General features: G+C 63.1%; 104 protein-coding genes and 1 pseudogene (1 of these 105 running past the window's edge). 66 read left to right on the forward strand and 39 right to left on the reverse strand.

The features are described from left to right. Positions 1 to 1707, reverse strand: a 1707-nt coding sequence (locus tag AB4Y44_RS12915; protein WP_368699769.1) for an adenylate/guanylate cyclase domain-containing protein, incomplete at its 3' end; no start/stop codon positions are given. A gap of 185 nt (positions 1708 to 1892) precedes the next feature. On the opposite strand from AB4Y44_RS12915, the gene AB4Y44_RS12920 reads away from it, so the two are divergent. Then, positions 1893 to 4121, forward strand: a complete 2229-nt coding sequence (locus AB4Y44_RS12920) for a SulP family inorganic anion transporter (protein ID WP_342918796.1) — start codon at positions 1893 to 1895, stop codon at positions 4119 to 4121. Positions 4122 to 4137: 16 nt separating this feature from the next. Here the strand turns inward: AB4Y44_RS12920 and AB4Y44_RS12925 are convergent, their stop codons facing one another. The 5 genes from AB4Y44_RS12925 to AB4Y44_RS12945 form a co-directional block, all read right to left on the reverse strand. Next, a complete protein-coding gene (locus AB4Y44_RS12925) occupies positions 4138 to 5499 on the reverse strand; it encodes an MFS transporter (RefSeq protein ID WP_342918797.1) in 1362 nt (453 codons plus the stop codon). A 242-nt stretch (positions 5500 to 5741) separates the two neighbouring features. Next, the gene (locus AB4Y44_RS12930; RefSeq protein ID WP_368699770.1) at positions 5742 to 7421 is read right to left on the reverse strand and encodes an AMP-binding protein; all 1680 of its coding nucleotides are present in this window, start codon (positions 7419 to 7421) and stop codon (positions 5742 to 5744) included. Positions 7422 to 7563: 142 nt separating this feature from the next. Then, positions 7564 to 8106, reverse strand: a complete 543-nt coding sequence (locus AB4Y44_RS12935; RefSeq protein WP_368699771.1) for a hypothetical protein — start codon at positions 8104 to 8106, stop codon at positions 7564 to 7566. 75 nt (positions 8107 to 8181) lie between these two features. Continuing rightward, complete coding sequence (locus tag AB4Y44_RS12940; RefSeq protein ID WP_342918870.1) at positions 8182 to 8322, reverse strand: hypothetical protein; 141 nt, start codon at positions 8320 to 8322, stop codon at positions 8182 to 8184. Further along, positions 8262 to 8717, reverse strand: a complete 456-nt coding sequence (locus AB4Y44_RS12945; RefSeq protein WP_342918800.1) for a LytTR family DNA-binding domain-containing protein — start codon at positions 8715 to 8717, stop codon at positions 8262 to 8264. The genes AB4Y44_RS12940 and AB4Y44_RS12945 overlap by 61 nt, the downstream gene beginning before the upstream one ends. A 14-nt stretch (positions 8718 to 8731) precedes the next feature. On the opposite strand from AB4Y44_RS12945, the gene AB4Y44_RS12950 reads away from it, so the two are divergent. After that, complete coding sequence (locus AB4Y44_RS12950) at positions 8732 to 8866, forward strand: hypothetical protein (RefSeq protein WP_368699772.1); 135 nt, start codon at positions 8732 to 8734, stop codon at positions 8864 to 8866. A gap of 68 nt (positions 8867 to 8934) precedes the next feature. Then, positions 8935 to 9942 carry an alpha/beta fold hydrolase gene (locus AB4Y44_RS12955; RefSeq protein WP_368699773.1) on the forward strand — a complete coding sequence of 336 codons (1008 nt, stop codon included), beginning with the start codon at positions 8935 to 8937 and terminating at the stop codon, positions 9940 to 9942. Between the two features lie 48 nt (positions 9943 to 9990). On the opposite strand, the gene AB4Y44_RS12960 is transcribed toward AB4Y44_RS12955, so the two are convergent. Then, positions 9991 to 10179, reverse strand: coding sequence for a hypothetical protein (locus AB4Y44_RS12960; protein WP_110386691.1), 189 nt, complete (start codon positions 10177 to 10179; stop codon positions 9991 to 9993). A gap of 249 nt (positions 10180 to 10428) precedes the next feature. On the opposite strand from AB4Y44_RS12960, the gene AB4Y44_RS12965 reads away from it, so the two are divergent. Both AB4Y44_RS12965 and AB4Y44_RS12970 read left to right on the forward strand, forming a co-directional pair. Continuing rightward, positions 10429 to 10728 (forward strand): hypothetical protein, encoded by a 300-nt coding sequence (locus AB4Y44_RS12965; RefSeq protein WP_342918803.1) that lies wholly within the window; start codon positions 10429 to 10431, stop codon positions 10726 to 10728. A gap of 202 nt (positions 10729 to 10930) precedes the next feature. Next, positions 10931 to 11560, forward strand: a complete 630-nt coding sequence (locus AB4Y44_RS12970; RefSeq protein WP_342918804.1) for a glycine zipper 2TM domain-containing protein — start codon at positions 10931 to 10933, stop codon at positions 11558 to 11560. Positions 11561 to 11671: 111 nt separating this feature from the next. Here AB4Y44_RS12970 and AB4Y44_RS12975 read toward each other — a convergent pair whose 3' ends face one another. Continuing rightward, positions 11672 to 12604, reverse strand: a complete 933-nt coding sequence (locus tag AB4Y44_RS12975) for a hypothetical protein (protein WP_368699774.1) — start codon at positions 12602 to 12604, stop codon at positions 11672 to 11674. A gap of 160 nt (positions 12605 to 12764) precedes the next feature. On the opposite strand from AB4Y44_RS12975, the gene AB4Y44_RS12980 reads away from it, so the two are divergent. The 4 genes from AB4Y44_RS12980 (at position 12765) to yfcF (ending at position 15385) form a co-directional block, all read left to right on the forward strand. After that, on the forward strand, positions 12765 to 13670 hold the full coding sequence (locus tag AB4Y44_RS12980; protein ID WP_368699866.1) for a S1C family serine protease: 906 nt from the start codon (positions 12765 to 12767) through the stop codon (positions 13668 to 13670). 42 nt (positions 13671 to 13712) lie between these two features. Further along, positions 13713 to 14357, forward strand: coding sequence for a LuxR C-terminal-related transcriptional regulator (locus tag AB4Y44_RS12985; RefSeq protein ID WP_368699867.1), 645 nt, complete (start codon positions 13713 to 13715; stop codon positions 14355 to 14357). A gap of 75 nt (positions 14358 to 14432) precedes the next feature. Then, complete coding sequence (locus tag AB4Y44_RS12990) at positions 14433 to 14660, forward strand: hypothetical protein (RefSeq protein WP_342918807.1); 228 nt, start codon at positions 14433 to 14435, stop codon at positions 14658 to 14660. 92 nt (positions 14661 to 14752) lie between these two features. Then, on the forward strand, positions 14753 to 15385 hold the full coding sequence (yfcF, locus tag AB4Y44_RS12995) for a glutathione transferase (protein WP_342918808.1): 633 nt from the start codon (positions 14753 to 14755) through the stop codon (positions 15383 to 15385). 56 nt (positions 15386 to 15441) lie between these two features. On the opposite strand, the gene AB4Y44_RS13000 is transcribed toward yfcF, so the two are convergent. Next, entirely contained in the window at positions 15442 to 16368 is a 927-nt protein-coding gene (locus AB4Y44_RS13000; RefSeq protein ID WP_368699775.1) for a glutaminase, read from the reverse strand. A 107-nt stretch (positions 16369 to 16475) separates the two neighbouring features. Next, positions 16476 to 18044, reverse strand: a complete 1569-nt coding sequence (locus AB4Y44_RS13005; RefSeq protein ID WP_368699776.1) for a DHA2 family efflux MFS transporter permease subunit — start codon at positions 18042 to 18044, stop codon at positions 16476 to 16478. Positions 18045 to 18318: 274 nt separating this feature from the next. Here AB4Y44_RS13005 and AB4Y44_RS13010 point away from each other — a divergent pair, with 274 nt between their 5' ends. The 3 genes from AB4Y44_RS13010 (at position 18319) to AB4Y44_RS13020 (ending at position 21406) form a co-directional block, all read left to right on the forward strand. Further along, the gene (locus AB4Y44_RS13010; protein ID WP_342918811.1) at positions 18319 to 18969 is read left to right on the forward strand and encodes a dienelactone hydrolase family protein; all 651 of its coding nucleotides are present in this window, start codon (positions 18319 to 18321) and stop codon (positions 18967 to 18969) included. Between the two features lie 358 nt (positions 18970 to 19327). Then, positions 19328 to 20383 carry a rod shape-determining protein gene (locus AB4Y44_RS13015; RefSeq protein WP_342918812.1) on the forward strand — a complete coding sequence of 352 codons (1056 nt, stop codon included), beginning with the start codon at positions 19328 to 19330 and terminating at the stop codon, positions 20381 to 20383. Positions 20384 to 20620: 237 nt separating this feature from the next. Then, positions 20621 to 21406: an alpha/beta hydrolase gene (locus AB4Y44_RS13020; RefSeq protein ID WP_342918872.1), complete on the forward strand. Its 786-nt coding sequence runs from the start codon at positions 20621 to 20623 to the stop codon at positions 21404 to 21406. A 99-nt stretch (positions 21407 to 21505) separates the two neighbouring features. Here AB4Y44_RS13020 and AB4Y44_RS13025 read toward each other — a convergent pair whose 3' ends face one another. After that, positions 21506 to 21907 carry a hypothetical protein gene (locus tag AB4Y44_RS13025; protein ID WP_342918813.1) on the reverse strand — a complete coding sequence of 134 codons (402 nt, stop codon included), beginning with the start codon at positions 21905 to 21907 and terminating at the stop codon, positions 21506 to 21508. Between the two features lie 373 nt (positions 21908 to 22280). On the opposite strand from AB4Y44_RS13025, the gene gltA reads away from it, so the two are divergent. Both gltA and AB4Y44_RS13035 read left to right on the forward strand, forming a co-directional pair. After that, positions 22281 to 23582, forward strand: coding sequence for a citrate synthase (gltA, locus tag AB4Y44_RS13030; RefSeq protein WP_342918814.1), 1302 nt, complete (start codon positions 22281 to 22283; stop codon positions 23580 to 23582). A gap of 248 nt (positions 23583 to 23830) precedes the next feature. Beyond that, complete coding sequence (locus tag AB4Y44_RS13035; RefSeq protein ID WP_342918815.1) at positions 23831 to 26110, forward strand: amylo-alpha-1,6-glucosidase; 2280 nt, start codon at positions 23831 to 23833, stop codon at positions 26108 to 26110. A 45-nt stretch (positions 26111 to 26155) separates the two neighbouring features. On the opposite strand, the gene AB4Y44_RS13040 is transcribed toward AB4Y44_RS13035, so the two are convergent. From AB4Y44_RS13040 to AB4Y44_RS13055, 4 genes are all read right to left on the reverse strand, one after another. Next, positions 26156 to 27235, reverse strand: coding sequence for an asparaginase (locus AB4Y44_RS13040; RefSeq protein WP_368699777.1), 1080 nt, complete (start codon positions 27233 to 27235; stop codon positions 26156 to 26158). A gap of 73 nt (positions 27236 to 27308) precedes the next feature. Next, positions 27309 to 28217, reverse strand: coding sequence for a bifunctional Delta(1)-pyrroline-2-carboxylate/Delta(1)-piperideine-2-carboxylate reductase (lhpI, locus tag AB4Y44_RS13045; RefSeq protein ID WP_368699778.1), 909 nt, complete (start codon positions 28215 to 28217; stop codon positions 27309 to 27311). A 61-nt stretch (positions 28218 to 28278) separates the two neighbouring features. Next, positions 28279 to 29520 carry an NAD(P)/FAD-dependent oxidoreductase gene (locus AB4Y44_RS13050; RefSeq protein ID WP_368699779.1) on the reverse strand — a complete coding sequence of 414 codons (1242 nt, stop codon included), beginning with the start codon at positions 29518 to 29520 and terminating at the stop codon, positions 28279 to 28281. 102 nt (positions 29521 to 29622) lie between these two features. Beyond that, positions 29623 to 30534, reverse strand: a complete 912-nt coding sequence (locus AB4Y44_RS13055; protein WP_368699780.1) for a LysR family transcriptional regulator — start codon at positions 30532 to 30534, stop codon at positions 29623 to 29625. A gap of 155 nt (positions 30535 to 30689) precedes the next feature. Between AB4Y44_RS13055 and AB4Y44_RS13060 the strand changes: the two genes are divergently transcribed. Next, on the forward strand, positions 30690 to 31715 hold the full coding sequence (locus tag AB4Y44_RS13060; protein ID WP_342918820.1) for a DUF1338 domain-containing protein: 1026 nt from the start codon (positions 30690 to 30692) through the stop codon (positions 31713 to 31715). 10 nt (positions 31716 to 31725) lie between these two features. Here AB4Y44_RS13060 and AB4Y44_RS13065 read toward each other — a convergent pair whose 3' ends face one another. Continuing rightward, positions 31726 to 32349, reverse strand: coding sequence for an XRE family transcriptional regulator (locus AB4Y44_RS13065; protein WP_324157219.1), 624 nt, complete (start codon positions 32347 to 32349; stop codon positions 31726 to 31728). Between the two features lie 503 nt (positions 32350 to 32852). Between AB4Y44_RS13065 and AB4Y44_RS13070 the strand changes: the two genes are divergently transcribed. From AB4Y44_RS13070 to AB4Y44_RS13095, 6 genes are all read left to right on the forward strand, one after another. Next, positions 32853 to 34004 (forward strand): branched-chain amino acid ABC transporter substrate-binding protein, encoded by a 1152-nt coding sequence (locus tag AB4Y44_RS13070; protein ID WP_342918821.1) that lies wholly within the window; start codon positions 32853 to 32855, stop codon positions 34002 to 34004. 250 nt (positions 34005 to 34254) lie between these two features. Continuing rightward, positions 34255 to 35754, forward strand: a complete 1500-nt coding sequence (locus AB4Y44_RS13075; RefSeq protein WP_342918822.1) for an aldehyde dehydrogenase family protein — start codon at positions 34255 to 34257, stop codon at positions 35752 to 35754. Between the two features lie 116 nt (positions 35755 to 35870). Continuing rightward, positions 35871 to 37043 (forward strand): NAD(P)/FAD-dependent oxidoreductase, encoded by a 1173-nt coding sequence (locus tag AB4Y44_RS13080; protein ID WP_368699781.1) that lies wholly within the window; start codon positions 35871 to 35873, stop codon positions 37041 to 37043. Between the two features lie 186 nt (positions 37044 to 37229). Further along, on the forward strand, positions 37230 to 38450 hold the full coding sequence (locus AB4Y44_RS13085) for a PLP-dependent aminotransferase family protein (RefSeq protein WP_368699868.1): 1221 nt from the start codon (positions 37230 to 37232) through the stop codon (positions 38448 to 38450). A gap of 279 nt (positions 38451 to 38729) precedes the next feature. Then, a complete protein-coding gene (locus AB4Y44_RS13090; RefSeq protein WP_342918825.1) occupies positions 38730 to 39455 on the forward strand; it encodes a haloacid dehalogenase type II in 726 nt (241 codons plus the stop codon). 10 nt (positions 39456 to 39465) lie between these two features. Then, positions 39466 to 40104: an NUDIX hydrolase gene (locus AB4Y44_RS13095; RefSeq protein WP_368699782.1), complete on the forward strand. Its 639-nt coding sequence runs from the start codon at positions 39466 to 39468 to the stop codon at positions 40102 to 40104. 40 nt (positions 40105 to 40144) lie between these two features. Here the strand turns inward: AB4Y44_RS13095 and AB4Y44_RS13100 are convergent, their stop codons facing one another. From AB4Y44_RS13100 to AB4Y44_RS13120, 5 genes are all read right to left on the reverse strand, one after another. Further along, positions 40145 to 40543, reverse strand: a complete 399-nt coding sequence (locus tag AB4Y44_RS13100; protein WP_342918827.1) for an H-NS family nucleoid-associated regulatory protein — start codon at positions 40541 to 40543, stop codon at positions 40145 to 40147. A 71-nt stretch (positions 40544 to 40614) separates the two neighbouring features. Beyond that, the gene (locus AB4Y44_RS13105) at positions 40615 to 40842 is read right to left on the reverse strand and encodes a hypothetical protein (protein ID WP_342918874.1); all 228 of its coding nucleotides are present in this window, start codon (positions 40840 to 40842) and stop codon (positions 40615 to 40617) included. 62 nt (positions 40843 to 40904) lie between these two features. Further along, a complete protein-coding gene (locus tag AB4Y44_RS13110) occupies positions 40905 to 41210 on the reverse strand; it encodes a hypothetical protein (protein ID WP_342918828.1) in 306 nt (101 codons plus the stop codon). Positions 41211 to 41403: 193 nt separating this feature from the next. Further along, on the reverse strand, positions 41404 to 42411 hold the full coding sequence (lhpH, locus tag AB4Y44_RS13115) for a trans-3-hydroxy-L-proline dehydratase (RefSeq protein WP_368699783.1): 1008 nt from the start codon (positions 42409 to 42411) through the stop codon (positions 41404 to 41406). A 20-nt stretch (positions 42412 to 42431) separates the two neighbouring features. After that, a complete protein-coding gene (locus AB4Y44_RS13120) occupies positions 42432 to 43553 on the reverse strand; it encodes a branched-chain amino acid ABC transporter substrate-binding protein (protein ID WP_342918830.1) in 1122 nt (373 codons plus the stop codon). Positions 43554 to 43886: 333 nt separating this feature from the next. Here AB4Y44_RS13120 and AB4Y44_RS13125 point away from each other — a divergent pair, with 333 nt between their 5' ends. After that, on the forward strand, positions 43887 to 44630 hold the full coding sequence (locus AB4Y44_RS13125) for a GntR family transcriptional regulator (RefSeq protein WP_342918831.1): 744 nt from the start codon (positions 43887 to 43889) through the stop codon (positions 44628 to 44630). Positions 44631 to 44751: 121 nt separating this feature from the next. Continuing rightward, the gene (locus tag AB4Y44_RS13130; protein ID WP_368699784.1) at positions 44752 to 46527 is read left to right on the forward strand and encodes a phospholipase D-like domain-containing protein; all 1776 of its coding nucleotides are present in this window, start codon (positions 44752 to 44754) and stop codon (positions 46525 to 46527) included. Positions 46528 to 46581: 54 nt separating this feature from the next. Here AB4Y44_RS13130 and dinB read toward each other — a convergent pair whose 3' ends face one another. Beyond that, complete coding sequence (gene dinB, locus AB4Y44_RS13135) at positions 46582 to 47727, reverse strand: DNA polymerase IV (protein ID WP_368699869.1); 1146 nt, start codon at positions 47725 to 47727, stop codon at positions 46582 to 46584. A gap of 599 nt (positions 47728 to 48326) precedes the next feature. Here dinB and AB4Y44_RS13140 point away from each other — a divergent pair. Continuing rightward, positions 48327 to 49103, forward strand: a complete 777-nt coding sequence (locus tag AB4Y44_RS13140) for an enoyl-CoA hydratase-related protein (protein WP_368699785.1) — start codon at positions 48327 to 48329, stop codon at positions 49101 to 49103. Between the two features lie 31 nt (positions 49104 to 49134). On the opposite strand, the gene AB4Y44_RS13145 is transcribed toward AB4Y44_RS13140, so the two are convergent. Continuing rightward, a complete protein-coding gene (locus tag AB4Y44_RS13145; protein ID WP_368699786.1) occupies positions 49135 to 49569 on the reverse strand; it encodes a MarR family winged helix-turn-helix transcriptional regulator in 435 nt (144 codons plus the stop codon). 99 nt (positions 49570 to 49668) lie between these two features. Then, the gene (locus AB4Y44_RS13150; protein ID WP_368699787.1) at positions 49669 to 50265 is read right to left on the reverse strand and encodes a DJ-1/PfpI family protein; all 597 of its coding nucleotides are present in this window, start codon (positions 50263 to 50265) and stop codon (positions 49669 to 49671) included. Positions 50266 to 50452: 187 nt separating this feature from the next. On the opposite strand from AB4Y44_RS13150, the pseudogene AB4Y44_RS13155 reads away from it, so the two are divergent. After that, a pseudogene (locus AB4Y44_RS13155) lies at positions 50453 to 50891 on the forward strand (aminotransferase class I/II-fold pyridoxal phosphate-dependent enzyme); the annotation flags it as partial. Between the two features lie 298 nt (positions 50892 to 51189). Further along, positions 51190 to 52377, forward strand: a complete 1188-nt coding sequence (locus AB4Y44_RS13160; RefSeq protein ID WP_342918837.1) for a TIGR03118 family protein — start codon at positions 51190 to 51192, stop codon at positions 52375 to 52377. Positions 52378 to 52719: 342 nt separating this feature from the next. Here AB4Y44_RS13160 and AB4Y44_RS13165 read toward each other — a convergent pair whose 3' ends face one another. Then, positions 52720 to 53904, reverse strand: a complete 1185-nt coding sequence (locus tag AB4Y44_RS13165; protein ID WP_368699788.1) for a porin — start codon at positions 53902 to 53904, stop codon at positions 52720 to 52722. A gap of 390 nt (positions 53905 to 54294) precedes the next feature. Beyond that, entirely contained in the window at positions 54295 to 55110 is an 816-nt protein-coding gene (locus AB4Y44_RS13170; RefSeq protein WP_368699789.1) for a hypothetical protein, read from the reverse strand. A 665-nt stretch (positions 55111 to 55775) separates the two neighbouring features. Here AB4Y44_RS13170 and AB4Y44_RS13175 point away from each other — a divergent pair. Together AB4Y44_RS13175 and AB4Y44_RS13180 are read left to right on the forward strand one after the other, a co-directional pair. After that, positions 55776 to 56951: a porin gene (locus AB4Y44_RS13175; RefSeq protein ID WP_342918840.1), complete on the forward strand. Its 1176-nt coding sequence runs from the start codon at positions 55776 to 55778 to the stop codon at positions 56949 to 56951. Between the two features lie 390 nt (positions 56952 to 57341). After that, positions 57342 to 57866: a DsbA family protein gene (locus tag AB4Y44_RS13180; RefSeq protein ID WP_368699790.1), complete on the forward strand. Its 525-nt coding sequence runs from the start codon at positions 57342 to 57344 to the stop codon at positions 57864 to 57866. A 35-nt stretch (positions 57867 to 57901) separates the two neighbouring features. Here the strand turns inward: AB4Y44_RS13180 and AB4Y44_RS13185 are convergent, their stop codons facing one another. Beyond that, positions 57902 to 60514 (reverse strand): MMPL family transporter, encoded by a 2613-nt coding sequence (locus AB4Y44_RS13185; RefSeq protein ID WP_368699791.1) that lies wholly within the window; start codon positions 60512 to 60514, stop codon positions 57902 to 57904. Between the two features lie 203 nt (positions 60515 to 60717). Between AB4Y44_RS13185 and AB4Y44_RS13190 the strand changes: the two genes are divergently transcribed. Together AB4Y44_RS13190 and AB4Y44_RS13195 are read left to right on the forward strand one after the other, a co-directional pair. Continuing rightward, a complete protein-coding gene (locus AB4Y44_RS13190) occupies positions 60718 to 61143 on the forward strand; it encodes an OsmC family protein (RefSeq protein WP_368699792.1) in 426 nt (141 codons plus the stop codon). A gap of 78 nt (positions 61144 to 61221) precedes the next feature. After that, a complete protein-coding gene (locus tag AB4Y44_RS13195) occupies positions 61222 to 61635 on the forward strand; it encodes a GFA family protein (protein WP_368699793.1) in 414 nt (137 codons plus the stop codon). 16 nt (positions 61636 to 61651) lie between these two features. Here the strand turns inward: AB4Y44_RS13195 and AB4Y44_RS13200 are convergent, their stop codons facing one another. After that, complete coding sequence (locus tag AB4Y44_RS13200; protein ID WP_368699794.1) at positions 61652 to 64687, reverse strand: winged helix-turn-helix domain-containing protein; 3036 nt, start codon at positions 64685 to 64687, stop codon at positions 61652 to 61654. 167 nt (positions 64688 to 64854) lie between these two features. On the opposite strand from AB4Y44_RS13200, the gene AB4Y44_RS13205 reads away from it, so the two are divergent. The 8 genes from AB4Y44_RS13205 to AB4Y44_RS13240 are packed head-to-tail and all read left to right on the forward strand — an operon-like array spanning position 64855 to position 71382. After that, positions 64855 to 65889 (forward strand): type 1 glutamine amidotransferase domain-containing protein, encoded by a 1035-nt coding sequence (locus tag AB4Y44_RS13205; RefSeq protein ID WP_368699795.1) that lies wholly within the window; start codon positions 64855 to 64857, stop codon positions 65887 to 65889. Further along, entirely contained in the window at positions 65886 to 66326 is a 441-nt protein-coding gene (locus tag AB4Y44_RS13210; protein ID WP_368699796.1) for an ester cyclase, read from the forward strand. The genes AB4Y44_RS13205 and AB4Y44_RS13210 overlap by 4 nt, the downstream gene beginning before the upstream one ends. A 37-nt stretch (positions 66327 to 66363) precedes the next feature. Further along, a complete protein-coding gene (locus tag AB4Y44_RS13215; protein ID WP_368699797.1) occupies positions 66364 to 66846 on the forward strand; it encodes a nuclear transport factor 2 family protein in 483 nt (160 codons plus the stop codon). A 45-nt stretch (positions 66847 to 66891) separates the two neighbouring features. Continuing rightward, positions 66892 to 68397: a toluene monooxygenase gene (locus tag AB4Y44_RS13220; protein ID WP_368699798.1), complete on the forward strand. Its 1506-nt coding sequence runs from the start codon at positions 66892 to 66894 to the stop codon at positions 68395 to 68397. 1 nt (position 68398) lies between these two features. Then, positions 68399 to 68689, forward strand: coding sequence for a toluene-4-monooxygenase system B family protein (locus tag AB4Y44_RS13225; protein ID WP_368699799.1), 291 nt, complete (start codon positions 68399 to 68401; stop codon positions 68687 to 68689). Positions 68690 to 68701: 12 nt separating this feature from the next. Continuing rightward, complete coding sequence (locus tag AB4Y44_RS13230; protein WP_368699800.1) at positions 68702 to 68989, forward strand: MmoB/DmpM family protein; 288 nt, start codon at positions 68702 to 68704, stop codon at positions 68987 to 68989. Between the two features lie 45 nt (positions 68990 to 69034). Continuing rightward, positions 69035 to 71059, forward strand: a complete 2025-nt coding sequence (locus AB4Y44_RS13235) for an AraC family transcriptional regulator N-terminal domain-containing protein (RefSeq protein WP_368699801.1) — start codon at positions 69035 to 69037, stop codon at positions 71057 to 71059. Beyond that, positions 71059 to 71382 carry a Rieske (2Fe-2S) protein gene (locus AB4Y44_RS13240; protein WP_368699802.1) on the forward strand — a complete coding sequence of 108 codons (324 nt, stop codon included), beginning with the start codon at positions 71059 to 71061 and terminating at the stop codon, positions 71380 to 71382. Before AB4Y44_RS13235 ends, AB4Y44_RS13240 begins: the two co-directional genes overlap by 1 nt. A 10-nt stretch (positions 71383 to 71392) precedes the next feature. Here the strand turns inward: AB4Y44_RS13240 and AB4Y44_RS13245 are convergent, their stop codons facing one another. Beyond that, entirely contained in the window at positions 71393 to 71695 is a 303-nt protein-coding gene (locus tag AB4Y44_RS13245; RefSeq protein ID WP_368699803.1) for a hypothetical protein, read from the reverse strand. Here AB4Y44_RS13245 and AB4Y44_RS13250 point away from each other — a divergent pair. Both AB4Y44_RS13250 and AB4Y44_RS13255 read left to right on the forward strand, forming a co-directional pair. Further along, positions 71694 to 73241 carry a winged helix-turn-helix domain-containing protein gene (locus AB4Y44_RS13250; RefSeq protein ID WP_368699804.1) on the forward strand — a complete coding sequence of 516 codons (1548 nt, stop codon included), beginning with the start codon at positions 71694 to 71696 and terminating at the stop codon, positions 73239 to 73241. The genes AB4Y44_RS13245 and AB4Y44_RS13250 overlap by 2 nt on opposite strands. Then, on the forward strand, positions 73238 to 73531 hold the full coding sequence (locus AB4Y44_RS13255; protein ID WP_368699805.1) for a hypothetical protein: 294 nt from the start codon (positions 73238 to 73240) through the stop codon (positions 73529 to 73531). Before AB4Y44_RS13250 ends, AB4Y44_RS13255 begins: the two co-directional genes overlap by 4 nt. A 10-nt stretch (positions 73532 to 73541) precedes the next feature. Here AB4Y44_RS13255 and AB4Y44_RS13260 read toward each other — a convergent pair whose 3' ends face one another. Further along, on the reverse strand, positions 73542 to 73733 hold the full coding sequence (locus AB4Y44_RS13260; RefSeq protein WP_368699806.1) for a hypothetical protein: 192 nt from the start codon (positions 73731 to 73733) through the stop codon (positions 73542 to 73544). 212 nt (positions 73734 to 73945) lie between these two features. On the opposite strand from AB4Y44_RS13260, the gene AB4Y44_RS13265 reads away from it, so the two are divergent. Then, on the forward strand, positions 73946 to 74740 hold the full coding sequence (locus AB4Y44_RS13265; protein ID WP_368699807.1) for an SDR family NAD(P)-dependent oxidoreductase: 795 nt from the start codon (positions 73946 to 73948) through the stop codon (positions 74738 to 74740). Between the two features lie 27 nt (positions 74741 to 74767). Here AB4Y44_RS13265 and AB4Y44_RS13270 read toward each other — a convergent pair whose 3' ends face one another. Continuing rightward, the gene (locus AB4Y44_RS13270) at positions 74768 to 75241 is read right to left on the reverse strand and encodes a hypothetical protein (protein ID WP_368699808.1); all 474 of its coding nucleotides are present in this window, start codon (positions 75239 to 75241) and stop codon (positions 74768 to 74770) included. A gap of 261 nt (positions 75242 to 75502) precedes the next feature. Here AB4Y44_RS13270 and AB4Y44_RS13275 point away from each other — a divergent pair, with 261 nt between their 5' ends. After that, positions 75503 to 76723, forward strand: a complete 1221-nt coding sequence (locus AB4Y44_RS13275; protein WP_368699809.1) for an MFS transporter — start codon at positions 75503 to 75505, stop codon at positions 76721 to 76723. 30 nt (positions 76724 to 76753) lie between these two features. On the opposite strand, the gene AB4Y44_RS13280 is transcribed toward AB4Y44_RS13275, so the two are convergent. Further along, a complete protein-coding gene (locus AB4Y44_RS13280) occupies positions 76754 to 77143 on the reverse strand; it encodes a response regulator transcription factor (RefSeq protein WP_368699810.1) in 390 nt (129 codons plus the stop codon). A 244-nt stretch (positions 77144 to 77387) separates the two neighbouring features. Here AB4Y44_RS13280 and AB4Y44_RS13285 point away from each other — a divergent pair, with 244 nt between their 5' ends. The 4 genes from AB4Y44_RS13285 to AB4Y44_RS13300 all read left to right on the forward strand — a co-directional run bounded on the left by AB4Y44_RS13285 (position 77388) and on the right by AB4Y44_RS13300 (position 80492). Further along, on the forward strand, positions 77388 to 78068 hold the full coding sequence (locus tag AB4Y44_RS13285) for a response regulator transcription factor (protein ID WP_368699870.1): 681 nt from the start codon (positions 77388 to 77390) through the stop codon (positions 78066 to 78068). Positions 78069 to 78210: 142 nt separating this feature from the next. Continuing rightward, complete coding sequence (locus AB4Y44_RS13290; protein ID WP_368699811.1) at positions 78211 to 79227, forward strand: aldo/keto reductase; 1017 nt, start codon at positions 78211 to 78213, stop codon at positions 79225 to 79227. A gap of 9 nt (positions 79228 to 79236) precedes the next feature. Next, on the forward strand, positions 79237 to 79656 hold the full coding sequence (locus tag AB4Y44_RS13295; RefSeq protein ID WP_368699812.1) for an SRPBCC family protein: 420 nt from the start codon (positions 79237 to 79239) through the stop codon (positions 79654 to 79656). A 155-nt stretch (positions 79657 to 79811) separates the two neighbouring features. Beyond that, entirely contained in the window at positions 79812 to 80492 is a 681-nt protein-coding gene (locus AB4Y44_RS13300) for a response regulator transcription factor (protein WP_368699813.1), read from the forward strand. A gap of 51 nt (positions 80493 to 80543) precedes the next feature. Here AB4Y44_RS13300 and AB4Y44_RS13305 read toward each other — a convergent pair whose 3' ends face one another. Next, positions 80544 to 80894 carry a BON domain-containing protein gene (locus tag AB4Y44_RS13305; protein WP_368699814.1) on the reverse strand — a complete coding sequence of 117 codons (351 nt, stop codon included), beginning with the start codon at positions 80892 to 80894 and terminating at the stop codon, positions 80544 to 80546. Between the two features lie 337 nt (positions 80895 to 81231). On the opposite strand from AB4Y44_RS13305, the gene AB4Y44_RS13310 reads away from it, so the two are divergent. Together AB4Y44_RS13310 and AB4Y44_RS13315 are read left to right on the forward strand one after the other, a co-directional pair. Further along, positions 81232 to 82014 (forward strand): enoyl-CoA hydratase/isomerase family protein, encoded by a 783-nt coding sequence (locus tag AB4Y44_RS13310; RefSeq protein ID WP_368699815.1) that lies wholly within the window; start codon positions 81232 to 81234, stop codon positions 82012 to 82014. 44 nt (positions 82015 to 82058) lie between these two features. Then, positions 82059 to 82358 (forward strand): putative quinol monooxygenase, encoded by a 300-nt coding sequence (locus AB4Y44_RS13315; protein ID WP_368699816.1) that lies wholly within the window; start codon positions 82059 to 82061, stop codon positions 82356 to 82358. A 15-nt stretch (positions 82359 to 82373) separates the two neighbouring features. Here AB4Y44_RS13315 and AB4Y44_RS13320 read toward each other — a convergent pair whose 3' ends face one another. After that, entirely contained in the window at positions 82374 to 83480 is a 1107-nt protein-coding gene (locus AB4Y44_RS13320; RefSeq protein ID WP_368699817.1) for an NADH:flavin oxidoreductase/NADH oxidase, read from the reverse strand. 553 nt (positions 83481 to 84033) lie between these two features. On the opposite strand from AB4Y44_RS13320, the gene AB4Y44_RS13325 reads away from it, so the two are divergent. The 5 genes from AB4Y44_RS13325 to AB4Y44_RS13345 all read left to right on the forward strand — a co-directional run bounded on the left by AB4Y44_RS13325 (position 84034) and on the right by AB4Y44_RS13345 (position 91650). Continuing rightward, on the forward strand, positions 84034 to 84939 hold the full coding sequence (locus AB4Y44_RS13325; protein WP_368699818.1) for a LysR family transcriptional regulator: 906 nt from the start codon (positions 84034 to 84036) through the stop codon (positions 84937 to 84939). Between the two features lie 14 nt (positions 84940 to 84953). Next, complete coding sequence (locus AB4Y44_RS13330) at positions 84954 to 86414, forward strand: mechanosensitive ion channel domain-containing protein (protein ID WP_368699819.1); 1461 nt, start codon at positions 84954 to 84956, stop codon at positions 86412 to 86414. A 135-nt stretch (positions 86415 to 86549) separates the two neighbouring features. Further along, positions 86550 to 86969 carry a heme-binding protein gene (locus AB4Y44_RS13335; RefSeq protein WP_368687054.1) on the forward strand — a complete coding sequence of 140 codons (420 nt, stop codon included), beginning with the start codon at positions 86550 to 86552 and terminating at the stop codon, positions 86967 to 86969. Between the two features lie 25 nt (positions 86970 to 86994). Then, positions 86995 to 88716: an FAD-dependent oxidoreductase gene (locus AB4Y44_RS13340; protein ID WP_368699820.1), complete on the forward strand. Its 1722-nt coding sequence runs from the start codon at positions 86995 to 86997 to the stop codon at positions 88714 to 88716. Between the two features lie 48 nt (positions 88717 to 88764). Then, positions 88765 to 91650: a winged helix-turn-helix domain-containing protein gene (locus tag AB4Y44_RS13345; RefSeq protein ID WP_368699821.1), complete on the forward strand. Its 2886-nt coding sequence runs from the start codon at positions 88765 to 88767 to the stop codon at positions 91648 to 91650. A 34-nt stretch (positions 91651 to 91684) separates the two neighbouring features. Here AB4Y44_RS13345 and AB4Y44_RS13350 read toward each other — a convergent pair whose 3' ends face one another. Further along, a complete protein-coding gene (locus AB4Y44_RS13350) occupies positions 91685 to 92617 on the reverse strand; it encodes a helix-turn-helix domain-containing protein (protein WP_368699822.1) in 933 nt (310 codons plus the stop codon). A gap of 238 nt (positions 92618 to 92855) precedes the next feature. On the opposite strand from AB4Y44_RS13350, the gene fdnG reads away from it, so the two are divergent. From fdnG to AB4Y44_RS13365, 3 genes are read left to right on the forward strand one after another with little or no spacing between them, the layout of a single operon-like run. Further along, positions 92856 to 95924, forward strand: coding sequence for a formate dehydrogenase-N subunit alpha (gene fdnG / locus AB4Y44_RS13355; protein ID WP_368699823.1), 3069 nt, complete (start codon positions 92856 to 92858; stop codon positions 95922 to 95924). A 9-nt stretch (positions 95925 to 95933) separates the two neighbouring features. Continuing rightward, positions 95934 to 96857, forward strand: coding sequence for a formate dehydrogenase subunit beta (gene fdxH, locus AB4Y44_RS13360; RefSeq protein ID WP_368699824.1), 924 nt, complete (start codon positions 95934 to 95936; stop codon positions 96855 to 96857). Then, positions 96844 to 97494, forward strand: a complete 651-nt coding sequence (locus tag AB4Y44_RS13365) for a formate dehydrogenase subunit gamma (RefSeq protein ID WP_368699825.1) — start codon at positions 96844 to 96846, stop codon at positions 97492 to 97494. The genes fdxH and AB4Y44_RS13365 overlap by 14 nt, the downstream gene beginning before the upstream one ends. An 18-nt stretch (positions 97495 to 97512) precedes the next feature. On the opposite strand, the gene AB4Y44_RS13370 is transcribed toward AB4Y44_RS13365, so the two are convergent. The 4 genes from AB4Y44_RS13370 to AB4Y44_RS13385 form a co-directional block, all read right to left on the reverse strand. Next, positions 97513 to 97653 carry a hypothetical protein gene (locus AB4Y44_RS13370; protein ID WP_368699826.1) on the reverse strand — a complete coding sequence of 47 codons (141 nt, stop codon included), beginning with the start codon at positions 97651 to 97653 and terminating at the stop codon, positions 97513 to 97515. Positions 97654 to 97667: 14 nt separating this feature from the next. Next, a complete protein-coding gene (cydB, locus tag AB4Y44_RS13375) occupies positions 97668 to 98666 on the reverse strand; it encodes a cytochrome d ubiquinol oxidase subunit II (RefSeq protein ID WP_368699827.1) in 999 nt (332 codons plus the stop codon). Between the two features lie 41 nt (positions 98667 to 98707). Further along, on the reverse strand, positions 98708 to 100102 hold the full coding sequence (locus AB4Y44_RS13380) for a cytochrome ubiquinol oxidase subunit I (protein WP_368699828.1): 1395 nt from the start codon (positions 100100 to 100102) through the stop codon (positions 98708 to 98710). 216 nt (positions 100103 to 100318) lie between these two features. Then, positions 100319 to 100612, reverse strand: a complete 294-nt coding sequence (locus AB4Y44_RS13385; protein WP_368699871.1) for a response regulator transcription factor — start codon at positions 100610 to 100612, stop codon at positions 100319 to 100321. Positions 100613 to 101106: 494 nt separating this feature from the next. On the opposite strand from AB4Y44_RS13385, the gene AB4Y44_RS13390 reads away from it, so the two are divergent. The 10 genes from AB4Y44_RS13390 to AB4Y44_RS13435 all read left to right on the forward strand — a co-directional run. After that, on the forward strand, positions 101107 to 101556 hold the full coding sequence (locus AB4Y44_RS13390) for a DUF3331 domain-containing protein (protein WP_368699829.1): 450 nt from the start codon (positions 101107 to 101109) through the stop codon (positions 101554 to 101556). Positions 101557 to 101787: 231 nt separating this feature from the next. Further along, positions 101788 to 103944, forward strand: a complete 2157-nt coding sequence (locus tag AB4Y44_RS13395; RefSeq protein ID WP_368699830.1) for an FUSC family protein — start codon at positions 101788 to 101790, stop codon at positions 103942 to 103944. After that, positions 103941 to 105443 (forward strand): efflux transporter outer membrane subunit, encoded by a 1503-nt coding sequence (locus AB4Y44_RS13400; protein ID WP_368699831.1) that lies wholly within the window; start codon positions 103941 to 103943, stop codon positions 105441 to 105443. Before AB4Y44_RS13395 ends, AB4Y44_RS13400 begins: the two co-directional genes overlap by 4 nt. Then, entirely contained in the window at positions 105427 to 105630 is a 204-nt protein-coding gene (locus AB4Y44_RS13405; RefSeq protein WP_368699832.1) for a DUF1656 domain-containing protein, read from the forward strand. The genes AB4Y44_RS13400 and AB4Y44_RS13405 overlap by 17 nt, the downstream gene beginning before the upstream one ends. Positions 105631 to 105672: 42 nt before the next feature. After that, positions 105673 to 106635, forward strand: a complete 963-nt coding sequence (locus AB4Y44_RS13410; RefSeq protein WP_368699833.1) for a biotin/lipoyl-binding protein — start codon at positions 105673 to 105675, stop codon at positions 106633 to 106635. Between the two features lie 128 nt (positions 106636 to 106763). Then, entirely contained in the window at positions 106764 to 108197 is a 1434-nt protein-coding gene (locus tag AB4Y44_RS13415; RefSeq protein WP_368699834.1) for an aldehyde dehydrogenase family protein, read from the forward strand. Positions 108198 to 108242: 45 nt separating this feature from the next. After that, entirely contained in the window at positions 108243 to 108698 is a 456-nt protein-coding gene (locus tag AB4Y44_RS13420) for a (2Fe-2S)-binding protein (RefSeq protein WP_368699835.1), read from the forward strand. 1 nt (position 108699) lies between these two features. Continuing rightward, the gene (locus tag AB4Y44_RS13425) at positions 108700 to 110937 is read left to right on the forward strand and encodes a molybdopterin cofactor-binding domain-containing protein (protein ID WP_368699836.1); all 2238 of its coding nucleotides are present in this window, start codon (positions 108700 to 108702) and stop codon (positions 110935 to 110937) included. A gap of 73 nt (positions 110938 to 111010) precedes the next feature. Next, positions 111011 to 112243, forward strand: coding sequence for a cytochrome c (locus tag AB4Y44_RS13430; RefSeq protein ID WP_368699872.1), 1233 nt, complete (start codon positions 111011 to 111013; stop codon positions 112241 to 112243). 348 nt (positions 112244 to 112591) lie between these two features. Beyond that, positions 112592 to 114170: the beginning of an AAA family ATPase gene (locus AB4Y44_RS13435; protein WP_368699837.1), read on the forward strand. It continues 3959 nt past the right edge of the window; only the first 1579 of its 5538 coding nucleotides appear in the window; its start codon is at positions 112592 to 112594; its stop codon lies off the right edge, out of view.

Here is a 114170-nt window from a genome sequence, read left to right on the forward strand (position 1 = left end):
CGCCAGGCGGTCGTGCGGCGCGAGCCGGTCCATCCGCGCGAGCACGAGGCTGCGGATCGAGCCGGGCACGGCGTTGCCGCTGCCTTCCTCGGCGTTGCGCAAGAGCTGCTCGAGGAAAAGCGGGTTGCCGCCCGCGCGCTCGATGCAGGCGAGCGCGACCCGCTGCGTCGCGTCGATGAAGTTGCCTGCGAGGCTCAATGCTTCGTCCTGGCGCAAGGGCCCGAGGTCGATCGTCGCGAACGGGATGTCGCGGCAGCGCGCGCGCCACGCCGCATCGATCGGGTCGCCTTCCACGCGCGAGGTCGTCACGAGCAGGCCCGGGCCGTTCGCGATGCCCGAGGCGAAGGCCGAGAGATAGTCGAGCACTTCCGGCTCGGCCCAATGCAGGTCTTCGACGACGATCAGCGTGGCGGCCCGCCTGCAGGCGTCGCCGGTCAGTCGCGCGGCGAGCGCCTGCTTGCCGCGCTTGCGCGCGCCGTGGTCCATGGCATCGTAGACGGTTCGCCATTCGTCCGCGAGCGGCAGGTCGAGGAGGTCGTGGAGGAACGCGTGCTGCCCGGCCTCGAGGCTGCCTTCAGCGGCGAACCGCGCGGCGGCGGCGCGCCGCGCGTCGCTCGATGCGCCGGCCGGCAGACCGAGCAGGCTGCCGACGATCGTGTGCACGGGATCCTGCCCCTTGCCGACGCCGAAATCGAGCACGAGGCCCCGGTGGATCTCGAAGCCCTGCGACTGCGCATAGCGGCGCATCTCGTCGACGAGACGCGTCTTGCCGATGCCCGCCTCGCCGCGCACATGGACGATATGGCCGGCCCGCCTCGCGACGCACGCGCGGACGATGCCGTGAAACTGCCCGAGCTCGGCCTCGCGTCCGACGAAAAGGCTCTGACCCGTCTTCGCCGATTCGCTGGCCGGGTCGCTCGAAATCGCGCGCAGCCGCCACGCGCGCACCGGCGTGTCGATGCCCTTGAAGTGCTGCTCGCCGAGCGCGTCGCAGACAGCGGCGTCGCCGAGCGCGCGTGCCACGTCATCGGAGAGCCAGGTCTCGCCGGCCGCCGCCGCGACCTGCAGCCGCGCGGCCAGGTTCACCGGACTGCCGGTCACGGTGTAGTCGCGCGCGTCGACGCAGCCGAGCGCGCCGGCGACGACCTCGCCGCTCGCGATGCCGATATGGGCCTGCAGTGTGCGCGCCGCCTGCGCGCTCAGTTGCATCAGCGCCTCGTGGATCTCGAGCGCCGCGCGCGCTGCGCGCAGCGTGTCCGTTTCGTGCGCGCGCGGCGCGCCGAACAGCGCCATCACCGCGTCGCCGATATGCCTGTCAGTCGTGCCGCCCCAGGCGAGCACGATGCCGTCGACGAGCGCCGTGAAGCGACCGATCAGCGCGCGCAGTTCCTCCGGATCGAGCGTACGTGAAAGCGCGGTGAAGCCGCAGAGATCGGCAAACAGGACGGTAACCTGCCGGCGTTCGTCCGTGGGGATCTCCAGCGCGTAAGGTGCGACCGGCGCTTGCGCCACAGGTGGAGCCGCGGCTGGCGGATTCGGCGCGGCGGCAGCGAGGATGCGTTTGCGGTGGCCGAGCGACTGCACCCCGAGTTCCCGCAGATCCGCGTCGGTCAACTGCGCGAGCAGCGAGAGATCGATATCGTTCGCCGCGAACGCCTGCGCGTACTGCTCGAGTCCCAGGGCGCGCAGCCATTGCTCAATATCCATGTTCGCCGCCTGGATGCGATGCCGGTTGCCTGATGCGAACCGCTCCGAGCCCGTCGGGATCGTGCCGGTGAATTACCAGTGTAGGCGCGCGCCACGGGCCGCGTACGGCGTTTGACAGGCTTTCCGGCGCGGACGGATACTGGATCGCTCCCCATCGCGCCTCGCGCATTCCACCGGGAATTCACGTGAAGCCGGGCAAGACCGTTACCGTCGCCGACGTCCCGCCGCGCTCGCGCGTCGCGGCGCTGCCCGGCGATCTGGCGGCCGGCGCGGTATCGGCGCTCGTCATGCTGTGCTACGCGATGAGCCTCGGCACGATGATCTTCAGCGCCGATCTCGCCCGCTACGCCATGCTCGGCGTGCCCACCGCGCTCGTCAGCTGTGTCGTCACGGCGCTCGTGATCGCCTTGACGAGTTCGATGCGCCTGAACATAGGCGGCCCCGACAGCAACGCGGCCGCGTTTCTCGCGGGCGTCGCGGCAGGCGTCGCGAGCAGCGTGCGCGCGGACGGCGGTTCCCCGCAAACGCTGCTGCTCACCGTGCTGATCGCCATCGCGCTTTGCTCGCTCGTGACCGGCGTCGTGCTCTACGCGATCGGTTCCTCGAAGCGCAGCCGCTCGCTGCAGTTCCTGCCTTATCCGGTCCTCGGCGGTTTTCTCGCCGGCACGGGCTATCTGCTCCTCGCCGGCGCGTTTCGCGTCATGACGGGCGAGCCGCTGCAATGGCACACGCTCGCGGTGTTGACGCAGCTTCACTGGCTCGCATGGCTGCCCGCGCTCGTCGTCGGCGTGCTGGCCACGGTCCTGATGCGCAGCTGGAAGCACGTTGCCGCGCTGCCGCTCACGCTGGCGTTCGGCATCGTGCTTTTCTACGTACTGCTGCGCGCCGCGGGCCTGTCGATCGATGAAGCGCGCGCCATGGGGCTGCTGCTGCCGCGCGCGGCGCTGCGGCTCACCGGGTTACCCGAGCTGCACCTGCGCGCGCAGCTCGGGCAGGGCGGCATCGACTGGACGGCGATCGCCGCGCACCTTCCGGAGAGCCTCGTGGTCACCTCGGTGTCGGCCGTCACGATCCTGATGAATTCGACGGCGATCGGCGCGGCGACGGGCGAGGAAGTCGATCTCAATCGCGAGATGCGCGCCGCGGGCCTTGCCAATCTCGCGAGCGGGCTGTTGGGCGGCATGGTCGGTTATCAGTCGTTCAACCGCTCGATGCTCAACGCGCGCGTCGGCGCGACGAGCCGGATGGCGGGCGTGTTCGCCTCGCTCGCGTGCCTCGTGGTGCTGGCGGCGTCGCCCGGTTTCGTCGCGCTCTTTCCCGTGCCGGTGCTCGTCGGCCTTCAGCTTTTCATGGGGCTGCGCCTCATCGTGCAGTGGGTGGTCGGCGCGTGGGCGAAGCTCGCCTGGTACGAGTATCTGCTCGTGCCCGTGATTCTCGGCACGATCGCGGCCTGGGGCGTGCTCATCGGCGTGGGCGTGGGCGTGATTGCTGCATGCGTGATGTTCACGCTGGTCTACGGCCGCGTGAGCTGCATCCGCATGGCGTTCGACCTGCGCACCCGCACCTCGAACGTCGAGCGCAACATCGAGGAGACCGAAGCGTTGCGCGGGCTCGGCGCCCAGGTGTGCGGCATGTGCCTGCAAGGGTTTCTCTTTTTCGGCACGGCCAATTCGATCCTCCAGCGCATCCGCGAGCGCCTCGCCGCGCGCGATCCGATGCGGGTTCGATTCGTCGTACTTGATTTCGCGTCGACCCAGGGGATCGACGCGTCGGTATCGATCAGCTTCGTCAAGCTGCGGCAGCTCTGCGCGGCGACGGACGCGGACCTGATCCTGACCGCGCTGCCGCCGCGCTCGCGCGATCTGCTGACAAGAACCGGCACGCTCAATTTGCGGATTCGCGAATTCGACACGCTCGATGCGGGCCTGGAGTGGGTCGAAGACCAACTGCTCGCGTCGAGCGCGCTCGCGCCGAAGCCCGGTGACGACCTTCACGCGCTGCTCGCGCCGCATTTCACGGCCAGTGCGATGAAAACGCTCTCAACGCGACTCGAAGTGCAGGATCTGCAGGCGGGCCAGGCGCTGTTTCATCGTGGGGACCCGGGCGACGCGTTGTACCTCATCGAGCGGGGGCGGCTCGCCGTTTCGCTGCCGCTCGGCAACGGGCGGTCGGTGCGGGTGCGCGCCTGCCTGCCGGGCACGGTCATCGGCGAGATGGCCGTGTACACGCAGCAGCCGCGGAGCGCGGACGTGTTCGCCGAGGCGCCGACGCGGGTGCGCAGGCTGTCGCTGGCGGCGCTCGTTGCGCTCGAGCAGGACGACCCCGCGGCCGCCCAGCAGTTTCATCGCTTTCTGGTGAAGGTCATTGCGTCGCGCCTCGCCCTTGCCACGGAGGCCCTGCGCGCGGCCTACTGAGCGAAGGGGGCTCGCGTCAGACTGAATTGTGCGGTGCGTCTTGCAGACCTCGCGCCGCAACGCGTTCCGTCACACCTTCATGCGGATGATCGTCGAGCGAAATCCGCGACGTTTCGGGCAAGGACATCCCGCCAACGAGGGCCAGCAGCGAGACCGCGATCAGGTAGTAAGCGGGGGAGATGCTGTTGCCCGTCGACTCGATCAGCCAGGTGGCGACGAGCGGCGCCGTGCCGCCAAAGATCGTATAGGCCAGGTTGTAGGTGATCGCCGAAGCCGTATAGCGCGTGCGGGTCGGAAAGATTTCGGAGAGCAGTGCCGCCGTGACCACACCCGACAAGACCGCGCCGAGCGCAAGCATGCATGCGCCGGCGATCGCGGAACGAAAATCCCCCGAGCCTCCCAGCGCGAAAGCAGGGTAGACCGCGGCGATCAGGATGGCGCATGCCGTGAAGACGGTTTTGCGTCTTCCCACTGCGTCCGAGTAGAGCCCGGCAAGCGGGCAGATGGCCGCGGCGAATACCAGCGCGATGACCGTCACCAGTAACGCACTGGCCCGGCTCAGATGGCCGACGACCTGCAGATAGGTCGCAAAGTAGGTCGTGAAGGTATAGAAGGAGAGCGCAGTCACGGACACGAAGGCACCCAGGCGTACGATCGCGCCTGCCTGGGTCCTGAGCGTTTCGCGCAGCGGGGCATGAGCGAGGTCGTGATCGTGCTCGACTGCAACAAACGATGGCGTTTCGCCAAGGCGCGTGCGCAGATACAGTCCGACCAGACCGATAGGCGCCGCGGCGATGAACGGGATTCTCCAGCCCCAATTGCTCATCGCCTCGGGCGACAGCATGGCGTCCAGTCCGGAGGCCACCACGGCGGCGCTCGCGAACGACAGGAACGTGGAGACCGGCAGAAAGCTGCCGTAGCGCGCGCGCTGGTGCTTCGGCGCATGTTCCATCAGATACGCGCAGGCGCCGGCGTACTCGCCGCCGGCGGAAAAACCCTGCACGCAGCGCACGATCGCGAGCAGCAAGGGAGCGAGCATGCCGACCGATGCGTAGGTCGGCAGGAAGCCGATGACCGTTGTGGCACCTGCCATGATCAAGATGGTCAGGGCGAGCGTTTTCTTGCGGCCCACCCGGTCTCCCACCACGCCGAAGAAGACGCCGCCGAGCGGCCTGAATGCAAAGGCGACAGCGAACACCGCGAAGGTCTTCATCAACGCGATCGCCGGGTCGCCATTCGGAAAGAACTGGCGAGTCAGCAGCGTTGCCAGAAATCCGTAAACGGCAAAGTCGAACCATTCGACGAAATTGCCGACCGCAGCGGCAACGATCACCTTGCGAAGCGTCTTGGGGTCCACTTTGGGCTGATACGCTTTCATTATCTGGCCGTCCCTTGTGCGTTGAATAGGGCGTGCGTATCACCCTGAATGGCGCAGCCATTCGAGGCGAGCGGTTTAACGCTGAAATCGCACGGTAAGGATTCGCACAGTTAATGCGACCAGAAATGTCGCTCCTAGAACGAAGCCGACATGGTGACGCGCTGGAAGCGACATCGGACTGGTGCTGTCGCAGGGGGGCAAGACAACGTCGTTTTTCGAATGGTTTTCCGGCGCCGGAAAAATCAGATCTGATTTACCAGCCGGTCTCGCAATTGCCGCCGCAGCACTTTGCCAACCGGTGTTTTCGGCAGATCGTTCACGAAGACCACCTGCCTCGGCACCTTGTAGGCGGTGAGGCACGTGCGCGCGAATTCGATCACGTCCGACTCGGTCAGCCCCGGTTCCTTTTTCACCACGAAGGCGACCGGCGTTTCGCCAGACTGTGAATCGGCCACGCCGACGACCGCGACCTCCAGAATGCCGGGATGCCGGAAGAGCACGCCCTCGACCTCGTTTGGATAGACGTTGAAACCGGAGACCAGAATCATGTCCCGCTTGCGGTCGACAATTTTGATGACACCGCGCTCGTCCATGATCCCGATATCGCCGGTCGCGAAGAATCCATCGGTGCCGATCGCATGCGCCGTTTCCTCGGGCCGGTTGAAGTAGCCTTGCATGACGACGGGCCCCGCAACGAAGATTTCGCCCGGCATGCCGGCGCGCACGGCCGCGCCGTTTTCGTCGCGGATTTCAATGCGCATGGAAGGCAGCGGCACGCCGATCGTGCCTTCGAAGGCAGTCTGCGTGACGGGATTGGCCGTCACCGCGCCGGCGGCTTCCGAAAGCCCGTAGGCTTCCACCACCGGGGTGCCGGTGAGTTTCTGCCAGCGTTCCGCAACGGCCGGCTGGGTCGCGGTACCGCCTCCGAAGGTGCTGCGCAGCCCGGAGAAGTCGAGCGCGCCAAAGGCCTCGTTGTTCATCAGCGCGGTAAACAGCGTGTTGAGGCCGCCAAAGACGGTTGGCCGGTGCGTGGCGAAGTCCTTCACGAGGGAGGGAATATCGCGCGGGTTCATCACCAGAACGCAGCGGGTGCCCAGATGAAACGCGACGAGGCACTGGCACACCAGGGCAGCCACGTGGTACAGGGGCAGCGCGACGAGCGTGATCTCGCCGCTCGTCCGGAACACGGGCTTGACCCACGCGGCGAATATCAGCACGTCCGCGACGACGTTGCCATGGGTCAACACGGCCCCTTTGGGGTCGCCGGTCGTGCCGCCGGTGTATTGCAAAAATGCCCTTGTCTCGCGGTTCAGCGCGGTCCTCGTGAAGTCCGCCGCCGGGCGCGCGGTCATGGCGGTCCGGAAGGCGATCGCACCGGCAATCGTCCAGTCCGGGACGAGCTTTTTCTTCTTTCGTACGACGTAGTCGACAAGGATGGATTTCGGGAAGCTTTGCATCTCCGCCACGCGCGCGACGATCACGTGCTCGACGGCGACTTGGGCGAGTGCCCGCTCGAGGGTGGCGGCGGAGACCTCCATCACCACGATCGCCCGCGCACCGGAATCCTTGATCAGATTCGCCAGTTCCGGCGCGGTGTAGAGCGGGTTGACGTTGACCACGGTGAGCCCGGCCCGCAGCGCGGCAAACATCGCGATGGGCTGTTGCAGGGAGTTCGGCAACATCAGCGCGATGCGCTCGCCGGGTTTCAGCTGCAGGTCTTTCTGGAAATAGGCGGCGAGGCGCGCCGAGTACTCGTCCAGCTCGCGATAGCTGAGATTCACGCCGAACTGATGAAAGGCGATCCGGTCGCCGAAGCGCGCGACGGCCTGTTCCAGCAGGGCGGCCATCGAGGGGTAGTCGTCGAGGGCGACGTCCGCCGCAACGCCAGCGGGATATTGCGAAAGCCAGGGCAAGTTTGACATTTCGTCCTCCGCGGGGCGACTGCTTCGGCGTTCGCTGCTTCTAATTTTGGACTCCTAGCGTATTCTCGGTGCGGCTTCCCAAGTGTGCTGTAGCGCACGTACGCGCGCGATCGGATGCGCATTCCTGCACGGCGGGATATGGCTATTCGACGGGAGCCGGCTGAACGTTGATTTCCAGAGGTTCGCCAGGCATTTGCGACGCGGGCGCGGCGTCTTCTTCCGGCGTCGGCTGGGCGGTTTGAACGGCGGGCGGCGGGACGCCGTTGCCCACAACGGGCGCCTCGGAAACGGGCACAGGCGCTCTGGGCTGCGCGCTATGGGCGGCGGTCATGCCCGTGCCGACGTTCGAGCCCGTGCTGTTCGCGCTTTTGAGGAGACCGTGCGAGTCGAACAGAAACACGGCCGCCGACGAGTGTGTGTCGGAGCCGGCGACCAGCGAACCGATGAACGGGATATAGCTTTCCGGGTGCGGACGCGACGTCACGTAGGTGTAGACGAGCAGCGTCGAGCCGTCGTCCAGCGCGGTCTCGACCGACGCCGGGCCGAGCGCGACGATCACGTCCTGCAGCGTCGTGACGCCGTGCCTGAAGTTTGCCATCTGTTCGGGCCTGACTTCGACGCCGGCCGTCACGCAGCCGGCGAGTAGTGCGCCGCACAGCAGCCCAGTGACCACTTCGCGCTTCATGTCGCCTCGCCCCCTGACAGGAATTCTAGGACGAAGGAGACTGGCCGGCTGAAATAAAGCGACCGGCGCCCGGCTTCAGACCACGCCGAGCCACTCTTTCAGTTGTGCGGCGCGTGAGCGGCTCACCGGCACGACGCTGCGCTCGCCGTCATCCATCACGAGGTTGACGCTGTCGTCGGCTTTGACGAGTTCGGCCGCGTACGGCAGGTTGACGATGTGGCCGCGATGCACGCGCAGAAACGTATTGCTGTCGAGGCGCAGTTCGAGGTCGCGAGCGGCAGGTTGGAGAGGTAGCGGTCGTCCTTCGTGACGATCGTCGTGTAGTGGCCGTCGCCCTGAGAGCGCACGACGTCCTTCAGGTCGATCAGGATCACGCGGTTCTTTGCCGGGTGCAGCTGCACGACGTCGATGGCGAACAGCTTGTCCTGGGCCACGCCGAGCGACTGCTCGCCCGCCGGTCCGTGAATCTGCAGCGCGACATCGTTGAACGCGCTGACGCGCCCCTGCGCGTCGAGCCACACCACGCCGGGATTGAACTGCTCGAGGCGGTGCTGAAAGGTCTCGGCGCGACGCGCGTCGGTGGTCGGCATGGCGTGTTCGAACGGTTTCATCCAGGGTTCTCGTCGTGCTCGCGGCGGGCCTGTCCGCGCGCATGGAGGGGCGTCACAAGCTGTTGCTGCCGGTGGGCGACGAGCCTGCCGTGCGGCACGCGTCGATCCTTGATATCCTGGCTCGCGGACAAAACGACCGATGTGGTTGAAGCATTGCGGCGCTGCATTCACAATGAGCGCCGGGCGCTTTCCCATCGCGTGAGACGAGGTCGACTCCATGATGAACGGGCTGCAAGAGAAGTTCGCGTACGTCAACGGCATCCGCATGCACTACGTCGAAAAAGGCACGGGCCCGCTCGTGCTGCTCTGCCACGGCTGGCCGGAGTCCTGGTACGTGTGGCGCTGGCAGATCGACGCACTGGCGGCCGCGGGCTATCGCGCCGTTGCGCCGGACCAGCGCGGATACGGGCTCACCGACGCCCCGGAAGCCATCGAGGCTTACGATATTCTGAGCCTGGTCGGCGACCTGGTCGGCCTCGTCAAGGCGCTCGGCGAAGAGCGGGCGATCCTGATCGGGCATGACTGGGGGGCCGCCGTCGCCGCTTACGCTGCGCTGTTGCGCCCCGACCTGTTTCCCGTTCTCGGCCTGCTGAGCGTGCCTTACATGCCTCGACGTCCGGTGCGCCCATCGGTGCGCCTTGCGCAGATCACGCAGGAGTGTCACTTCTATCAGGACTATTTTCAGTTGCCGGGACGCGTCGAGCGTGAACTGGAAGACGATGTCCGCCGTTCGATGCTTGGCATTCTCTACACGGCGTCGGGGGACCCGGTGGTGAAAGGGCAGCCGGCCAATTTCGCGATCTTTCCCAAATCGACTCGATTCGTGGACAACCTCACGATACCCGACGAGCTTCCGCCGTGGTTGACCGAAACGGATCTGCAATATTTCGTCGCTCAGTTCGAGCGGAGCGGGTTTCGCGGGCCCATCAACTGGTATCGGAATATCGACCGGAACTGGGCGCTGACCGGCTTCCTCGACGGCGCGCGGATCATGCAGCCGACGCTCTTTCTCGCGGGAGAGCTGGATGGCGTCGTGAAGATGGCCGCGAAGGATTACGACGCGCTCGAGAGCAACGTGCCCAACCTCTGGAGGAAGCATCTGATTGCGAAGGCGGGTCACTGGGTGCAGCAAGAGCGTCCGGACGAGGTGAACGCGTTCATCCTGAACTTCCTCGCCGGATCGGTTCACGCGCTGGCCGGCGGCGCAGCCGAAAGCCAGCCGTAAGCGCCGGCTGGCAAGTTCCGGTAAGGCGAGGCGGAACAGCCTTGCGCGTCAGTGTGTGGCAACGCTGACGGCGACGATTTCGTATCCGGGGTCGGCGTGCACGGACGCCGCCTTTTCGGCTTCCTCGTAAGAGACGAAGGACTTGGCTCCGCCAATCTCCGGCGCCATGCCGATATCGCCGTCCTCTGCGCAGCAGAGGTACTGCTCGCCAGTCTTCACCACGTAGACAGTCGTCATGATTCCCTCCATGGTTCGCGGGGGAACTTCCAGTCTAGCAGGTCGAAACCGTGCCCGAAGCCGGGTCGATTGCCTTTACGCTATCGGCTGGAACCTTCGATTCTATTCGCTTCACGACGGACGGCAACCCTTCCGTTGTTTCGATCCCAACACCGGTCTTCGTCTCCGGCAGATTTGTTCCGGATGTGCAACGATAGGCGTGCAACTCGCAGCTGTCTGACGAGCTGGACAATCCAACGGGGAGGGTAGATGAGAGAGAACGCCGAGACGCTATTCGTCGCTTCCGAAGACATTGCAACCGCGTTGAACCTGCTGGAGAGCATCGAGGTCGAGGTCGGTTTCGACAGCGACGATCCGGAGAGTATCGAGCAGGCGATTCTCGCCGTCGAGGAGGCGATCGATACTCGCCTGAAGGGCCATCGCGGCGATGCACGGGTCGAATCAGCGATCCTTCGCGTCAAGTTCGACTTCCGCTGCGCGATCATCGAACAGGCCGCGTCCGAAGATGCCGATGCCGACACCATCGGCAGCGTCCAAACCCTGCATTGAACTTTCGGGGAATCCGGCGCCTGCCTGATTCCAACGGATGAATGGCGCCGCGCTCGGCGCGCCGCCATTCATCCGGCAACGCACTTTACATGTTGTTACCCTCGCGCAGCGCACGTCCGGGCGGGCTTTGCTTATACTGCCGCGCAATCGCCATTCCTCCTCATGCTTGTCGTGCCCGCAGCGGCGGCAACGCGAACCCACCGTGACGTTCATGCTCTCTACCAGGTCCGCCCTCACCGCCGCGCTTGTCGCTGCAGCCAGTCTTTCGTTGTCCGCATGCGTTGCCCCGGGCTACTCGCCGTACGGCGCGCAGCAAGGCTACCAGGGCCAATATGCAGCACCGGCGGCGTCTGCCTACGGCCAGCCCGCTTACGCACAACCGGGCACCGTGCAGCAGCCCGCCTACGCGCCGCCGCCCGCGCCGCAACAGCCCTATGACACGCAAGGCAACGGTCAGTACGGTGCGCAGTACAACCCGCAATACGGCAACCAATATGGCGCGCAGTACGGCACGATCTCGAGCATCCGGCCGTTGAGCAACGCCACCGGTGCTTCGGGCATCGCCGGAACCGTGGTCGGCGCGCTGGTTGGCGGCGTGCTCGGCAATCAGGTCGGCGGCGGCCACGGCCGCGACGCCGCGACCGTCATCGGCGCGCTCGGCGGAGCCTATGCCGGCAACCAGATCGGCCAGCAGATGGGCCAGCCCGCAGGATTCCGGATCGACGTGCAGCTGAGCGACGGCTCTACGCGCGCGTTCAACGTGCCGACGCCCGGCGATCTGCGCCCGGGCGACCGCGTGCAGGTCAACGGCAGCCAGCTGGCGCGCTACTGATATCGTCGGCTGTCGGTGGCGCTGCCTTGCACATGTGTCACTGGGCCCTTGATGCGGTTTGCCAGTCGATCGGACAGGTGACGCCCGCGCGCTGCGCGGGCTATACGCGCACTACTGCGCGATCTGCTGACGCTGATATTCGTTGTGCTTCATTTCCATGTAGTCGGCGCGGCTGACCTCGTGCAGTTGCCGCGGATACTGCTCGGTGGCGTCGAACCACTCGGCGAGGCGTTTGTCGAGGCGGGCGGCGGGCGGGCTGGAAAGCGCATCGAGATACGCTTCGATGGCAAGGTAGTAGCGCATGGTGTTGCGTTCGACCAGACCGCGCACGCCGCCGATGTATCGCGTCTCGTTCGTCGACGGATCGCGGGTCGTGGAAAAGCCGACTTTATCGCTGCCTATCGTCGCCAGATAGGCTTTCATGGCAAGCCGTCCCGCCGTGCCGTAACCGTAGGCGTAAGTCAGATGAATAAAGGTGCGATCGTCACCCACGGGGATGGCCTCCAGAACGATCCGGTAGTCTTTCGTGCTCAGCGGGCCGGTGGCGGCGGTAAGCTCCACGCGAAAATAATCAGGGCTACTCACGGCCTGCTGCCAGGCGAATTGCACGCGGTAGGATGAGGACAGCGTTTCCTCGGTCTTCTTGCCGATATTCACGGCGAGCATCGTGCCGTTCGCGCTGGTCGAGGCATGGCAGTACTTGATGTTCAAGTGCAGGATCAGCACGTCGCACCAGTTCGCAGGCCCTTGAGTCGGGTGGTTGAGCGTGTCGTTGACCGTCGCGAAAGGGAAGTTGACCACGCCGTAAATATCGCCTTTGAGTGCCGATGGCGACTCCTGCGATTCGAGGTACAGCGGGCGCTGAAACTGGTTTTGGGCGAGTTGCTGCGTGAGACTCTGGTACTTTTCGCGCAGGCTCGTCGCCCTGGGGTCCGCTTGCGCGAATGCGCCCTGGCCCAGCAAACAGAGCGCCGCGGTCATCACGGCCATCCACCACCGGCGCGAGCACCGGAGGCCTGATGTGAATTGGGCAAGCGTACTCATGGCCTTCCTCCCGTGTTGACTCCGTGCACTGCATCGATTCGACTACCCATTTGGGTGGTGTGCGCCGCCTGTTCTTCTGTCATTGTGAACCCACGAATGATGAACCCACATTGGCGGGAGACTTGAAATGGAAACGACATCCTCGAGCGCAAATCCTTTAATGGTTTTCTCGGACGGTCTGGCCGACATTGTCGCGCGAGTCGGGCAGAGCGTCGTGGCAGTTCACGGCCGGCATCGCATGCCGTCGAGTGGGGTAATCTGGCGCCGTGGCGTCGTCGTGACGGCTGCCCACACGATCCGGCGCGAGGAGGGGATCAAGATCACCCTGACCGACGGTCGTACGGTCGCCGCGGTCCTCGCAGGCCTCGATCCGGGCACCGACCTCGCCGTGCTGAAGCTGGACGGCGTGGACCTCGACCCAGTCGAGTCCGGCGATGCGGGCTCACTGAAGCCGGGTCATCTGGCGCTCGCGGTCGCGCGCACCGACGAACCCGGCGTCAGCGCTGATTTTGGCGTGATCGGCGGCACGGGCGGTGCCTGGCGCACGTGGCGAGGCGGCCAGCTCGACGCGTTCGTGCGGCTCGACGGCGGTCTGCGCCCGGGATTCTCGGGCGCGGCGCTCGCCGACATGCGCGGCCAGGTCGTGGGCATTTGCACGTCGGGGCTGATGCGCGGCGCCGGCATGGTGATTCCCGCGACGACGGTGGAGCGTGTCGCCGACGAGCTGCTGGCCAAGGGGCGCGTCGCGCGCGGCTATCTTGGCGTCGGCACGCAGCAGGTCAGCCTGCCGAACGCATGGCTGGACAAAATGAACCTGTCGTTCAATAGCGGATTGCTGATCAGTTCGCTTGCGCCGGGCGGTCCCGCGGAACAGGCCGGTGTGCTCATCGGCGATGTGCTGATCGAACTGGCCGGCCAACCTTGCCGCGACATGGGCGACCTGCACGCCGCGCTGGGTTCGACGGGCATCGGGCAGCCGTTGCCCGTCACGGTGATCCGGGGCGGCGAGCGCCACGCGTGCACGGTCACCGTGGGCGAACGGCCCCAACGACACGCATGCAGGTGAAGTCCGGGACACGGCGATATGGCGGATGGAACGATGGAAGACATGGGGCCGGTGCGCGTCGCGGTCATTGCGGCGTCATCGCAGCTGCGCGCGAGCCTGCAGACGATCGTCGAGTCGGACCCGGCACTCGCCTTCCTCGGTAGCGCCGCCGACGCCGAAACGCTCGCCGCTTACCTCGCCGGTTCGGTGCCGGATGTCGTCGTGGCCGACATCGAGCCGGAGGCGAGCGACGCGCTCAAGACGCTGTTCGACCCAGGCCACGCGCCAGCGGCGCTGGTCCTGTTGCTCGACGACCCGGATAGCGACGCGTTCCTCGACGAACTGCCCGCCTATGCGACGGCGATCCTGTCGCGCGACGTGACGCCCGCCGAAATCGTCGCGGCCATCGAAGCCGTTGCCGCCGGCCTGTGCGTGCTGTCGCCCGATATCCTCGCAAGGCTGCTGGCAGGACGAAAACCGTTGCGCCAGCCGGCATCCGGCGGACCGTTCGAAGCCTTGTCGCTACGGGAGATCGAAGTGCTGGCGATGCTCGCCGACGGACTCGGCAACAAGGAGATCGCCCGGCAACTCGACATCTCGGACAACACGGTGAAATCCCACCTCTCGTCCATCTTCGGCAAACTCGGCGCGACCAATCGCACCGAAGCGGTGATGCTCGGCATGCGGCACGGATACATCATGGTGTAATCGAGCAGTTCGTCATCGAGCGAAGTCGACGAACTGAATGCGCTCATCGCGTCGCTTCAGGCGCAGCTCGCGCAGGTGTCGTCGCAGACCTCCAGCGCCGCGGCGCAAGGCTCGAACTCGGGCGAGATCAGCCAGATCAAGGCGCAGATCCAGAATGCGCAGAGCGCGTTGAGTTCGGCGTCGCCATCGGATACGAGCCAGGTCAGCCAGATCGCGTCGCAACTGGCGAGCGTGCAGACTTCGCTGGCGCAGCTGATGGTCGCGAGCGGCAAGACCACGGGGCTGGTCTCGGCGACGGCTTGAGCGGGGCAGGCCGATTCGATCGGCCTGTCGATGATCGAGCGCAACGGCGGCTGGGCTTGCTACTATCGTCGGCGCCAATAACGGAGCCGACTGTGACCCACCCAACTCTCCACCTCTACGCCGACGCCCAGTACGCCAGTCCCTACGCGATGTCCGTCTTCGTCGCGCTGCACGAGAAGGCGCTCGCGTTCGAGCTTTCGACCGTCGATCTCGGCAAGAGCGAAAACCAGCAGCCGGAATTCGCGGCGATCTCGCTCACGCGGCGCGTGCCGACCCTGATCCACGACGGCTTCGCGCTCTCGGAGTCCTCGGCGATCACGGAGTATCTGGACGAAACCTTCCCCGGCGTGGCGCTGTATCCGGCGGATCGCCAGCAGCGCGCCCACGCGCGCCAGGTGCAGGCGTGGCTGCGCAGCGATCTCATGCCGATCCGCCAGGAGCGCTCGACCGAGGTCGTGTTTTATGGCCCGACCACCGCGCCACTTTCCAGCGCGGCGCAACTCGCGGCGGAAAAGCTCTTTGCGATGGCCGAGGCGCTGCTCGCGCAAGGCGAAAGGCATCTTTTCGGCGAGTGGTCCATCGCCGACGTGGACCTGGCGCTGATGCTGAACCGTCTGGTGCTGAACGGCGATCCGGTGCCGCATCGGCTGGCGCAGTACGCCCTGGCTCAGTGGCAGAGGCCTTCGGTGCAGCGCTGGCTCACGCTCGAGCGGCCGCCGCTCTGAGGCTGCGTCGTCGCGCAGGGCGTGCGGATGCTGACCGGATGGCGTTCACCCAAGCCTCAGAAAATCGAGCGCCCGGTGCGCGTCGTTAGCCACTCCAGCGCCAGCGAGCCCACCAGCGAATTCCCCGTGGCGTCGAGGCCCGGCGACCACACGCACACCGCGAACTCGCCCGGCAGCACCGCGATGATCCCGCCGCCCACACCGCTCTTCGCGGGCAAGCCGACGCGGTACACGAAATCGCCGGCCGCGTCGTAGGTGCCGCAGGTCAGCATCAGCGCGGAAAGGCGCTTGGCCGAACTCGCGTCGAGCACGGGTTCGCCGCTCGCGGGCGAGACGCCGCCGTTGGCCAGAAAGAGTGCTGCGCGCGCCAGTTCCACGCAGCTCATCGAGATCGCGCACTGGCGGCAATATGCGTCGATCACGGTATCGGCGGGCATCTCCAGGTTGCCGAAGCTCGCGATGAAATGCGCCATCGCGCGATTGCGCTCGGCGTGCGCGAGTTCCGACTGCGCGACGCGCAGGTCGTAGCCGATGCTGGGCTCGCCCGCAAGCCGCCGCATGAAATCGACGAGCGCGGTTTCCGCCTGCACGAAGCGGCGGCACAGCACGTCGGTCACGACCAGCGCGCCCGCGTTGATGAACGGGTTGCGCGGCTTGCCCGCCTCGAATTCGAGCTGCACGAGCGAATTGAATGCCGTGCCCGACGGCTCGCGGCCCACGCGTTGCCAGAGCGCGTCGCCGAGCAGCTGGAACGCGAGCGTGCAGGCGAACAGCTTCGAAATGCTCTGGATGGAAAAGCGCACGTCGGCGTCGCCGGTGCGGTACACCTGGCCGTCCACCGTGACGATGGCCATGCCGAAGTGATCGGCGCGCACCGTGGCGAGTTCGGGAATGTAGTCGGCCACGCGGCCCGTGCCGATATACGGCTGCAGGTCGCGATGGATGGCGTCGAGGATGGGCGTGTAGTCGAACGTGTGATTCATGGGCGGAGCGGGGAAATCGCGGCGGAGCGCCCGCCGCGGTCCCGCGATTGTAGCGGCTCGCGCTTACCGCCACGGCTTCATTGGGCGCCGCGACTCGACCTCGCGCGTCAATGCGCTCCCGCCGCGCCGCCGCCGCCGCCCTTCGTCGACTTCGTGATCCAGATGAGCGGAATGATCACGAGAAAGATGATCGCCGAGATATAGAAAATGTCGTTCAGGCCCATCATGGCGGCCTGCGTGGTGAGCTGGAAGTCGAACAGCGCGCGTGCGGAGGGCTCGCTCATATTCAGCACCTTCTGGGTCTGGTCCATCGCCTGCACGAAAGTCGGGTTGTTGACCGAGGCTTGTTCCGTGAGTCGCGCGTGATGCAGGATCGTGCGGTTGTTCCAGGCGTTGGTCGCGATCGAGGTGCCCACTGCGCCGCAGAACACGCGCACGAAGTTCGAGAGGCCAGCCGCCGCCGGCACGCGGCTCGGGGGCTGCCCCGCGAGAATGATCGCCGTGAGCGGCACGAAGAAGAGCGCCATGGGGATGCCTTGCAGCAGCGTGGGCAGCACGAGATGGAAGGTGTCGATTTCGATCACGTACTGCGAACGCATGTAGAACACCCCCGCGAACATCACGAACGCGATCGTCGCGATGATGCGCGCGTCGGAGCGCGGCAACAGGCGCCCCACGACCGGAGACAGGATCACCGCGAACACGCCGAGCGGCGCGGTCACGAGGCCTGCGTCCACGGAGCGATAATTGAGGTACTCCTGCATCCATTGCGGCAGCAGCACCAGATTGCCGAAGAACACCGCGTACGCTACTGAAATCGCAATCGTGCCGCCGAGGAAGTTACGTTGTCCGAACAAACGCAAATCGACGATCGGGTGCTCCTCGGTCAGCTCCCACACGAGGAAAAACGCAAAACTGATGAGCGCGAGGATGCCGAGCGTCACGATCACCGGCGAATTGAACCAGTCGAGGTCCTTGCCCTTGTCGAGCATGATCTGCAGCGAAGCAACCCAGGTGATGAGCAGACCGAGGCCCACGACGTCGATAGGCGGCTTGCGCGTGGGTGACTCGCGGTTGCGATAGATCGTCCACGTGACGAAGCCCGCGAAGAGGCCCACCGGAATGTTGATGTAAAAGATCCACGACCAGTTGTAGCTATCGGTGATCCAGCCGCCGAGCGCCGGTCCCGCGATCGGGCCGACGGTCGTGGTCATCGCCCAGAAGGCGAGCGCGGTGGACGATTTGTCTTTCGGCCAGGATCCGAGCAGCACGGCCTGGGAAAGCGGAATGAGCGGGCCGGCCACGGCGCCTTGCAGCACGCGCGCGACGAGCAGGAACGGCAGGGTCGGCGCGATGCCGCACAGCCACGACGCCAGCACGAACGAGAGGATCGAGGTGACGAACAGGCGCACCTGGCCGAAACGCTGCGTGAGCCAGCCGGTCAGCGGAATGGACACGGCGTTGGCCGCCGCGAACACGGTGATGACCCATGTGCCTTCGTCGACGGAAACGCCCATGTCGCCGGAGATGGTCGGAATGGCGACGTTGGCGATCGACGTGTCGAGCACGTTCATGAAGGTCGCGAGCGAGACCGCGATAGTGCCGAGGACCAGGCTGCCTCCCTGGAGCGGCGGCGGTGGCGCGGGCGGCGCCGATGATGCGGCGGGCTGATTCAAGCGTGTTCTCCGCGGATCCGGTTTGCGGCACAGGATACCTGTAATCGCCTTTCGTCATCGCCGGCCGCGGAGCATCCCCATGCGGTGCAGGGTCATGGGGCTTGCGAATGGCTTTCGCGCGCGATCGGGCTGCTGTTGCGGCTTTATGTAATGCCGGGAAATGGAGTCTTTCGCACACGCGCGGCGTGGCGAGCGTATCCTTGCGCCTGCCGCGCCGCGCAAAAAGCGTGCGCTGGACACACAATACGATCGTCAGTACAGGGGAGGTCCGACCATGAGCTGGGAAGCATTCGAAGGGGGCTGGCGTCTGGCGCCGGCCGATGGCGCCGCGCACGCGCTCGTCGTGCTGCTGCACGGGGTAGGCAGCAACGCACAGGACCTCACGCCGCTCGCCGACGTGTGGCGCGACGCGCTGCCGGGCGTCGCGTTCTCGTCGCTCGATGGCAGCGAGCCGTTCGACGGCGGCTTCGGCGGACGCCAGTGGTTCAGCCTGCGCGACATCAGCGAGACCAATCGCGAGGCGCGCGTCGTTGCCGCCTCGCAGGTGTTCGAGCGGCGGCTCGCCGCCGAACTCGCCCATTGGGGGCTCGGTCACGACGCGCTCGCGCTGGTGGGCTTCTCGCAAGGCTCGATCATGTCGCTGTACCACGTGGCCACACAGCCGGCGGGCGCGGCGGCCGTGGTCGCGTATGCGGGCCGGCTCGTTACGCCCGTGGTCGCGAAAAGCCGCACGGTGCTCACGCTCGTGCACGGCGAGGACGACGAAGTGATTCCGGCGAGCGAACTGGAGCGCGCCGCCGCCGCGTTCAGCGACGCGGGCTTCGCGGTCACCGCTTTCGCGCTGCCGGGCGTCGGCCACACGATCACGCCGCAGGGCGTCATGCTTGGGCGCGACGCCCTGGTGCGCGCGCTCGCGCGCGGCTAATCGGGTCCGATCCGATTGCTGGCGGGGACGAGGTCGGTCCCCGTTAATCAGCGTGAATCGGCCGCGATCCGGGCCATCAGCGAGCTAAATCGGTACAAATTGGCAGTCGCATAAGCCCGCAGTGTCGTATTTCGGCCATATTTTCCGGATAGGCTATGCAGTTGTTTTTCGACCGGCTAAAGTTCGCGCCGGTCGCGGCCGTTATTACGGGGAGTCGCCGCGACCCTGTGGGCCGCGTAGGCCCGTTCCGCCCGGCGCGCGGCTGGTTCGCGCTGCCTGGACGAGGCCGCCATCGGGAATGCCATCCGGCGGCGCGTCGTCTGCCGGGTCGCCAAAAAGAACCGAACTTCAGACCAATATGGCCCGAGCCAAGCCGCATTCCATTTTTTCCAAAAGGCTGTTCCGCCAGGACGTGGCGCTCGATCTCGGTACGGCCAACACGCTCATCTACACCGCCGACAAGGGCATCGTGCTGAACCAGCCCTCCGTGGTCTGCTTCGAGCGGCGCGCGGGCGCGAACGAGACGACGGTGGCCGCCGTGGGTCGCGAGGCGAAGGATCTGCTCGGCCGCGCGCCGGCCAATATGGAGACGGTGCGGCCGCTTTCGCATGGCGTGATCGCCAATTTTTCCGCTGCCGAACACATGATGCGCCGCTTCGTGGCGATGGCGCAGCCGCGCCGTCTGCTCGGCCGCCGTGCGGCATTCACGGTGTGCGTGCCGGCGGGCGCGACGCGCGTCGAGCGCCGCGCGATTCGCGAGGCGGCCTTCGCGGCGGGCGCGGCAAGCGTGAACCTGATTGGCGAATCGCTGGCTTCGGCGCTCGGTGCGGGTCTGCCGGTGCACGCGGCGACGGGCTCGATGGTCGTGGACATCGGTGGCGGCACGACCGAAGTGGGCATCGTTGCGCTGGGCGGCGTGGCGTGCAGCGGCTCGGTGCGCGTGGGCGGCGACCAGTTCGACCGCGCCATCGTCGATCATGTGCGCACGCTCTACGGCGTCGTGCTCGGCGACCAGACCGCCGAACACGTGAAAAAGACGATTGGCTGCGCGCTCTACGGCGAACCCATCGAACGCATCCGCGCGACCGGGCGCAGCATGGAAGACGGTCTGCCGCGCACGGTCGAGATCACGAGCCACGACGTGGTGGACGCGCTGGCCGCGCCGTTGCGCGTCGTGATCAACGCGGTGCGGCAGGTGCTCGAGACGGCGCCCGCCGAACTCGTCACCGATATCGCCGATAGCGGCATCGTGCTCACGGGCGGCGGCTCGCTGCTCGGCAGGCTCGACCAGTGCCTCGCCGCCGAACTTGGCGTGACCGTGCGGGTGGCCGACGAGCCGCTCACCTGCGCGGTGCGCGGCGCGGGCGCGGCGGCCTCGCTCATGAGCGAGCACGCTTTCGAAATGGTCGAATAACGGCGCAAGCCGGGGCACGCGGCAACGCCGCTTCGCCAGGGCGCCTGCGTGCCAGGTGTTCGCGCCGCGGGCGTGGGACAATACGCCACTTTGCCGGCGTGCGCCGCGATGGACCGCCCGTAGGCCGCGTCGTCCGTTCAATGTGCCGCTGTCCTGTTGTCTCCACATCGTCCAGCCGTGAATCCAGCCGCTTTTCCGGCCCCCGGTACGTTCATCGAACTGCCCGGCGGCCTGCCCATGCCCTATGTCGAACGGGGCGAGGGCGAACTCCTTCTCTTCGTGCACGGCTCGCTTTGCGATTACCGCTACTGGCAGCCGCAACTGGCCGGCCTCGCGCAGCAATATCGCTGTGTGTCGGTGAGTCTCACGCACTACTGGCCCGCCGCGGACGCTGCGCGCGGCCTGCCATTCAGCTGGCGACAACATGCGGATGAACTCGCGGCGTTCATCGAAGCCCTCGGCGCCGGCCCGGCGCACGTGATCGGGCATTCGCGCGGCGGCCTCGTGTCATTCCAGTTCGCGCGGCGCCATCCGCAGCACGTGCGCACGCTCACGCTCGCCGATCCGGGCGGGCCGGTCCAGCAGCCGGGCCAGACGCTCGCCACACTCCCCGAGAACGTCAATGCGCTGCGCGCCCGCGCCGTGGCGCTGATCGAGTCGGGCCAGGTGGACGCGGGGCTGGAGTTGTTCGTCGATTCGGTGAGCCGGCCCGGCTTCTGGGCGAAGAGCACGCATGGGTTTCGCCGCATGGCTACCGACAACGCACACACGCTCGGGCCGCAGTTTCAGGACCCGCTGCCTGCGTACACGCGCGAGCAGGCCGCCGAGGTGCAATGCCCCGTGCTGCTGATCGACGGCGAGCTGAGTCCGGAAGTGTTTCACCGGGCCGTGGCCGCGCTCGACGCATGGCTGCCCGATGCGCGCCGCGCGAGTGTGGCGGGCGCATCGCATGGGATGAATCTGGCGCGGCCCGCGGCGTTCAACGAAATGATCGATCGCTTCGTGAGCGGCCACGGGCGCTGAAGCACCCGAATGCAAGAAGGGCGGTCGTGCGAGGGAACTGAACTCGCGGCCGCCCTTTTTAGTTGCTGCGAGAAATATCGCAGTCCGAACGACGCTCGCTTAGTTGCGGCCGTGCGCGTGGGCGTCGAGCTTGTGCTCGGCAGCCTCGCCGACGAGGCCCGCGTAGTAGAGGTGTACGCCGATCGCGAGCGAATCGTTGCGGATTTCGTGGAAGGCCTTCCATGCCTTCACCGGATCCTTGAACACGAGATAGTGCGCTTCCTGCGAAACGAGGCGGGCGACCTGGTGCAGGCCGTGGCCGTTGAGCGCGTCCACGAGGTGATCGAGGCTGCGGTGCGTGCGCGCGTCGGTGCGCGGATACAGCATGTGCAGCACGGCCACGCGTTCGCTGGCGAGCGCAGCGGACAGTGCGACCACGATGTCCTGGTGATTGAGTGCCGTGACAACGGCGCCCTCTGCTTGTTCGTCTTCTGCGAACAGGGTGTCGACCGAGATGTTCATCTGTTGCTTCCTTACGTTTTGCTTTAAGCGCGTGTGGCGGTGAAAAAAGCCCGCTACTGGAATCGGGCTGGATTACGAAATGCAAGTAATGGAAAACCCTTGCATGTCAAGCAGTATGGCAGAGGTCAGGTGTCGCATGCTGCATTGCAAGAGCAAAATATTGTTGCAGGAATCGACGTTAAGGAAGCCGCAAGCTTGGCAGTGTTGCGAGCTTGAAGAGGGATTGTTGCTGGCTGCGCTATCAATCGATGCTGCACCGCGCCGTAGAATGCGGCAAGCGGTCGCAGCGATGCCGGCGTTTCCGGGGGCTGCGTCCTGATGCGCGAGGTTTTGCGCGAAGTATTGCGATGTAGCAGCAATTCAAGGACACGAAATGATCGATTCGAAGACACACGCCACGCTCACGATCCCCGGCCACGCTGAAGGCGTGCAGTTGCCGGTCTACAAGGGCACCCAGGGCCCGGATGTGATCGACATCCGCAAGCTGTACGGCCAGACCGGCATGTTCACGTATGACCCGGGCTTCATGTCCACGGCGGCGTGCAACTCGGCGATCACCTATATCGACGGCGACAAGGGCGAGCTGCTCTATCGCGGTTACCCGATCGACAACCTCGCGCAAAACGCCGACTTCCTCGAAAGCTGCTACCTCCTGCTCAAGGGCGAACTGCCCACGCAGCAGCAGAAGGACGAATTCGTGGCGTCGGTGAAGAACCACACGATGGTTCACGAGCAGATGCACTTCTTTTTCCGGGGGTTCCGCCGTGACGCACATCCGATGGCGATTCTGGTGGCGGCGGTCGGCGCGCTGTCCGCGTTCTATCACGACTCGCTCGACATCAACAACGAGAAGCATCGCGAGGTGTCGGCGATCCGCATGATCGCGAAGCTGCCGACGCTCGTCGCCATGGCGTACAAGTATTCGATCGGCCAGCCGTTCGTGTATCCGCAGAACGACCTCTCGTACAGCGCGAACTTCATGCGCATGATGTTCTCCGCGCCGAGCGAGGAGTACAAGGTCAACGACGTGCTCGTGCGCGCGCTCGACCGCATTCTGATCCTGCATGCCGACCACGAGCAGAACGCCTCGACATCTACCGTGCGTCTGGCCGGTTCGTCGGGCGCGAACCCGTTCGCGTGTATCGCGGCCGGTATCGCCTGTCTGTGGGGCCCGGCGCACGGCGGTGCGAACGAAGCCGCGCTGAACATGCTCGAAGAAATCGGCTCGGTCGATAACATCCCGAAGTTCATCGAACAGGTAAAGGACAAGAATTCGGGCGTGAAGCTGATGGGCTTCGGCCACCGCGTGTACAAGAACTACGACCCGCGTGCGAAGCTCATGCGCGAAACGTGCTACGAAGTGCTCAACGAACTGGGCCTGCACGACGATCCGCTCTTCAAGCTCGCCATGCAGCTCGAAAAGATCGCGCTGGAAGACGAATACTTCGTGTCGCGCAAGCTGTATCCGAACGTCGACTTCTACTCGGGTATCGTGCAGCGCGCGCTGGGCATCCCGACCTCGATGTTCACCTGCATCTTCGCGATGGCGCGCACGGTGGGCTGGATCGCGCAGTGGAACGAGATGATCGCCGACCCCGAGCAGAAGATCGGCCGTCCGCGCCAGCTCTTCATCGGCGAAACGCCGCGCGTCGCGAAGCCGATTTCACAACGCTGATCCTCAACGCGCGCGCCGCTTCTGGCGCGCAAGCATTGCCTCCTCGGGCGCCCGCACGTTACGTCGTGCCGGCGCCCGCAATTTTTTCCGCGCACGATCCTTGCTCGCGCCGGGATGTGCCACCGATTTCGCGCGTCACCTCGCATATTCTTCGCGCATTCGCCGCCAACGCGTGCGCCGAAGCCACTACAATCGATCGCAAGCGAACCGTACCGTAACCCTTTGCATGGGACCCAGGAGGCACGCAAATGCAGGATCCTGAAACACTCGGTGGCGTCACGCGCTCAAGCGGCGTGGATCATCCCGACCAGGACACGCGAGAAACCGACAGCGCGTTCATCGCGCCCGAAACCCCCGAGGTCGCAAGCGCCGACCAGCATGTGCTGAAGTCGGGCGGCACCTTCATCGTCAACGATCCGCTCGGCGACATCACCGGCATCGACGACGGCCTGTTCGTCAACGACACGCGCGTGCTCTCGTCGCTGCGTCTCACGTTCGGCGGGCGCGTGCCCTCGCTGCTCTCGGGCAGCGTGAGCAGCGACAACGCCGTGTTCACGGCCCACCTGACCAATCGTCCGCTGCCGCCGCTCGGCGGCACGACCACGCCCGAGGGCGTGATTCACGTGCAGCGCGAGCGCGTGCTCTCCGGCACGATGATGACCGAGGCCATCGAACTCACGAACTACGGCACCGAAGACGCCGTGGTGCCGCTTTCGATCTCGTTCGCGAGCGACTTCCGCGACATGTTCGAGGTGCGCGGCCTGAAGCGCGAAAAACGCGGCACGCTCATGCCGCCGCGTGTGGAAGACGGCGAAGTCCGGCTCGAGTACATCGGCCTCGACAAGGTGGCGCGGCGCGTGCGTATCGAGTTCTCGCCCACGCCGAACAAACTCCTCGCCGATCGCGCCGACTTCACGGTCGATCTGCCCGCGCAGGCCTGCGTCTCGGTCTATCTCACGGTGGCGATCGAAGTCGAGGCCATGCCCGGCGCCGCGCCCGGCACGCAGAGCGCGGGCATCTTCCAGCCGCCCCATTGCCTCGCGGACTCGCAGGAGCAGCGCGTGGGCCGCGCCGCCCAGCGCGCCGCGCTGGTCGACTCGCATATCGTGATGCGCGAACGCCGCCGCGCGGCGGCGCACTTGCGTTCGAGCAATCCGCTCTTCAATGCGTGGATCAACCGCTCGATCGCCGACCTCGGTCTCTTGACGACCGACCTGCCGACCGGCCCGTATCCGTATGCGGGCATTCCGTGGTTTTCCACGCCGTTCGGCCGCGACGCGGTCATCACCTCGCTGCAGACGTTGTGGCTCACGCCCGCGCTCGCGCGCGGCGTGCTGCGTTTTCTCGCGGAACATCAGGCACGCGAGAATTCGGCGTTCCGCGACGCGGCTGTCGGCAAGATCATGCACGAAATGCGCAAGAGCGAGATGGCCGCCACGGGCGAAGTGCCGTTCGCGCTCTACTACGGCGGGGTGGACACCACGCCGCTGTTCGTCGTGCTGGCGGGCGCTTATGTCGAACGCACGGGCGACGTCTCGCTGATCGACGAACTGTGGCCGGCGCTGGAGCGCGCGGCGGCCTGGGTCGCAGGTGTATGCGACCGCAACAAACTCGGTCTGCTCGACTACCGGCGCGAATCGGAAGGCGGGCTCGCGAACCAGGGCTGGAAAGACAGCCACGACTCCGTCTTCCATGCGGACGGTCGTTTCCCCGATGGACCGATCGCGCTCGTCGAAGTGCAGGCGTACGCGAGCGCGGCGTTCGAGACGATGTCGCGTTTCGCCACGCATCGCGGCCAGGTCGAAGACGCGGCGCGCTACGCCGCGCGCGCCGCCAAAATCCGCCGTTGCGTGGAAGAGAAGTTCTGGATGCCGGAGTCGGAGTTCTACGGCATCGCGCTCGATGGCCACGGCGATCTGTGCCGCGTGCTCGCCTCGAACGCGGGACACCTGCTCGCTTTCGGGCTGCCCGAGGAGGCGCGCGGCCGCGCCGTGGCGGAAGTGCTCGAATCGGCGCTGTTTCACACGGGCTGGGGCGTGCGTACGCTCGCGGCGGGCCAGGCGCGTTTCAACCCCATGGCCTACCACAACGGCTCGGTCTGGCCGCACGACAACGCGCTGTGCGCACGCGGTCTCGCGCGCTATGGCCGCAAGGCGGCAGCGGTGCGCCTCCTGCAGGCGCTGTTCGAGGCCGCGGTGACGTTCGACATGCGTTTGCCCGAACTGTTCTGCGGGTTCCCGCGCCGGCGCGGCGAGCCGCCCACGGCGTATCCGGTGGCCTGCCTGCCGCAAGCCTGGGCTGCGGGTTCGCCGTTCATGATGCTCGAAGCGTGTCTTGGCGTGACGATCGACGCGGCGCGCAACGAGGTGCGGGTCGAGCAGCCCATGCTGCCCGAAGGCATCGACTGGCTCGAAGTGGGCGATCTGCGCGTGGGCAAGCATACCGTGACGCTCATGTTCCGCCGTGTGGACGGCAAGGTCGTGGCATCGGCCGATCGCAGCGACGTGAAGGTCGTGGCGTTGCTGTGAATCTGGGCGCGGGCTTGTAAAGCCCGCGCGCCTATTTTGCGCTGATTACGAAGCGGCGCGCTGCAGCGTGAACTGCGGCGCGACGTAACCCGTCTCGACGCCCATCGTGTTGACGATGCGCGGGGCGTCGAATTTCGTTAGTTGTGCCAGCTGTTCCGGCGTGCCGATGCCCAGTTGCCTGAGCACTTCCACAACGGTGGCATGGAGCACGGTCAGATCGCCGTCCTCGATCTTTACCGCGATACCCAATGCCGGGCCGCCCGTGTGCGGCGCGGTCGCCGCGCCAGCGCGCACGCCAATCGCATAGCTGCCCGCCGCGCCCAGCTTGCCGACGAGCGCGCCTTCGAACGCGCGCATGAGCGCCGTGCAGAAGCGGCCTTCGCCCGCCACGAGTTCCGGATACGACGTCATCGCGCGATAGATGTGTGCGAGCGCCTGCGAGCGCGCGTCGGTCGCGGCAGAGCCCGCTGAGCCCGCGCGGTCCTGCGCATCGGCGAGCTTCACGAACAGGCGCGCGAGCCGGTCGAGCGGGAAGGCCGGCGTGGGCAGATTGCAGCCGTCGATGCCCCACTCGACGCCCATCTCGGGAAGATCGCAAACCTCGGCCACGACCCGCTTCACATGTTGCTGCAAGGGGTGCGAAGGCAGATGGTAATCGGCCAGCGCCGCGCCGATCGCGCGCGCTCCCGCAAGCATGCCCGCGTGCTTGCCCGAGCAGTTGCTGCACACCGCGCCCGGCGTGAAGTCGCGCTTGATCCACGCCTTGTAGACGGCGTCGGAGATCGGCACATGGCCGCCGCAGCGCAGGTCCGATTCCGCCGCGGACACCTTCGCGAGCATCGCGCGCGTCCGCTCGATATGGCGGTCCTCGCTGCTATGCGAGGCGCACATGAGCGCGAGATCGGCGTCGTCGAAGTGGAAGCGTTCGAGCGCGCCGGTTTCGGCCACGGCGAGCGCCTGCGCGGGCTTGGCCGCCGAGCGCACGAGCGTCATGCGATGCGGGTCGCCGAACGCGTGGAGCAGGCGGCCCTGGGCGTCGACCACGGCAATGTGGGCGATATGCGTGGTTTCGATGACACCGCCGCGCAGGACTTTCACGGCGGATTGGGGGGCGCTCGTCGTCATGGTGCGTCTGCCTTGGTTCCCGAATGGGACCGCGCTGCGCGGTCGATGCGCGATTCTAATCCGCGCGTGCGGGTCAGCGCATTTGCCGGGCTATGCGGCACGCGGCGAGATCCCACGCGCCGCTGCCAACCGTCTTCAGCAGCAGAGGGCTGCCGTCATGTGCCGCGCCGTTTGCCACAGCGGAGCCGATCGTGCGCACGGTCGCCCAGTCGACGCCGGCCTGCAGCAGGTCGCCGGCTTCTTCGCGCGCGGCGGCGAGATCGTCGACGAACACGCGGCTCGCACGCACCGTGTCCTGGGCGATTTCGGCCGCGTCCGGCGTAAAGGCGCCCACGCCGATCACGAGCCGGTCCTGGCGCGCCGCCTCGTCGTACACGGGCGTCTTGCTCGTCGTCGCGGCGATGACCACGTCGACTGCTTGCGGGACTCCGCTATGCGCGGGCGTCACGTCCACGCCGGACTGCGCAAAGTGGGCGCGGAATGCCGCTTCGGATGCTTCGGTCCGGCCTTTCACGTAGAGCGTCGCCGCCGGATAAAGCTGGCCGATCGCCTCGGCATGAAAACGCGCCTGTTGTCCGGTGCCGATGACCAGAAACGCGCGTGGCGCGCCGCGGTGAAAGAGGCGCACGCCCAGCATGGAGAGCGCAGCGGTGCGCCGGCCGGTCACGGTCGGACCGTCGAGGATGAACTCCGGCCGCCCCGTCGCGCCATTGCACACCGTCACCGCACCGAAGATGGTCGGCATGCCGAGCGCCGCGTTGGCCGGGCACACGCTCACGAGCTTGTGGATGGCGATGTCGTCGGCGCTGGCGGGCATCGAGAGCATGACGCCGTTGCCCTTGAGCGGCACGCCCGTGCGCACGGGCGCGTGAATGCGGCCCGCGTCGTGGTCCTGCGCGGCCGTGGCGAGGGCGTCGACCAGCACGCCGAAGTCGAGCAGGCGCGCGGTGGCGGTTGCGTCGTAAATCGCGATGGGCTCCATCGAATCTTCTCTCCTGATGAATGATGCGTAGGTGTGGCGGCGTGCGTTCCGGCCGCCGGCCTCAAAAACGGTCGATGCGAAACGGCGCGAGATCGACGGCGGGCGTCTCGCGCGCCATCAATTGTGCGACGAGTTCGCCGCTGAGCGGCCCGAGCGTGAGGCCCAGATGCTGATGGCCGGTCGCGACGAACACGTTCCGCGCGCCGCGCATTTCGCCGATCATCGGCAGATAGTCGGGCAGCGTGGGACGCTCGCCGTGCCAGCGGCTCGCAACCTGCGCCGCGTGCGCGCCGGGAAAGAGCGTCTGGAACTGCGTGGCGAGCAGATCGGCGCGGCGCCAGTCGGGTGCGCCGCGCGCGCCTAGCTCGACGGTGCCGGCGAGCCGGATGCCTTGCGCCATCGGGTTACAGGTGAAGCCGCGCTCGACGAAGCTCACGGGCACGCGCAGCGTGTCCTGCGAGGGCGCGTCGAGCTGGACGTGATAGCCACGCTCGTTGGTCAGCGGAATCCTCGCGCCGAGTTGCTGCGCGAGCTCGGCGCTGCGCGAACCGGCCGCGATCAGCACCTTGCCGGCCGGGTGCGTCGCGCCATTCAGCGTGACGCCGATACGGCCGTCGGGCAGGGCGCGCAAGGCATCGACGGCCGCGCTCGTGAATTTCGCGCCCGCTGCGAGCGCGGCCCCGAAAATGCGCTCGACGACCTGCTGCGGATGCGTAACCGAAGCCATGCCGGGAAAGTAGCGCGCATGGCTGATATGCGGCGTGAGCGACGGCAGATAGTCGCGCCGCACCTGCCCGGCCGTGAGATTTTCGTAGCGCACGCCGTGCCGGTCGAGCAGATCGAGTTGCGCGCGTTCCGTTGCGTGCGCAACGGGTTTTTCGAACACGTAGAGCGAGCCGATGTCGCGAAAGAGCTCGGCAGCGATGTGTTGATCGAGCAGGCGACGCCAGGCCTGCGCCGCGCCGGTCACGAGACTGGCGAGCGCGCGCGTATTGCGCCGGAAGCGCGAGCGCTGCGCCTGCGCGGCGAACTCCAGCACCCACGGCGCCATGCGCGGCAGGCTGCGCTTGTGCAGGCGCAGCGGGCTGTCGCGGCGCAGCAGCATGCGGGGCAGGCCGGCCATCGTCTCGGGGCTCGCGAGTGGCGCGACATGATCGACCGCGATCAGGCCTGCGTTGCCGAACGAGCAGCCCGAACCGGGCGGGGCGCTGTCGACGATATGCACGCGCATGCCGCGCTGCGCCAGGTTGAGCGCGGCGCTGGCCCCGATGATGCCCGCACCGATGACGACGACGTCTTCCATGTCAGTCTCGCGACGAAGAAGTGATTTCGTCCGATGCTAACCCAACTATTTCGTATAGGAAACTTTTTTCTGATCGTGTATCTCGCGTGTTCGACCTGCCGATCAGCCTTGCGCTTGTGAGGCGTTGTAGGCGCTCGCCTGCTCGAGCAGCCATGCGCGGAACATCTCCAGTGGCTTGCCGTGGCTGAGTTCGGTGGGATAGACGAAGTAGTAGCCGCCATCGGCAATCGCCGGGGCTTCGAACGGCATGACGACGCCGAACCGCTCGAGCTGGCCTTCGACGAAGAACTTCGGCACGAGCGCCACGCCGAGGCCGGCGGCGGCCGCGGCGATCAGCATGGTGTGCAGTTCGTAGCGCACGCCGTGCATGGTGGCGTTGTCTTCCACGCCGAGGTCGGAGAACCAGCGCGTCCAGGCGTCGGGGCGCGTGGTGGAGTGCAGCAGCGGGTAGGCGAGCAGTTCATGCGCCTTCTTGACGGGGCGCGCGAGCAGCGACGGCGAACAGACGGGCACCACTTCCTCGCCGAACAGAAAGTCGGACGACGTGCCGGGCCAGGTCGGCTTGCCGTAGTGAATCGCGGCTTCGAAATGCGATTCCTCGAACGAAAACGTCTCGGTGCGCACGCCCATGTTCACGCGCACGTCGGGCGTGCGGTCGTAGAAGTCCTTGAGGCGCGGAATCAGCCACTCGGAGGCGAAGGTCGGCAGCACGGCGAGTTCCAGATAACCGCCGCCGCTGCCGTGCGCAATGATGGAGAGCGTGTCGCGATCGAGGTTTTCGAGCGCACGGCGCACCTGGGTGCTATAGAGCCGGCCCGCGCGCGTGAGCACGACCCGCTGCTTGGCGCGCACGAAGAGGCGCACGCCGAGATTCGATTCCAGCGTGGCGATCTGGCGCGAGACCGCGCTTTCGGTGAGGAACAGCTCCTTGGCGGCGTGGGTGAAGCTCTCGTGCCGCGCCGCGGCTTCGAAGGCCGTCAGCGCGCCGATGTTCGGGATCTTGAACTTGCGCATGTTGATTCGATAAACTCATCAAGTGACAATTTAATCTCGCTTTACGCAGCGCGCAACCATTTGAATAATGCGTTTTACGTATAGTTGGCCGAAGCCAATGGCCGGAGGCCCGTTTGATGGCCGCTGCGAGGCGGCCGTTTCCTGTGAGATTGGTGATGCGCAATTCGAACGTAGAACGCTTGTTGTCCGCACTGCTGGGCCGCGAGAAAACCGAAACCCTCTTTGCAACGCTGAACTTTCCGTCGACGCTCGCCGACTGGGAAAGCGGCACCGTCACGCGCGCCGAACTCGCCCAGGCGATGAACATGGCGCTGTTCGAAGACCTGCTCGAGCGCTCGCCCAACGGCCGCACGTACACGAACGACACGGTGGCGCAGGGCGGCGCGGTGTACTTCGACCATGGCGCGCTGCGCACGGTGCGCTGGGCGCAGAGCGGCGCGCTGCCGCCCGGCGAAGCGGCGTTCACGCGTATCTTGCGTCCGCTCGGCTTTCGCCTGAATGGCCGCTATCCGCTGGACAAGCTCGGCATGACGGGACGCGCCTACGCCCACGAAGACGCGCCCGACGAGATCGCGCAGTTCTTCGTGAGCGAGCTGCACCCCGAGCGCTTTTCGGCGGCGTTCCAGCAAGCCGTGACGAACGTGGTGGGCGCGTCGAAAGATCCGCTCACGCCGCTGGCCATGGCGCAGCTCTCCGAACTCGAACGCGACGGCTCGCTGCCGCTCGACGCGGCGCTGCAGCTGCTGCCCGTGATCGTCGGGGCGTTCGCGCGACAGCACGAGGTGCCGTCTGTTTCGGACTACGAGACATTGCTGCAGGAATCCGCGGAAATGGCGTGGATCGCAACGGAAGGCAATGCCTTCAATCACGCGACCGACCGCGTGGAAGACGTATTCAAGCTTTCGGACGACGAGAAGGCCAAGGGGCGCCCGATGAAACCCAGCGTCGAGACCTCGCGCTCGGGCCGCGTGTTCCAGACGGCGTATCGCGCCGACACCGTGACGCGCGAGTTCCGCGCGGCGGACGGGCAGCGCGTGACGCGCGAGGTGCCGGGCTCGTTCTACGAGTTCATCACGCGCAAGCGCGCGTTCGATCAGGCCACGCGGCGCTGGCAGACCGATTTGCGCTTTGATGCGGGCAACGCCACGGGCATCTTCAAGATGACCGCGAACGCCGCGTAAGCTTGAGGGATCACACGCCCGGCGCGCCGTCCTGCGTGTCCGGGTGTGGTTCGTTGATGAGCCAGAGGACTTCCGCGTCCTCTTCGCTCGTGGAGACGGCCGCATGCCCCGTGCGGCTGTCGAAATAGAGGCTGTCGCCGGCTTCGAGATGCGTCGGCGCGTAAAGCTCGGAGTAGAGGCACACCGAGCCGCTCAACACGAAGAGAAATTCTTCGCCTTCATGCCGGCCCCATTCCGTGAACTCGTCGAGCGAGTGCGCCGTCACGCGAATGCGAAACGGGTGCATCGCCTTGTGGGCGAGTTCCGTGGCCAGCAACTCCATCTGATAGCAGCCTGCCGAATGCTGCTGCCCGCCGCCCTTGCGGGTGAGTGCGCGGCGTCCGCTCGCGCGCGGCCTGGGCGCCGAGCCGAACAGTTCGCCGAGGTCGATCTTCAGGCCGTGCACGATCTTCTGCAGCACGTCGAACGTCGGCGACATGACGCCGTTTTCCACCTTCGAGAGTGTCGAGCGCGACACGCCGCACACGCGGCTGGCGGCCTCGAGCGTGTAATCGTGCTTCAGCCGGGCCGCCTTGACGCGCTTGCCCAACTCCGCCGAAGCGTTCTCGGCGGGCTTGAGGGACGGGGTTTCCATTCGGGAACTCGGGGTGCTCGCTGATGGTTCGCGGGTGTTCGCTAATGGTTCGTATCGTACTCTATGTTTCCGATCATAACATTTGCGTCTCGCGCGACGTGTGCCGCGCCGTGCCGTGGTTAACAAGCATGGCTAAGTAAATTGCCCGCCCGGAAGTTGATGATTTCTGACGCAAACCCAGACGGCGCAAGGCACGGCGCGCGCACAAGCCACGCTCGCATGACATCCACGCACAAGCGGGCATATCGGCGCTATCGGGTATGTCCCAATGCCTGCGGGGGCCGCGTCACGCGTTGCCGTATTCCCCGCGTGGGCGGGCTTGATGAGAAAAGCGCATTACGTGGTGATTAGATTTCGTTTGATGCCGGCGGAACCGCTGCCGACAATCCGTTCACGTCCCCGCCGTTGTGCATCGACAGCGCAAGACGAATCCTGTGCGCCGAAGGTCCGCGCGACCATTCGGACGCGTCACGTGCCGGCTCCAGATCCCGAAGGAATATCGCATGTCTCCTCGTTTCCTCGCTTCTCGTCGTGGCTGCGCGATCGCAGCGTCGTTGATGTTGGTTGCCGGCGCGGTGAGCGCGCAGGAAATGGTCGTGAAGATCGGCGTGGCCAGCCCGCTCACGGGCGGCGGCGCGGCGTATGGCAAGGACATCGAGAACGGCGTGCGTCTGGCCGTGGACGAAGCCAACGCCGCGCATCCCACCATCGGCGGCAAGCCGGTCAAGTTCGTGATCGACTCGCAGGATGACCAGAGCGATCCGCGCATTGGCGTGCAGGTCGCGCAGCAACTCGTGGACGATAACGTGGCCGTGGTGATCGGCCACTTCAATTCGGGCACCACGCTGCCGGCCTCGAAGATCTACGCGAAGGCGGGCATTCCGATGATCACGCCGGCCGCCACCAATCCGGCCATCACGCAAAGCGGCGCACCGACCATCTACCGCGTGATCGCCACCGACTCGCAAAACGCCGGCAACGCGGGCAACTATGCGGCGACGGTGACGAAGGCGAAGCGCATTGCCATCATCGACGACCGCACGGCCTTCGGCCAGGGCGAGGCCGACGAGTTCGAGAAGGCCGTGAAGGCGAGCGGCGGCACGATCGTCGCGCGCGAGTTCACGAACGACAAGGCGGTCGATTTCAGCGCCCAGCTCACGAGCATCAAGCGCACGAATCCGGATCTCGTGTTCTTCGGCGGCCTCGACGCGCAGGCCGCCATGATCGTCAAGCGCATGCGCCAGCTTGGCCTGAAGGCGCAATTCCTCGCGGGCGGCGGCGTCATGGACGCGAACTTCATCAAGCTCGCCGGCGATTCCGCCGATGGTGCCTCGGTGTGGGAATACGGTCAGCCGCTCGGCACGCTGCCCAAGGGCAAAGGCTTCGAGACGAAGTTCAAGCAGAAGTACGGCATCGACATGCTCGCTTATGCGCCATTCGCCTATGACGCGGCGTGGGTCGCGATTACGGCGATGGAGAAGGCCGGCTCGGCGAATCCGGCGCAGTTCAACACTGCACTTAAGGCCACGAACTACGACGGCATTACGGGCAAGATCGCCTTCAATGCCCAGGGCGACCTGAAGAGCCCGAGTTCGACGCTGTATCAGGTCAAGAACGTGGCGTGGGTGCCTGTCACGACGCGCACCGCAGACTGAGATCACTCGCCTCTGCTAGCTTGATGGGCGCCGGCACCGCCGGCGCCCAATCCATTGTTTCCAACAGGAAATCGAGGGTCCGCCCGCAAGGCGGCCTCATGCCATTTTCATGGCGAAAAGCCGGGCGGAAGCGATACACGCGGCATGGCGAAATTCCCGAGGATTTTCGTGTTGTCGCCGCAAAATTGCGCGTGTATAGTTTCCTAAAGTAGCAATGTTTCGTATCGGAAATTTTTAAGGGATTCTACCTATGAAAGCCTCCTCCATCCTCTCGGATCTCGGCATTTCCCAGCTCGCGGAAGCGGGCGACATCGCTGTGCATTCGCCGATCAACGGCGAACTGATCGGCCGCGTCGCAAGCCAGTCGGCGGCCGACGTCGACGCCGCGCTCGCGAAGGCGCAGGAGGCGTTCAAGAGCTGGCGCAACGTGCCCGCGCCGCGTCGCGGCGAACTCGTGCGCCTGCTCGGCAACAAGCTGCGCGAACAGAAGCGCGCGCTCGGCAGCCTCGTCTCGCTGGAAACCGGCAAGATCTTCCAGGAAGGCCTGGGCGAAGTGCAGGAAATGATCGACATCTGCGACTTCGCGGTCGGCCTCTCGCGTCAGCTTTACGGTCTGACCATTGCATCGGAGCGTCCTGGCCACCGCATGGCCGAATCGTGGCACCCGATGGGCGTGTGTACCGTCATTTCCGCGTTCAATTTCCCGGTCGCCGTGTGGTCGTGGAACGCCGCGCTCGCGCTCGTGTGCGGCAACGCCGTGGTCTGGAAGCCTTCGGAGAAAACGCCGCTCACCGCGGTTGCCGTCAACAAGATCATGCAGGATGTATTGAAGGAATTCGGAGATGCACCCGAAGGCCTCACGAGCCTCGTGGTCGGCGGCCGTGAAGTGGGCGCGAAGCTCGTGGCGGATCCGCGCTCGAACATCGTCAGCGCAACGGGCAGCACCGAAATGGGCCGCACCGTCGGCGTCGAGGTCGCGCGCCGCTTCGGCCGCTCGCTGCTCGAACTGGGCGGCAACAACGCGGGCATCGTCTCCGCGACGGCCGATCTCGAACTCGCGCTGCGCGGCATCCTGTTCTCGGCGGTCGGCACGGCGGGCCAGCGCTGCACGTCGCTGCGCCGCCTGTTCGTGCACGAGAGCGTGTACGACAAGGCAGTCGAGCGCCTGAAGACGCTCTACGGCAAGGTGGTGATCGGCAATCCGCTGGAGCAGGGCACGCTGATGGGGCCGCTGATCGACGAGCAGTCGTTCGCGCGCATGCAGTCGGCGCTCGAGCAGGCGAAGCGCGAGGGAGGCAAGGTGTTCGGCGGCGAGCGCCACACGGTGGCGGGCAACGAGAAGGGCTTCTACGTGCGCCCGGCGATCGTCGAGATGCCGTCGCAAACCGAAGTTGTCCTGAAGGAAACCTTCGCGCCGATCCTTTACGTCCTCAAGTACAGCGACTTCGGCGACGCCATCGACGCCAACAACGCCGCCCACCATGGCCTGTCGTCGTGCGTATTCACGACGGACCTGCGCGAGAGCGAGCGCTTCACGTCGGCCGCGGGCAGCGATTGCGGCATTGCGAACGTGAACATCGGGCCGAGCGGCGCGGAGATCGGCGGCGCGTTCGGCGGCGAGAAGGAAACGGGCGGCGGCCGCGAGTCGGGTTCCGACGCGTGGAAGGCGTACATGCGCCGCGCGACCAACACGGTCAACTATTCGTCGGCGCTGCCGCTCGCACAGGGCATCGACTTCAACGTCGAATAAGCGCGTCTGGCGTAGTTGAGCAGACACGACCGGGGGCATCGTGCACCCGGTCGATGGTTCGATTCGCGCGAACCCCATCCATGCGCGCCGCAGTTATCCGCAATCTGGAGCAAGTCGTGAGTTCTCAAGTCGTTATCGTTGGCGGCGGGGTAATCGGTAGTTCTATTGCTTACTTTCTGCGCGCAGCCGACCCAACGGTTTCCGTGACCGTGTTCGAGCGCGACCCGAGCTATGCGCGCTCGTCGTCGGCGCTTTCTGCCGCGTCGATCCGGCAGCAGTTTTCCACGCCGTTGTCGATTCAGATGTCGCTGTTCGGCATCGATTTTCTGCGCGACATTGGCGAGCGGCTCGAAGTGAACGGTAGCCGTCCGTCGATCGATCTGCACGAGGGCGGTTATCTTTTCCTCGCCACGGAAGCGGGCGATGCGACGCTGCGCGAGAATCACGCGCTGCAGACGCGTCTTGGCGCGGACATCGAACTCATGTCGCGCGACGCATTGCACGCGAAGTTTCCGTGGCTCAACGTCGAGGATCTCGCGAGCGGTGCGTATGGCCGCAGCGGCGAAGGCTGGTTCGACGGCTACGGCCTCGTGCAGGCGCTGCGCAAGAAGGCGCAGTCGCTCGGCGCGCGCTACGTGCCGGCTGCTGTGACCGGCGTCGTGCGCAGTGGCCGCAAGGTCACGCACGTGATCGCGAGCGACGGCGAACGCCATGCGTGCGACACGCTCGTGAACGCAGCCGGCGCGTGGGCGCGCAAGCTCGCGGAAATGATGGACATCGACATTCCGGTATATGCGCGCCGCCGCAGCATTTTCAACGTGTCGTCGCCGGCGCGGCTCGCCGCGTGCCCGTTGCTGATCGATCCGTCCGGCGTGTATTTCCGCCCCGAGGGCAAGACGTATATCACCGGAACGTCGCCGAGCGCGGAGAACGACCCGAACGATCTGCCGCTCGACGAAGTCGATCACGCCATCTTCGACGACGTGATCTGGCCCACGCTCGCGCACCGCGTGCCGGGCTTCGAGGCGCTGCGCGTGGAGAACTGCTGGTCCGGCTATTACGAGTACAACGTGCTCGACCAGAACGCCATCATCGGTTATCACCCGGCCATCGACAATTGCGTGTTCGCCAATGGTTTCAGCGGGCACGGTCTGCAGCAGGGGCCGGCAACCGGGCGGGGCGTGAGCGAGCTGATCCTCAACGGCCGCTACACGACGCTCGATCTGTCTTCGCTCGACTGGTCGCGCGTACTGGAAAACCGGCCGATCGTCGAAAAGAACGTCGTGTGACGACGGGGCAGCTAGCCCGCACAAAAAAAGAGCCCGTGATTTCACGGGCTTTTTTCATTGCGCGACGGCTTGATGAGCAAACCGCATGACGTGGTGAATAGATTTCGTTTGATACGCCCGTGAGGCCTGACCACAATCGAAGCTTGTCCGTTGCCGCGCCTAACCGCCATCGACTCCATGTCCGCCATGTACGATTTCACCGCGCCCTTTCAGCGTCCCGCCGGTTCGCCCATTCGCGAGCTGTTCAAGTACCTGGGAGAGCCAGGCATGATTTCCTTCGCTGGCGGCTATCCGGCCAGCGACCTGTTCGATGCCGATGGACTGCAGGCGGCAGCGGCCGAGGCCTGGCAGGCTTCCACGCGCTGCCTGCAATATGGCCCGACCGACGGGTTGCCCGAACTGAAGACGCAGCTGCTCGCGCTGATGGCGCGCCGCGGTGCGACCTGCGCGCCCGAGGAGATGGTCGTCACCACGGGGTCGCAGCAAGGACTCGATCTCTTGTTGCGCGTGCTGCTCAATGCGGGCGACACGGCCTTGACCGAGCAGCCCGCCTATCCGGCCACGCTGCAGGCGCTCAGGCTCCAGCAGGCGCACGTCGTGACGATACCGGTAGACGGCGACGGTCTCGACGTGAACGAACTCGCCGCGCGGCTCGCTGCGGGTGCGATCGTCCGGCCAAAGCTGCTGTACACGGTGCCGACCTTCGCGAATCCCACCGGGGCCACGCTCACACGCGAGCGGCGCCTTGCGCTCCTGCGTCTCGCCGTTCAGTACCGCTTCGTGATCGTCGAGGACGATCCGTACGGCGATCTGCGTTTCGCGGGCAATGCGGTGCCGTCGATGCTGGCGCTGGCGAGCGAGGTGCCGCGCGCGCGCGATTGGGTCGTGCACTTCTCGAGTCTTTCGAAAGTCGTCGCGCCTGGCTTGCGCGTGGGCTGGACCGTCGCGCCCGCTGAAATCGCGCGGCGCTGCGTGATCGCCAAGCAGACCGTCGACCTGTGCAGTACGCCGTGGACCCAGGCCATCGCCGCGCACTATCTGGCGGCGGGCGCGCTCGAACGGCATCTTCCGCACATCACGCAGGCGTATCAGCGCAAATGCGAGGCGCTTTGCGATGGCTTGCGCGCGCAATTCGGCGACGAGATCGCGTTTCATCAGCCCGAAGGCGGCATGTTCGTGTGGGCGCGCATTCCGGGTGTGGCGATCGATGCGCTCCTGCCCAATGCGATTGCGAACAAGGTGATTTTTGTTCCGGGCAAGGCGTTTTTCGCTGACGCGCCGGACCCCGCGTCGCTGCGCCTTTCGTTCGCCGCACCGAACGTGGACGAGATTCGCGAAGGCGTGGCGCGTTTGAAGCAGGCCACGCATGCCACGCGCACCGCAGACGTCACGTCGGCACCTGTTTGAATTTCGCTCGGTTACAAAGCCGCGCGTTTCCCGTTGCGCAACGGTCTGCGCAAGCTCGATGAAGCGCTTCACGTAAGGGCAACCGCCTGGTTGACAGCTCAAAGGAAGCAGCCGACAGTGAGGTGCCGAGTTATTGACCAGCGGAACAAGGGAGATCATCGTCGCGATTGCGCGTAAGGACACCGATCTGGCCGAGAAGCTTACGCGCGAACAGTCGATGCTTTCCAGAAACGCTTCCTCGACTGCGATCGCCGCCATGCACTTCCAAAAGGAGTATCCGTGGAATTGACCGACTTCGACACACTGACTTTTGACTGCTACGGCACGTTGATCGACTGGGAAAGCGGCATCTTCGCCGGCCTCGAGTCCCTGATCGAACGGGCCAGGACGCCGCTGTCGAGAGATCAGGTTCTGGAGGCCCATGCGCGCCACGAGTCGTCGCAGCAGAAATACACGCCGGCGAAGCGATACCAGGAACTGCTACCCATCGTCTACAAGCGACTGGCCGAGGAATGGGGACTGTCGTTCACGCACGAGGAGTGCATGGCGTACGGGCGGTCGGTGCGGAACTGGCCGGCATTCGAGGACACCGTTACCGCGCTTCAGTACCTGAAAAAGCACTACAAGCTGGTGATACTCTCCAACGTCGACAACGAGACCTTCAGCTACAGCAACGCAAGGTTGCAGGTCGCGTTCGACGCGATTTTCACGGCGGAAGATATTGGCTCGTACAAGCCATCGCCGCGAAACTTCGAATACATGCTCGAGAAGCTGGGCGAGCGTGGCATCAAGAAGGAAAACATCCTTCACACTGCCGAAAGTCTTTTCCACGACCACAAGCCTGCCAGTGAGTTCGGTCTGGCTTCGTGCTGGATCTACCGCCGTCATTCGCAGCCGGGCTTTGGCGCGACCATGAATCCCGGCTGGCAGCCGAACGTCGCCTTCCGCTTCAACAGCATGGCGGACTTTGCGAAGGCGCATCAGGATGCCGTGGCGAAGAAGTAAGGCGGTATAGATGCCCACGCCCGCCGAACAGGAATCGCTGAGAACCCGTCTTGCGCAGGCGCGCCGGCTACTGGCGCTTGCGCAATCGGGTTTGCACTACGCGACGAGCCCGTTCGACACGGAACGGTATACGGAAATCGCCAGCATCGCGCATCATCAACTCGCGGAAATGGCGTCGATGCAAACCGGCGATGTCGCCGCGCTCTTTGCTTTCGAAACGGGATACGCGAATCCTAAACTCGATGTCCGATGCGCCGTCTTCAATCCGTCCGGTCAGATCCTTCTCGTGCGAGAGGCCGTGGATGGTTTGTGGTCCCTGCCCGGCGGCTGGGCCGACGTAGGCGTTTCCCCCGCTGAGAACGCGGCAAAGGAGGCGCGTGAAGAAAGCGGCTACACCGTCAATATCGTTCGACTATTGGCCGTGTGGGACATGCTCAAGCACGGACATCCGCCTTCCGTGTTTCACATCTGGAAGCTGGTTTTCCTTGGGGAAATCGTGCGCGCAGGGGAAATAGCCGGCGCCGAAACCGACGCCGTTCAATTCTTCGATATCGATGACCTTCCAGCCTTGTCGCAAGGCCGGATTCTGCCGGAACAAATTCGACGACTGGATGTGCTGCGCAATAACAGTGGCGTCGAATTCGACTGAAGTTTCTCTTTGACGCCGGGGGGCAGCTAACGGTGATGCTTCAGGCGGCGCCGGAGTGTTCCGCTCTGACGGTTGCCAGGCGGCTGCCGGCAAAGGGGTCCTTGCGCCAATCTACGCTTGGGGTTTTCACTGACTGCTGTTCAGGTTCAGCCGCCTCGCCGACGGCAAAATGCTCGAGCGACTGCCCCGCGCTCGTCGCCTGCACTACCCACCGCGGGGCGTCGCCCTTGCCGTCCCACGTGTGGCCAGCCGCATCCCGGTAACGTGCGGCGCGCATTTGCGCGGCGTCTGCCGCAATTGATGCGGCGATATCTTCGGGTTCAATACCAAATTCGGCCATCCGACGCCGCAGATAGGCCACGATGCTTTCGCGTTTTCGTTCGTCCATTTCTAGTTGTGCTTCGCTCTGAATGCAACTCTTGAGCAGAATATAGCGCAAGTCGCGTGCCGCCAGGATATCACAGGTCGAATAGGCGTCCCTGGCGGCGGTAGCGAAAGGTCCAGCGGGAATCAGGTGCTTAGCTTCCGGGAGCGTTCGGCTTCATGTTCCGCGGCCCGATCCTCCGCATGTTTTTTCGCAACGTGATGTCCCACGATGCAGCCGCCAACGGCTCCGGCAACGGCGTGGTGGCCCGCATAATGTCCGGCTACGCCACCCACGACAGCGCCTTTGAGGCAGCCGGCGGCATGTGCGCTTCCTGCGGCCGCCAGTCCCAAAGTGGCTGCCGCGGCAAGCATTCTAATTCGATTATTGACGTTCATGATAAACACTTGTGTGAGATTTGAGTTCTGGAACCGGCTCAATTGCCCCAGCGGCCGTTGTCGTGCCACTCGCGCTCACGCCATTGGTGTTCGCGACGCTCGTGTTCGCGCCATTCGTGCTCCCGCCACTGACGCGCGCGCCAGTCATCGTCGCCGCGCCAGGCCACCGCGACCGGAGGAGGCGCATAGGCTGCGGGCGGCGGAGCAACGTACACCGGTTCGGGCGGGGCGTAGGCGGCGCCAGGCAGGTTGACCCCCACGGCCAGATCGACATGCGCAAACGCTGCGCTCGAAGCAGCCAGTGCGGCCGCGCCCAGTACCACGCCGAGAATCGTCCTTTTCATTTCGCTACTCCTCCGCACGTGTCGTGCGTTTCTGGTCAGCACGGTTCGGAGTGTAGGCGGCGAGCCCGGACACAGGTGCAACGGCGGTGCGAGTTTCGTAACGGCGCGTTATTTCGATTGTTGCGATACGTAAAAAAGCGCGGACGCTGATTCACAGCGTTCCGCGCCAACGGGTACCACGAGGAGGAAGGGGCTAGCGGACCAGGAACCCGTAAGTCAGCGGGTCGCGTTCGTCGACAATCCAGGTCGCGAAGCCGCACACGAACGCGTTGCCTTCGACTTCCGGGATCACTGCCTGGAAGTCGCCGACGGTCGTTTCGCTGAGCACGCGTCCTTTGAAGACCGTGCCGATAATGGACTCGTTCACGAGGGTCTCGTCTTTGCCGAGTTCGCCACGCAGATACAACTGGGCGACGCGTCCACCCGTGCCGGAGCCGGTCGGCGAGCGGTCCACTTCGCGGTCCGCGAATACGCAGCAGTTGGCTTGCGTCGAGCCTTCGTGGCGCGGTGCGTTGGCGATGATGGTGCCGTAAATGTGGTTGATTTCGGGGATCTCGGGATGCTCGACAGGATAGGCCTGGTTCGCGGCAGCCTTCACCTCAGCGCCGAAGCGGATGAGTTCCTCGACCGACGACTCGCGCACGGCGAGGCCGTGCGGCTGACCGTCGGTATAGAAGTAAAACGCACCGCCGAAAGCGATGTCGCCCTTCACCGTGCCGAAGGACGGCGTCTCGACAGTCACATCGCGCTTCCAGATGAACGATGGGACGTTCACGAATCGCACGTTGCCGGCGTGTTCGCCATCCCACTGAACGAACGCTTCGATAAAGCCACAGGGAGCGTCGATGCCGACACGCGTTTCCGGAACACTGCGCTGCACCCAGCCCAGCTCGACCGCTGCGGTGGACAGCGCAATCACGCCGTGTCCGCAGTGGTCGCTGTAGCCCTCGTTGTGCAGGAAGATGATGCCGAAGTCGGCGCTCGGGCTGACCGGTTCGGTCAGATAGCCGCCGTACATGTCGGCGTGACCGCGCGGCTCGAACATCAACGCGGTGCGGATTTCGTCGGCGTTTTCCTTGAGCCACGCACGACGCTTCACGATCGTGTCGCCGGGCAGGCGTGGCAATCCGCTGGTGACGATACGGAACGCTTCGCCGCCGGTATGAACTTCGACGGTCGTTATGGTACGAGTAGTCTTCATGATGTTTTTACGTTGTTGGCTCACTGACCGTACGGAACCGGCAGGCCGTCCTTGATGATGTAGACGGTCGTCGGCGCGCCCACGAGGTCGCCGTTTGCATCGAACGAGTAAGTGCCTGCAACGCCCTTGTAGTCGGTCTTCGCCAGCTGGGCGACGAGCTTCGCCTTGTCGGTGGTGGTGCCGGCCTTGACCATCGCGTCGGCGAGCAGCTTCACGCCGTCGTAGTAGTTGACGGCATAAACCTGCGTGTCGGTGTGGTAGGTGTCCTTGTACTTCTTCAGGAAGTCACGGCCCGCCGCAGTCTTGTCGAGCGCGACGCCACCCTGCGCGCAATACACGATCGATGCGGCCTCTCCCGCCACCTTGCCCATGTCGGCCGAGCAGATGCCATCGCCGCCCAGCAACTTCGCGCGCAGTCCGCGCGCGCGCATCTGCTTGGCCATCGGGGCCCCCTGAGCCGCGTATCCGCCGAAGAAGATGACGTCGGGGTTCTTCGCCTTGATGGTGGTAAGGATGCCCAGGAAGTCGGTCGCCGACGAGTTGGTGAACTCCCGGTCGACGATCTGGATGCCGTTCGCTTTCGCCTCCTTGATGAACTGCTCCGCCACGCCTTGCCCATATGCCGTGCGGTCGTCGATCACCGCCGCGGTTTTCGCCTTCAACGTCTTCGCGGCGAACTGGCCCATCGTGCCGCCCAACTGCTCGTCGCTTGCGCCGATACGGAAGATGTTCTTGAAGCCTTGTTTCGTCAGCGCCGGATTCGAAGCGACGGGGAGAATCGGAATGCCGGCGGTGTTATAGACACGCGATGCCGGAATCGCCACGCCGGAGTTGTATGGGCCCATGACGGCAACCACGCCGCTGTCGACGAGCTTTTGCGCGACCTGGACGCCGACCTTCGGGTCCGCCTGATCGTCTTCCGAATCCAGTTTGAAGGTCACCTTCTTGCCGTCGACCGTCACGCCGCTCTTGTTCAGTTCGTCGATGGCGAGGCGAGCGCCATTTTCGTTGTCCTTGCCGTTCGGCGCCTGCGGGCCCGTTAGCGGCGCCGAGTGACCGATGGTGACGACAGTTTGAGCTTGTGTGGTGAGGGCGAAGCCGGCGGCCGTGACGACGGCGAGGGTGGTGGCGAAGTGGCGCATGATGTCTCCAGATTATTGGACTGCCAGGCGAAGCCTTGGGTTCTGGGTGTCGAAAAGCGGATGCATGCGGCCGGGGGGGCTGGCTTCAGTCCGGCCAATTTCTCGGGGAGCGGTGTGGAACGAATCTATACCACTAGTGGGTGAATGGCAAGCCAATTTATGCCGATCCGGCGTCGTTGTGGGCGCTTTTCCGACCAAAAAGTCGCAAATGGGGGCGGGAAATTGGTTCGGAGCTTCCTGGGTTTTAGCGTGGACGTGCCGTAATGGGCATCAGGAAGGGGTTGCGAAAGTGGTATATTTGAGAACCACCTCACGCCCCACCGGGAACACACGATGGCATCCGCTCGCTTCGAACTTGAAGGCAACTTTCGGCCCCTGCAGATTTACGAGCAGGTTTCGGAAAAGATCCGCGCCGAGATCCGCAGCGGCCGATTCCTGCCCGATGCCCGGCTACCGTCGGAGCGCGAACTGGCCACGCTCTTTGGCGTTGGGCGGCCTGCCGTGCGCGAAGCCATCGGACAATTGCAAAACGAGGGCCTGGTTGTGACGAAGCGCAACTCGGGCACTTACGTGGCATCCACGGCCGACCAGATTCTCGCCGCAGCGCCGAGCGTGGAAACGCAGCCCGGGGAATCCACATCGGACTTCAGCCCGTCGGCGACGCTCGACGTGCGCCTGATCCTCGAGCCCGCCATTGCAAGGCGAGCGGCGGCACGCAAACAGCGAGACCGGCTGGCCGAGCACTATCTGGACCAGATGGAGACGTTGACGGACGTGGCGACGCCCGAAGAGCGGGCGCTGTGGAACAACAGCGACAGGCTCTTTCATCGTCAACTGGCGGTGATGACGGGGGATGCGTTGCTGGCGAAGCTCGCGGAAGAAATCGCATCGACCATGGACCAGTCGCTGTGGAAGCGGCTCAAGGACGACGGGATTTACGACCCGGCTCGCATTCGACTGTACGTTGCCGAGCATCGGCTGATTTACGAAGCCATTGTCTGCGGAGATGCCGATGCGGCGGCGTTCTATGTCGAGCAGCATATTCATCGCGTGCAAAGAGATATCACCCCGCAGTAGTGACTTTGTCGCGGCTCTGGGCGGCGTCATCGAAACGACATCCAGGCAACATACTTCGTTCACCGTTTCAACAAACTGATGGTTGAAACTGGGCCTTTGGCTAACACAGCAGAGGTCAACGATGTCGACGAAGGTCCGCAGCTATCTCTCCCCGACGCTGGTTTTACTCGCGCTCGACTGGCCAGACGGTGCGACACGTGCCGACTTCCTCGGTTTCGCCATTGAGCGGGCTCCGGGTTTCACGAGCCCGGACGGAAAAACCCATGAGGCGAGCAGCTGGCTCCCCAATAGAATCACCTTCAACGGGCCGGTGCCGGATGGGAAGCCCGATGCGCCTTCGAACATCGCGCCGATTCAAAAATTCATGTGGTGGGACGCGCGTATCGAAGAGGCCGACAGAGGCAGGCAGTTCAAGTACACGGTCTATCCGGTGGTCGGTACGCCGGACAATGTGAATCTGCTGACCGCGGAGGCGAGTTCGGTTGACGTCACGCTTCCGGCGCATATCGAAGACGGCGTGGGTACCTGGTTCAACCGTGCGGTGGTGAGCTCACAGGCTTTCGCACGACAGGTGAAGGCCATGGGAATCGACCCGCATACCGCGCCGCCGGCCGCACAGGCGCTTGAACTTCGAACATGGCTCGCCAACGACATGCAGCTCGTGTTCAAGGAAATATTCCTGGACGCGTCGCGCGCGGCGGCTGCCGTCTATCACCTGACCGACCCGCTTTGGGCGATACCGGCGTTCAAGGAGTTTGGGAGTGCTCACGGTAAAGCGAATGTCGCCGTCGTCTACGACTCGCACCTGGTTCGCGAAAAGGGTAAAGCGCCCGCACCATCACCGAATCAAACCGCGGTCGATGAACTAGGCAGCGTCGTGACGTTCTGCCCGCGCGACAAGACGCATATCATGCACGACAAGCTCATCGTGACGGATCGGGGCGATCGGCAAGGCAACCCGGCATTCGTCGTGGCAGGCTCTGCGAATTTCACGACGGAAGGCATTACGGAACAGGCCAACGTGCTTCATCTGTTCGATTCGGCCGACCTCGCGAAACTGTACGACGACAGAACAAAAGCCATCGCCAGCAATCCGCCGATCAACCAGACCGCGGAACTCACGAATGGCTGGTCCGATTCCGTGACGGTGGGAAGCGCAGCGGTGCGTGTTTGCTTCTCTCCGGAAACGAAAACCCGACGTACCCAGATCGATACTATCGTCGAAGCGATCGGAAAGGCGCAGCACTCCGTCCTGTTCTGCCTCTTCATGCCGACCGACGAACCGCTTCGCGACGCCTGCTTTACCGCCGGCGACAAGGGGCTGATGATGTTCGGCCTCGTCAACAACATTAGCGAAAAGTCCGCTGAGAATGCGCAAGAGGCGCAAAAAGCGGGAGAAGCCGTGAGCACGACTGCGCTGGCAAACCTCGCGCTCTATCATCGAAGCAGGGAAAACCGAGACGTCATCGACGCATCGTACTTTTCCCCGGCAACCGTGCCCGAAGGATTCGAACCCGAGCTGCGGCTCTTTCCTGGCGAGGTCGCGCCCAGTTACGCTCCGGTCATCATCCACCACAAGTTCATTGTGATCGACGCCGAAGGAGACAATCCGATTGTCTACACGGGCTCGGCCAACATGAGCAACAACTCCGAGCATTTCAACGACGAGAATCTGCTCGAAATAAAAGACACGCGCATTGCCGGCATTTACCTCGCTGAATTCATGCGGCTATACGAGCACTATCGTGCCCGCGCCGTTGGCATCGAGGAGCAGCAGCATAGAACCGTGCAGCGGCTGTTGCTGCAGCCTGACCGTAAATGGGCCGACAAGTATTACAAGGCAAATAGTCCCGAAGAGAAGGCACGGATTGCATTGGCTTCGGACCCGGCCAGCTGATCTTTCGGGGACGCGCCTGGCGTCCAGGCGCTGCGACAAGGAACTGCTTACGTACTAAAAATCTAGCGTGAATTGAGGCGACTCGTTACCGGAAGCCTCTCCGGCGTGCTGGAGGTTGCCGGCCTTGACGCCCAGCAGCCTGATGGATTTAACGAGTTCGACTCTTTTCAGGCACTCGGTCGCCGCGCGCCGCAACGCTTTCGCGTCATCAATAGGTTCAGGAAGCGTGACATCACGCGTGACTGTCTTGAAGTCATTGAAGCGCAGCTTGATGCCGATCTTCCTCGCCAGATAGCCCTTGCGCTGGAGGTCGAGCGCCACCTGTTCGCATAGGCGGGTAAAAGCGGCGCCCAGTTCCTGTCTGTGCCGTACCGCGTGTAGATCGCGCTCGAATGTGGTCTCGCGACTCATCGAGACGGGCTCGCTATACGTCACCACCGGCCTGTCATCCAGTCCATGTGAGACTCTGCGCAGCCACGCCCCGTAGCTTCTTCCAAAGTGCTCGACGAGCCAGTGCTCGTCGCGCGCAGCGATCTCACCGATGGTCGTGATGCCAAAAGACGCAAGCCTGGCGGCCGCCTTGGGGCCGACGCCGTTGATCTTGTTTGCGGCCATTGGCCAAATCCTGGATTGCAGGTCCTCCAGCGTCAGGATGGTGATGCCGTCCGGCTTTTGCATATCGGAGCACAGCTTGGCAAGCAGCTTGTTCGGCGCGATGCCGACGGAGCAGGTGAGATTGGTGGCTTCGAAGACCGCGGACTTGAGCTTGCGCGCGATTGCCTCTGAATCGCCATTCGTGAGTGAAACATCTGCGTAGACCTCGTCGATTCCAACGTCTTCAATGCTCGAACTGATTGATCGAACGGCATCCTTGAACAGTCGCGAGTAGGTTCGGTAGAGGTCGAAGTTCACTGGAAGGAGAATCGCATCCGGCGCTAACCGGGCGGCCTTCATGGCGGGCATGCCGGAATGAACGCCGAGTGCGCGAGCCTCATAGGTCGCGGTCGTCAGGACCCCTCTGCCCACATAATCGCGTAGCCGCGAGAACTCGCGTGTGCCGTCCGGCTTCGTTCGGGGCGCGTCCGAGCGACGACCGGCGACCACCATGGCTTTGCCTCGTAGTTCGGGATACTGCGAAAGTTCACACGACGCAAAGAATGCGTCCATGTCGATGTGGGCTATGCGCCGATCATCTGGCATGCCTTGGTACTCAAAAATAGCTCTCAATGGCTCCGCGCGGCCGACACGCTACGTTGCGTTTTGCGGATATTTATGGAACTGTACATTTATACAGTAACTTTGTCAGATGCTGAATCTGATTCGGAGATATTTTTTCGAGTGCGGAAGGGTTCGCAAACGTCTTGTTATGCCACCTCCCGACGTACCTGAGCGCGGAAACAAAAAAGCCCGCCGGCGTGGCGGGCTGCTGCGACGAGGCCGGTGAAACAGCCTCTCATGGTGTCAGTCCTGGCGCGGATGCAAACGCCGGTAGACGCTCCAGATCGCCACGCCGGCGATCACGATAACGGCGGTGAGAATAAGCATGTTCAGTCCTCCGGTTGCTTGTCTGTTTCGTAATGCCTCAATGCTACGGAGCCTGCGTGCGCGCGAGGAGTGGCGCGACGTCGCGAATGGAGTACCTGGTCGAATTCCGGTCCGCTACGAGATTCAGCGTTCACACCTCATCAGGAGCGGGGGTTCGCGAGCCGGCCCCAAATTGTATGGCATCGACTCTCCGGTTTACTTTGCATGCGAACTACCTATATACTTCGCATGCAAAGTAAATTTCAGGAGAGCACATGAGCGAGGAAATTCACGTCGATCAAGCCGACGGCATTCTGACGATTACGCTTGCCCGACCGGACAAGAAGAATGCATTGACGAATGAGATGTATGGCACGCTGGCCGACATCATCGAGAACGCGGAGCACGACAGCCGTGTGCGCGTATTGCTGGTGCAAGGGGACGGAGACATGTTCACCGCGGGCAACGATGTGGGCGAGTTCGCAGCCATTGCATCGGGTAAGGGGCCCAGTGAGCGACACGTGCATCGCTTTTTGCATGCCCTGGCGAAATCGAGCGTGCCTATCATCGCGGCGGTCCAGGGCAAGGCGGTCGGTATCGGCACGACGCTTCTACTGCATTGCGACTACGTTCTGCTCGCGCCAGACGCGGAACTGATCACCCCGTTCGTCAATCTCGCGCTTGTCCCCGAGGCGGCGTCCAGCTACCTGCTTCCACTGCGCGTGGGCCATGTGCGGGCCTTCGAGATGTTTGCGCTGGGCGAGCCGCTCGACGCGCAAACCGCTGTCGCGTGGGGCCTTGCCAACAAGGTCTGCGCAAAGGATCCACTACGCGACGATGCACGCAGGATGGCCGAGAGAATCGCCGCCAAGCCGGCCGGTTCATTGAGCGCCATGAAGAAGCTGATGCGCGAAGCCGAAACGCTGGTTGCGCAGATGGACAGCGAGAGCGCGAAGTTTCAGGAGCGGCTGACGAGCGCCGAGGCAAGGGAGGCATTCGCAGCTTTTGCCGAGAAACGCAAGCCGGACTTCGCGAGGGTTGCCCAGCACTAGCCGTTGCCTTGCTGACCGGCCACGGTCGAGGTTACGCGTCGCCGTCTTCGGCGAGCGGAAACTTCGTCTGCAGGCTGGTCAGCCACCGCGCCACGACGTCGATCTCCGCTTCCGTAAAGCCTTCGGTCAATCTGGCGTTCAAGTCTTTCATGCGAAGCTTCGATTTTTGGCGCGCGTTACGTCCTGCCTCCGTCAACCACAGGCGCGACGCCCGGCCATCAGTCTCGTCGGCCCGACGTTCGATCAACCCTGCCTTTTCTGTCCGCTCAGCGAGACCGCTCATGCCAGGTGCGCCCAGATCCAGCGCGGCTGCCGCTTCGCTCATGAGTGCGCCGTTGCGATCACCCAGGAAAAACAGCAGCCCCGCCTGGGCTGCTGTGACGCCGCCGCCGGCCGCACGTGTTTGCGACCACCGTTGCAGCCGGCGCTGTCCCACATTCAATAGATAGACGAGGCGATGTTTCATTTCCGCGCAGATAGAATTGTGCGATTTAGTTCGCGTGCGAATTATATCATGCGGTGATCGGCCCTTCGAAACGGCGCGCAGACGTTCTGCGGCTTCCGGTTATAGGAATGGCGAAATGTTTTCGATCGCGCGCGTCACGTAGGTTTCCTTCTCTCCCACTGGCGCCACGTAGTGAATCACGCTGCGCGCAGCTTCGACGCCGGCGAGGCGCGCGATCACCCAGGCCGCGAGGTAGTGCGATGCGAGACACCCGCCCGCCGTCGCGACATTCCCACTGGCCACGAACGGCTGATTGAGCACGACTACACCCGCCTCTTCGACCCACGGCGTGGTGGTCAGGTCCGTGCATGCGGGAACGCCCTGCAGCAGGCCCAGCTTCGCGAGTATCAGCGTGCCGGAGCACTGCGCGCCAAGCAGTTGGCGCGTTGGGTCGAGCCTGAGTTGCGACATCAGCGCGGAATCGGCGGCGACGTCGCGCGTCCGTACGCCACTGCCGATCAACACCGCGTCGGCTTCGCATGCTTCGTTCAGCGAAACTTGCGCCTCCAGCACGAGTCCATTCATTGAACGCACACTGGACGCCGGGCTCGCAATCGAAACCCGCCAGTCGGGTTTCCGGATCCGGCTGAGGAGGTTGAATGCGATCAGCGAGTCGAGTTCGTTGAAGCCGTCGAAAGTCAGAATGGCGATGTGCATGGCGCCCTCATGCGGTGGAAGAGGTTGTGTCGAGCCATGGTAGGGCCGACAATCAATACGATCAAATTATTGTCATGGATACATTGGGCCATGCCGGAACCCCGCTACAAATCCGCTGGTCGATCGGCTCGCCGCCGAAATCCGTGCGGGCCGTCTGCGTCCCGGCACGCGTCTGCCCACGCACCGCGAGCTGGCTGCCGAGGCGAGCCGGCTGGAACTCGCACCGATCGCGGCCGCCGGACGCGGCCCGGATCTGGACGCATTGGCGGCCTTGTGCAAGCGGCGCAAGGTGCGCGCCGTCTACACGATGCCGACCCTCCACAATCCGCTCGGCTGGGTGATGAGCGCGACGCGGCGCCGAGCCTATCGGCATCGCACGACGACACGGGCTGATCCTGATCGAGGACGCCGCCTATGCGTTCCTGGCAGACGATGCACCGCCGCCGCTGGCATCGCTCGCGCAGGAGACAACGGTCTATGTGTCGAGCCTGTCGAAGACTGTTGCGACAGGTCTGCGCATCGGTTTCATCCACGCACCGCACGAATGGGTGCCGAGGCTCGAACGGGCGATCCGGGCGACGACGTGGAACACGCCGGCGACCATGACGGCCATCGCGTGCGGCTGGACACACATCTGTCCCATTCAACCGCATTAAATCTGGACTTTGGATGAGTCATCAACGACGACGAATTGTGAATAGCGTCGCCGCGAACCTGCAAACAGGGTGAAAACCGTCATGGGCACGCCCCCACTCGCTCGTCTCTCGCTCGCGCAACCATGAATCGAGGCAAAAGGCCGAAGTCGCCCCAAGTGCGTCACGCGACCGGGCTGGCGGAAATTTTTTGCGTCGAGCGGGAATATTTGAAGTGCAGCGGTCGTTTAGCCTGCGGCGATATCTCGCCAGTCAGACGAGGAGGGAAGTTATGTCTCAGATCTCGTGGGGTCTCAAAGCGGTGGCCGTGATTGTCTTCGCCGCCGGTTTCACCATCGGACATGCTGCTGCCGATGAGGCTTACGTCGTCACACCGCTTGTATCCAACCTGGCAGGCTCTGCCCCGAAGGTCGACGGGGTACTGCAGAACGCCTGGGGTATCGCTTTTAGTCCCGCAGGAAGTCCATTCTGGATCAACGACAATGCGACAGGCTGCTCCACGCTCTATGACGGCCAGGGGGCAAAGGTGGCGCTGCAGGTCTCCATCCCGCTGCCAGGCAACGTCATACCGGCCGGCGCCTGTCATCCCGTCTTTGCCAACAATCCACCGAAGCCCACGCCTGCAGCGCCGACCGGGATAGTTTGGAATCCTTCGTCATCTTTTCTCGTCCCAGGTACCAACATCCCGGCCGTATTCATCTTCGCGACCGAAGACGGCACGATTTCCGCTTGGGCCGGTGGGTTGAATCCGGCGAACAATGCTGTGATCGCGGTCGATAATTCGTCCAATCCCTCTGCCGCCAGCGGGGCCGTCTACAAGGGGCTCGTCTTCGGAGTGAACGCGCGAGGCGCATTCCTGTTTGCGACGAACTTCCGTGCGGGCCGGATCGATGTATTCGGACCGAACGGTTCGAACGGCTTGTTCGCGCCCGCGACGACAGGCGGTGGCTTCGCCGACCCGAACATCCCGGCCGGCTACGCCCCGTTCGGTATCGCGAACATTGACGGGGATCTTTTCGTCACCTATGCGCAGCAAGACGGCCCGAAGCATGACGACGTTGCAGGCCGCGGTCATGGATTCGTCGATGTATTCGATACTGACGGCCACCTGCTGCGCCGCTTTGCGAGCCAGGGGCCGCTCGACTCACCCTGGGGCGTAACGCGAGCGTCGTTTGCGTTTGGGCGCTTCAGTGGCAAGATCCTCGTTGGCAACTTCGGCAACGGCCGAATCAATGTCTTCGACAATGACGGCACGTTCGTCGATCAACTGGAGAATGAGTTCGGCAATCCACTGGCTATCGACGGCCTGTGGACGCTAACACTCGGAGGAGGGCGCAATTCAAGCCCGGACACGCTGTACTTTTCGGCAGGTCCTAACAAGGAGTCGAATGGACTCTTCGGTATCATCGCGCCAGTAAGTGGCTCCAAAGGACGAACGTCCGCTCAGAACGGGCAATGAACCGCAGCGTGGTTCCCCGGTGATGCCCATTCGAATTGAGCCGAAGGACCCCACCTCGGCCGGTCGCGGAACTCGCTAGACGCGGCCGGCTCTTCCCGGTTAGACGGGGATCTGCCTGCCTGTTCTCTGCCGATCGCCCAGCGCCGCGATGCGAATGGCCGGAACGCAATGCCCGGCCGTAGCTTGTGCAAACGTACGTGCGCAGTGGCAGCTGATGAAGAAATTGCCCACCAACGCGGCGGGCAATTTTCTACGCCAATGCCGAATGCGATATTCCTCGTCTCGCAGTCGTTATACAACGATCCACCTCGATGACCGCGGGATGAAGGTTCTGACGGCCGCTTAGAAGCGGGTCAGCATGCCGATCGCAGCCATCACCTGATTGCTCGTCGCCGAGAAACCGCCGGCGTTGTACATCACGGCGACGTTGTTGTGACCGATCGCGCGCTGGTACATCGCTTCTCCATACACTTCCGTGCGCTTCGACAGCGAGTAGCGCGCAATCGCGTTGACCTGATTCCACTTCGGATCGGAGCCGATGTTCGACTTGCTCACACCGTTCAGATGACCGTCCGTGAAAGTATCCATGAGGCCGAGATTCAGCGCCGGCGTGAGGGCGTACTTGACGTTCAGTTCATAGTTGTCGAAGTGAGTCGAACCGCTCACCGGGTTCAGGCCGAATGCGGACGTGTTCTGGTACTGGCTGTGCGTGTAGACGAAGTTGACCGCCGCCGGGCCGAACGTATAGCCGATGCCCGCACCGACCGTGCGCTGCACATCCGCCGTCAGGTTGCCGCCGCCCGCGGTCGCCTTGAACTCGCTGGGGTCGGCCGCAACGTTCTGGTTCGCTGTTCCGGCAGGGGTGCTCGCCGCTGCCGAACCGTTGATCTGGAGGTAGGCCGCGGCCAGTCGCAGCGGGCCGTTGTTGTAGCTCGCGCCAGCACTGTACGCACGATCGACGGCGAAGCTGGTGCTGTTGCTGAATGCGTACATGCCGCCAAACTTGAAGCCGGCGTAGTCGATACTCGCGAATTTCACCGAGTTGCTGAAGCGGACCGTATGTTGCAGGTTGTCGTTGTCGTACACGTGCGCGAAGCCTGAGTCGCCGAACGTGCCGGCCGTGCCGGACAGCGGCGAGACGTAATCGACCATCGAGTCATACTGGCGGCCCATCGTCAAGGTGCCGTATTGATCGCCGCTCACGCCGACAAACGCTTGACGGCCGAACATGCGACCACCCTGGCCGAGCGTGCCGTTGTTGACGTTGAAGCCGTTTTCGAGCACGAAGATCGCATGCAGACCGCCGCCGAGATCCTCGCTGCCGCGCAGACCGAAGCGGCTGCCGCTGATATTGCCGCTTGCGAGTGCGACGCGCGAGCTACCGTGGCTGGGCGCGCCGTTCTGAACGTTGTTCGTATAGGAGATGCCTGCGTCGATCAGGCCGTACAGGGTGACCGAGCTCTGAGCACTGGCCGCCGACGCTGCAGATGCTGCGCAAACGGCGACGGCAATGGAAATCTTCTTCATGAAATGACACCCGATGGCGTGAGAGGAAACAATCGCGCCAGTCTATAGCCGCGTCCGGAGCAGAAGCCGAATCGCCCTTGAAAATAAATACTGCAAGCGAATTGACTCATTCATAAAATTGCAGCAATTGAGCCGCGATTTGACTTTGCGACCTGTGGCGAGACGAGTCGCAAACATATTCGTTTCCATAGCGAGTTGTGCCACCGCAACAGCGTTGGGTTAAGTAGGCGTTTCCTGCGTGGACGCGATTGAGTTTTGCTCGCGGTCGATCATTCGTTAAAGCGCTGTCGAAACTGCGCGCATTTTGTTGCTTTAGGGGTCAGTCAGGACGAGACCTGTTTACGCATCTGGCGGCAGACGGCGCAGCGCTCGGTGCGCCGGTCACCAACGCTAGCTGGACGAAGCCGCGCGCGACGTCGACCATGTTAGTGTGAATCGGACGCTGCCGCGCGTGGGAATATAGAGCACGCGAGTACGCTCCACGCCGTCGAATGTGGCCACGACGCGATAGTGGCCAGGGGGCAACCGTGCGAACAGGTAGGGGCCCGCCGATGTGCCAGCGAAGACGACCTTCCCGTTGGACCCGAATATCTGCACGGCGACACCCGACAGATACTCGCCTGATGCGGCGGTGAATGTTGCCCGCATGCTATAGCCGGGCGCGAGCCTGCGAAGTGCAGTGGCTTCATCCTCGCCCACGCCGCCCGTGACATAGGCGATACCGCGGTCGTGTCCGACCGGTATGTCGCTGGCTGGCATCTCCTGAACAGGCGTCTTGCCGGGCGGCGTCTCAGTAGGGGGCGTCTTGTGGGCGGGTGCCTGCCGCGCAGGTGCGACGGCCTGTGCGTGGAGTCTGCTGATACCCGATTCGCAATCCAGTCCGGGTATGCTGCCATTGGGGCCGCCGAACCCGTTCATCGGACGTCCTTCCAGCAACCAGCGCGGGAGGGAAAGATCTTGTGCTTTTGCGCGAGGAATGAGCGTATTGCGCATGCGCTCCACGACCACCCGACGTTCTTCGAGCGTCGACGCACGGTGCATCTCCGTGCAGAACTCAATGCGTTCGTCGTCGCTCAGTAACAGGGAGGAAATCGATTCGGGGGGCACCTGTGGCTGCCTCGCGTGCCTGGCGAAGGCTGCCGTCGATGCAGTACACAGAGCCACAACCAGGACGGTTCTCGACAGGCGGGAAAATGTCGTGAACATGATGAACCTCCGGGCCAATCTCGGGAGTGCGGCACCGGGTCCGTCCCGGACGCCTGTGAGCGCCTCGACTTGCTTCAGACGTTTCAGACGGGCAACGGCGATTGACGTGAGTTTTGCGTGGTGAGATGCAACAGGCGCAAGTACGACCGCAGTGTAGCAAGTCGAACGCACAGAAGCCGGCCGGCTGGTCCGCTGAGTACGCGAGCGGTCGCGTGAGGCAGGGCTCGATCCTGCGGCGAACTCTCGCAGAAAGCCAAAAATTCATCCCCCCGACAGTCCGCCGATGCAATCTGTGCGCCAGGTTCGAATGCGACAGGGCGAGAAGAACTGGTGGGATGGACACGACGGTTGCATTTGATATTGCCGGCAGGAGAGGCCATGAATGTGAACCGCGCAACGGAAGAAGAGGAGAGTATTGTTTCGCTTAATTCATTTCTTATACTAAAGCCGGCGCGGCGCATCAAGGCCCAACTGCCAAGTCGTTATCCCGAACAGAGACTTATCAGACGATTTGCACTTACCTGTCCCGGTACAGCAAATAAACAACACTCCGTAACTAATAGCTGTGCCTCAATGAAATGACACGCTACGCTTCCGTTCGCGGTCTGGTTGTTCGAGCGTTGAAATGCCTCCCCAGTTTGCTAACCAGTTACTGTGGATTGCTAATGAACAAGATAGTCATTGCCAGCGCTATGGGCGCGCTTTTCGCCGCCGCGTCGTCGTCGGCATTTGCACAAAGCTCAGTCACGCTGTACGGCATCGTCGACGAAGCCATCCGGTATCAGACGAATGCCGGGCCGGGCGGCGACGACCAGGTCGCCATGACCTCCGGCCCGGAAACCCACAGCCGCTGGGGCTTGAGGGGCAGTGAGGATCTGGGCGACGGCTGGTCCGCAGTCTTCCGCCTCGAAAACGGCTTCGAAGCCTTCAATGGGCAACTACACGTCCCTGGCACATTGTTCAGTCGGCAAGCTTTTGTGGGTCTGTCGAACAAAACGTGGGGCTCGCTGACCTTTGGCAGGCAATATGCTCCGGCCTACGACACCCTGGGCGATATCTTCGACCCGCTGACCGTTGGCAATTACTGGCAAAACAGCTGGATGTACAACGGCATCGGCCCTTACCTCGAAGTCGACAACTCGGTGAAGTACAAGGGCAGCTTCAGTGGCCTGGACATCAATGCCCTTTATGGCTTTGGTAACCAGGCAGGCGCGCTCGGTCTCGGCGCCACCTACGCCGTGGAACTGACGTACACGTATGGCCCTGCGATGCTCAATGCGGGCTTCCAGCAGGTCTCTGTGCCAACATCGGCGACCGGCTCTTCGGTGGGCACCAGTGTTGGTAGCACGATCAATGGCGCCAAATCCAACTTCCTGCATATCAGCGGCGCGTTTCAGATTACCCATGACATCCGCCTCCTGGCCGGCTGGCTCCGCGGCCAGGACCAGACTGGTTTGACTGACGTTTACATGCAGCAAGCCGGCGCGCCGACACTGAAGGGTGGCAGTCCAAACCGTATCGACGACACCTGGTACCTCGGCGCGAACTGGCACGCCATGCCCGCGCTGCTGTTCACGTTCGCCTACTACTACGGGCAGACGCGCAATGCTGAACTGCTCGACGGCACGCTCGGCAGGGGCACAAATCAATCGGCTACCGTTCTCGCCGAATACTCGTTCACGAAGCGCACGGAAATTTACGGGATCACGGACTTTGCGCGCGGCACAGGCGCCTTCTCCGCCGACTACCCTGGCGGGGTCAACGGCGAGGGCGTTCCGACGAACACCATTGGCCGGACCAATCAGGTGGGCGTGGCAGTCGGACTTCGCACGATGTTCTAGAGACGCGTTCATACCCTCCGACGCGGACTCCGCGCCGGGTGCTCGGACCAACGTAGCAGCGTCAGTCCGCTGTCGAGCGCGAAGGGCCAGGGGCCACGAGCGAGGGCCGGTAGAGCTTCGTCGTATCGGCATTGGCCTGATGAACGAAGGGGCGTCGGGTTGGGCGGCCACGGTCGACGAAGCGATCAGGGCATTGGACCTGTCGTTGCGGCTCACATCGGGTGGTGCTCTCACTATACAAAGGTTTAGTCCGCAGCGTCTCGTGAGCGCTTCGATTAACCGATCAGATAGCTGTTGGGGTAACGTGAATCGACCTAAGCTACCTGAACGAGGCGCCGCCAGAACCGACTGGCGCGAAGCAGCCGATTGCAGCCCGCAACAGGACCGTCCATGAGCAGACTTACGCCATCCGTTGGACCGCTCGACCACGCGCAAGGCGCGATCGACGCGCCCGTCACGCTCGTCGAGTACGGTGATTTCGAATGCCCGTATTGCGGGGCCATGCACGGTGTCATCACGGCAGTCCAGCAAGCGATGGGAGAGAAGTTGCGATTCGTTTTCCGGCACTTCCCGTTGACCGAACTGCATGCTCATGCCCTGCATGCGGCGGAGTTCTCGGAAGCCGCTGCCGCCGTCGGCCAGTTTTGGCCCGCACACAACAGGTTGTACGAGAATCAGCGGTCCCTGGGGGATCAGAGCCTCGCGCAGTACGCCGCCGGGTTGAATCTCCCTCCTGACAGTTTGACCGCCGCGTTCAGCGGCCGTTACGACGAGCGCATTCAGAACGACTTCGCGAGTGGCATTCGGAGTGGGGTGCATGGGACGCCCACACTGTTTATCAACGGCCATCTCTACGGCGGAGAGCACGACGCCCGAAGCTTGCTCGAAGCTTTGCAGGGTGCAGCGAGACGCTAGCGATCGTAGCACCGTCCGGTTTCACACATGCCTCATCAGTCCGCTGACGCCAGCGTTTTGAACTGTGCGGCGCGCGGCCGTCCCATCAACACGGGCTGAAATATCACCGCGCCTATCAGCGTAGACACAAGCGACAGCGCGAGCAACGCGCCCAGACTCGATGTTCCGGGATGGTGTGAAAACCACAGGCTACCGAACGCTGCGCCGGTTGTCGCTGCGCTGAAGACAACGGCATAAGTCAGGCTGGATTCAAGCAGCCGTGTTGCGCCGCCTCGCCAGGCGATCACATAGTAGATCTTGAACGCGACGCCGACGCCAAGCATGAGCGGCAAGGCGATGATGTTCGCGAAGTTCAGTTGCAGACCCAGCGCGACGGACAATTCGAGCGTCAAAAGGGCGGAAACGAGCAACGGCACAACCGTTCGAAGGATGTCGTCGACCCGGCGCAGCGCAATCCACAAGATGGCGACGATCGCTAGCAGGGCGTATCCGCTCGCCTGAAGAAACGCCTTGATGACGAGGTTGGCCGAATACAAAATCGAAATCGGACCGCCGATCGCATTCGGCTCTGCAGCGCTGACTGCGTCAGCGAAGCTTCTCAACATCGCGTCATCATTGGGGTCGACACCGCTCGGGACGCGGGGCGAGATTTCCACGATTGCCTTGCCATCGGCGGCAACCCAGTCTCTTGCGATCCCGGTCGGCAAATTGGCGCGGGTTATCCCGGCAGGATCGAGAAGCGTGGCCAGTTGCGCGAGCGCGATCTTCAACGGTGCCGTCATCGCATGGTCGGCGCGATCGCGTGTCGTGCTCGAGGCATTGGCGAGGCGGGTCAGCGTGCGTGAGAGTCGCTTCGCCTCGGCGGCGCCGGGCCCCGGATGATCCTCTGCCGCAAGCGACAGCTGGTTGGCCGCCCGACGCAAGGCGTCGACGCGAACGGCGTCGCTTGCCGGAGGCGCAGGCGGCTGCGCCAGGACGGGGTCCAATACCCGGGCTGCGTCTGCAATCACGGCGAGTTTCTCTGCCTGGTCTGCCGGGATGAAAGTGGTTAGCGTGACCGTTCTGCCCACCTGCGGCAGCTTTGACAAGCGAGCGGCGATCGCATCGGCTTCGGTCAAGGAATTCGCCATCACGCGCACATTGTTGATGCCGATTTCGGGCGAGTCTTTCAGTGCGAGCAGGGTTGCCATCGATTCCGTGTGTGGATCCTTGAGATGCAGTGGATTGAAATCGAAGCGCAGGTGCAGCAACAAAGGTGACGCGCCGAGAATGACGACCGCGGCGACGGCCAACATGGCTTTGCGATGCCTGTCGAGGAAGTCGTCGGTTCCGGCAAGCTGCCTGAAGCCAGGCGACGTTTTTCCGTCGCCTGGCTTCAACACGCTGATGAGCGCAGGCAGGAGCGTCACACTGGTGACATAGGCGACGATCATTCCCACTCCGGCGATCTTGCCCAGTTCCGACACGCCGCGATAAGCAGTCGGAATAAACGAAAAGAAGCTAACGGCGACTGCAATCGCGGCGAGGGTGAGACGGCCGCCTAGCGTATTGGCCGTATTCATCAATGAGACGGGGATACGACCGTCCTTGTAGTGCTCTTCCCGATACCTCACGGCGAACTGCACACCGAAGTCGACGCCCAGGCCGACGAACAACACCATGAACGCGACCGAGATCATGTTGAAGGCGTTCACCATCACCAGCCCCAATGCTGCAGTGATGAGCAACCCCACGACGAGGCAGAGGGAAACGGCCAGCACCAGTTTGGCGGACCGCAGCGCGACCCAGAGAATGCCGAGGACGACGAGCAGTGTCACGGCGCCGTTGAACGCCGCACCGTCCTGAACCGATGCGAATTCGTCATCGGCGAGCGGTCGTTTGCCGGTAAGACGCACGTGCGCGCCAAATCTCGTATCGAGATGCAGCGAGGCGGCTGTGTCGCGTATCAATGCCGTTGCGTTGCCGGCAGCTCGCAGCGACGCGTAATCCAGTACGGGCTGCACGAGTACGAATGCGCGTGCGGGTGACTTCGCATGGGAATCGGTCAACGAACGCCATGAAAAAGCGGCGGTCTGGTTCGCTAGCACGCGGTCCACGACGTCCGCGCTTTGATCGAGAAGCGGAGCCATCTGCTCCAGCTTGACCCGCCCGATTTGCAGCGGCAAGAGCAGGGTCGTCGTCAGGAGGTCGGCGAGACCGGTCAGACTGGGGTCATGGGCGAGTGCGTTGAGCAACGAGCGCGCCTGCGTCAACTGCGAGGTCGTCGACTGTACGTCGTGCAACGGGAGAAAAAGCAACCCATTGTGTTCGAAGAAGGGACCGGCGCCCGGCTGCGTCACCGCGACGAACTGGTGCGTGTCCTTTCGCAGTGCATTGGCAAGTTCGCTGGCGGCGGTGTCGGCGAATTCCGGTGCGTTCGATTCGACCACGACGAGTATGGAGCCCCCGCGTTGCGGAAAGGCGCGATCGAGCGACGTGGACAAGGCGTCCCACCGCTTGTCGACAGTCAATAGCCGGTCTGTCGCCGTGTTGATCCTGAAGTGATGGGAGACGTAATGACCGCTCAGCAGCACGAGGACGAGCGATAGCGCAATCACGCTGATCCGGTGACGGATGGACCATGACACGAGATGGGCAACCGACGACATGATGACGAAGGTTCGGGCGCGACGGACACCCCAGTGTAGCGTAGTTAGTCAAAACGCGTCCGCACGGGATCGGGACGGCGCCGATCGGTCGATATCGCAATCGAACGGCTTTCATCGACGCACGAGTCGCGGCAGGGATCAGCCGAATTGCATTAACGTTGGCTGGCGAAATGGTTTCGAGTCCGACATGACAGGAGGACAGCATGAAGCGCAAGGCATCGGCGGTGTGGGAGGGCGGGCTGAGAGACGGAAATGGCTCGATATCCACGGATAGCGGCGTACTCAAGGACACACAGTATTCGTTCTCGACGCGCTTTGAAAATGGCGTCGGCACGAATCCTGAAGAGCTGATCGCGGCAGCGCATGCCGGATGTTTTTCGATGGCGCTGTCGGCGGAACTGGGTAAAGCGAACGTCAAGCCCGAACGCATCTCCACGACGGCGACGGTCACGCTCGACATGATCGATGGCGGCTTTGCGGTGACCGCTTCACACCTCGATGTGGTGGTGAATATCCCCGGCGGAGACAAGAAGGTGTTCGACAAGGCCGCCGCCGATGCGAAGGTCGGCTGCCCGGTGTCGAAGGTCTTGAACGCTACCATCACGATGGACGCGAAGCTCGAGACCTGATCGTTTCACGGCTCCCCGGATGAAGTGCACTGCTGCAGCGTGAAATTTCTGCTTCCCTGACTGATGAGGTAACAGGCCATGTCAAAGAAATACTCAGGTCGATGTGCGTGCGGCGCCGTCAAGTTCGAGTTCGAAGCCGATCCCACGTTTATTGCCGATTGCTATTGCCTGGATTGCCAGAAGGCGAGTGGCGGGGTCATGGCAACTTTTTTCGGCGTTCCTGCGGGTGATTTCACGGTGCTGAGTGGACAACCGCGCTCGTTCTCCTACATAGCGGACTCCGGTAAGCGGATAGATCGCAATTTTTGTCCTGAGTGTGGATCCCGACTTTTCTCAGACAATTCAGGCGCGTTTCCGGATACGGTGTTCGTCATGATCGGCAGCCTGGACAATCCCGATGGTATTCGGCCCGTGCTGGAGATGTACACGAAGCGCCGGTACACATGGCTCCGCCATCTGGACGTTCCGCAATTCACGAACATGCCGACGTGACAAGCGGGAGACCTCGTCAATCCAGTCTGCGGGACGCCACGCGAACACTGGCAAGCATCTCCCGTGATTCCTTTAAATCGATGATTTCGAGCCCTTCGGTGAATTTGCCGTAGATCGGCGCAAGCACGGACTCCACCTGCGCGGTCCTGCCTTGTCTGAGCTTGAGGCGGGCGAGGCTCTTCGCCGCGCGCAGTTCCAGGAACAGTGCCCCTTGCTGCTGCGCGACCTCGATGGCGTGCAGGTAAAGCGCTTCGCATGCACCGCGCGGATCGAGTTCGTCATGCGTGGCGAGGATGTCGCCCTTGATCCTGACCAACTCCGGGATGCACCACAGTTCTTCGTGCGCCTTCGACCATGCCAGTGCATCGTCGATCGCCGCGAGCGCTCGCGCGTGCTCTCCAAAGCGCAGCAGGCCCCGGGCATACATCCCCGCAAACATCGGATAACGCATTCCGATATGCTCGCGCTCGAGTTGCACTAATGCTTCGAAGAGGATCGGGAGCCCGTCAGGGTTCCCTTTCTCGACCAGAAACGCACCATGAAGACCGCGTGCCATCGCCTCGAAGAGGGCCAACCCGTGCTTTGCCACGGTGTCCTGCAACGTGATCAGGGCGTCTTCCGCCGCGGCGAGATCGCCTGCGTAGAGCGCGAGCGGGACGAAGGCAAACACGAGCACGTAGCCAATCGTCAGCGTATGGCCGCTTTCCTGTGCGTCGAAGAGCGCCTGGCGCGCCTCCTTGAGCGCTCGTTCCGGACATCCCTGCGTCCACAGGACGCTGGCCATCAACGAACGGGTTCCCTCGCTTCCGTTGACATGGTTGGCGGAGAGTTGCGACTGATGGTGGGGCGAGGCGTACCATTCGAGCACACGCTCGAGCAACCGCCGGGCTTCGGCTTGCTTGCCCATGTGATGCCACGCAAACGCGGTGAGCCGGTTGCCTTCCGACATCGCGGTCTCGTTCTGTGTCGTGTCTGCAATGGAGCGAAACTTCAGCAGCCGTTCGTCGGCGGCACGGTGTCGTCCTGAATACACCAGGCCGCAACAGGCGGCGAATAAGGCGCGCAATTGATATTCCCTGTCGTCAAGCCGTTCCGCAATGCCCAGTGCGGCGGTGCATGCAGCGTCGACTTGCGAGACCATGCCGCGCGTATAGAGTGCCGAGGCGGCAAGTGCCGTGTAGAGTTTCATCCGCTGCCTGTCGAGCGTGGGCGAGCGGGCATCCGCATGATGAAGCGCATCCTCGATGCGACCGCGGCATTCGTCTAGCGAGGAGAGCCGGATCCACGCAGGAATAGCGGAGACGGTGAGCGCAATGCCCAGCGATATCTCTCCGTGCGCGGAGAACGCCCAGTTCAGTGCGGCTCTGACATCGTCGATCGTGGGGATGTGGTTTGCCAGCCAGCGTGGATCGGGCGGCCGGTTCCAGCAATCCGTGACACGCGCGTACCAATCATGAAAATGCCCGGCGTGGCGACGGGAGACCAACTCCAGTTCATTCGCATCTGCAAGCTTGCGTCTCGCGTATTCACGAGTCGTGTCGAGCAGACGATATCGCAAGGGATCGCTGGCGGCGTTTGCCGACAGCAGCGACTTCGACACGAGGCTTGCGACCGCATCGATCACACTGGCGTAAGGCAGGTTCTCATCGCCCACGACAGCAGCCGCAGATGCTAGCGAAAAGACGCCCGGAAATATGCCCAGCCGGCGCAGCACGACCCGTTCGACCGCGGGCAACAACTGATGGCTCCAGTCGAGTGTGGCCAGCAACGTTCTCTGCCGCTCAGGAGCCGTGCGTCGCCCCTGTGCGAGCGCAGCAAAGCGGTCGTCGAGCAAAGCGAGCAATTCCCGAATGCCGAAGGCATCCAGACGCGTTGCCGCAAGCTCGATTGCCAGCGCGATGCCGTCGAGGCGCCGGCAGATTTGCGCGACCACGGGCGCCTCTTCGTCGGACGGCTCGAAGTCGCCGCGTGCGGCAATGGCTCGCTCGATAAAGAGTTCGACAGCGGGGTATTGACGCGCGGTGTCGATCGTCATGCGTGCCGTGTCGGGTGGGCTTTCGAGCGCTTCGAGCCGATATACGTATTCGCCAGTTGCGTGCAGCGGCTCGCGGCTGGTCGCGAGAACCTGGATTTGCGGGGCCGCCGCGATCATATGCTCGGCGATGATTGCTGCTGCCTCGACGATCTGTTCGCAGCTGTCGAGCACGATGAGCTGTGGGCGATTGCGAAGCCGGAGGTAATTCGCCAGCGCGTGCAAGATGTCGTCCGAGTGAACGACGAGGCCAATCGTGCTGGCGACGGCATGAGGTACGAAGCGCGCGTCGGCTAGCCGGGAAAGGTTGACGAACCAGACATCGTGTTCATCCAGCTCGACCATTTCGCGGGCAACGGCCAGCGCGACCGTTGTTTTGCCTATACCTCCGGGCCCTGTCACCGTCAGGAGCCGGTTGCGCGAGAGCCGCTTCAGCAGATCGTCGATCGTCTTCGCGCGTCCGATCGGTCGAACCAATGCGGCGGGAATGTTGTGCGAAACCTGGGGACGCGTTTGCGTTCGCGGCGGTGTCGCGGCACCCGACAGTGTTTCGCGCTCGACGGGCGCGACGAATTGATAGCCGCGGCCAACCACCGTCGCGATAAAGCGCTGGCCCTGGGGCCCGTCGCCGAGGATTTTGCGCAAGGCCGCGATATTCACCTTGAGATTGCCTTCCTCCACGATAGTCTTCGGCCACGCGCGAGCCATGAGTTCTTGCTTGGTGACGAGTTCGCCGCGACGTTCGACGAGCGCGGTCAGCAAGTCGAGCGCTCGACCGCCAATCAGCACGCGCGTGTCGCCGTCGAGCAAGGTCTTCTGTGACGGAATCAGGTGGAACGAACCAAACCGGTAGGCCACTCCGGTTTCGGCGGGTGGGTGTGCCTCATCGCTCAGCCCCTGGCTGATTGGCGATTTATCCATGATTGAGCCCCGAAGTGGCGTCAGCATCGTCATCGGGAAACCACTCGCGCAGATGCCCGTGTTTGCAATTCTGCAATCCATTGCCTTTGCGAGCGTCATTCTATCGACTGGCAAAGGGCGCGCTCGCAAGTTTCGATTTCTCATACGTTTTGCGCAGCCGCGCCGCGCGGTTCCGAGGCCCCGACGTTGCAGGAATGGGCATTTGGGCGGCCGCATTGCAGGATATTTCCTCGCAGACTATAAATCAGTCGAGGAGGAGGCCCACCATGCGGCGCATCCTGATGATCGTTTCCAGCGCACGCGAGCTTCCGCTCGAAGGCGGCGACGCGTTGCCCACCGGCTACTGGGCCGATGAGGTCTACACACCGCTCAGGCGTTTTCGCGCTGCCGGCGTGGACGTGCGAATCCACACGGTGGATGGGCGACCCGGCATTGCCGATCCCTTCAGCCTGGAGCCCCGATTTCATTATCCCGACACGGACAGGGACTTTCTCGCCGCCATCGTGAGATCGTTCGCCGACGATCCGGAAGGGATTCGTTTTACGCTGCATCACTTCACGGAACTCGACTTGATTGCGTCGCGACGCGTGTACGAGGCCTTGACGTTTGCGAATATCGAGCACGGACTGGCGCGCACCAACGTTGAAGCGGCGGCAAAGGAAAGCTGGAAACACGATATCGGCTTTCTCGAAGCGCTCGCCTCGCGGCCGAAAATCAGCATGATCGTGCCACCCGCGCGGGCACAAGTTCTGGCCGACTCGGTGAAGCACGATAGCGAACGTCTGGCGCAAACCTGCGCGCATTCGCTGGCAAATGATCGCGCGCTGAACGCGCCATACGATCTCGGCAGCCTGTCGGACGAGGAGATTCTTTCGTTCGACGCGGTGTTCATTCCCGGCGGACACGGCGCGATCGTCGATCTGCCGGACAATCGTGATGTCGAGCGCGTGCTGCGCCTTGCGCATTCGCGGCGGCGCCTGATCGCGTTGCTCTGTCACGGACCCGCCGCGCTGCTTTCGGTCGGCAACGGTCCCGACGGCGGATGGCTGTTCGACGGCTATCGGGTGGCGGCATTCAGCAATGAGGAAGAAGACCAGGCGATAGTCGGACTGCGACGGCCGCCGTGGTTTCTCGAAAGCGAGTTGAAGAATCGGGGTGTCGTTTATGACGAAGCGCCCCCCTGGGTGTCTCATGTGGTGGTTGACCGTCATTTGCTGACGGCACAGAATCAGATGTCCGATGAGGCCTGTGCGGAAGCGGTGTTGCGCAAACTCGGTGTCCTGCAAGGGAGTGCGGCATGAGCATCGCCTTCGAAGTCGCCCATGCATTCATCGGCTGCCTCGCCCGACATGATGTCGACGGCGCCCTCACATCCTGCTCCCCGCATTGCTCCATTCACATCGTTCCCCTTGCGCTCGACGGACTCATTCACGCTGATGGGCGCCGATTCTTCGAGAACTGGTTTTCCGCGTTTCCGGACTTGACGTTGAGCACGCGGCGCATGTTCGCAACGCATGAAGATGTCGTGGCAGTGGAGACGACATTCGATGGCACGCAGGCGGGCGAATTTCTCGGCGTCATCAATCAGGAAAAGCATATCGATCTCGACGAAGCGTGGCTGCTGCATACGCGTAGCGATCGCATCGAGGCGGTCAAGCTGTTCTGGTGCCAGAACCAGCTATACCGGCGGCTCGCCGTGCGGCGCCTGGACCGCGTCACGATCACCACGTCATTCTGATTCGCGGCGCTGGGTCGAACCGGACAAGGAGACATCGATGCCTGAAGTCCCGCAAGGTCGTGCGATCACCACCGGGCAACGCGCCAGCCGCGCGGTGCTCCGTTTTTTCGACGCCTATCGACGCCAGGACGTCGAGGGGATGGTCGATGCGTGCGTGGACAACGCGAACTTTCGCTATGTGCCGGCCGAGGTCATGCGCAAGCAGCGTGTGGTTCGCGGCGACGGCAAGGTGCGCGGCATCGGGAAAACCTGGTGGTCGTCGTTGATCGATGCGTTTCCCGACCTGACCAACGACGTGCAGTGGATCGGCAACGACGATGAGGGCAACGTGGCGGTCGAGGTGACGATCTCCGGCACCCAGGCGAAGGCGTTCGGCACGCTCTCGAACAGCGGCGAGCATTACGATCTGGCGCATCTCTTTCTCTTTCATGTCAATCGCGAAGGGCTGATCGACGACATCGTCGCCTATTGGGACACCGCAGACTGGTATCGGCAACTCGGACGCCTCGAATGTGACTGATGCCCGCGGCAAACAGGTTTGCGGGAACGCACGCAGGAGATATCGATGACTTCACTCAGGCGTGAAGACTGGTACGACGTGTATCGCGACGTCGAATGGACGCTCTCGTACGTCGACCAGGATGCGGTTTTTCCCGAATGGTTGTCCGGCACGGGAAAGGTGCCCATCGACGCATGGAAGCAGTGGGACGAACCGTACAAGATCACCTATCCGGAATACGTTGCGACGCAGCGTGAGAAGGAAGCTTCGGCCTATGCCGTCAAGTCGGCATTGCGGCGCTCGTCGATCTTCGAGCAGCTCGACGAGGGCTGGAAGTCGGTTTCGAAGATTCACTACGGCGCGGTCTCGCTGATCGAATACCTGGCGGTGCTCGCGGAATTGCGCATGGCGCGTTTTGGTCTGGCGCCGGCGTGGCGGCAGATGGCGATGTTCGGTGCGCTCGATGAAATTCGCCACGCCCAGCTCGACTTGCTGTTCGCCCACGAATTCATCAGCCGGGACCAGCAATACGACTGGGCGCTCAAGGCCTATCACACCGACGAATGGGTGGCCGTCGCCGGGCGGGCGGCATTCGACGGCATGATGGTGAATCCGAGCGCGGTCGATATTGCCATTCAATTGCCGTTTACGTTCGAAACGGCATTCACCAACGTTCAGTTCATCGGCTTGGCGGCCGATGCGCTCAGCTCCGCCGACATCAATTTTGCAAACATGATTTCGTCCGTGCAGACGGACGAGGCGCGCCACGCGCAGCAGGGGCATCCGACGATCGAAATCCTGATGCGGCACGATCCGAAACGGGCGCAGTGGCTGATCGACAAGACGTTCTGGATCAGCGCGCGGCTTTTCGCGGTGATCAGCGGGATCTGTATGGATTACTACACGCCGCTCGAGCACCGGAAACTGTCGTACAAAGAGTTCATGGAAGAGTGGGTCGTCAATCAGTATCAGCGCACCTTGCAGGAATACGGTTTGAAGCGGCCCTGGTTCTGGCAGGAATTCATCGATGGGCTCGACGTGTGGCACCACTCGCTGCAGATGGGAATCTGGTTCTGGCGTCCCACAGTCTGGTGGAAGCCGCAGGGCGGGGTGAGCGAAGACGAACGGGCATGGCTGCGCGAAAAGTACCCGCGCTGGGAAAAGGAATTCGGCCCGGGCTGGGACACGATCATTGCGAACATCAATAGCGGGCAGGAAGAAAAAACGCTGCCAAAGACGCTTCCCTGGCTGTGCAACTGCTGTCATCTGCCTATCGGGACGGCGGGCGCGCCTAATAACGACCGGTATCCGGTGCGCAGCTATCCGCTCGAACACAATGGCTACACCTACCATTTCTGCTCGAAACCGTGCCGGCAGATCTGGTGGGAAGACAAGGACACCATTCACCAGAAGACGGTGGTCGAGCGGCTTCTGGGTGGAGAAGTGCAGCCGCAAACGCTCACAGGCGTTCTCGATTACATGGGGCTCACGCCCGAGGTAATGGGGAAAGATGCAAAGAATTACGCGTGGGCGTACTCGTATCGTGACGATAGAACCGCGGAGCAGGCCTGATATGGATACAACCCGTACAACCACCGCAAGCAACGATGCGCAGCCCATCACCCTCGCGATCAACGCGCTGTTCATTGGCGACATCGTTACCCAACTCGTTTTCGTGCGTGATACCGACACGATCGCGGAGGTCGCCGAGAAGGTCGCCGCTCACTCGGTCGGTATCCGGGTGCCGCGCAGGGACGCGCCGATGGTCGTCTATTTCAACGGCGTCGCGTTGCCGATGAGCGAGACGGTCACGGGCGCCGGTATCGATGCGCTGCAATGCCTGACGGTGCGCTACGCGGAGTGAGTGGAGCGGAACATGACGCACTCAGCGAACCTCGTGGGACCCGTGCTCCGCATGGTCGACGACGTCGACGCCGTGGTGCGCGCCATCGTGGAGGACAACCCCGATCGGGAAATCGAACTGGTCGATCGCGGCGCGTACATCAGGGTGCAGGCGGAAGGGTTTCTTCGCGTGAGTCGGGATACGATCGAGCGGCAGGTCGGAAGGCCGTACCAGATGCGCGAGCTGGAGCAGATGCTCGCTTCGTTTGCCGGGCGCATCGAGACGACGTCGGACGAGGTGACCTGGCAGTACACGGTCTGATGTCGAAGGCGTAACGCATGGGCGCTGAACGTAAGGACGCTGATAATGGACGACTCCGCCTCGAATGCGAAAGCGAAACCGTTGCGCACATGGAGCGTGTTCGGCGAGATTCGCCGCGTGCCGAGCGAATATGAAATCGTCACGCACGAAGTGAATTACACGCTGCGCAAGCGCCGTACGGCTGCCTTCGAGTTGAACCCGACGACGCCGGCCAACATGTGGTACCTGACGTACCGGGACAAGTCGCCGGTGCAGGTTCCGGAGTGGAACGAATTCCGCGACCCGGACGAAATGACGTATCGCAAGTACGTAGCGACCCAGGACGAACAGGAAAGCGTCATGAAAGGTGTGCTCGACCAATACGAGCGCACGGCGCATGACAGCGACGTCTCGGCGCGCTGGCTGGACACGCTGGCACATGTGCTGATCCCCACCCGTTACCCGGTTCACGGGCTGCAGATGACGCAAGCCTACCTGGGCACGATCGCGCCTTCGTCGTACATCACGAATTGCGCTGCGTTCGCGGCCGGCGACCTGTTGCGGCGCGGCTCCCTCATTGCGTACCGCACGCGCCAGCTGCAACTGGCCCGTCCCGACGTGCATGTGCTGGTCGACGCGCGACGCATCTGGGAGGCAGATCTGGGTTGGCAGCCCGCGAGGAAGGCGCTGGAGACCGCGCTGATCACCTACGATTGGGCCGAGTGCCTGACCGCGGTGAATCTCGTGTTGCGCCCGGCGCTCGACGAAGTTCTGCTGGCGCAACTCGCGATCGTTGCGCGCAAGAATCGCGATGACCTGACCTGGCTGCTCCTCACGAACCTGGCGAGGGACTCGGCTCGCGCCGCGCGCTGGAGTTGCGCGCTTGCGCGTTTTGCGATCGCGCGCAACCCCGATAACGTCGGCAGTTTCGCGCGTTGGGTCAAAAAATGGCGCGGCCGCGCCGAGGATGCCGCCGGCGGCCTCGCGACGTTGCTCACCAGCGTATCGTCGCCGGGGCAGGACGAGTTGAAGACGCTCGAGGCGGCCCGCAATGCCATTGCGGCGTCGCTCGAGGCGGCCGGCATTACCGAAGACCTGGAGAAAACCGTCGTTGCCGCGAACACCTCCGCGAAACGATCGGCCGCGCCGCAATACATGGCGCCGCTGCTCAGCGACCCGCTGATCGCACTGTTCGAAAAATACGCCGTGGCGGCCGGCGCCAATCCGTGCCGATGGACCGGGCTCACTTTCTACCGCTTCGAAAGTCCGGTGGCGCCGCACTGGGACCAGACGGCCTCGCTGGCATTCTGCATCGTCGCGCAGGGACGCAAGCGCGTGACGATCAACGGACGCAGATACTTTTTCGACCCCGCAAACTATTTTCTGATCAATCGGGCGACGCGCTTGCAGGCCGAGATTCTCGAAGGCTCGCCCACCCAACCGTTTCTGTCGATGATCTTGCAGATCCCGGCGGCGGCAGTCGCCGAAGTGCTGATCGAAAGCCTGCCTGGGCTGGAAGCGCAGGCAGGTGCGGATGATGAGGAAGAAGCCTACGTGTCGAAATTCGATGGCGACCTGCGCGACGCGGTCATCCGCTTTCTGAAGACGCTCGACGACGATAGTGAACGCCGCCTGCTGGGACCGCTGTTTCTGCGCGAGATCGTGTTCCGGCTGCTGCGTCAGGACCAGGCACCGCGCCTCGTGAGCGCGGCACTGTACGGAAAAACGTCGCGCAAGGTGTTCGCTGCGATTCGCTACATGCAGACCGAGTTCAACAAATCGATCACCATCGACGACATCGCCCGTGCGGTGGGGGCGAGCACGTCGACGCTTGCCCATTCGTTCAAGGAGATCATCGGTGTCTCGCCGTATCACTTCCTCAAGCAGTTGAGGCTCGAGCGCGCACGCGTGTTGATGATTCGCGAGGGCTGGGGCGTGAGCGAAGCCGCTGCTCGCACGGGCTATGCGAGTCCGTCGCATTTCGTGAAGGCGTTTACGAGCTATTTTGGCGAGGCCCCGAGCCAGTACGCGAACCAGTTTCGCGGCAAGCCGACGCTCAATGTGATGGAGACGACCGAACCGAGGACGTAATGGAGCAGGACCCCTCATGGATCGACGTCATGGACGCCGACGACCTCTGGATCGGCGAGATGGCCGCAGTGGAGTCCGTGCTCGGGCCGCTGTTGATGATCAATATCGACGGCGCGGTTCACGCGTATGAGAACCGTTGCCCCCACAGGGGCGGCCGGCTCAGCGACGGTGAATTCGCCAATGGCGTCATTGTGTGCCCGAATCACCGGTGGGAGTTTTGCGCACTTAGCGGCCGCGGGATCAACCCCACCGGCCAGCAATTGAACCCGCATCGGGTGCGGATCGTGGGCGGCCGCATCCTGGTCGCATCGCCTCAGTCGTAAATTCTTCAGTTCAATCACGCTGACGCGGCGCGGCATGCGTGCGCGCCCCACGTGTCAGCCGTTCCTCTTGAGCCCAGCGCTGTCGTGATACGCCTTCACCGGCATTCAGCCGCCGAGGCGCCGAATCCTGCGAGATTCGCGTGAATTCCTGCAAATGGAAGGCGGCGCGCTGTACGCGCCGGAGACGCTTGCCTTCAATGAAGGCAAGCCGGGCAGGCGGCGAGACGTTGATCCGCTTTGCCGGCGCGTGCTTTTTTTGCGACTCAGGAGGGCGCCATGCGTTGCCGGTCATTCCCTGGCGGTTTGCTGCCATGAAACCGCGCCCGACCGCTTCGACCCGTTCGCCGGGCGCCGGAGGGTCCTTCTCGTTCGGACCGTTCCGCTTGATTCCTGGGCAGCAACTGCTGCTCGAAGATGGCGCGCCCGTGCATATCGGCAGCCGCGCGCTGCTGCTTCTCACGGCGCTGGTCGAGCATGCGGGCGAACTGGTCAGCAAGAGCGACCTGATTGCGCGCGCATGGCCTGACGCCGTGGTCGACGAGGGCAATCTCAAGGTCCATATCGCAGCGCTTCGCAAGGCGCTTGGAGACGGCTTGCGCGGAAACCGGTATCTCGCCACGATCAGCGGGCGCGGTTACACCTTCGTGGCCCCGGTCGAGTACGTCGAGCACAAGGTGTCGGCGCGGCGCAACGGAGCGGCTCAGGCCGCCTCCCGTCTGCCGGCAATACCGACCAACACGATCGGCCGCGCAGACGCGATCGAGAGGCTTGGCGATGCCTTGCCGCGTCAACGCCTCGTGACGGTGGTCGGCCCCGGTGGCATCGGCAAGACGGCCGTGGCGCTGTGCGCGGCACAAGGCGCGCGCGAGAACTATGCGCACGGCGTGAGCTTCGTCGATCTCGGGCCGGTCGCGGAACCGGGCGCGTTCTTTGCCACCGTTGCGGGTGCGCTCGGTCTGATCATTCGCAGTACCGATAAACAGTCGGCAATCATGGCGCATCTACGCGAGCGGCAGATGCTGATCGTGCTCGACACCTGCGAACATGTGATCGACGAGGCGGCGTTGTTCGTTGAGCAGGTGATGCGCGGCGCACCGAATGTCGCCGTCCTGGCGACGAGCCGTCAATCGCTTCGTGCCAGCGGCGAGTATTTGCACCGGCTGCTGCCGTTGCCGAGTCCACCCGACGCGGTCGGGCTCACGGCATCGGAGGCGTTGACGTTCTCGGCTGTCCAGCTGTTCGTCGATCGCGCCGCGGCCGGCCAGCAGGGATTCGCGCTCAACGACGAAAATGCGCCGATCGTTGGCGAAATCTGCCGGAATCTGGACGGGCTGCCTCTCGCGATCGAGCTGGTCGCGACGCGCTTCGATGCATTCGGTCTGCGCGGATTGTCCTTGCTGCTCGACGACAACAGACGGTTGTTGAATCAGAGCCGGCGCACGACGCTGTTGCGTCACCGGACGCTCGCCGCCGCGCTCGAATGGAGCTACGAGCTGTTGCCGAGAGTGGAGCGTACGATACTGCGGCGCCTTTCCTTGTTCACCGGCCCGTTTACGCTCGAAGCGGCGAGCGCGCTCGCGGAAGATGGAGAAATCACCACGAGCGATGTGATTGGCGGCGTGGCCCAGCTCGTCGAAAAATCGCTTGTGTCAGCCGACGTGAGTGGCTCGACCACCCGATATCGTTTGCTCAATACCACGCGCGCCTATGCATTGCAGAAACTTGCCGATGGCGGAGAGCTGGAGCAGATCACACGGCGCTACGCCGAACGGCTTCCCGGCTTGTTCGCCCCGACCGAGGCAAAAACCGGCATGCAGCCACGCAGGAAGTCGCGCGCGAATGGTCAGCGAAAGCAATGAGTCTGGTTCGTGGGGGATTGCGCTGGCGGATCGTCGCTGCCTTGCGCCTGCGCCGCTTGCCGGGCGGCGAGGCGCGCCTCGGCCGCCTCGATGTTGAGAGGGAAGCGAAGTTCCGACGCCTGGGTGGGCCAAAAGCCTTCGCTTTCCAGGTCATAGAGATGCTGCAGCACCTCGGCTCGCGTGCATGGCCCTGGCGCCTGTTGCGCGAGGGAGGCGGCGGGCGAGAGTCCCAGTTCGACGGCGATTATCGTGAGAATACGCAAATCCATATCGCTGAACCCGCCGTGTAGTCCGAAGCCGCTAACTTCCGGTGAACAGGTTGCAGTAGCTGTGCGGACCCACGCATTCGCTATTGCCTGGTGTATTCCCGTTCTGCATTTGTTGCATACCCGGAGACCCGCTCTGGGAATCGCTTGCCAGCATGGTGGATTGCGCCTGGGAAAGCGCAGGCACCAGCAGGACAAAAAGAATGGTTGCCTTCACGAGCTTCATGTTCGCACTCCTCGAGTGGCTTGAATCACGGCAAGGCCATATTCGCATTGCCTGACCGTCGCGGCTTTCCAGAAAGCGCTGGGAATTGCGGCTTTGCCCGATTCGGCGCATACCCCTCTCTGACAAATCGCTTTGCACGTCTTAATATCGAGAAAATGGTTCGAGTAGGCAGTCGACGCGCGTGTCGCGCCAATGTTTTCATGGAGGTCGAAATGAATATCGATTTGAGCGGAAAGAGTGCGGTGGTCAGCGGGTCCAGTTCCGGTATTGGGCTCGCAATCGCAACGGGGCTCGCTGCAAGCGGCGCACTGACGATCGTGAATGGGCGCAAACAGCACGCAGTGGACAGCGCCATCACGCGTATCAAAGCCAGCGTGCCGGACGCGAACGTCAGCGGCGTGGCGTGCGATCTCGGCACGCTCGAAGGCGTCACTGCGTTTGTCGAGCAGGTGCCCGAAGCGGACATCCTCGTGAACAACCTCGGCTTCTTCGGGCCCGGCGATATCCTCAGCACGGCGGACGCGGAATGGGAGCGCTACTTCCAGGTCAACGTGATGTCGGGTGTGCGCATGACGCGCGCCTATCTCGACGGCATGATGCGGCGGCACTGGGGCAGAATCGTGTTCATTTCGTCGGAATCGGGACTGGCGATTCCGCCCGACATGCTCGCATACGGTTTCACGAAGACGGCTCAGTTGAGCATTTCACGCGGCGTCGCCAAGTTCGCCGCAAATAGCGGCGTGACCGTGAACTCGGTATTGCCCGGGCCGACGCTCTCGGAAGGCGCGCTCGATATGGTCGCCGCAACCGCGAAAGCGCAAGGCAAGACGCCGGACCAGGTGCTCAACGAATTCGTCCTCAATACGCGCGGTTCGTCGATTATCCGGCGTGCCGCGACGACCGAAGAAGTGGCCAATATGGTGGTCTACGTCTGTTCGCAGCAGGCTTCGGCCACGACGGGCGCCGCACTGAAAGTTGAGGGCGGCATCGTCGATACGATCGCCTGACGCACACGGGGGAAGGCATAGCCGGGCCTACCTCATCCGCCAGGGCGGCTCGGCTTCCTCGACCGTGCTGTCCGGAAGGAAGTAGTCGAACGCGAGTGAGGCCAGCGCCGCCGTCTTGAGGACGGTTTCAACCAGCGAGAGACAAAAGAACCACGGCGAAAGCGAGTACATGCGCGGCAGCGCCATGGCGATGACGATGATGCTCACGGCACAGCAAAACGCAAACACGGCGAGCGCGAGATGGGAGCGACGCAGTGTCCAGATCACGATGACGGTGAGGATCAGCTTGGCGACGAGTAACGCCGCGACAGGAAGAGCCTCCGTCTCGCCTGCGAGTTCCCAGCGGGTTTCGAAGAGCGCCCACAGCCAGACCATGACGATCGACGCCTTCGACATCGTTCCCAGCGCAATGCGCTCGGGAACGGTGGTTTCACTCGTATCGATGTCGGCAAAGGAGTGCGGGAATTCCGCGTGTGCAAAGTAACTGTCTTCGGCTTTCATGACGACCTCGACGACTTCGGGTAGAACGCGATCGACTACGCGAAGGCAGTATGGAGGCGGTGTGGCAAGTATTCTTTCTCGATGAACGCGCAAATTGCGCAGAAAAACGGGCGACGCGCGCCCGGCATGGAGGCACGAAGCCCGACGCAGCGGAGCTACCTTTTTTAACCGAATTTTACTGTCATTTCACCGGCGCCGTCTCTAAGCTTTGAGGAACTGCGGCGGGGCGATAGAGGCCTGTGATCGGCCGTGGGATTTGCGATGCATGAAAAAGCGTACGCGGCGGAGTGCGAAGCCGTTGAAATCCATTGCACGAAGGAGTCGGAGGCAGACAAGCGTGGCCGCACGCTGTTCGCCCTTGCGCTCGGGAGCTTTTGCATCGGCACCTCGGAGTTCGCGAGCATGGGCATTCTGCAGCTCTTCGCGTCGGACCTCGATATCGGTATTCCGCGCGCGACACATGCCGTCACGGCCTATGCGTTTGGCGTCGTCATTGGCGCGCCGGTGTTGACGTTGGCGGCGGCAAGGCTGAATCGTCGCACGCTCCTGCTGATCCTGATGGCGGTGTTCGCGGCAGGCAATCTGCTTTCCGCCGCAGCGACCCATATCGGTATGCTTGCAGTCGCCCGCTTCATCAGCGGTTTGCCACAAGGCGCGTATTTCGGCGCCGGCGCTTTTGTGGCGTCGTATATCGTTGGCCCGGGCGCGTCGGGCAAGGCGTTTGCATTCGTGATGACGGGGCTGACGATAGCGACGATCTTCGGCTCGCCGCTCGCGACATTCCTCGGGCAGACACTCGGCTGGCGGGAAACGTATATCGCCGTCGGCGTGCTAGCGCTGCTCGCGTTTGCCGCGTTGTGGGCCTGGCTGCCGGTGAACGACGCGTTGAATGGCGGCTCGTTGAGGCAGGAACTCGGCGCGCTGCGCAAGCTGTCGGTCTGGGTCATGATGAGCGTCGCCGCGCTGGGCGTCGGCAGTATTTTTGCGGTCTACACGTTTATTGGCCCCTTCGTGACCGACGTCGCCAGGTTGCACGCTTCGGCGATTCCGGTTGCGCTGGCGCTCTTCGGTATCGGCATGACGCTCGGCAATGCCGCCGGAGGACACATAGCCGACAAGCACGACGCGATGGGGTTGTTATTGGGCTTCGGTTCTGCGCTCGTCGTCCTGGCGCTGCTGGCGTTGTTCGGCCATTCGGTGTGGGTGCTGATGCTTTCGCTGTTCGGTGTCGGCGCGACCATGATGGGCGCCATTCCGACCATCCAGGTTCGTCTTACGCGCCTCGCGCCTGAAGCATCGACGCTGATGGGGGCGATGAACCTCGCGTCGCTGAACGTCGCGAATGCGCTTGGCGCCTGGGCCGGGGCGCTGGCGATCGGAGCCGGCTGGGGCCTCCTGTCCGCGGTTTGGGCGGGCTTTGCATTGACGCTCGCGGGGCTGCTGGTGTTCGCCTTCACGTTTGGCGCGCGCCGCCTGGGTTGAATGAACGTGAACTAAAGAAGGCGCGGCGCTTCAATCCGCGCGTGGAGACCTCGCTTTATCAAGCGCACATTTGACGCTCCTTGCGACGATATCGAAGTCCGCGGGTTTGGGCAGGTAGGCCAGCGCGCCGTTGGCAAGGACAGCGGCTTCGTCGCGTGCGGTGGGATAGCCCGTGAGGAAGATGGTGGGAGGCGCGTAGCCGTTGGCCAGCAGGCAGGCGTGCATCTCGATGCCCGACATGCCTGGCATACTGACGTCGCTGATGAGGCAGTGGGTTTGGCTGGCGGCGCCCGAATCCAGAAATGCGGCTGCGGATTCGAACGTCAGGACGTCCCAACCCATCGAGCGGATGGCGCTCGCCGTTGCCATGCGCATGGATTCGTCGTCTTCGACTATGGAAACAAGGGCGGCAGGCGTCACGGTGTGCACCCAACGGGAAACGGTAGATCTGCCTCGTAGACTAGTCCGACAAACGACTTTCGATAACCATACGTTCGTATAATGTCGGCTGACTACTGGCCGGTTTGGCGGTTTGGCGCGCTGCTACAATGGAATCGGGGTGGAGCCGTCGGTCCTTAATCGTTTTCTAACGTATGCAGCGTGCGGCGAGCGTTGCAACCGCCTGCCGCGACACGCGAGCGTCGTGACGCCCGAGGAAAGTCGGATGACTATCATGGCCAGGTCGACTACAGCGGATAACAGCGGCACGCCAGGGCCGTCGGTTGTCTATGTGATCGACGACGACGAGGAAATGAGACTCGCGCTAGGCGGCCTGCTTCGCTCGGTTGGACATCGCGTAGAGCTTTTCGATTCGCCGCACGCGTTCGTCAATTTTGCGCGCGACGAGGTGCCGAGCTGCCTCATTCTCGACGTGAGGCTGAAGGGAGAAAACGGGCTCGCGTTCCAGCGGTCGATAGCGAAAATCGCGCCGCATATTCCCATCCTGTTCATTTCCGGTTATGCCGACGTCGAGATGTCGGTCAAGGCGATGAAAGCAGGGGCGGTGGACTTCTTCACGAAACCGTTTCGCGAACAGGACATGCTCGATGCGGTGGCGCAAGCGCTCATGCGCGACGCCGAGCGCCTCACGTCGGATTCCGCCCTGGCCGAACTGCGCCAACGTTTCGAAGCGCTGACGCCGAAAGAGCACGAAGTGCTGGAGTTCGTGCTGGCGGGTCTGCTGAACAAGCAGATCGCCGAGGAAATGCATGTCAGCGAGATCACGGTGAAATTGCACCGCGGACAGGTCATGCGCAAGTTGGGCATTCATTCGGTGGTCGATCTTGTCCGCCAGGCGCAAATGCTGGGCGTGGTGCCTCGCACGCCGACACGCCGCCGCTCATAAAATTCCGGCGTTAAACGAAAGTATTAGACAGCAGCGCTTTCCACGTCGCGTCACAGCCGCTCGTATGGCTGGTATTGCGAGCGCCTCGGCGGTATCGTTCGGACAACTACAAGGGAGACTCATACCAGACTGGGAGTCAGACATGAGTATTCGAAGCAGTTTGTTGAACGGTCCGCTGGGATTCGGCGCCGCCCCGCTCGGGAACATGTTCCGCAATATTCCCGAGGAAGAAGCGCTGGAAACGGTCGAGTCGGCGTGGCAGCAGGGCGTACGCTATTTCGATACCGCACCGTTTTACGGCGCGGGGCTATCCGAGTTGCGTATCGGCAAGGCGCTCTCGAAGCACAAACGCGACGACTATATTCTCAGCACCAAGGTCGGCCGCCTGATTCTCGATGAAGTCGAAACTGGCAAGCGGGATTTCGGCGAAAAGGGCGGACTGTTCGAGTTCGCATTGCCGAACAAGATTCTCTACGACTACTCCGAGCGCGGCACCATGCAATCGCTCGAAGACAGCATGAAACGGCTTCAGGTCGATCGCATCGATTTCGTCTGGGTCCACGATATCGCGCAGGACTTTCATGGCGACGCGTGGCTCAAGGAATTCGAAGTGGCGCACACCGGCGCATTTCGCGCTCTGTCGAAGCTGCTCGACGAGGGCGTCATCAAGGGCTGGGGCCTCGGTGTGAATCGCGTCGAACCGATCGAGCTGACGCTCGGGCTGGGGGATGCGAAGCCCAATGGCATGCTGGTGGCGGGGCGCTATACGCTGCTGGATCACGAAGTCGCGCTGCAGCGGTTGATGCCGGCCGCACTCGAGAAAGGGGTCGACATTGTCGTGGGCGGCCCGTATAGCTCGGGCGTGCTGGCCGGCGGCGCGCATTTCGAATATCAGAAGGCTTCACCGGAAATCCTCGCCAGGGTCGCGCGAATCCAGGCGCTCGCGCAGCGCTACGCGATTCCAGTCAAGGCGGCGGCCCTGCAGTTCGTGCTCGCACATCCCGCCACGGCCGCGGTCATACCCGGCGCGAGCCGGCCCGAGCGTATCGCGGAAGACGTCGCCGCGCTGAAGGTGCGGATTCCCGATGACTTTTGGCGCGAAATGCGGGAGCAGGGCCTGGTATCGCCGCTGGCCCCGTTACCCATCGACCGCAAGTAGGGGGCCATCATGGCGGATGCTTTCGCAGCGCTCGACGTCGCGTTGCCGGCCGCAACGGTCTGGCAATTGATCGGCGGGTTCGGTTCCTTGCCCGACTGGTTGCCTTATATTCCGGAGAGCGAATTGACCGATGGCGGCCGTGTGCGCCATCTCTCCAATCCCGACGGCGATCCGATTGTCGAGCGCATGCTTTCGTTCAGCGAAACTTCGCGCAGTTACAGCTATGCAATCCTGAAAGCACCCTTTCCCGTGACCGATTATGTTTCGACGCTGAGCGTGGTGGAGCAGGGTGCAACGGCGTGTCGCGTCAAGTGGTCGGGCGAGTTTGTGCCGGTTGGCGTGACGGAGCAGGAAGCGTCGCGTCTTTTCACGCAAATTTATGAAGACGGACTCGACGCGCTCAAGGCGCAGTTGGCAAAGCAGTCATGATTGCGGCACGCACGGTCTAACTAACTTTCCTCATACCGATGCGCCGTATTCGAGTCGTGTGGCGCCTCAGTGATTCGATCGCGCTAATGGGTTCGCATGGCGGTGGCGATAACGCCGGTATATATTAGCTTTGTCGAATCCTTTGGGGCACTTCAGTGAGCGATAAGCATGCGGTCACCCACAGCGGTGAGGCGCCAACGGTCTTCCTGGTCGACGACGACGACGACGTCAGGGAGTCGCTCGAGCAACTGCTAAGGTCGGTGGGAATGAAGGCCAGTGCGTTCTCACGCGGCGAGGCGTTGATCGATGCATTCGAAAGCGGCACCATTCGCAGTCCCGCGTGTATCGTGCTGGACGTACGCCTGCGCGGCGCGAGCGGACTGATGGTGCAGCAGGCGCTTTCGCAGCGCGGCATTGCGCATCCCGTCATTTTCATCACGGGTCATGGCGACATCGTGATGACTGTGAAAGCCATGAAGGCCGGCGCGGTCAATTTCCTCACCAAACCCGTTCGCGACCAGGATCTGCTCGAGGCAATAGCGGAAGCCGTCGATCTCGATCGGCGACGTATCGAGGATGTCGCGGCGGCGCAGGACGTCAAGAGCCGCTGGCTCGAATTGACGCCGCGGCAGAGACAGGTCATGCATTGCGTCGCATGTGGCGCATCGAATCGCGAGATCGCCGACGAACTGGGCATCACGGAAATCACGGTGAAGATCTATCGCGGCGAGGGCATGCGGCGCCTCGGAACCAAGACCCTCAGCGAGTTCCTCTCCAAGGCGGAGATGCTCGGAATCATCGACGGGGCGTCACACGACCTGCTTGGCGCCAATTGACGGACCCGGGGCGGCGCATCCGGCCGCCGCGCCGCCCCCGAACGATGCACATCAGTGGCCGGCTTCGCGCATACGCACGTTGTTGGTCACGTTCGACACGCCCGGTACGGTAGCGGCAGCCGTGCCGGCGAGCTGGATCTGATCCTCGTCCGGTACCGTGCCGTCGAGCGTGATCTTGCCGCTGCGCGCGACGACGATGATGCCGCCCGCGTCAAGATCCTTGGTCTTCGTGAGCGCGCGCCTCACCTGGTTTTCGAGTTGGCGATTCTGGGCCCGGATGGTTTTTTTGCTGACCGTTGTCGATGGGGGCGCCGACGCGTCGGTTTGAGCCAATGATGGGGCGATAGCCAGAGCGGAAGTGACCGTCAACGCCACGGTGGGCAAAAGCTTGCGTAAGAACATCGCTGTGCTCCTTGGAAGAAAGAGGGGTCACGCCTCGTGAGATTGGCGTCTGAACGTCGCCCTCCAGAAGCATTTTCAGCTGCTTCGTTTGCCGAAGTCTTTCTCAATCGCACCGCATTTTAAGCGGCGTATCACTTTCGATCGCCCTGGCGCCAGCCGACCGCGATACTACGACGCTTTACCACTTTTAACTTCCTGTCCCGGTACGCGGGTGGCATATTGGGTTCAACACGCGGCGTTCTTCAGTTGATCATTCGGCTTGCCCATCCATTCGCGATGGAAGCGGATTATTCAAACTATTTGAACTATTCAACATGCAGACGCGAGAGGCAGATTCATGATCCAGATCGTTCACCCGGCGCAAATTTTGCTCAGCAAGCTCGATGGTTTTCGCCTGGAATTCATGGAATCGAATGCGCGCGCCGATATCGTGTTGCACCGGCCGCCACTCAATATCGTGAACCTGGAACAGCGCGAACAATTGCGTGTGGTTTTCGAGGCGCTGGACGAAGACCCGCGTGTGCGCGTGATCGTGCTTCGCTCGGCGGGCGAGCATTTTTCGGGGGGCGGTGATCTCAGCGGACTCGCCGAAGCCTCTGCGGAGCGCATTTCGCGGCTGGCGTGGAGCGTAGCTGCGCCCGCGCGCTGCGGCAAGCCCGTGATCGCGGCGAATCGCGGCTACTGCTTTGGGGTGGGATTCGAGCTGTCGCTGGCCTGCGATTTTCGTCTTGCAACGGAAACGACGCTGTATGCGCTGTCCGAACAGAGACTCGGCGAGTTGCCGGGATCGGGCGGCTCGGCGCGGCTCCAGAAAATGGTGGGAACGAGCCGTACCAAGGATATCGTGATGCGCTCGCGCCAGATTCCCGGACCGCAGGCTTATGACTGGGGCATTGCGACCGAGTTCGTGCCCGACAGCGATCTGGAGAGCGCTACCGACGAGATGGTGTCCGAATTGCTCGCGTGCTCGCCGTCGTCGCAGCGCGCGACGAAGCGCCTGCTGAACGCCATCGACGATACGTCGCTATCGATGGGGATCGCGCTAGATGGCCATCTCAACGCAAGGCTGCACGATCCGGGCGAGTACCGGGAAAGAATGGAAGCGTTCGGCGAGCAGTGATGGCCGGTCGCAGATTCTGCTCAGTGATTCTCGAGGTCCAGCTTATGAATATCAGCGTTTTCGCGAGCATCGTCCCCAAGCCGGAGCATGTTGAGGACGTGGAGGAGGAATTGCTCAGGATGGTGAGCGCGTCGCGCAAGGAGCCCGGCAACCTGCGCTACGACCTCTATCGCATTTCGGAAGGGCCAACGAGCTTCCACTTATTCGAGACCTACGATGGTTCTGCCGCAATGGATGCGCACCGGGCGAGCGCGCACTATCAGAACTATCGCGCCAAGGTCGTGAACTGGCTGCTTTCGGCACCCGATGTCAAGGTGCTGACCGCCGTCGAAGCCGCCAGTTGACGATATTGCTCGCGCTCACTCGCTTTCGAAGAGGTCTCTGAAGCGGCGCGGCTGCGAGCGCAAATAGGGCTTCGGCGCGCGCACATGGGCACCGAGGTCCGCTGCGGCGTGCCAGGGCCAGCGCGGGTCGTAGAGTATCGCCCGGGCCAGCGCGATGAAATCGGCGTCTCCCGTCGACACGATGGCGTCGGCCTGTTCGAAGCCCGTGATCAATCCAACCGCGACCACCGGCATCGAAACAGTTTCTTTGACGGCACGCGCGAGCGGCACCTGGTAGTTGGGTCCCACCGGAATCTTCTGGTCGGGGTGCAGGCCGCCGCTCGTGACGTGGATGGCGTCACACCCGCGCGCTTCGAGCGCCGCGGCAAATGCGATGGTCTGCTCGATATCCCAGCCGCCTTCGACCCAATCGGTGCCCGATACTCGCACGGTGACCGGTTTATTGCGGGGAAAGGCTTCGCGAACCTCGTCGAAGACTTCGAGTGGAAATCGCATGCGGTTTTCGAGCGAGCCGCCGTATTCGTCGGTGCGCCGGTTGGAGAGCGGCGAAAGAAACTGATGCAGAAGATAGCCATGGCCGATATGCAGCTGAATCAGATCGATGCCGATGCGATGCGCGCGATGCGTCGCGGCAACAAAGGCGTTGCGCACACGGCGCAGCCCTTCATGATCGAGTTCGACAGGTGGAACGTAGTTTTCTGCATACGCCACCGGCGAGGGCGCTTCGGTTTGCCAGCCGAGCGCGTGGTCGGGCGGAAATTGAGCGGGCTTTTTCCACGGCACCTCTGTTGAGGCCTTGCGCCCGGCATGACTTAGCTGAATGCCGACGGGGACGTCCGAGCAGTGCCGGATTGCCTCCAGCGTGCGCCGCATCGCGGCTTCTGTCTGGTCGTCGTAGAGCCCCACGTCGGCGTAGGTGATACGGCCTTCGGGCACAACGGCCGTCGCTTCGATGGTGAGCAGTGCGGCGCCGGAGATGGCCAGGTGGCCCAGATGCACGACATGCCAGTCGTTCATGCATCCGTGCTTTGCGGAGTACTGGCACATCGGCGCGATGATGATGCGGTTTGCCAACTCGAGATTGCCGACTCTCAGCGGCATGAACAAGGCAGGGGTCGCCAAGATGGCCTCCGTATGCGTAGACGTGAATCAGGCAGGGACCAGGATAATGCGGCGCGTCGCAGTCGCATAGCCCTACGATGGGCTCGATGCGCTCGCGCAATCCGTATCAGGCTTATACCAAGGTTTAGGGTGCCGCCGATGCGGGTTTTTCGAGGCGGGCGCGACGATGGTCGATTCGTTCGCCGCGCGCGACGACGCTTCCCATACGAACGTATAGTGCCTGCACGGAGGTCGGCGATTGACGTATGCCATGGTAGCGTGGACTTGCGTCCAGCAGACGACTACTCTGAAATCGTCGTGGAGAGCACCGGCATGGGGCTCACGCGACGGGTCTTCTGGAGTCAGTGAACATGTGTCAGTCTGAGCAAGTGACGTTACACAACTGGATCATCGTTTGCAGCGATGCGTATATGGAATTTACCTTCGTCCCGTGGCTCGGTCGAAATGTCTATCGGCGCACGGTCGATTACCGGGACGTCTGCCTGCAATAGCCGACGTATTCACCGCATGAAAAAGATTGGACAGGTCATGGTGCAGCCTGCATGTCATTCCAATGAAAGCCACCTCTGAAGATCTCACCATCTTCGTCAGCGTTGTCGAATCGGGTTCGATTACAGCGGCGTCGCAAAGCCTTGGGCTTGCCCCCTCGGCGGTCAGCCGTACGCTGTCGAAGCTCGAAGAGAAGGTCGGCGCGACCCTGCTCAACCGCACGACGCGCCGCATGCATCTCACCGAGGAAGGCGCGTTCTACCTCGGGCATGCGAGGGAGATACTGCATCGTATGGAAGATCTCGAAGAGCGTCTTACATGGCGCCTGCAAGCGCCGGTGGGAAGGTTGCGCATCAATGCGGCGTCCGCTTTCATGCTGCATGCGATCGTGCCGCACATCGGGGAATTCCGCCGCATTTATCCCGACATCGAACTCCAGCTCAATACGAGCGAATTCAATATCGACCTGTTGGCCGAGAGCACCGATATCGCGATTCGCGTAGGCGCATTGAGCGATTCGACGCTGCGCGCGCGGCCGTTGGGCGCGGTGCAAATGCAGGTGGTGGCCAGCCCCGAATACATCGTTCGCCATGGCGAACCCGCGAGTGTTCAGGGCCTGGCTGGCCACTTGCTGATCGGCTTCACGGAGCGCGAGTGCCGCAACGTCTGGCCCATGCGCAGCGCTGACGGAAAGTGTCTTCAGGTGCGTCCTGCCTTGAGCGCCTCGAGCGGCGAGACGATCCGTCAACTGGCGCTGGCGGGACAGGGTATCGCCTGTCTTGCCAACTTCATGACCGCGCAGGACATCGCCGCCGGCCGCCTCGTGAAACTGACGTTCGAGGCCTTGAACAATGAACTGCAACCGGTGCACGCGGTGTTCTACCGCAATTTGACGCTCTCCATCCGCATTCAGTGCTTTCTCGACTTCATTCAGTCACGCCTGAAAAACACGCTCATTCCGCTCGACTGACCCCGGGAGCCCGTGTGGACAATCCGCTGATCTTCGGCTTTGCACTGGTGGCCATCGACGTCGCGGTGTGGCGCAGCGCCGTGCCGCGCAACGAAGTGGCGAGACTCCTCACGCGGCTGTGCATCTATGGGGCGCTGAGTGCGCTGCTGTTCAGTTCGGGGCTGAGTCCTTTCTCCCAGCCGCCGTTCGAAGGCTCGCGCGCGCTGCATGTGGCGGGTGCGGTGCTCGAGATCATCTGGTGGCTGACCGGCGCGCGCCTTTTGAGCATCGTGCTCGATACCCTGTTCCTGCCGGAGACGTGGCGCCGTCAACGGCTCTTCGAAGACGTCTTCGGCGCGGTTGCCTTTCTCGCCGCCATGGTTGCCTCGCTGGCTTTCGTGCTCGAACTGCCGGTGCGTGGTCTCGTTGCCACGTCTGGCGCGCTTGCGATCGTTCTGGGCCTCGCGATCCAGAGTACGCTCAGCGACGTCTTTGCGGGCATCGTGATCAATACCACCGAGCCATATGAAGTCGGCAACTGGGTTTCCATCGACGGCGTGGAGGGCAAGGTGCTGGAGATGAACTGGCGCGCGACGCATTTGCTGACCGGGCAGGGCGACGTCATCATCGTGCCGAACGCCGTGGCCGCGAAGGCGAAGATCACCAACAGCAGCCGCCCCGCGGCGCTGCACGGCCTGACCATCACGCTCGAAATCACGCCCGAGGCGCGGCCCGGTGTCGTACTCGATGCGCTCCGTCTCGCGCTCGAAGGCGTGCGCGCGGTGCTCGCCGACCCGGCGCCGTCGGTGCTCGTGAAGGGGGCGGGCGTCCAGTCGCTCTCTTACGAAGTGACCGCCTTTGTCGACGACATGGGCAAGAAGGCCGCGGTGTCCAACGAGCTTTACGATCTTTGCTATCGCCATCTCGCTGCGGCCGGGGTCGACCTCAGAGCCGGCGATTCCCGCCCGCGCGACCCGGCGGAGGGCTCGGGCGATGGGCGCATCGACGTGCTGCGCCGCGTTCAACTGTTCGCCGCCTTGCCGCTCGCGGAGCTCGCGCGACTCGCACAAGCGCTGTCCTGCCACGCCTACGAAGCGGGCGAGGTGCTGATCACGGCGGGCAGCGTGTCCGACGCGCTCATGATCGTCGATTCCGGCGTGCTCTCCGCGGTGGCCAGCAAGGGAGCGGAACAGATCGAGGTGGCGCGGTTCGGGCCGGGCGAAACGTGTGGCGAAGATGGCTTGCTTGCGGACCTCGCGGCACGCGTGACGGTCACGGCCCTCACGAATGGCGTAATCTATCGCGCCAAAAAAGACGCACTGACGCCCCTCTTCAAGAACTACCCGCACATCGTCCAGTCGATGTGCGGACTGCTTTCACGTCGTCAACAGACGCTCGACCGGATGGGCACGTCAAAGCCTGCCGCCCAGTCGGAAGAGTCGTTCTTTCAGTGGCTGATCGACAGAGTCCGCGAACTGCATGACCTGACGTTTTGAGTCGTGCAACGCGGCATCGGCGTTGTCCCGTTGCAAGGTCTTTTGCGCACTCGCAGGGGATCCGGCGCGAATCAGCCTGTTTGATTATCGTTGGCAGTGCGTCACACGACACGGTACGGATAATCGAGGGGCGACATGCCACGATCCTACGATAGCCTCACGCTGGACGATGCGAAGAAGATGGTTGGCGCCGCGGAGGCGCGAGCCACGAGCCTTGGCATCGCGTACAACATCGCGGTGGTCGACGCGGGCGGGCATCTGATCGCGTTTCTTCGCCAGGACGGCGCGCTGATCGGCAGCATCGATCTTGCGATCGACAAGGCGGCGACCGCCCGGATCTTCGACACGGCGACCGCCGATCTGGCGACGCTCGCCCAGTCGGGCAAGCCGCTCTATGGCATACAGGAATCCAACGCCGGCAAGGTGGTGATCTTCGGCGGTGGCATTCCGATCGTTTTCAAAGGCAATGTCATTGGCGCGGTGGGCACGAGTGCGGGAACCGTCGAGCAGGATATCGAGGTTGCCGAGGCGGCGCTCGCTGCGCTCGACTTCTGAACGCGCATGGCGAAATGAGGCATCGATGGAAAACGACCAGCCGGAAATGACCCGCCCGACGGATACCGATGTGCCGATCTCGGTGCTGTCGAGCCCGCAGGAACAGATGTTCCCGCTGCTGCGGGAGCGCGAAATAGAAAGGGCGCGCGCGTTCGGCACGGTGATGCAGTGGCAGGCCGGCGAACTGATGTTCTCGATGGGACACACGGCGCCGGGCCTCGTCGTCATGCTCGAGGGGCATGTGCGCGTGATCCGGCGCGATGCGCTGGGACGTGTCCATCGCACCTTCGAGTATCGTGCGCGTCAGTTCATGGGAGAGATCGCCCAGCTGTTCGACCATCCATGCCTTGGCGACGGCGTCGTCGTCGATGACACGACCGCCATCGTGATTCAGTCGGAGGATCTACGCAGGCTGCTTGTCATGGAGGCCGAACTCGGCGAGAAGATCATGCGCGCGCTGATTCTGCGGCGCGTCGGCTTGATCGAGCGCGGCAGCGGCCCCGTGCTGATCGGCGAATCGACCGACGCCCGCCTGATCGCGCTGCAGGATCTGCTCAGACGAAACTCGTATCCGTATTCGCTGATCGACGCGCGCGAAGATCCCGAAACTGTGTCGCTGCTGCAACGCATCTCGGCAACCGAGGCCGATTTCCCGGTCGTCGTCTGTCCGGACGGCACGGTGCTGCGCGCACCGGATGAGAGTGAGCTTGCGACGCGGCTTGGCTGGTTGCCCGATTTCGACCCCGGGCATGTCTACGACGTGCTGATCGTCGGCGCCGGGCCCGCTGGGCTGGCGGCGGCCGTGTACGCGGCTTCCGAGGGTTTGTCGGTGGCGATGTTCGACAGCTGGGGCCCCGGAGGTCAGGCCGGCACGAGTGCCCGGATCGAGAACTATCTGGGCTTTCCGGCCGGCATTTCCGGCGAAGCGTTGACCGGCCGCGCCTTCATGCAGGCACAGAAGTTCGGCGTCCATATTTCGATTCCGACGCGCGTCACTTCGCTTTGTTGCGATGGCGTCCCGCTCGCGGTGGAGCTCGACGGCGGCAAGCGCATTGCTTCGCATACCATAGTGATCGCCTGTGGCGCCGTCTACGCGCGACCGGACATAGAAGGCCTCGAGCGCTTGACGGGCCGGGGCGTGTTCTTCGGATCGTCGCCGGTCGAGGCGAAACTGTGTCAGGGGCTGGAAGTCGTGGTCGTGGGCGGCGGCAACTCTTCCGGACAGGGTGTGGTGTATCTGGCGTCTCATGCCCGGCATGTGCACCTCATCGTGCGCGATCACAGTCTTGCGGAGCATATGTCGCAGTACCTGATCGACCGGATCGCCCGGCTACCCAACGTGACGCTCCATACCGACACGCAAGTGACCTCACTCGCCGAGGACGACGGCGGGCTCGCCGGTGTCAGGTGCGAAGGCGCGCAAGGTGAACTTTCATTCAGCGTACGGCATCTCTTTCTCTTCACCGGCGCACAGCCGAACACCCAATGGCTCGACGGGTGCCGCATCGAGACCGATGCCAAAGGCTTCGTGCTGACGGGCACAGAGGTGCATGGCGCGCGCGACGAACGCGGCCACACCCTGGAAACGAGCGTAAGCGGCGTGTTTGCGATCGGCGACGTGCGCTCGGGATCGACCAGGCGCGTGTCGGCCGCGGTCGGCGAGGGCGCAGGCGTGGTGCCGCAAATCCACGGCATTCTGCCCGAACGGCAATCGCGCGCGCAGGAGGCGATCCGGCGGGTCGTGTGACCATGCTGGTATATTGGCTGGTGTCAGCCAGATATCAGGTGAAGCGTGGTGGCCAATCATCCGGATGCCGCGGGCGAATCCTTTCTGTTCGGCTCTTTCGAGCTCATACCCGCGCAGCGGATGCTGTTCAATGGCGGCAGTGCGGTGCGGGTGGGCAACCGCGCGCTGGAGATTCTCGTTGCGCTCGTGGAGCGTGGCGGCGAACTGGTCACGAAGCAGGAATTGATGGCGCGGGCCTGGCCGAACACCGTGGTCGAGGAAAGCAACCTCAAGGTGCAAATCGCCGCGTTGCGAAAGGCGCTAGGCGAAGGTCCGCACGACCAGCGTTATCTAACCACGGTGGTGGGGCGCGGCTATCGCTTCGTCGCGCCGGTGAAACGGGCATTGTCCGCGCCGGATGAGGCGCATGGCTGCGCAGAGCCTCGCCTCGGCAACCATGTTCCGCTGGCACTGGTGCGCCCGCTCGGGCGCGCGTCCGACATTCAGGCGCTTCTTGAACCCTTGCTCAACGCGCGGCTCGTGACCGTTGCGGGTCCGGGCGGAATCGGCAAGACGACGGTGGCGCTGGCGCTCGCGCGGCAAATGGCCGAAGCGGGCGAGCACGAGGTCTGGTTCGTCGATCTCTCCACGATTGCCGACGCGCATCTCGTGCCCAATGTCGTCGCGGCGGCGTTGGGATTGGCCGTGCATTCGAACGACGTCGCCTCGGCGCTGGCGAGCTATTTCGCGCTGCGCGAGCGCCCACAGCTCGTCGTGCTCGACAGTTGCGAGCACGTCATCGAAGCCGCCTGCGCCATCGTCGAGCGTATCGTTTGCGCCTCACCGCGGGTGCTGGTGCTCGCCACCAGCCGCGAGCCTCTGGCGGCGGCCGGCGAGCACGTGTACCGCCTCGAGCCGCTAGCCAGCCCGCTTGCCACCGAGGGGCTGACCGCAGACGTTGCGCTGCGCTATCCGGCGGTGCAACTGTTCATGGAGCGTGCGAGCGCGAGGCGCGGCGGCTTCGAACTCGACGACGACGACGCGCCCGTGGTCGGCGAAATTTGCCGCCGGCTCGACGGCATCGCGCTGGCGATCGAACTCGCGGCCACGCGTCTCGATGCATTCGGCGTGCGCGAATTGCTGGGCTTGCTCGACGACCGCTTTTTCGCGCTCGGGCAGGGGCGGCGCACGGCCCCCGAGCGGCACCGGACACTGGCCGCGATGCTGGACTGGAGTCATCAATTGCTGCCCGAGGTCGAGCGTGTCGTCTTGCGCCGCGTCGGGATATTCGCGGGCAGCTTCATGCTGCGTTCGGCCGAAGCCGTGGCGACCGGAGACGGCATTTCCAGCCGCGACGCGATCGATGCGATGGCGAGCCTCGTGGCGAAGTCGATGGTCGCGGCGGACGTGCGCGGCGAAACCGTGCATTACCGGCTGCTCGACTCGACGCGCGACTATGCGCGCGGCAAGCTTGCCGAGGCGGGCGAACTGGACACGGTCGCGCGCCGTCACGCCGGACATTTCCTCGACATGTACACGCGCGCCGAGGATCAGTGGAGCACGCAACCGGAACGCCGCTGGGTGGAGGAGCATTTGCGCGCGATCGACGACGTGCGCGCGGCGCTCGACTGGGCGTTTGCGGGACACACCGAGGCGGGGCTTGGCGCGGCGCTCACGGTAGCGGCCATCCCGGCGTGGCTGCGCCTGTCGTCGCTCGAGGAGTGCCGCAAGCGCGTGCAGCAGGCGTTGTCGGGCATCGATGGCGGCTCGCCCGCATTCGAGCGCTATCGCATGAAGCTTCATACGGCGCTGGCTGCAGCGGCCATGTACACGTGCGGCATGATTCCCGAGGTCGACGCCGCATGGAAAACGGCATTGACGATTGCGCGAGCGCTCGATGACAAGGAATATCAGTTGCGCGCATTGTTTGCCGGCTGTTGCGCGCTGGTTTATGCAGGCAAGCATCGCGCAGCCGACGCACTGCTCGAAGACTTCCGCTTCGTGGCGCAGGGGTCGGGCAACGCCGTCGCGCTTTCGGATGGCGACAGGCTCACCGCGTTCACCTGGCATCACATGGGCAAGCAGGCTGAAACGCGCGAACATCTCGAGCGCGTGCTGAGCCGCCACCTCGCGCCGCTTCAGCGGCCGCAACTCTCGCCAATCCACGTCGACTGGCGCAACGGCTCCAGAACCATCCTGTCCAACGTGTTGTGGCTTCAGGGCCTGGCCGATCAGGCGCTGCGACTGGAACACGAAGCAAGAAGCGACGCGCAGGCCAGTGGCCACCCGTTGACGCTCGGCTATGTGCTCGCGCTTGCATCGGTGCCGATCGCCCTGCAGGTGGGCGATCTGATCGCGGCTCGAGCCCATCTCAAGCTTTTGCAGGACCACCTCGCAAAGCATGGGCTCGTCATTTTCGAAGCGATGGCATGTTGCCTGCAAGGCGCAGTGCTGATCGAGTGCGGCGAGCCGTCCGGTCTGCCGATACTGCGTGCCGGGCTGGAACAGTTCAGGCGCGAGCATATCGGTCTGCGCTATGCGATGTACGCGGGATTCTACGCGCGCGGGCTGCGCGCCTTTGGTCGCAACGTGGAGGCGCGCGCGGTCGTCGAGGAAGCACTGGATTGGGCGAACGCGCACGACGAGTTGTGGTGCATGCCGGAGCTGTTGCGCATCAAGGGAGAAATACTCGAAGAGACCGACGCACTCGATATGCTAGGCCTGTCTGAGCGCCTGTATCAGCAGGCAATCGAGCTTTCATATCAGCAAGGCGCACTGTCCTGGGCGCTGCGCGCGGCAACCAGCCTCGCTCGACTGGGCCACAGGCTTGGCAAGACGCATCACGCCCAAACCGTGCTGGTTTCCGTCTATGAGCAATTCGCCGAAGGGTTCGAGACGGCGGACCTCAAGGCGGCGCAAGCGAAGCTGGACGGTCCGCGCAGAACGCACGTGTAGCGCGTCAGCGCGTTAGCGTGCCGGGCGCGGCGCGTCATGCGACGTTGGCAAAGTCGCGCGCTCCCAGGCGCACCGTCGCCCCGTGCTTGCCGCGCCAGCGATGCGGCGTATCGTCGACGTGGCGTCGAAACACGGTCGTGAAGTGCGCCTGCGTACGGAATCCCACGCTAAACGCAATATCGGCGACCGTCGACTTCGTGGTGGCGAGCAGCGTTTGGGCGTGCTCGATGCGTCTGCGAAGGATGAACGTATGCGGCGAGGTGCCCGTCGCGGCGCGAAAGCGCGCCGCAAAGTGCATGGGCGACAGACCGACCGCCGCGCCCAGTTCGGCCGATGTCATGCTCTGGTCGATACGCTGGTCGATGAAATCGATTGCCATCTTCACGCGCCACGCCTCGAGCGGCGAGACAGAGGGCGCGCGAGCGGGTTTGATGGTGGCGCGCAGGACCATGATTTCGAGCAGGCGCGCGAGAATGGACAACATGATGCCGTCCGCGTAAAACGTGCTCGTGGAGGATTTGCCGTGAATCGCGCGCAACAGCGTGCCGGTCAGCTTGAAGACTACCGGATCGCGAAGATGCTGCGGCTCGGACAAAACGGAGTCGATATCGGGCACCTCGTCGTTGTCGAGCCACTCGGTGAGCCAGTATGGGGGGACATGAAGATGAAGGAAGTCGCTCGGCGTCGCGAAACGCGCATCGATCTGGGAACCGGCGGGGATCACGAGTACCGCGCCTCGATCGACGACGCCGTCATGAAATGATACGCCGTCTATCGCCAGCGTCAGGAGCGACTGGTTCAGGCAAAGCGCGACGAGAATGCACTGGCTGTCGATGCGCGTGCCCCATGCCTTGGGTGTCGCGCTCGTCCAGCGCAGCACTTCAGGAAGATCGAGGCCGCGATCCGGGTCACACGATATGGTTTCCGATGACCTCGCATACTGGCCGATGAGAAGTGGCGCGTTCATGGATCTCTCCTCCGTGTCCGTGCGGGAACCTGTCTGCAAGATATCGCGTGGCGGCCGGCGCGGGTAGTCTACGGGGGTATGGGCCGGGGCCGTGGAACCTCCGCAGTATTAAACGAAGGTATAGGAAAGCACTGAAACAAAAAAAGCGTGCGTTCAGAAAATACGTGGGGACGGGTATCGGGAACAATGACTTGTGTCGTGCCTTCGTGCGGCCACGAGCAGATCCTCGGGGGAGTCCATGGATAACCTGACCCGGCGCCAGTTCCTCAAGCTCACTGCAACCACATTGGCGAGTTCGAGTCTCGCACTCACCGGGTTTTCGCCCGCCACCGCGCTGGCGGAGGTGCGCCAATACAAGCTCATGCGCACTACGGAGGTGAGAAACACCTGCACGTACTGTTCGGTAGGCTGCGGGATCCTGATGTACGCGCTCGGCGACAACGCCAAAAACGCCAAAGGCAGCATCATCCATATCGAAGGCGACCCCGACCACCCTGTGAATCGCGGCACGCTGTGTCCGAAGGGCGCGAGTCTGCTCGACATCGTGCACAGCGAAGCGCGGCTCAAACTGCCCGAATACCGCGCGGCGGGTTCCGACAAATGGGTGCCCATCTCCTGGAACGACGCGTTCGACCGCATCGCCGCGCTGATGAAAGCCGACCGCGACGCGAATTTCATTCATCGAACGGACGAGGGCAAACTCGTCAACCGTTGGACCACCACAGGATTTCTCGCCGCTTCGGCCGCGAGCAACGAGGCCGGCTATCTGACCCATAAGGTGGTACGCAGCCTGGGGATGCTCGCATTCGACAATCAGGCGCGTGTCTGACACGGCCCGACGGTGGCAGGTCTTGCCCCGACGTTCGGCCGCGGTTCGATGACGAATCACTGGGTGGATATCCGCAATGCCGATGTCATTCTGGTCATGGGCGGCAATGCGGCCGAGGCGCATCCATGCGGATTCAAATGGGTGGTCGAAGCGAAGGCGCATCGCGGCGCACAGCTCGTGGTGGTCGATCCACGCTTTACGCGCACCGCTTCGGTGGCGGACTACTATGCGCCGATCCGCACCGGAACCGATATCGCTTTTCTGGGCGGCGTCGTCAACTACCTGCTGACGAACGACAAGATCCAGCACGAATATGTGACGCACTACACCGATTTCAGCTTCATCGTGAGGGAGGACTTTGCGTTCGCCAACGGGCTCTATTCGGGCTACGACGCCGGCAAGCGATCGTATGACAAGAGCACCTGGGAATACGAGCTCGACGAAGCCGGATTCGTGAAGACCGACGCCACGCTCGCGCATCCGCGCTGTGTCTATCAGTTGATGAAAGGGCACTTCTCCCGTTACACGCCGCAGATGGTGGAAAGAATCTGCGGCACACCGCAGGAGAAGTTCGTGCACGTTTGCGAAATCCTCGCCAGCACGGCGGTGCCCAATCGGGCCGGGACGCTGCTGTATGCGCTCGGCTGGACGCATCACTCGATCGGCTCGCAGATCATCCGCACGGGCGCCATGGTCCAGCTGCTGCTGGGCAACATCGGCATCTCGGGCGGCGGCGTGAACGCTTTGCGCGGCCACTCCAATATTCAGGGGTTGACCGACCTCGGACTATTGAGCGAGATGCTGCCCGGTTACATGGTGTTGCCGTGGGAAGACGAACAGGACTATGAGGCGTATATCGAGCGCCATGCACTGAAGCCTCTGCGGCCCAATCAATGGAGCTACTACCAGAATTACCGGGCTTTTTTCGTCAGCATGATGAAGTCATGGTGGGGCGACGCCGCGACGAAAGACAATAACTGGGCCTACGACTATCTGCCCAAGCCGGATAAAACCTATGACCTGATTCAAAACGTCGAGTCGATGAGCCAGGGAAAGATGACGGGCTACATCTGCCAGGGTTTCAACATGATTGCTTCGGCGCCGAACAAGGCCAAGGTCTTCGAGGGGCTGTGCAAGCTCAAGTGGCTCGTCGTCATGGACCCGCTCGCCACGGAAACGTCCGAATACTGGAAGGACTTTGGCGACTATCACAAGGCCGATCCAGCGCAGATCCAGACCGAGGTGTTCCGGTTGCCGACCACCTGTTTTGCGGAAGAAAACGGTTCGGTGGTCAGTTCCTCGCGCGTGCTTCAGTGGCACTGGAAGGGCGCCGAGCCGCCCGGTGACGCGCTCGGCGATGCCGAGATCATGTCGAACATCTTCGTGCGGATGCGCGAGCGGTATCGCAACGAAGGCGGAGCGTACGCCGACCCGATACTGAAGCTCAACTGGCCCTACGCGGACCCGCAAAGCCCCACGCCCGAGGAACTGGCCAAAGAGTACAACGGTTCGGCGCTGTCGGACCTCGGCGATCCGCACAACGTCGGCGCGATGGTCGTGAAGGCCGGCCAGCAACTCTCGGGCTTCTCGCAGCTTCGCGACGATGGCAGTACCGCGAGCGGATGCTGGATCTTTTGCGGCGCGTGGACGGAGGCGGGAAACATGATGGCCCGCCGCGACAATAGCGATCCCACCGGTATCGGGCAGTCGCTTGGCTGGGCATGGGCGTGGCCCGAGAATCGAAGAATCCTCTATAACCGGGCTTCCTGCGACCTGGATGGACAACCCTTCGATCCGAGCCGGACGATCCTCAAATGGAATGGGCGCCAATGGAGCGGCGCGGATATCGCCGACTACAAGGAAGACGAAGCGCCCTCGCTTGGCATGGGGCCGTTCATCATGAACCCGGAGGGCGTCGCGCGCTTTTTCGCACGGCGGCAGATGAACGAAGGACCGTTCCCCGAGCACTACGAGCCCTTCGAAACGCCCATTGGTTTCAATCCGCTGCATCCGGACCATCCCGACGTCACGAACAATCCGGTTGCGCGCGTATTCGCGCGTGACAGGAGGGATTTCGGCACGGCCGCCGAGTATCCGTACACGGCCACGACGTACCGGTTGACCGAGCATTTCCACTTCTGGACCAAGCATGCGCGCCTGAACGCCATCATCCAGCCGGCGCAATTCGTCGAGATCGGCGATGAACTCGCCGATGAACTGCGGATTGTTTCGGGCGATAGCGTGAGGGTGTCGTCGAAGCGCGGTTACATCGTTGCGATCGCCCTCGTGACGAAGCGCATCCGGCCGCTCATGGTGGATGGCAAAAAGGTTCACACGGTAGGCGTGCCGCTGCATTGGGGCTATAAGGGGCTCGCCAAACCCGGCTATCTCGCCAATACCCTGACTCCATCGGTCGGCGACGCCAATACGCAGACGCCCGAATTCAAGTCTTTCCTCGTCAAGGTCGAAAAGGTATGAGGTGCAAACGTGTCCCTGCAATCACTGGATATCAGGCGGCTGTCCGCCACGACCGTGCCACCGCCCGGCGACCGGGTTCCGGTTACCGGCACGGTGGCCAAGCTGATCGACGTTTCGAAATGCATCGGGTGCAAGGCATGTCAGACCGCCTGCATGGAGTGGAACGACCTGCGAGACGAGATTGGCGAGAACGTCGGGGTCTACGACAACCCGCGTGATCTATCGGAGCACTCGTGGACCGTGATGCGCTTCACGGAATATGTGAATCCCAAGGGCGACCTGGAGTGGCTCATCCGCAAGGATGGCTGCATGCACTGCGAGGATCCCGGGTGTCTCAAGGCCTGCCCGTCGCCGGGCGCCATCGTGCAGTACACGAACGGCATCGTCGACTTTCATGAAGAGAATTGCATTGGCTGTGGCTACTGCATAGCCGGATGTCCGTTCAATATTCCGAGGCTCTCGAAGACCGACCACCGCATGTACAAGTGCACGCTCTGCTCGGATCGTGTCGCGGTCGGGCAGGAGCCTGCCTGCTCGAAGACCTGTCCGACCGGGGCGATCATGTTCGGCACCAAGGAAGACATGAAGGCACAGGCCGCCGATCGAATCGTGGATTTGAAGCGGCGCGGTTTCGAGCATGCCGGGCTCTATGATCCGGCCGCGGTCGGTGGCACGCACGTCATGTATGTCCTCCATCACGCGGATCAGCCTTCTCTCTATCACGGTCTGCCCGACCGGCCCCGCATCAATCCGCTCGTCATGGTGTGGAAGAGTGTTGCCAAGCCGCTGGCGCTGGCGGTGCTGTTTCTCACGCTGCTGACGACCTTTTTTCACTACGTCCGGATCGGGCCGAACCGGGTGCACGAGTCCGACGAGGAAGCGGCGCGCGCTGAGATAGAGGCCAGCCAGGGGGCAAAAGATGAACAGCACTGACCGCAGGCCCGATCTCCTGATCGAGCGTTATAACGCCAACGAACGCACCATCCACTGGATCACGGCACTGAGTTTCGTCTTGCTCGCGTTGTCGGGGCTTGCGCTGTTTCATCCGGCCATGTTCTGGCTTTCGGCGCTGTTCGGCGGTGGCCAGTGGATGAGAATCCTGCATCCGTTCATCGGCCTCGTCATGTTTTCGGCGTTCTCTTGCCTTGCGATGCGCTACTGGCGCCACAACCTCATCGAACTCAGCGACATTCAATGGCTGCTGCGCATCCTGCAGATTCTCCAGAATCGCGAAGAAGGACTGCCCGAGGTGGCCCGCTACAACGGCGGCCAGAAGATGCTGTTCTGGACGCTGTTGCCATGCATGATCGCGCTGCTGCTGTCGGGCATCGTCATCTGGCGGCGCTATTTCTCGGCGTACTTCGCCATTGACGTCCTGCGCTTCGCCGCGCTGGTTCATTCGCTCGTTGCGTTCGTCCTGATCCTGGCGATCATGGTGCATATCTACGCCGGAATCTGGATCGACGGCACGCTCGGTGCGATGCTTCACGGCTATGTCACGCCGGGGTGGGCGAGAAAGCACCACCCGCGGTGGTTCCGGTCGGTGATCAAGTCACAGCATCTGAAATGATCGGGCGTTCAGCCGCCATCAACGCTGCAGCGCAACGACAAGAAAATGAAAGGGCATGGCGAGCAGGACGGTGAAAACGAAGCCGAGCAGCCAGAGTATGGCGAACCACGTCATACGCTTGCCGAGGGTGGGCTGCTCTTCGTGCGGGGTATCCAACATGGTTCTCTCCTCCGTCAATGATACTGGCTGCCTTGCTGGACTTTGCCGCGAAATACCCAGTAGCCCGCCGTCGTATACACGACAATGATCGGGATGATGATCACGGCGCCCACGAGCGCAAATATCTGGCTCGACCGCGGTGAAGCCGCTTGCCACAACGTCACGGAACGAGGAATGGCATACGGCCAGATGCTGAGCAGCAGGCCAAGATAGCCAAGAAGGATCAGGGCATTGCAAAGCAGGAAGGGTGCGAAATCGGAGCGCCTCTTGACTGCCCGATACATGGCGACCGCCGTTACCGCAACGAGAATCGGGACCGGGTAAAGGCCGTAGCGGAACGACGAACTAAACCATCGCGCGGCGACTTCGGCATCCGTGAGCGGCGTCCAGATGCTCACGGCGACGATGAACGCCAGCAACGCGAGTGTCATGGGCCAAACGATCCCGAACAGGCTGTCCTGCAGATCGCCCTCCGTCTTCATGACGAGGTAGGTGGCGCCCTGTAGCGCATAGGTGACCATGAGGCCCATGCCGGTGAGGAAGCTGAAGGGGGACACCCAGAAGAACGGGTCCCCCGAGAAGACGCCGTCTTTCACGGGAATGCCCTGCAGGTAGGAGCCGAGGATCACGCCCTGGAAGAATGCGGCGCCGGCAGACCCGCAGATGAAGGCGAGACTCCAGAGGTTTTTCGTCCGGTTGGCCTTGCCGCGCAACTCGAATGAGACGCCGCGGAAAATCAGGCACACGAGCATGAAGATGATCGGCAAATAGAGCCCCGAGAGCGCGACGGCGTACACCATGGGAAAGGCGGCGAACAACGCCGCGCCGCCCAATACGAGCCACGTCTCATTGCCGTCCCATACGGGGGCGATGCTGTGCATCAGCATGTCGCGGATCGTGTCGGAGGGGAAGAACGGGAAAATCATCCCGATGCCCAGATCGAACCCGTCGAGGACGATATACATGAAAAGACCGATGGCGATAATGGTTGCCCAGACTACCGTGACATCCATGGCAGGCTCCTGAAGGATTGCGCATCTGGTTTGGCGTACGACTACTCGGTGGCCGCGGCGAGCGGACGGCGGCCGCCCACGCCGGGGTGCTCCGCGACATTGGGGGGCGCCGGGGGTTCGCTTTCCAGAGGCGGACCGGCGTAGATGAGCTTGAGGATGTAATAGACGCCCGTGCCGAAGACGAGCACATAAACCATGAAGAACACCAGCAGGGAAACGCCCGCGCTTTGGGAGGTCAAAGGCGAGACGGCATCTCTGGTTCGCAATACGCCGAATACGACCCAGGGCTGGCGGCCCGCTTCGGTGGTGATCCAGCCGGCAATGAGGGAGACGATACCCATTGGGCCCATGATGACGGTGAGCCATTGGTAGGCGCGAAACTCGAAGAGTCTTTCGCTGCGTCGCAGGAGCGCGCCCACGAGCGCCGTCAGGATCATCAGTACCCCAAGGCCCGCCATGATCCGGAACGTCCAGAAAATCAGGCTCGAATTCGGGCGGTCTTCTTTGGGAAATTCCTTTAGCCCGAGAATTTCACCATCCCAGCTATGCGTGAGGATCAGGCTGCCGAGATGGGGAATCCGGATCGCGTAGCGCGTCACTTCCGCGTTCATGTCGGGAAAGCCGATCAGATTGAGCGCCGTGCCGCCTTTTTCCGTTTCCCATAGACCTTCGATCGCGGCGATCTTGACGGGCTGATAGCGACGGGTGTTCAAGCCATGCTGGTCGCCGACAAAAGCCTGTATCGGAGCGAGAAAGAGGAGCAACCAGAGCGCCATCGAATACATGGTCTTGACTTCGGGGTCGCGCCGCCCGTGCAGAAGATGCCACCCGCCTGTCCCGGCAACGACCAGCGCAGCGACGATAAACGCTGCGATCGTCATGTGCGCGAGGCGATAAGGAAACGACGGATTGAAAATGACGGCGAGCCAGTCCACGGGCACGACATGACCGTCTTCGATGCTGAATCCCTGGGGGGTTTGCATCCAGCTGTTGGACGCCAGAATCCAGAACGTGGAGATGAGCGTACCGATGGCAACGAGCAGCGTGGCCGCGAAGTGAGCCTTCGCGCCCACCTTTTCCCAACCGAACAGCATGATGCCCAGAAATCCGGCTTCGAGAAAGAAGGCGGTCATCACCTCGTAGGTGAGAAGCGGACCGGTGATCGGGCCGGCAAAGCGCGAGAAACCCGCCCAGTTCGTGCCGAACTGATAGGCCATGACGACACCCGAAACGACGCCCATGCCGAAGCCGACGGCGAATATCTTCGCCCAGTACATCGACAATGCCTTGTAATGCGGCTTGCCGGTTTTCAGGTAGCACGCCTCGAGGACCGCAAGGAAACTCGCGAGGCCGATACTGAGCGCGGGAAAAATGATATGGACGGATACGGTGAAGGCAAACTGAAGCCGTGACAGATCGAGCGCGTTGGCGTCCATCGTGAGCCCCTTCTAGCAGGATGAGCGGACCGCATCCGGTCCGACATCAGCACACTAGCGCGCCACGACAGCGTTGGAAACACTACCGCGGTATGCGACATGCGGCACGCAATGCCACTGACCTATACCGTCGTATAGGGATGAAGCACAACTGGCGTCAAAGCGAGAGATGGCACGAGGCGATGGAGCGAAGCGATCGAAGTGACAAGCGGGATTTCAGGCCTTGCCGACCGCCTGTCGAACCTTCTGGAGTATGACGCTCGAGTCGACTGGCTTCTCGAGATAGGCGAGTGCGCCGTTGGCGAGCGCCGCGGTCTCGTCCTGCGCGGTTGGGTAAGCGGTAATGAAGATCGTTGGCGGCGCAATGCCTTGCGAGCGCAACTGGGCATGCATTTCCAGGCCCGACATGCCCGGCATGGTGACGTCCGAGATGAGGCACCGTGTATTCGGCACGGCGCCTGAACGGAGGAACGCGTCGGCTGAGTCGAAAGTCAAGACTTCCCATCCCATGGCTCGAATGAGACTCTCGATTGATTCCCGAACCGACTCGTCGTCCTCGACTATCGAGACAAGAGCGACTGGAGTCACGCGATCCCTCGGACGGACTGCCCAGGCGGAGTGCGGCAGTCCTGCAGGTTGTTAGACTTTCGCATTGCAGAATAGTCCGGCATCAGGGGCGCGGTAACCATACGAAAGTATAAAAGTGCACGAGGAATTGGCGATTCCTTTCAGTCAGCCGACTCGAAGGCGTGCGCAAGCACTGTGCCCACTGTGCCCCCGGTGAGTATATAGCCGTTATTTACGTCAGGGCCAATGGAGCCAGTCGAAAGCGTTCCTCCAGCACGGAATTAAACGAAGGTATAGGGTTGCGGAAAATTCATGCGCGCGGCACAACCCTTTGTAGGGCTGTCTCATCGCGACGATCGGCGATACCTTGGTGACACGCAGGACCGGTTCATCGAATCGGCTCGCAGGACGTGATTGCCGAGAGCAAGGAGGCGTCGATGTTGACCAACACAAACTTCGTCGATCCGTGGATTCGCACGATAGGTCTGCTGTCCATTCCGGGGACGTCGGAAATCGTCGACGTGGAGCCCGTTCTTCTTGCGAAATGCCGGCACCGCGCGGAAGCCGTTGTTTCGGACTGGCGTCCATTCGTGCGTATCATCGACCGGCCAAGCGCACATTCGATGACGATCGACTGGCGCGATCCGACCAAATGCTGCTACCGGGAGCAGCTGTGGGTGGCCGCGCATTCGCGGGTGAGCGGCCGTTGCGCGATGAGCGGCAAGTCGATCGCGCCAGGCGACGAGATCTTTCGTCCGCGCCCCACGAGACCGGCGCCGAGGAACGTCGGCGCGATGATTCTCGCTTCAGCCGTGGACGCCTGCTACCCGTACGGCGCGCAGGAAGAGTGGAACGTAGACGCCTCTGGATTAACGGCGTTACGTTAAAAGGAGATTTGCTTTCAAGGTAGTCAATGAATGGCAATCCTTCCATTCCGACGCATTGGATAGCGCAATTGATCGATCGGCAGTCACGAATCGCCGTTGTTCCAGAATATTCCTCGCCATTTCACGAAAGAGGCGGCCCGTTGATCGCGCTAATATAAATGCCAGAACGATTCCGAACGATCGAGTGGAGGAGTCGTACGGCGCGCGGTTGACGGGTGAGGTCAAGCGGACATGATGACGACCTGGGAGGGCTTGCGCAAAGAATTTGCCGACGTGTACGGCGACGAGCTGCCGCGTATCGTGCACGCGTTCAAGGCTGCGCTGGCCGTGATCATGAGCATGCTGATATGCATGCGGCTCGAACTACGCGCACCCGGCACGGCCATGGTCTCGGCGGTGATCGTGATGTTCCATCAGCAAAGCGGAATGGTGATCGCGCGCGCGTTTTATCGGACCCTGGGCATTATCTGTGGATGCTTTGCAGGACTGGTACTGATCATCCTGTTCGCGCAGCAGCCCGGTCTTTTCCTGGGCGGTCTCGCAATCTGGGTCGGGCTCTTCGTCGCCGGGGCTTCGTACTATAAGAACTATCAGTCGTACGGCTTCGTGTTGTCCGGCTATGCCGCGTGTATTACCACGGTGCCCGAGTGGTCGACGCCCTATGACGTGACGTACAACATCATCTATACGATCAGCGAAGTCCTCATTGGTGTGGCGAGCGGCAGTCTCGTGAGTGCGCTGGTTTTTCCGCAGAGGGTCGTGCCCGCGCTCACCAAATGGCGTGCAAACGCGATGACGCTATTGTTGAACTCGCTGCGCGGCGCGGTGCGCGGCGAGCCTGGGTATGAACCGGTTGAAACCTACCTCAAGCTGGTTCGCGAGAGCGCAACGATGGAGGGATTGCGCACGGCTGCCGTGTTTGAAGAGCCGGAAATGCGTTTGCGCGACGAGGGGCTCCTGGAGCTGGACAAGACATACCTCGGTGTCGTCACGCGCATCTTTTCCGTCTTCCGTGCGCAGCGCAACTCGGCGAATACAGGCAAGGCGCTTCGCCCGATCATTGACGCGATATTCGGCAAGGTGGCGAATGTCATTGCGAACGAAAATGCCGACTGCCTGGAAACGGCGAGCGGGCTCCAGCGCATGATCGAGAGATTGAGCGCACTGGAGGCGTCGTTGCTGCTTTATCTCGACCGCAGGACGAGCGGCAACGAACAGCAGGACGAATCCGGTTACGAGGCTATCGCCATGGTCGCGGCCGAGGCCTGGTCGGCGGTCGTGGCGCTCCGCCTGTTCTGCAATACCTGCAAGGTACTGCTCGATCCGCCGAGAGTACGGCTCACGCAGCCCGTCGCGGAAGCGGTCGCGTTCATTCGCAGCGTTCCGCTGCATACGAGTGGCTTTACGGCGGCGATAGCGGGCTTGCGCGCGGCGCTGGCGGTGGCAGTCGTCGGATACGCGTGGGTGCTCTCGGGATGGGACAACGGCTATAGCGCTGTCGTGGCGGCAGGCATTACCAGTGGATTCTTTTCATTGAGCCCGACACCAGCCGTCGCGAGCTGGCAAGTCTTTGTCGGATGCCTGATCGCGTGGATCGTTGGCTTTGGCGTGAACTTCTTCGTGATGCCCGCATTGGGCGACGACGTCACGCTGTTCGCGCTGTGTCTGGGCATCGTGCTGTTGCTGGGCAGCTACGTCAATACGTTTCCGCGTGTCGCGCTTTTCGGCGCTGGGTTCAACATTTACTTCTGTTATGTGCTCACACCAACGAACGTCGCGGTCTACAACCCGCCTTATATTCTCGACCGCGGATTCGGCCTGCTCATCGGCATCGGTGTCTCCGCCGTCGCCTTTTCTCTCGTGGTTTCGCGAGAAGGCGCCTGGATGGCGAGCCGCTCCGCGACGCGGATTCGCTCGATCGTGGAGCGCGCGGCGCGCGATCCTGTCGATACGAACGACGCCATACAGGTCGGAATCGCAATGCGCGACCTGATCGTGCATATCTCGACGTTGCCGCACGTCACCCCGATCGAACTGCAGCGCGCCACGAGTTGGGCCTTCGACCAGCTATGGCTCGTCAACACGTTGATGAAGGTGCGCAACCTCGAATTCACGCAGCCAGATCTGCTTCCGGCGGCGTGGGCCGACGCGCAGGCTGAATGGCTCAGCGCGATGGCGCGGCTGGCGCAGCGCGCCGATTCCGAATCGGTCGAAACGGCGCTGGCGGCGATCCGGCGGGCATTGAGCGTGCTGGCCGGCCCCCCTGGCGATCCGGCCTCGGACGAGTGCCGCGCGATACTGAAGATGCGCGCGAGGCTCTACTCGACCTGGGCCGCGCTGACCGACCAACTGCCGCGCCTCGGGGCAGTCACGGCGGCGGCGTCATGAGAGCCTGCGCGGTTTCCGGTGCTGGCGCGTTCGCGCTGCGTGTCGTGTCGTCGATCACGCTCGCGGTGCTCGCGGGCTGCATCGACGGCGCAGGAATCAAGCCCGAGGCGTCGTATATCGATCCCGCGGGCGTGGACGCGGGTAGTGCCATGCGCACCGCGGTCAGCGACGCGAACTGGCCCGCGAGCGACTGGTGGCTTGGCTGGCGCGACCCGCAGCTCGACATGTTGATGCAGCAGGCCGATAAGGGCAGCCCGACGCTCGCGATCGTCAGATCACGCGTCACCGCCGCGATCTGGCAGGCGCGCGCGGCGCATGCGGACGAACTGCCCGACATCGAGGGCGAGGGCCATTTCGCCCGCACGCGCTTCCCGCGCTACGCGACCCCTTCGCCGCCTGGCGGCACGACGGTCTGGAACAACGGCGCGGCGGTCACGCTTTCGTGGGACCTCGACTTCTGGGGCAAGAATCGGGCAATCGAGCAAGGCGCACTCAATCACGTGCAGGCCTCGGTGGCGGACGCCCAGTTCGCCAAAGTCGAACTCGAAGCGGCCGTTGCGCGCACCTATACGCGTTTCGCGCTTCAGGAAGCGCTGCTCGCGGTCTATCGGTCGATCAACGAGGAACAGGCGCGCAACCTGGATATCGCAGTCAAGCGCCGCGCGGCCGGCATTAGCGGCGAGATCGACGCGAGTCAGGCGAAAGCACAATACGAAGCAGGCCGCACCGACATCGCGCGCACGCTGAACGAAATCGCGCTTGCCCGTTTGCAGATTGCGTATCTGGTCGGCGAGGGGCCGGGTTTTGGCGATCGCCTAAAGGCGCCGACGCTGCCGGACAACGTTGCCACTGCGCTGCCTTCGGCCCTGCCCGCGGAACTAATCGGGCATCGCGCCGACGTCGTCGCGCAACGCTGGCGAGCCGCGGAAGCCGCGAAAAACATCGATGCCGCGCACGCGGACTTTTATCCCAACATCGATCTGGTCGCCAGCGCCTCGCTCGCCTCATTGGCGCCATTCGGCGGTTTCTTCAACTTCATCAATAGCGACGCGGTCGGACATAGCGTCGGCATTGCCGGGTCATTGCCGATCTTCGACGCGGGCCGCCGGCGCGCCAATTTCGGCGTGGCGAACGCCGAATACGACGACGCGGTGCTCAAATACAACGACACGGTGTTGTCCGCCATGCAGAGCGTCGCTCAGGACGTGACGTCGCTGCAGTCGCTCGACGTTCAGCAGCAATCGGCCGAAGCGGCGTGGCAATCGTCGCGGCGCGCCTACGATCTCGCGGTCAGCGGCTATCGAGGGGGCATCACCGAATATCTCGACGTGCTGGTGGCGCAAAAGATCATGCTCGAGCAAGAGCGGGATCTCACGCTGATCCATGCGCAACGCGTCGACGAATGGGTGTTGCTGATGAAAGACCTGGGCGGAGGCGCGCAGATCAACGCGCTTCCGGCCGGCGCCAAGGCAGGGGAAAGCGATGCCCGTGGAAATTGACCTGTACGGTTTTTTTGCGCCCACGCTGCTGCTCGTGTTTTTGGGGAGCGTCGTCGTATTCGTGGCGCTGGACATGTTTCTGGCGAAGGTCGGTGCCTATCAGTTCGCGTGGCATCCGGGCCTGTTCCGGGTTGCGGTCTTCGTCACGCTGTTTTGCGGTGCGGCGCTGATCGTCCAGAGAACGTAAAGACCGATGCCCCAGGGCCGCAGCATGAAAACGAGGCGATAGATGAACAAGCCGTATTTCATACGCTTTGCGACCACGCTGATCGTGGTCGTGATTGCGCTCGTGCTCATGCATGCGATCTGGGATCGCTATATGTATTCGCCGTGGACGCGAGACGGCCGCGTGAGGGCAAACGTCATCAATCTGTCGACCGACGTTTCGGGCATCGTGAAGGAAGTTCGGGTCAAGGACAACGCATGGGTTCACAAGGGCGACGTGCTCTACGTGCTCGATCCGGACCGCTTCGTCTATGCGCTGCAGCAGGCCGATGCCGATGTCGCGCGCGCGCAGGCGCAGCTGCTGCAGTCCGAGTCGCTTTCGAATGCGAGCCAGTACGAACTGAAGATGCGCAAGGATCAGGCGGCCAGGCGCGAGAAGCTCTCTGCCGATGTCGTATCGGAAGAGTTGCGTTCGGACTACGCCTGGCAGTCGCAGCAGTCCCAATCCACGCTCGATGCGGCGCGCGCCGCTCACGCGGCCGCCGAGGCGAGCCTCAAGGCGGCGCTCGTGCGCCGCGAGACCGCACGGCTCGACCTCGAAAGAAGCAGCGTGCGGGCGCCGACGGATGGCTACATCACGAACCTGAACCTGTTCCCGGGGGACTTCGCCACGGCGGGTGTCGCGCGCATGGCCATGATCGATTCCCATTCGTTCTGGGTGTATGGCTATTTCGAGGAAACGAAGATACAGGGCGTTCAGGTCGGCGACCATGCGATTGTCCGGCTGCTGGGCGCGAAGGTGGACATCGACGGGCATGTCGATAGCATCGCGAGCGGCATCGTGGATCGCGACAATCCCACGGGGCAGAGCGAACTGCTTGCGAACGTGGACCCGGTGTTTACCTGGATTCGCCTCGCCCAACGCGTGCCCGTGCGGATTCATCTGGATAACGTGCCGCGCAACGTTCATCTCGCGATGGGCATGACGTGCACGATTACGCTCAGCGCGGCAAAGCAGGCCGGATGACGCGAGCGTGGCGGCGCTTCGCGTCCCGTCCTCGTGGAGAGCGGACAATTTGCGTGTCTTCCAAAAAGACGCTCATGCGGCCGGTGGCTATGCTGGATCCGGTCGCCTTGAAAGAAGGAGAGCGCGTCATGTTGCAGGAGAGCTACCCGTACTACCTTGCGAACGAGGCAGTCGCCGCCAATACCGATCTGGAGGTGACGGACAAGTTCAGCGGCGAAGTCGCCACGTGCGTTGCGCTGGCCGACGCGAAAACGATCGACAAGGCCATTGGCTTCGCCGAAGCGGCAATGCCCGAGATGCGCACGTTTGCCCCCTATAGACGTCAAGCCGTGCTCGAGCACTGCGTGGCGCGCTTTCGCGAGCGCGCCGAAGAAATGGCGGTGGCGCTGTGTATCGAGGCGGGCAAGCCGATCAAGGATTCGCGTGGCGAGGTGAGCCGCCTGATCGACACGTTCAAGGTCGCGGCGGAAGAGTCGGTGCGCATCGGCGGCGAAATCATCAATCTCGAGATCTCGCAGCGTGCGAAGGGATACCAGGGCTATGTGAAGCGGGTTCCGATCGGTCCGTGCTCGTTTGTCTCGCCGTTCAACTTCCCGCTGAACCTCGCCGCCCACAAGGTGGCACCGGCGCTGGCCTGTGGCGTTCCGTTCGTGTTGAAGCCCGCGAGCCGCACGCCCATCGGCGCGCTCATCATCGGCGAGATCATGGCGGAAACCGATCTGCCCAAGGGCGCGTTTTCGATTCTTCCCGCCCATCGCGACGGCGCCGATCTCTTCACGACCGACGAGCGTTTCAAGCTGCTTTCGTTCACGGGTTCGCCGGGAGTGGGTTGGGAATTGAAGGCGAAAGCGGGCAAGAAGAAGGTCGTGCTCGAACTGGGCGGCAATGCGGCCGTGATCGTCGATGGCGATCAACAGGAGAAACTCGACTATGTCGTCGAGCGCCTCGCATTCGGCGCGTTCTATCAGTCGGGCCAAAGCTGCATTCACGTGCAGCGGATTCTCGTGCACGCTTCGCTTTATGACGAATTGCGCGAGAGGCTGATTGCAAAAACGAAATCGCTCAAGGCGGGAGACCCCAAGGACGAGGCGACCTTCGTCGGCCCGATGATATCGGTGTCCGAGTCGCGCCGGCTTGCGGGCTGGATGGAAAGCGCCGTGGCGGCCGGTGCGTCCATCATCGCGGGCGGGAAAGTGGAAGGCGCGATGTTCGAGGCGACACTCGTCGAGAACGTCGGGCGCGATACCAATCTCTACCGGAAGGAAGCGTTCGGGCCCGTGGCCATCCTCGAGAAATTCGACGATTTCGAAAAAGCGCTCGTCACGGTCAACGACAGTGATTTCGGGCTGCAGGCAGGCGTGTTTACCGATTCGCTCTCGCACGCGCACCGCGCGTGGGATGAACTGGATGTGGGCGGTGTGGTCATCAACGACATTTCGTCCTTCCGCGTCGACAACATGCCGTATGGCGGCGTGAAAGATTCGGGCATCGGGCGCGAAGGCGTGCGTTACGCGATCGAGGATATGACGGAGCTGCGGTTGATGGTCATGAAGCAGGGTTAAGCGCCGTGCATCGATTGCGCCGGAACGCACTGATCAGGAGTCTTGATGGTAACGCTTGAAGTCAACGGTCAACCGCGGACGGTGGACGCGCCGCCCGACATGCCTGTGCTGTGGGTGTTGCGTGACCTCGTCGGGCTCACGGGCACCAAATTCGGCTGCGGAATCGCGCAGTGCGGCGCCTGCACCATCCATGTCGATGGCGCCGCGGTCCGCTCGTGCGTCTATCCCGTTGGGGCCGTGGGCGAGCGCAAGATCACGACCATCGAGGCAGTGGGCGAGACACCCGCGGGAAGGCGGATTCAGGCCGCCTGGCGCAAGCTCGATGTGGTTCAGTGCGGTTATTGCCAGTCGGGACAGGTGATGCAGGCGGCGTCGCTGCTCGCGCAGAACGCGAACCCGAGCGACGCCGATATCGATGCGGCGATGGCGGGCAATATCTGCCGTTGCGGCACCTATAACCGCATTCGCGCGGCGATCAAACAGGCGGTCAAGGAGGCGTGACGTGTCGCAGGGACTCCTTGATGCGCAAAACGGTGAACCGCGAGACGAAGCGCAAAACGGCCTTACCCGCAGAGCTTTTCTGAAGTTCGGCGCGAGCGTGGCGGTGCTGGGCAGCGGCGGGTTGATACTCGGGTTCAGCTTGCCCGCGCGCAGCGAGGGCGACGTACGCAAGACGGTGATTGGCGGCGACGGCGTCGAGACGGCGCAGGGCGGTGTGCTTGCGCCGAATGCGTTCGTGCAGATCGACACGTCGGGGAAGGTGACGCTCATTATTCCGAAGGTCGAAATGGGACAGGGCGTGTACACCGCGATCCCGATGCTGATCGCAGAAGAGCTGGAGGTCCCGCTCGACAGCGTCACGCTCGACCACGCGCCGCCGAATGAGAAGCTGTTCTTCGACCCGTTGCTAGGCGGTCAGTTGACGGGCGGATCGACGTCGATCCGCTACGCGTGGGAACCGATGCGGCGCGCCGGCGCCACGGCGCGCGCACTGCTCGTCAACGCCGCCGCGCAGCAGTGGCAGGTCGACCCCGCGACGTGTCACGCGCAGAACGGCGAGGTCGTTGACGCCGCCACGAATCGCACGCTCGCCTATGGCCAACTCACGGAAGCCGCCGGCAAGCTGCCGGTGCCGGACGACGTCGAGCTGAAGGACCCGAAAGACTTCAAGCTCATCGGCACGACGGTGCGGCGGCTCGACTCGCCCGAAAAGGTGGACGGCAGCGCGATGTTCGGGCTGGATGTGCGGCTGCCCGGCATGGTGTACGCGGTGATCGTCAACTGCCCCGTGTTCGGCGGAAGACTCGCAGCGGTGGACGATAGCGCGGCCAGGAAGATCCCGGGCGTGCGCCAGGTCGTCAAGATCGACAATGGCGTGGCCGTGGTCGGCGACCATACCTGGGCGGCGAAGCGCGGCGCGGCGGCGTTGAAGATCGGTTGGGACGAAGGGGCGGGCGCGTCGGTATCGATCAAGACGATCGTCGACGATCTGGAGCGCGCTTCACAGGGCGAAGGCGCGATCGCGCGCAAGGAAGGGGACGTGGACGGTGCATTCGCAGGCGCGAAGACGCGTGTGGACGCGGTCTATCGTCAGCCATTCCTTGCGCACGCGACCATGGAGCCGATGAATTGCACGGTGCACGTGCAGCAGGATAGCTGCGATATCTGGGTCGGAACGCAAGTGCCGACGCGCGCGCGTGACGCCGGAGCGAAGATCACCGGACTGCCGGCGGACAAAGTCGTGGTGCACAACTTCCTGCTCGGCGGCGGATTCGGGCGGCGCCTCGAGGTGGATGGCGTGACCCAGGCGGTGAAAGTCGCGAAGCAGGTGGACGCGCCCGTCAAGGTGACGTGGACGCGCGAAGAGGACATCCAGCACGACATGTACCGCCCGTACTACTACGATCGTATTTCGGCGGGTCTCGACGAGCATGGCAAACCGGTGGCCTGGCGGCATCGCATTGCCGGATCGTCGATTCTTTCGCGTTTCGCGCCTTCGACGATCAAGAACGGCGTCGACCCCGACGCGGTGGAAGTGGCGGCCGCGCTTCCCTATGACTTGCCGAATCAGCTTGTCGACTACGTGCGGCAAGAGCCGGAAGCGGTCCCGACTGCATTCTGGCGAGGTGTCGGCCCCACGCGCGGTACGTTCGTCGTCGAAAGCTTTATCGACGAGCTTGCGGTCCAGACCAAAACCGATCCCGTGCAGTATCGCCGCGATCTGCTCGCCAAGTCGCCGCGCGCGCTGAACGTGCTCAACATCGCCGCCCGGCTTTCGGGTTGGGGAAGCGCATTGCCGAAGGGCCAGGGGCGAGGCGTTTCCGTCATGCACGCCTTTGGCAGCTATCTGTCGATGGTCGCCGAGGTTACGGTCGAGCAGGGTGAGGTGCGCGTGAATCGTGTCGTGTGCGCCGTGGATTGCGGGATGTTCGTCAACCCGAACACGGTGGAGGCGCAGATTCAGGGCGGCGTGATCTTCGCCATCACGGGCGCGCTTTACAGCGAGGTGACGATTGAACGGGGACGCGTGCTGCAAAGCAATTTTACGGACTACCGGATACTGCGCATTCATGAGGCGCCCGAAATTCTCGTGCATATCGTCAAGAGCGGCGAAGCGCCAGGCGGAATCGGCGAGCCCGGCACGTCGGCGGCGATGCCCGCTATCGCTAATGCAATTTATGCGGCAACCGGTAAGCGTTTGCGCGATCTGCCGGTGGGCAGGCAGTTGCAGCCCGTATAGACGGAGGCCAACAGTGAGAACGGCGTTGAAGGCATTCGTCCGCAATTGCGCATTGGCCGTGTTGACGGTTCCGATGGTTTCGAGCCTGGCTTGCGCGGATGACGCGGCGCTGATCCAGCGTGGCGAGTATCTCGCGAAGGTGGGCGATTGCGTAGCCTGCCACCTGACGCAACATGGCAAGCCGTTCGTGGGTGGACTGAAAATGATGACGCCGATGGGCGCCATCTATTCGACGAACATCACCCCCGATCCCGATACCGGCATTGGCCGCTACACCGAAGCGGACTTCGCACGAGCCCTGCGTGAAGGGGTGGCCAGAGACGGCCACAATCTGTATCCGGCCATGCCTTACCCATCGTATGCGAAGGTCAGCGACAGCGACGTGCACGCGCTTTATACCTACTTCATGAAAGGCGTTGCACCCGTGAAGCAGACGAACCGCGAGTCCGATATCAAGTGGCCGTTGAACATGAGATGGCCGCTCATGTTCTGGAATATGGTGTTCCTGCACAAGGGTGCGTATGAGGACAAGGCGGGCAAGGATGTCGCCTGGAATCGCGGGGCCTATCTGGTTCAAGGGCTCGGACACTGCGGGTCGTGCCATACGCCACGCGGCATCGGCTTTCAGGAAAAGGCGCTCGACGAGAGCGGCAGCGTTTATTTGACGGGCGCGCCCGTGGATAACTGGTTCGCTTCGAATCTCACGGGAGACTACAACGCGGGTTTGGGTCGCTGGTCGGAGGCGGATATCACGCAATTCCTGAAAACGGGGGCGAATCTACACGCGGCCGCCTTCGGTTCGATGACGAGTGTGATCAACCATAGCAGCCAGTCGATGTCCGATGCCGACCTCGCGGCGATTTCGCGCTACCTGAAGTCGCTGCCCGCTGTGGGCGGATCGGGCGGTCCTGACTATGCCTATGACGCTAAAGCGACGAAGGTGTCGCTCGGGCGCCCGGCAAACGACGCCGGCGCGCGCGTTTATACGGCTTTCTGCATGCATTGTCACGGCCCGGACGGAAGAGGGTTTCCACCGCTGCTGGCGCCGCTTGCCGGCAACCCGAACGTACTGGCGGCCCAGCCGCTTTCCTTGATCAACGTGACCTTGAATGGCACGGAAGACATCGTTATCGGTGGTGTACCCGCGCCATACCCGATGCCCAGATTCGCTGACGTGCTCGACGACGAGCAGATCGCCAATGTTCTGACCTTTATACGCAGCGGCTGGAATAACGGGGCGCCGCCCGTATCCCCGCGCGAAGTGGAAAAGCTGCGTCAGCAAACAGCGAAAGGTTCGGCCCAATAGCAGGCAATCGCCAGCACGGCAACACGGCCGTCATTCTCCCAGACGGCCGCGCCATTTCCGGAATCCCGAAGCGGAACGCCCGAAAAGCACGGCATCGGGTTGTCGTGTATAACGTCGATACCTCTAGACCTGTCCTTCCCGTGACACGCGCCCTCAGGCGTCTGTCTCCTCGATGTCCTCATGCTTGGCGCCCCAATTGTTCGCGGAAAATGCTGGGTGCAGCGGGCCGTTTGGTCGTCGCCAATCATGCTCTTGGCATAGACTGAAGCAGGGCATCGAGTTAATACGGCAAGGCGCCGTTATTTGAATTGCCGATGCATTTCGCCGGCTTCCTGGGAGTATCAGTCGATGCGATTGGCCCCTTGGCCCGACGCTAAGTCTGTCGAATCGCTTCAAGCCGCGTGGAATGATGGCGCCTATGTCGTCTGCCGCGGCAAACGGCGAGTGGACGATGACACGCGCGAATCCGTGCTGATAGTGTGCCCCGCGCGCAATCAGTCAAACCGCGAGGTGGTGGGTCGCCTCGCGCACGAATACGCGCTTGCCGACAAGCTCGACTGCCCCGCCGCGGCGCGCCCACTGCAACTGCTGGACGAGCAGGGGCAGACGATGCTGGTGCTCGAAGACGCCGGCGACGAGCCGCTCGAAACGCTTGCCGTTCCCGTGACGCCGGTTGAATTTCTGCGCCTTGGCGTGACCATCGCGAATGCATTGGGCAAAGTGCATGCAAGAGGGATCGTCCACCGCGATATCAATCCACGCCATATCTTGCTGAACAGAGCGAATGGGGCGGTGCGTTTCACGGGCTTTGGCATCGCATCGGTGGTTCAGCGCGAACGTCAGTTGCCGGTGCCTCCGGAATTCATTGCGGGAACGCTTGCTTTCATGGCGCCCGAGCAAACCGGGCGGATGAACCGGTCGATCGATTCGCGCAGCGATCTCTATGCGCTGGGCGTGGTGTTCTACTGGTTGTTGACGGGCCAGTTGCCGTTCAGCGCAACCGATCCGATGGAGCTCGTGCATTGCCATATCGCGCGGCAGCCTCTTTCGCCGGCCGATCTCGTGCCGTCGCTCGCGCAGCCGGTTTCGGCAATCGTCATGAAGCTGCTGGCCAAGACCGCCGAAGATCGATATCAAACGGCGGCCGGCATCGTCCACGATCTGCGGCGTTGCCTCGCGCATTGGGAAACGCACGGGCAGGTTGCTAGCTTCGCGCTTGCGCAATTCGACATGCCCGATCAATTGCTGATACCGGAAACACTTTATGGCCGCAGTGCGGAAGTCGCCGCGCTCCTTGCCGCCTTCGAGCGTGTGTCGAAGGAAGGGCGCAGCGAACTCGTGCTCGTTGCCGGTTACTCGGGCGTTGGGAAATCCGCGGTCGTCAACGAATTGCACAAGGCCCTCGTGCCTAGACGAGGGCTGTTCCTCGCCGGGAAGTTCGACCAGTTTGCTCGTGATATTCCCTACGCGTCGCTCGCCATGGCGTTTCGCTCAGGCGTTCGATTGCTGTTGGGCAACAGTGAAAACGAGCTTGCGGTGTGGCGCGAGGAATTTCGACGCGCATTGGGCCCCAATGGTCAATTGATCGTCGATCTGGTGCCTGAACTGGCCATGATCATCGGCGAGCAATTGCCCGTGCCGCCGCTGGCGGAACAGGATGCGCGAAGGCGTTTCCATCTCGTCTTTCGCCGCTTCATTTCCGTGTTCGCTCGCCCCGAGCACCCACTGACGATTTTTATCGACGATCTGCAATGGCTCGACATTGCGACGCTCGAATTCCTCGAAGACCTGGTCGTGCACGGCGACACCGAGCACCTGCTGGTGGTGGGCGCATACCGGAACAACGAGGTGGGTACGGAGCATCCGCTCGCACAGAAAATGGAGGCCATCCGCGCGTCGGGCGCGCCTGTCCGCGACATCGTGCTCG

Source organism: Paraburkholderia sp. BR10937, from assembly GCF_040965695.1.
In the GTDB taxonomy this organism is placed as follows: Bacteria; Pseudomonadota; Gammaproteobacteria; order Burkholderiales; family Burkholderiaceae; genus Paraburkholderia.

Coding starts and splice junctions, on each gene's coding strand:
- AB4Y44_RS13055 (WP_368699780.1), bottom strand. CDS start 30,534: ATGCGCAAGTTCAAGATCCCGAACATCGGCGCGCTGACGGCCTTCGAA.
- AB4Y44_RS13210 (WP_368699796.1), top strand. CDS start 65,886: ATGAGCATCGCCTTCGAAGTCGCCCATGCATTCATCGGCTGCCTCGCC.
- lhpH (WP_368699783.1), bottom strand. CDS start 42,411: ATGAAGACTACTCGTACCATAACGACCGTCGAAGTTCATACCGGCGGC.
- AB4Y44_RS13000 (WP_368699775.1), bottom strand. CDS start 16,368: ATGAATCACACGTTCGACTACACGCCCATCCTCGACGCCATCCATCGC.
- AB4Y44_RS13035 (WP_342918815.1), top strand. CDS start 23,831: ATGCAGGATCCTGAAACACTCGGTGGCGTCACGCGCTCAAGCGGCGTG.
- AB4Y44_RS12930 (WP_368699770.1), bottom strand. CDS start 7,421: ATGTCAAACTTGCCCTGGCTTTCGCAATATCCCGCTGGCGTTGCGGCG.
- AB4Y44_RS13370 (WP_368699826.1), bottom strand. CDS start 97,653: ATGTTGGATACCCCGCACGAAGAGCAGCCCACCCTCGGCAAGCGTATG.
- AB4Y44_RS12960 (WP_110386691.1), bottom strand. CDS start 10,179: ATGACGACTGTCTACGTGGTGAAGACTGGCGAGCAGTACCTCTGCTGC.
- AB4Y44_RS13225 (WP_368699799.1), top strand. CDS start 68,399: ATGGATACAACCCGTACAACCACCGCAAGCAACGATGCGCAGCCCATC.
- AB4Y44_RS13085 (WP_368699868.1), top strand. CDS start 37,230: ATGTACGATTTCACCGCGCCCTTTCAGCGTCCCGCCGGTTCGCCCATT.
- AB4Y44_RS13065 (WP_324157219.1), bottom strand. CDS start 32,349: ATGGAAACCCCGTCCCTCAAGCCCGCCGAGAACGCTTCGGCGGAGTTG.
- AB4Y44_RS13340 (WP_368699820.1), top strand. CDS start 86,995: ATGGAAAACGACCAGCCGGAAATGACCCGCCCGACGGATACCGATGTG.
- AB4Y44_RS13195 (WP_368699793.1), top strand. CDS start 61,222: ATGTCAAAGAAATACTCAGGTCGATGTGCGTGCGGCGCCGTCAAGTTC.
- AB4Y44_RS13305 (WP_368699814.1), bottom strand. CDS start 80,894: ATGTTCTTACGCAAGCTTTTGCCCACCGTGGCGTTGACGGTCACTTCC.
- AB4Y44_RS13315 (WP_368699816.1), top strand. CDS start 82,059: ATGAATATCAGCGTTTTCGCGAGCATCGTCCCCAAGCCGGAGCATGTT.
- AB4Y44_RS13430 (WP_368699872.1), top strand. CDS start 111,011: ATGGTTTCGAGCCTGGCTTGCGCGGATGACGCGGCGCTGATCCAGCGT.
- AB4Y44_RS13255 (WP_368699805.1), top strand. CDS start 73,238: ATGAGTCTGGTTCGTGGGGGATTGCGCTGGCGGATCGTCGCTGCCTTG.
- AB4Y44_RS13365 (WP_368699825.1), top strand. CDS start 96,844: ATGAACAGCACTGACCGCAGGCCCGATCTCCTGATCGAGCGTTATAAC.
- dinB (WP_368699869.1), bottom strand. CDS start 47,727: ATGCCAGATGATCGGCGCATAGCCCACATCGACATGGACGCATTCTTT.
- AB4Y44_RS13110 (WP_342918828.1), bottom strand. CDS start 41,210: ATGAAAAGGACGATTCTCGGCGTGGTACTGGGCGCGGCCGCACTGGCT.
- AB4Y44_RS13060 (WP_342918820.1), top strand. CDS start 30,690: ATGCGCAATTCGAACGTAGAACGCTTGTTGTCCGCACTGCTGGGCCGC.
- AB4Y44_RS13290 (WP_368699811.1), top strand. CDS start 78,211: ATGAGTATTCGAAGCAGTTTGTTGAACGGTCCGCTGGGATTCGGCGCC.
- AB4Y44_RS13400 (WP_368699831.1), top strand. CDS start 103,941: ATGAGAGCCTGCGCGGTTTCCGGTGCTGGCGCGTTCGCGCTGCGTGTC.
- AB4Y44_RS13120 (WP_342918830.1), bottom strand. CDS start 43,553: ATGCGCCACTTCGCCACCACCCTCGCCGTCGTCACGGCCGCCGGCTTC.
- AB4Y44_RS13015 (WP_342918812.1), top strand. CDS start 19,328: ATGGCCCGAGCCAAGCCGCATTCCATTTTTTCCAAAAGGCTGTTCCGC.
- AB4Y44_RS12980 (WP_368699866.1), top strand. CDS start 12,765: ATGGTTTTCTCGGACGGTCTGGCCGACATTGTCGCGCGAGTCGGGCAG.
- AB4Y44_RS13275 (WP_368699809.1), top strand. CDS start 75,503: ATGCATGAAAAAGCGTACGCGGCGGAGTGCGAAGCCGTTGAAATCCAT.
- AB4Y44_RS13285 (WP_368699870.1), top strand. CDS start 77,388: ATGACTATCATGGCCAGGTCGACTACAGCGGATAACAGCGGCACGCCA.
- AB4Y44_RS13265 (WP_368699807.1), top strand. CDS start 73,946: ATGAATATCGATTTGAGCGGAAAGAGTGCGGTGGTCAGCGGGTCCAGT.
- AB4Y44_RS13160 (WP_342918837.1), top strand. CDS start 51,190: ATGTCTCAGATCTCGTGGGGTCTCAAAGCGGTGGCCGTGATTGTCTTC.
- AB4Y44_RS13295 (WP_368699812.1), top strand. CDS start 79,237: ATGGCGGATGCTTTCGCAGCGCTCGACGTCGCGTTGCCGGCCGCAACG.
- AB4Y44_RS13250 (WP_368699804.1), top strand. CDS start 71,694: ATGAAACCGCGCCCGACCGCTTCGACCCGTTCGCCGGGCGCCGGAGGG.
- AB4Y44_RS13245 (WP_368699803.1), bottom strand. CDS start 71,695: ATGGCAGCAAACCGCCAGGGAATGACCGGCAACGCATGGCGCCCTCCT.
- AB4Y44_RS13145 (WP_368699786.1), bottom strand. CDS start 49,569: ATGAAACATCGCCTCGTCTATCTATTGAATGTGGGACAGCGCCGGCTG.
- AB4Y44_RS13040 (WP_368699777.1), bottom strand. CDS start 27,235: ATGACGACGAGCGCCCCCCAATCCGCCGTGAAAGTCCTGCGCGGCGGT.
- AB4Y44_RS13130 (WP_368699784.1), top strand. CDS start 44,752: ATGTCGACGAAGGTCCGCAGCTATCTCTCCCCGACGCTGGTTTTACTC.
- lhpI (WP_368699778.1), bottom strand. CDS start 28,217: ATGGAGCCCATCGCGATTTACGACGCAACCGCCACCGCGCGCCTGCTC.
- AB4Y44_RS13095 (WP_368699782.1), top strand. CDS start 39,466: ATGCCCACGCCCGCCGAACAGGAATCGCTGAGAACCCGTCTTGCGCAG.
- AB4Y44_RS13335 (WP_368687054.1), top strand. CDS start 86,550: ATGCCACGATCCTACGATAGCCTCACGCTGGACGATGCGAAGAAGATG.
- AB4Y44_RS12975 (WP_368699774.1), bottom strand. CDS start 12,604: ATGAGTACGCTTGCCCAATTCACATCAGGCCTCCGGTGCTCGCGCCGG.
- AB4Y44_RS13380 (WP_368699828.1), bottom strand. CDS start 100,102: ATGGACGCCAACGCGCTCGATCTGTCACGGCTTCAGTTTGCCTTCACC.
- AB4Y44_RS13020 (WP_342918872.1), top strand. CDS start 20,621: ATGCCCTATGTCGAACGGGGCGAGGGCGAACTCCTTCTCTTCGTGCAC.
- AB4Y44_RS13395 (WP_368699830.1), top strand. CDS start 101,788: ATGATGACGACCTGGGAGGGCTTGCGCAAAGAATTTGCCGACGTGTAC.
- AB4Y44_RS13310 (WP_368699815.1), top strand. CDS start 81,232: ATGATCCAGATCGTTCACCCGGCGCAAATTTTGCTCAGCAAGCTCGAT.
- cydB (WP_368699827.1), bottom strand. CDS start 98,666: ATGGATGTCACGGTAGTCTGGGCAACCATTATCGCCATCGGTCTTTTC.
- AB4Y44_RS13200 (WP_368699794.1), bottom strand. CDS start 64,687: ATGACGCTCGCAAAGGCAATGGATTGCAGAATTGCAAACACGGGCATC.
- AB4Y44_RS13240 (WP_368699802.1), top strand. CDS start 71,059: ATGGAGCAGGACCCCTCATGGATCGACGTCATGGACGCCGACGACCTC.
- AB4Y44_RS13205 (WP_368699795.1), top strand. CDS start 64,855: ATGCGGCGCATCCTGATGATCGTTTCCAGCGCACGCGAGCTTCCGCTC.
- AB4Y44_RS13410 (WP_368699833.1), top strand. CDS start 105,673: ATGAACAAGCCGTATTTCATACGCTTTGCGACCACGCTGATCGTGGTC.
- AB4Y44_RS13390 (WP_368699829.1), top strand. CDS start 101,107: ATGTTGACCAACACAAACTTCGTCGATCCGTGGATTCGCACGATAGGT.
- AB4Y44_RS13170 (WP_368699789.1), bottom strand. CDS start 55,110: ATGTTCACGACATTTTCCCGCCTGTCGAGAACCGTCCTGGTTGTGGCT.
- AB4Y44_RS13230 (WP_368699800.1), top strand. CDS start 68,702: ATGACGCACTCAGCGAACCTCGTGGGACCCGTGCTCCGCATGGTCGAC.
- AB4Y44_RS13215 (WP_368699797.1), top strand. CDS start 66,364: ATGCCTGAAGTCCCGCAAGGTCGTGCGATCACCACCGGGCAACGCGCC.
- AB4Y44_RS13075 (WP_342918822.1), top strand. CDS start 34,255: ATGAAAGCCTCCTCCATCCTCTCGGATCTCGGCATTTCCCAGCTCGCG.
- AB4Y44_RS13105 (WP_342918874.1), bottom strand. CDS start 40,842: ATGCTTGCCGCGGCAGCCACTTTGGGACTGGCGGCCGCAGGAAGCGCA.
- AB4Y44_RS13180 (WP_368699790.1), top strand. CDS start 57,342: ATGAGCAGACTTACGCCATCCGTTGGACCGCTCGACCACGCGCAAGGC.
- AB4Y44_RS13385 (WP_368699871.1), bottom strand. CDS start 100,612: ATGGGATGGGAAGTCTTGACTTTCGACTCAGCCGACGCGTTCCTCCGT.
- AB4Y44_RS12945 (WP_342918800.1), bottom strand. CDS start 8,717: ATGAAACCGTTCGAACACGCCATGCCGACCACCGACGCGCGTCGCGCC.
- AB4Y44_RS13190 (WP_368699792.1), top strand. CDS start 60,718: ATGAAGCGCAAGGCATCGGCGGTGTGGGAGGGCGGGCTGAGAGACGGA.
- AB4Y44_RS13140 (WP_368699785.1), top strand. CDS start 48,327: ATGAGCGAGGAAATTCACGTCGATCAAGCCGACGGCATTCTGACGATT.
- AB4Y44_RS13175 (WP_342918840.1), top strand. CDS start 55,776: ATGAACAAGATAGTCATTGCCAGCGCTATGGGCGCGCTTTTCGCCGCC.
- AB4Y44_RS13260 (WP_368699806.1), bottom strand. CDS start 73,733: ATGAAGCTCGTGAAGGCAACCATTCTTTTTGTCCTGCTGGTGCCTGCG.
- AB4Y44_RS13415 (WP_368699834.1), top strand. CDS start 106,764: ATGTTGCAGGAGAGCTACCCGTACTACCTTGCGAACGAGGCAGTCGCC.
- AB4Y44_RS13070 (WP_342918821.1), top strand. CDS start 32,853: ATGTCTCCTCGTTTCCTCGCTTCTCGTCGTGGCTGCGCGATCGCAGCG.
- AB4Y44_RS12955 (WP_368699773.1), top strand. CDS start 8,935: ATGATGAACGGGCTGCAAGAGAAGTTCGCGTACGTCAACGGCATCCGC.
- AB4Y44_RS13010 (WP_342918811.1), top strand. CDS start 18,319: ATGAGCTGGGAAGCATTCGAAGGGGGCTGGCGTCTGGCGCCGGCCGAT.
- AB4Y44_RS13270 (WP_368699808.1), bottom strand. CDS start 75,241: ATGAAAGCCGAAGACAGTTACTTTGCACACGCGGAATTCCCGCACTCC.
- AB4Y44_RS12985 (WP_368699867.1), top strand. CDS start 13,713: ATGGGGCCGGTGCGCGTCGCGGTCATTGCGGCGTCATCGCAGCTGCGC.
- AB4Y44_RS12965 (WP_342918803.1), top strand. CDS start 10,429: ATGAGAGAGAACGCCGAGACGCTATTCGTCGCTTCCGAAGACATTGCA.
- AB4Y44_RS13150 (WP_368699787.1), bottom strand. CDS start 50,265: ATGCACATCGCCATTCTGACTTTCGACGGCTTCAACGAACTCGACTCG.
- AB4Y44_RS13050 (WP_368699779.1), bottom strand. CDS start 29,520: ATGGAAGACGTCGTCGTCATCGGTGCGGGCATCATCGGGGCCAGCGCC.
- AB4Y44_RS13420 (WP_368699835.1), top strand. CDS start 108,243: ATGGTAACGCTTGAAGTCAACGGTCAACCGCGGACGGTGGACGCGCCG.
- AB4Y44_RS13025 (WP_342918813.1), bottom strand. CDS start 21,907: ATGAACATCTCGGTCGACACCCTGTTCGCAGAAGACGAACAAGCAGAG.
- AB4Y44_RS13125 (WP_342918831.1), top strand. CDS start 43,887: ATGGCATCCGCTCGCTTCGAACTTGAAGGCAACTTTCGGCCCCTGCAG.
- AB4Y44_RS12935 (WP_368699771.1), bottom strand. CDS start 8,106: ATGAAGCGCGAAGTGGTCACTGGGCTGCTGTGCGGCGCACTACTCGCC.
- AB4Y44_RS13165 (WP_368699788.1), bottom strand. CDS start 53,904: ATGAAGAAGATTTCCATTGCCGTCGCCGTTTGCGCAGCATCTGCAGCG.
- AB4Y44_RS13235 (WP_368699801.1), top strand. CDS start 69,035: ATGGACGACTCCGCCTCGAATGCGAAAGCGAAACCGTTGCGCACATGG.
- AB4Y44_RS13185 (WP_368699791.1), bottom strand. CDS start 60,514: ATGTCGTCGGTTGCCCATCTCGTGTCATGGTCCATCCGTCACCGGATC.
- gltA (WP_342918814.1), top strand. CDS start 22,281: ATGATCGATTCGAAGACACACGCCACGCTCACGATCCCCGGCCACGCT.
- AB4Y44_RS13220 (WP_368699798.1), top strand. CDS start 66,892: ATGACTTCACTCAGGCGTGAAGACTGGTACGACGTGTATCGCGACGTC.
- AB4Y44_RS12925 (WP_342918797.1), bottom strand. CDS start 5,499: ATGAAAGCGTATCAGCCCAAAGTGGACCCCAAGACGCTTCGCAAGGTG.
- AB4Y44_RS13350 (WP_368699822.1), bottom strand. CDS start 92,617: ATGAACGCGCCACTTCTCATCGGCCAGTATGCGAGGTCATCGGAAACC.
- AB4Y44_RS13325 (WP_368699818.1), top strand. CDS start 84,034: ATGAAAGCCACCTCTGAAGATCTCACCATCTTCGTCAGCGTTGTCGAA.
- AB4Y44_RS13405 (WP_368699832.1), top strand. CDS start 105,427: ATGCCCGTGGAAATTGACCTGTACGGTTTTTTTGCGCCCACGCTGCTG.